The sequence below is a fragment of the Mammaliicoccus sciuri genome (genome assembly GCF_025561425.1).
In the GTDB taxonomy this organism is placed as follows: Bacteria; Bacillota; Bacilli; order Staphylococcales; family Staphylococcaceae; genus Mammaliicoccus; species Mammaliicoccus sciuri_A.
Map to the genome: position 1 here is coordinate 1,900,369 of NZ_CP094824.1, position 115,343 is coordinate 2,015,711.

The following is a 115,343-nucleotide window of genomic DNA, read 5'->3' on the forward strand; positions in this document are numbered from 1 at the left end:
TAGAACTTGGGACTTTTAAGAAGACATCTAAATATCTTCTGCGAACTGTTCGTTCATTTAATACTTTTACGTCTGTAAACATATTAACGAATTTATAATAATTCATCTTATGATTATGTTCGATAGCGATTAATGTTTCCCACTGATAAAAAGTACCTCTATTGATATTTTCTAATAAAATAATTAAAGCAATCAATACGACAATAGATAATAGACCTGACAAAGCCCCTACTTTTAAAGTTGTGTAATAACCACTCGCATACACAATAAAGAGTAATACATTAATCCCCCAAATTTCTAATCCGTATTTTAACCAGAACCATTTCATCATAAGTCCTAGAATTGGAAAGACGAAACTCAATACCATAACCGTGATATATAAATAAAATTTATCACCCATTAATTGATAAAATAATGGCAACCCGACCACTAATATTACGACTGGTAAGTATAGTCGATTAAAATAACTATATGTTAGAGCTTTTCTAATATAGAGCGTTAAGTGTTTCTCGAATGGTAACAAATATAACTTATCTGCTTCTCTAAAGAAAGTCCTCATTGGAAATATCGAACAAATAGATAATATAACCGAAAAGATTAATCGATAGTTAATATTTTGTGGAATATCTTTTAACCAATTACTATATCCCAATGCAAATGCACCGATCATAATAGTTATAAATATTAAGAAATGACCATTAAAGATGAATTTATTGTAATTCATTTTCTCTAATACTTCTTCTCTTTGTCTAACCTTATATAAAGTATTTACATCATTCATACGCTTCACCTTGTGTTAAATGTATATAAATATCATCTAGTGTTGCATTAGTAAGTCCAGTTTTTTCTCTCAGTTCTTCTAAATTGCCCATTGCTACTAAACGACCTTGATGTAATATAATAAATCTATCGCAATATCTTTCAGCAGTTGCAAGTATATGTGTAGACATTAATACTGAAGAGCCTTGATTGCGTCTTTCTACTATTAAATCTAACATTGTTTGTATACCTAATGGATCTAACCCTAAAAACGGTTCATCTATAATATATTGCGTCGGTTCAACTAAGAATGCGCAGACAATCATAACTTTTTGTTTCATACCTTTTGAAAAATGTATCGGAAAGACTTTTAATTCATTTTCAAGTCTTAGTCTTTTCAATAACGGCATTGCCTTTTCAAGTGCTGTATCTTTATCAATACCATATGCCATAGCAGTCATGTAAATATGTTCTTCTAAAGTTAATTCATCATATAATACTGGACTTTCTGGTATATATGTAAGATTTCTTCTATAAGATTCTATATCTGCTTTAATATCTATATTATTAATGGACATCTCACCTTGTTGTGGTGTTAATAAGCCAAGTATATGTTTAATTGTTGTACTTTTCCCTGCACCATTTAATCCAATAAGTCCCACGACTTCACTTGGTTTACATTCAAATGAGATATCATGGATAACAGCTTTTTTACCGTATCCACCTGTTAAATTATTCACTTTAATTGCCACGTGAACACACCTCCAAAATATATTGTAGCATGTTCTCAATGTTACATTCATTAAATATTATCTTTATCAGTGAGATGATATTACGAGCATGATATAATAAAAACTAATATTTACATAGGAGATGATAGTATGTCAGAAACAATATTCAGCAAAATTATCAACGGTGAAATCCCATCATTCAAAGTTTACGAAAATGATTATGTATATGCATTCTTAGATATTTCTCAAGTAAGTAAAGGACACACATTACTTATTCCAAAGAAAGCTTCACCAAATATTTATGAAACAGACCCAGAAACAATGAAACATATAGCTGAAGCTTTACCAATCGTTGCGAATGCCATCAAGAAAGCTTTCAATCCAGATGGTTTAAATATTATTCAAAATAATGGCGAGTATGCTTCACAATCTGTATTCCATATCCACTTCCACTTAATCCCACGATATAAAGAAGATATTGATGGTTTCGGTTATATTTGGAATACAAATGAAGATCAATTAGATGATGAGAAAAAAGCAGAAATCGCACAAACAATTCAACAGCATTTTTAATACACTGCATGTTTACAAAAATTCAGGGTATATATTTAAATAAGAGATATCAAGGAGGATAATTATGAAATTTTCAAGACTCGCAATTGGTGTTGGTGTAGGATTTGTTACAGGTTTTACAACAGCCATTTTAAATACAGACCGTTCTGGTGATGCTTTAAAGACAGATTTAAAATCAACTGCTGACGGATCTAAAATTCAATTAAGTGAAATTAAAGACAATGCTATTGAAATAAAAGATTATGTATTAAAGACGAAAGACGAAAGCCAAATTGCTATTCAATCATTAGGTGAAGAAATTAAAACGATGATTAATGAATTTAAAGCTGATATTAACCCTAATATTGAACAAATACAGAAAAATATTGAAAATATTAGCAATCTTGGCAATGAAATTCAAAAAGAAATTCAAAATACTAAGCTTCCATTTCTAAAAAATTAGAAAACGTGTTAAAATTATTATATTATTAAAGTGTTATAACTAAGCATGATACATTAGTATCATGCTTTTATTATACAAACAAAGGGGGATTTAACTATGTCGAATGAATTGGACATGATTGAAAAAATGTTATTTACTCATAAGGTTTCACAGTTATCTAAAGCTTTATGGAAGACAATCGAGAAAAATTGGCAGCAGTGGATTAAGCCTTTCGACTTAAATATTAATGAACATCATATTTTAATTATTATTAGAAGTTTAAATGAAGCTACAATTTCTGAAGTGAGTAAATATGGCGTTATGCATGTATCTACTGTTTTTAATTTCGCTAAAAATTTAGAAAAACGTGGTTATTTAACAATGCCTAAAAGTCAGCACGATAAGCGTACGACTTATTTAGAATTAACGGATAAAGGTCTTGCAGTGTTAAGAAAGACATATTTAAACTATTCAAATGATACAAACAGATTATATGAAATTGCTGCAGATTATGAAAAAGTTATGTACAATATGCCAGAATTTACGGATGTGAAATATATCGTTGGTCAAATATATGGTAGCGACTTTATTCATCACATTGAACAAAACCATGAGCAATTAAGAAAATATCTACTTGACGAACAGTCTGAGGATGATGCATAATATCAAGATAAATCATATCTTAGAAGGTGACATTAATCATGTTTTTGTGTTCTAAATCAATTAATATACAGTCTCGTTATGGATTGCAGAGAATTGTATTAATTAGTGCTTTAGTTTCATTCTTAACATTTATCGTCACTTACGAAATATTCAATTATTTACAAACAGAACCTTTAAAGGACGATAAGTTTATACTATTCTTATTCGTCCTTTGCTTAATTTATCCAATTCATAAATTGTTGCATTTGATTGTATTAATGTATTATCGTAAGTCATTTAAAATGAACAAAACGACTAAAGCTAAACGTGCTTTACCATTATATAATATTAGAGTAGATCAACCAATTAATAAGATTGTATTTTGTTTTGCACTTATTTGCCCGCTCGTTACGATAACTACCCTATCTATTGCACTCGTAAATATAATTCCACAATATGGACATTACATTTTATTTATAATGTCTATTAATGTTGGCATATCTATTATCGATTTACTTTATTTAAAGATTATTTTATTTACAAAAAAAAGCACTTATATTGAAGAAAGAAAAAATGGTATCGAATTGTTAATAAAACGTTCACTGGATGCCGAACATTTATAGGTTATTTTTTGTAATTAAAATAGCATATATGCTATATTTATCATTGTATTCTTACAAAAGGAGTTCTATTTATGAAATCAATTAAAAAAATAGTGTTACCTGTAACACTTTCAGCATCAGTATTAACTTTAGGCGCTTGTGGTAATGGTTCAGATAATTCTGGAGAAACTTTAGTAGAAACTAAAGCCGGAAACGTAACTTCACAAGACGTACTAGACAAAATGGGTAGTAACGAAGTCGCACAAAATGCATTTCAAATTGTACTTAACAAAGTCTTAAAAGATAAATACGAAGACAAAGTTGATACGAAGAAATTAGACGAACAAGTTGATAAACAAATCGAGCAATACGGTGGTAAGAAGAAATTTGAAGAAGCACTACAACAAGAAAAACCAGGTGCTACTATAAAAGACTTTAAAGAATCTCAAAAAACTTCTAAATATCAAGAAGAATTTATCAACGATGCCGTAAAAGTTTCTGACAAAGAAATCAATGAAAATACTAAAAAAGCTTCTCATATCTTAATCAAAGTTAAATCAGATGATTCTGATGAAGGTTTAAGTGATAAAGCAGCTAAGAAAAAAGCTGAAAAATTACTAGCTCAAATTAAGAAAAACCCAGACGACTTTGAAAAAATCGCTAAGAAAGAATCACAAGATGAAGGTACTAAATCTAAAGGCGGCGCTTTAGGATTTGTATTGAAAGGTCAAATGGATGAGTCATTTGAAAAAGCATTATTCAAACTTAAAAAAGATGACGAAATTTCAGATGTTGTTAAATCTCAATATGGTTATCATATTATAAAAGCAGATAAAGGCGAACCATCTAAGAAAGAAAAAGCAAGCCTTAAAGAACAATATCGTCAACTAAAAATCCAAAAAGAACCTAAGATCATCATCAATGCTTACAAAAAATTATTAGATGAATACAAAGTTGACTACAAAGATAAAGATATTAAAAAAGCAATCGAAGATAATATCTTAAACGAAAAAGCATTACAACAACAACAAATGCAAGCAGCACAGCAATCATCAGCAAGCTAAAATTAAAAAGCTATGAAGAAACGGTTAACGTTTCTTCATAGCTTTTTTTGATTAATCTAAAGTTTCAGGTTTATAAAATTGTCTATTTTCTAAAGCAAAGATGCGCTCTGTAAATTGACCTTTATCTACTTTTTTAAGATGTTTTTTAAACATCATCATTCTCGCATCAATATTATCAATAAAATGAAGAATTTCTGCTTCTTTAACCATAGGTAATTTTGGCGATCCATACTCTAATTTACCGTGGTGACTTAAAACTAAATGTCTCAATAAGAGGACTTCCTCCCCTTCTATATTGTGCTCTTTTGCAACTTGAGCAATTTCATCACTAACGATTGAAATATGGCCTAATAAGTTTCCTTCAACTGTGTATGATGTTGCGACAGGTCCTGACAACTCTTTTACTTTACCTAAGTCATGCAAGATAATACCACTATATAATAAACTTCTATTTAATATTGGATAAATATCACACAATGCCTTCGCTTGTCTTAACATTGTTACAACATGATAGCTTAAGCCAGAAACAAAATTATGATGATGTGAACTAGCTGCTGGGAATATAAAATACTCTTTTTGATATTTTTTAAGTAATATACGTGTAATTCTTTGTAATTTAGCATTTTCAATATCTAGTATATACGTCATAATTTCTTCTGACATATCGTCGATTGATAATGGCGCCGCTTCTAGGAAGTTTTCCAACTTCACATTATCTTCATCTACAGCCACTCTAAATTGATTAACTTTCATTTGTTTTCTTCCACGATAATCAATTACGTCACCTTTCACACGAATAATCGTTTCAGGTACGAGTAGTTGAATATCCTCATTTGTTACCGTCCATACTTTTGCTTCTATATCACCACTTTTATCTTTAAGATAAAGTGTCATATATGGTTTACCTTGAGCTGTAACACCTTGAGTTGCTCGATGAATCAAAAAGTAATGATCTACTGAGTCTCCTGGTTTCAATGTCTCTATAGTTCTCATTTGCTCTTAGCTCCTTCTATTTTTGTCAGCGTAATTGTTTGTTTCTGAGGTACATTTTGATCTTTATTACAAGTGAAATATAGTATTTGAATATCATCTTTCATACTCATTAAATATTTAATCATAATTTCTTTACGATGTTTATCAAAATGCACAAATGCATCATCAACGATAATTGGGAACGGATAATATTTTTGCAATGATTTAATTAAACTAAATCTTAACGCGATATATAATAATTCTTTCGTTGACTGACTTAATTCAGTAGGATGGAATATTTGTCCATTTTCATGTCTAACTTGTACATTTTGTTCCTCATAAATAACTTGATTATATCTGCCTTCTGTTAATGCTTTTAAGATATCTGTAGCATCTTTCACAACATAAGGTAGTCGTTTATCTTTAATTTGTTTAATATGTGCTTCGACTAAGTTTTGTAAATAACTTAATGCAGCCCAATCATTTGCAGTTTCATTCACTTTATCTTTAAGTAAATGGTATTCATGTCTTAAAGCTGAAAGTGTTTCATCTGTTTCCATATGATTGATTTGAGCATTCAAATCACTTAATTCTGCTTGAACATTTAAATAACGATCATTATATTCATCAACTTGACCTTCTAACTGAGTACGTTCATTTTCTAGGTCTGTTTTTGTCATATAACTTAGTTGTGTATTTTTATCGTAATCGTAATTTTGATTGTTCAGTAAATCTGTTAAATAATTAAAACGTTTTAAATCCTCATGATAAGACACATAAGCTTTATGATGACGATAATAAGCTTCCTCATTATCTACACTAATGAAGTCAAATAATGATTGAATCACATTATTATTTTCTTCTAATCGTTCATTCAATGCATTTATTTCATTGGTTAATAATGCTTGTTGGTCGTTATTGCGTGATTGAATATTAAATTCTTTTTGATGTTCGTCTAAAGCTTGTTTGACATCATGAAATAGTGAAATCTCTTGATAATGTAATCCAGCATGACTCACAATGCTATCAGCTTCTCTATAAAATGCTTCTAAAGCTGCTTGTCTCTCATCTCTTATTTTAGTAATGCGTGTAATTTCTAATCTATTTTGTTTAATTTTTCTAATTGTCGACAATGCATCATTTAATAATTGTGAAGATATTTGATTAGAAACATGTAAACTTACTTTAGTTTCTTTAAGTGCTCTTTCTTTAGTCTCAATAATTTCTTCTACTTGTTCAAGTTCTTTATTTAATTCAGATTGCTTAGTAGATAGTATCTCTTGAGACTGATAATAACTTTCTAATTCTTGTCTAATTTTCGTTTGTTCATCAAGATTAAAGTCTAAATCATAAAATTGCTTTAAGTGTTGAACTTTCTCTTCTAATTCATCTATTTCTTTAGAAAATGCTTGATCATGATTTAACTCTTTAGATTTAATCATAAAGGCTAATCCAACTAATACAACACCTACAACAGCGAATATAGCACTAAATATAATTTGTGATGCAATAAACGCATAAATGGCAATTGCGATTAATAATATGCCACCAATGCCAGAAGCAAGTCTATATTGTTTACTTCTCTTTTCACTTTCTTCTTTTTGCTTATTAAAGCTTTCTTCCATTTTTTTGTATAGTGATTTCTTTTCGCCAAGCTCTAGCGCTTTTTGATTATATACTTTCTTTTGTTCATAGTTTTCATCTGATACGAGATCATTATGCAATTTATCAACATTGTTAGTGTAACGCTCTTGTTCAATTGATAATTGATTGAGCGAACGTTTTATTTGCTCTCGTTCTGCAACGTTTTCTTCTCTAATGCGATTGACTTCAGCTATATGTGTCTTCATCGCATCAGACGTATCTACATCTAAAAATTCTTCATTCCAGCCGATATCTTGTCTAAGTAATTCATTATCACGTTCAGCATTATCGATTTGCTGATTTAATTGTTTTAATTCTTGATGTTTCTCTTTAATATCTGATTCTCTTTGTCTAATACTATTGAGCGCTTTTTCATCTCGTTCAGACATGACTTTTACATTTTCTAAAGTATGCACGACTTGTCCAAGTTTTTCATTTCTTAGCGTTAAATCACGTTTAATACTTTCATTTGAACGTACAGCTGATTCATAGCGCTCTATCCCTTGTTCAGGAAATTCATATGGTTCTATATTTAAATTACTTTCTAACTTCTTCCATTCAACCACTTCATTATGTAGTGAAATTTCTTTTTCTTTACTTGTTAACCTATCAGTAAGTTTGCCGAGATTCTCTTTTAATTGATTTAATCTTCGAGATGTTTTATCGCGTTCATCTTGAAGTCTTTCATATTCTGAAAGTTTCTTCTCTTCGTTTTTAATCTTAATTTCTAAATCATTCAACTGCTCTAATTGAACATTCAGAACTGGATTTTTACCATTCTTCTTATATAATGCATCTTTCTCAACTTGCATTAAATCGCTCATACCTGTGAACTCAGTTGAACCGAGTGCACCTGCTTGAAGTAAATACATTTGAAGTTGGTCTTCAGTTAAGTTCTTATGAATATCTTGTAATCCTAATACATTAAAAGAGAAAATACCTTGATAAGTTCGTTTATTAATGAAATTTAACTTTTGTTTCAGCCATTCTTCATCTTTAACTTTACCATTAGAAAGATATACTTTAACGTCACCTGTTACGCGACCTTTAACTCTTTCTACTTCTACAATTTGACCATCGAAGTCTAACACTAACTTACCGCCGTATTGGTTCCCTAGTCTTGGTTCCAATCTTGGTTCATTTTCTTTTTTAGTTGGAAAGCCAAATAATATAGAATGAATAAATGCTTGTATCGTTGATTTCCCTGCTTCATTCTCACCATATATTTGCATAAAACTTTGATCAAATTTTATTTTTCTAGACATGAGTTGGCCATAGCCATAAATTTCTAAAGATTTAATTTTCATCGCTTTAACCTCTCATTCTTCTTTTTAAAATTGCTTCCCCACGCTCAATAAGTGCTTGTTTATCAACATCACTAAATGGCTCTAAAAATCGATTTGCTTTTGGATTCATATACAAATCACTGAGTGCTTCTTCAAGAATGTTCTCATCTTGTAAAATATCATCATTGAACTCATTCGCTAAAGCTACTTCTGAATCTTGATCATAGAATACATTCAACTGTTCAACAAAGATAAAGTTTGTTTGATTCTCTTCATACTCTTGTATCAATTGAATAACTTGGTTTATTTCATCTTGTTTTAAAATTTCATCATGTTTAACATAAACATCTAATTGATAAAAAGCCTTACCTTCAGTTCTCACACTATCTTTGAATTTTTGTATCGCTTCGTATAATGCATGCTTACCTTTAGCCTGTGTTTCAATGACGGCTTTTTCAAACCTTATATATTGAGTTGGTTTGAATGATGCTTGTAATTTAGAATCATCGCCTTCAACGAGTAAATAACCCTTTTCACCTTTTTCTTTAAAATGACGGGCTTGTATATTACCAGGATAATGGACTTGAGATAACTCACTAATCATTGCTCTTTCGTGAATATGCCCCAGTGCCCAGTAATGATATAATTTGCTATTTAAATCTTCAATATTGAATTCAGTATATCTTTGCTTCACACCTGAAGCTTGTGAATATGTACCATGTAATACACCAATATGTATCCCTTTGTTATCTGTAGATTCAGGATATTCATCAATTTTATTCTCATAACTTTGATCTTTTTGATAACTAAAACCATGTAAATAAACAACTTGCCCATTTTTCGTAATGAGTTGATATGTAGAAACTTTATCAGAGAAGACTGTTACATTCTCTGGCCAAACTGTATGGACACCAACTGATAAAGGGTCGTGGTTACCATGTATAATATAAACAAAAATTTGTTCATCTTGTAGTCTAAGAAATTGCTCTCTTAAAAACACTTCCGCACGCAAAGTTCTATTATTTTGATCAAATAAATCCCCTGCAATGACGATGAAGTCAACTTGTTCTTTAATTGCGTCATCAACAATTTTTCTAAAACTATTATATGCACTTTGTTTTACATCGCTTAAAATAGAAGGGCTTAAATAATGTCTAGACTTAAATGGACTATCAAGGTGTAAATCCGCACAATGTATAAATTTAATCATATACCTAACCTCTTTCAATATTAGCTCATTTCTTAATTATTATATTCAAGCTCAACCAATAGAATAATCAGATTTATAAAGATTTTTAATGCTTTAATTTTACCATATTCCACGCGTATACGATACATCGCACATATAAGATTAAACAATAAAAAAGCGACATATGAATTGTTAATTCGGGAGATTGTAATGGATACGTTATGAACACTTTCTGCCAAACTTGTTTATAACGGGGTTGTTACGAACACTTCTCGCCAAACTTGTTCATAACGGGGGCGTTAATTACAAAACTCTGCCGAAGTGTTACTAACGCACTCACTATTTGCACTTCTCATCAAAACTGCTAATAACGACACCACTATTTGCAGTTCTCACCAAAACTGCTAATAACAGCCTCCACTCATCATCATTCCCCACTCTATATAATCCGTCATAAAAATTCCCACAAAAAAAGCCGACAAAATCGAATGACTTTGTCGACTTATAAAAGTTAATTAATTAACCTTGGTTTTCTTCAAGGCTACCGTAGATATCTTCTAATGGTTTCATGATAACACGGTTCAAATCTTGAATTAATTGACTCATTGCTTGTTCAGCTTGCATTAATTCAGCGATTGTTTCGTTTTGTTCAATTTCTTGAGCAGATTTTTGAGCTCTAGCGATATCTACTTCAGAAATTTCTTCGCTTTGCATTTGTTTAGTTTGTAATTCTAATTGAATTTCACGGAATTCATCAAATAATTTTTTTGTTTCTGGGTCTGCATTAACTTTTTCATATTGTTCTTTAATTTTGTTATATTCTTCACTTGCACGTAAAGTTTGTTCTAGTTCATTCGCTTTGTCGTAAATGTTTACTTCTGCCATAATTAATTCGCTCCTATAATAAATAAATGTATTAGAAAATCAATTCCAATAATACTGTATCATAATTCTAAGTCTTATACAAAAATAGCGATTATTCCTTGTAATAATCCAATAACTCCACCTAATACAAAGCCTAATAATGTAATTAATTTTAATTCTTTATTAGAGATTTCTATGACTAATTTTTCTAAATAAGATAATTCGAATCGATCTATTTGATCTTTAATCAATTCTGCTAATTTCATTCTTTCTAAAATTAAGCTAATATTATCGCCGACTTTACCAATCATATAGTCAATAAATCTTTCTGTTCCTCTTCCTTCCATATATACAAATAAGTTTGGAACGAGTTCATCTAAAGGTGTGTTTAAATATTTATTAACATTAATAGATTCTGTAATTTCAGTTGCGAATAATGTTTTGGCTTTTTCTTTTCTTTCGTCTGTTAAAACTTCTTGTAAAGGTTTAGCCATCCATTTGTCGTATTGATTATGCACTTGTAAATCAATCATATTTTTGATTTTTTCTTGTTTAATGACATTTCTAAGTTCTTTTTTAACTCTATATACAATATCTTCAGTAGTCATAAACATTTGAATCATGCCGACCATTCTACCTTTTTGTTCAAAAAATTCTTCAACCATTGAATGAATATCTTGTTCACCTTTTTCAGATACTAAATATTCATCAATCTTTGTTAAAATTTCTGGTGTTACACGATTAAGTTGAATGTTTAATTGTTCAAGTATTTCTTCTGGAATGAGTGATTTAATTTCATCATTCTTATGAGAAGCATAATATTGATCAATCTTTTCTTTAATAGTAGATTTGATCGTTTCATTTAATTTCTCTTCTAGTGGATAATCAATTCGATCCACAAAGTTTTGAATCGTATATTTTTTCTCTTTCAAAGTATTAAATTGAACTTTTATCGTGTCTTCAAGCACTTTCTTCGTACTTGGGTTCACAAGTTTTTCTTTAAATACTTCAGGAGTTAAGAGATGTTTAGTAACCATCTCACCTACTTTTTCTGATAATTCATTTCTTCTTTTTGGTATTAAGCCTGGTGTAAACGGTAATTTATATCCGAACCATCTAATTTCATGGTATGGATGAAATAACATTTTAATTGCAATAAAGTTTGTAAATCCACCTATTAACGCACCAATTACCATCATACAAAATACAGTTATAATTGTTATCATGGAAATTCTCCTTCTAAAAAAGCTACTTCTTTAGAATAATCTAAGAAGTAGCTTTTAACAAATATTATACAAATTTTAAACAAATAGTGATTGCGTTTTACGTAAGAAGTAAGTTTCTGCTTCACGTTTTTTCGCAGTACCGAAGATTGGTTGACGTTCTTCGTTTAATACTCTGTAAAGATCTGATTTTTTATTAGATTGTAAAATATAGCCAGATTTAGCATCAAGTGTTACCCAGTAAATATCGCTAGTATTGTCATGGTTTGGATATGCACAATGATGACGAGATATGATTTGAATAACTTCTAATGGATCACAACCAAAAGTAGTATTTAAAACATCTGAATCTCTGAATAATGCACAAATTGATACACATGTCGTCCAGTTAGGTAATACTCTCTCTTTTTCAATTTGCACTAAAGTTTTCTTAGATAATCCTACTGTATTCGCCATAGTATCTTGAGTGTAACCAGCCTCAATACGAACCATTTTGAATTTTGTTTGGATTATTGTTGTAAATGTTTGTTTATCCATCTATATCTACCTTTCTTGTTAATATTTATATTAATTGATTTAATATGTTGCAAAAATACACGATTTTTTCAAGCACAAGTAACATCATAATACATTTTTAACCAAATTAAAAGAGGTAAATTGAATTTAATATCAATTTACCCCTTTAATACACTAAATTGTTTATTCTTTTACAAATTTTGACTTTTCTCTTTCAGATAAAATTAATGCACATGCAGCATCTCCGGTAATATTTACAGATGTTCTTGTCATATCTAACAATCTATCTATACCTAAAATAATACCTATTGCTGCGGGGTCTAAACCGATTGAAGTTAGTACCATTGCTAACATAACAAGGCCAACACCTGGAACACCTGCAGTACCGATTGAAGCAATAACGGCAACAACGACAACCGTTACCATTTGCATAATTGTTAAATCGATACCTGATACTTGAGCTATAAATATTGTTGCGACACCTTGCATAATAGCTGTACCATCCATATTTATCGTAGCACCTAATGGTTGAACAAATGAACTAATTTCTTTTCTCACACCCATTTCTTTAGTACATTCTAAAGATATAGGTAACGTTGCATTTGAACTTGATGAACTAAAGCCAACTGTCATAGCCGGGAAGAACTTTTTGAAGAACCAGAAAGGATTCTTACCTGCTAATAATTTAACTGCCCCACCATAGACTACAAAGAAGTGCACTGCTAACGCTAATAATACAACAAAGAAGTACATACCAAGTTGTTTAATTGCGCCAAAACCTGCGTTTGTAAAAGCTGTTGCCACTAATCCAAATGTACCAATTGGTGCGAAGTAATTCATAATCATTGTAACGATATACATGAGTATATCATTGGTCTGCTCGAAGATTTTTTTCACCGCTTCAACCTTACTACCAAGTGCAATCATTCCTACACCAATAAAGATTGCAAATGTAATAATCGGTAACATATCTTGTTCCACCATAGATTTCATTGGATTTTGAGGGAACAAATGAATCAATGTTTGATCAAATGTTTGATTTTCTGGTGCAGCTTGATCAGATGATTTAGCTTTTTGTTCAGCACCATATTTTTTAACATCATTACTATTTAATAAATCTGATTGACCAGCACCTGGTTTAAATACTAAAGCTAATAACATTGCGATAGTAATCGCAATTGCCGTAGTACATAAGAAGAATATAACGGTTTTTAATCCTATGCCACCTAGTAATTTTGGATCACCTACGCCAATAACCCCTAATACAATTGAAACAAATACCACTGGTACTACAAGCATGAAAATGAGGTTAAGGAATATTTGACCAATTACATTAAATACGTATTGATTCGTACCTTGAACGAAACCCGTTCCGGCAAACATATTAAAAATCGAACCAACTGTTATACCTAATACTAAAGCGATAACAATTTTTAAAGTTAAGTTTTTCCTGACTTTCATTTTAAACTACCCCCTATAAAGTAAGTAAAATCATTTCTCCCATGTAAAATATTATACTTTAAGGGCTTTCAATTTGTAAATTTATTTTTGTAATTTTACACAAAAACGAGTAAGTATTGAATATGACAATACTTACTCGCAAAAATATTATATCTTTATTTAAATTAATAATTGGTGTTCCATTGCATAAACCGCAGCTTGTGTTCTATCTGATACTTTTAACTTATTCAGTATGTGACTGACATGTGTTTTGATTGTTTTTTCGGATACAAATAGTGTTTCTGCAATTTCTTTATTCGTCTTACCTTTCACCAATTCAGCTAATACTTCAAGTTCTCTTTTTGATAATTTATTTTCTCTATGTGGTTTCCGTTCACTTTCAGAAATAACAGACTGTACCTTTGGATGAATTTTCTTCTCACCATTTAATACAGATCTAATTGTTTGTATAAGTGACTCTGGTTCTACATCTTTAATTTCATAACCATCTGCACCTTTATCAATCGCTGATATGACATGTTCTTCATCATAAAAGCTTGTTAAGACTAATATCTTTATGTTTGGGTATTTCTTCTTCATGATACTTGTGATTTCAATGCCATTCATATCGGGCATAACTAAATCTAACAGAACAATATGTGGTGATTCATGTTGTTCCAAGTATTCTAGCAATAACACGCCACTTGAGAAATCAGCTTGTATATTGAAATCTGGAACAGTATCAAGTAAGAAACTTAATCCTTGTCGCACAATATGATGGTCATCTACTAAGATTATATTATAACTCATGTGTGATACTCCTAACATTTAAAGTGGAATAGAAATCACAATTTCTGTTCCTTCATTCAATTTTGATTTGATATCTACATTTCCCTTCATACCTTGAACACGTTGTTTAATATTTCTCAAACCGTGAGATAGCTTGTTGTCTAAATCTTGACTTTCAAATCCTTTACCGTTATCTACAATTTTAAATTTAAACGTATTTTTATTTTGTTCTAGAAATATTTTCGCACTATTTACACCTGAGTGTTTATGAATATTATTTAATGATTCTTGAATAATGCGATAAACATTCTCTTCAATTGTATTTGGCAAATCAATAAGTCCTTCAACTTCAAATTCAGGTTCAATATGGATTAACTGGCTATATTGTTTAATAGCTGATATTAAACCTTGTTCCAACCCTATCGGTTTCAATTGCCATATTAGTGCTCTCATTTCATTGACAGCACTTTGACTCGTCTCTTCAATTGTTTGAAAAGCTTTTTTAGCCGCTTCTTGGTCATCAAGACTTTTCGCTGCATGTGCAGTGATTTTTAAAGAAAATAACATTTGATTAACAGAATCATGTAAATCTCTAGCTAATCTATTCCTTTCATTTATACGAGCTGCCTCTTTTTCTTGATCCGTTAATAATATACGTTTAATCGCAGAGCCGATTTGAAATGCTACAGACTCTAGCAATTCTAAATCTTCTTCTGAATATCGCTTCGTATTAGGTGTCGCAATATTAAGCAATCCAAACTGTTCATTACCAGAACGAAGTGGCACAGTTGCATGATGCGTAATGCCATCCGTCTTGTCATGATGTTCTTTAGTTGCTTTTACAATTCTTGAACATGTAATAATATTTGAAGCTTTCGTTAATTTTTTATTTTGATATGCTGTTACACACCAACACGTACCTTCCGTCATGTATTGGCAGCTATTATGTGTTAAAGCTGGCGGTAACGCTTCTTCAGCAACAAGTTCATGTTTACCTTCTTCATCAATAAAAAATATCCAACCTGTATGAAAGTTACTGCCACTCACTAATTTTTTAAGTGCGCCATGCATCATACTATACATTTCAGTCTCTTCATTTAAAAATTCCGCAATTTCTTTTAAAAGGCTTGTACGCGTTGGTTTTTCCATATCAATCACCTTTATTATTATTGATTATACGTAATATTATATACGTCATGTCTTCTATCTCTAAGATGTCTAACAGTTCCGTTTTCTCTACCTCTTCGTAATACTTCTAAATCAATTTCACCGATAGCAACCATTTCTAAATTCTCACCTGTTTCACTGACGATTCCATCACGAGCAAAACCATAGTCTGAAGGAGAATATATCGCTGAAGCACTATATTGGATATCCATGTTCTCAGTTTGTGGTAAGTTACCACATGTTCCTGAAGTTACTGTGTAAACTTGGTTTTCTATAGCGCGTGCCATGCAACAATATTTCACACGTAGATAACTTTGTCTATCTTCTGTTGAGAATGGTGTGAATATAATTTTCGCTCCTTTTTCCATTGCGATTCTTGCCATTTCAGGGAATTCACTATCGTAACAAATTTGAATCGCTATTTTACCACAATCTGTATCGAATACTTCAACGCCATTACCAGGTGATACACCCCACCATTTTCTTTCATTTGGTGTTACATGGATTTTATATTGTTTTTCGATAGAACCATCTCGTCTAAATAAATATGAAATATTATAAATGTCTTCGCCTTCTTCAACGAAATGAGAACCACCGATAATATTGATATTATATTTCATCGCAAACTGATTGAACATCTCAATATATTGTGAAGTATAAGTAGTTAATTTTCTAATAGATTCTGCTGGATTACTTTGTTCATCAAAGCTCATTAATTGCGTCGTCAACAATTCTGGAAAGACGATAAAATCACTATCCGCATCGTATGCAACGTCAATAAAGTATTCAATTTGGTTTGCAAATTCTTCAAATGAATTAATTTTACGCATCATATAGTTAACTGTGCATATTCTCACAGGTTCACTCGTTTTAAAATGAACATTACTTCTTGCTATGTAATCAGGATTATTCCATTCCATCAAAGTAGCAAATTTCATACTTTTAACATCATCACTTAAATAATTTGGATTAATACGCATTAACGTAAAATCATTCATCAATTGAAATGTTAATACTGGATCTTTAATACGATGTTTAATAACACCTTGTACATATTCACGTGGTGATAATTCATCACTATATTTATGATAGTTAGGAATTCTACCACCTATAATAATACTCTTTAAATTTAATTCATAAGCGATTTCTCTACGAGCTTCATATAGTCTTGCGCCAACTTTCATCCCTCTATAATCAGGATGAACCATAACTTCAATACCATATAAATTGTGACCATGATCATTATGGTTTGTAATATACCCATTATTCGTAATACTATCCCAAGTATGTCTATCATCATATTCATCAAAATTGATGATAAGTGATGAACATGAACCTATAATTTCACCTTCAAATTCTACAACAATTTGTCCTCTCGGAAACATTCTTAAGTGACTTTCAAGATGACCTCTTTCCCACGGTTCCATCCCTGGAAAACATTTAGACTGTAATTCAATAACTTCATCAATATCATCAAAAGTCATCTGTCTAGTATTAATACTAACGTTAAATTCATTATTATCGATTGATTTTGACATGAAACATACTCCTTATCTCTTTTTCTTGTTATAATAATTATAACTTATTTTTTGTTATAATATAATTTTTCCCGATTTTGAGAGAAATATTCCTGGAGGACGCTATGCAAATTACAATACCATCAAAATTTGAAGGTCAAACAATCGAAGAGATGTTTAAATCTTTACATCTACCAAAGAAAGAACTTCACCTTTTAAGAATGTCAAAAGAACTTACGATAAATGACGAATCATGTACATTAAGAGATACAGTAAATGCCGGAGATAAACTTAATATCCCATTATTTGACGAAACGAGCCAATATGTTTCTAGTTACCGATTAGCTGAAATTAAATACGAGGATGAATACTTAGCAATTGTCGTTAAACCTAAAGGTGTTAAGACACATCCTAACGATTTAAAAGAAGCAAACACACTTATGAATCACGTAATCTATACGTTAGATTCTGATTATGCTGAGCCTGTTCATAGACTTGACCAAGAAACTGTTGGATTATTATTAGTCGCAAAACACCCTATCGCTAAAAAAATACTAGATCGTATGTTAGAAGATAGAGAAATTACAAGAACATATAAAGCACAAGTTGATAGTTTATTACCTCTTAAACCACAAACAATTGATATGACAATAGGTAAAGACAAATTCCATCCAAACAAAAGACGTGTATCACCAACAGGTCAACGTGCGATCACACATATACTTGAAAGTCATATGATTGATGAACATACGGCAGAAGTAGAATTAAAATTAGATACGGGTAGAACACACCAAATCCGTGTCCACCTTGCAGAAATTGGACATCCAGTTGTTGGTGACCCACTCTATAACAACAGTAAACTGAGAAAATTAAAATTACACAGCTATAAAATAGAATTCGAACATCCATTTAAAGATGAAATGATTTCAGTTACGTTAGATGATTAAATAACGCGAAAAGGGATCGGGACAGAAATCTAATTTGTATAAAAAGATTTCGTAGTCCCGCCCCGGCAAGGATGACTAGAGTTGAAAAAGCTTGGTACAAGCGCATTTCGGGTTCAGTCAGCTACTGCCAAGATACTAAAACATACTAAGATTAGTAGCGAAGTAATCTACGACGGTAGATGAACTTCGCTACTTTTTTCATATTCTTTTTCATACCGTTGGTACTTATTTTAAGAATATGAAATAGTAGAAGAGAGAAGTACTCCGATCGGTCTCTAGGGTCATAGAACCCGTAGCAAAAACTGGAGAACTTCACTCTCCTTATGAATTCGATTTTAGTATGTTGGGTCCCTTGAGATCGTGTACAGGAAAATGAACTAAGTAAGGCTAAGTGAAGTTAAAGCTTCTTAAATTTAATAACTTAGGAGTGATTTTTATCGAATATTTTGGTTTAGATGTTGGAAAAGGAAAGAGTTTTATTGCACATTATTCAAACAATGAATTTGTTAAAGAATTTGAAATTACCCACGATAATAATGGTTTTGAGTCACTAAACAAATATATAAAGGATTTCGCAAGAGTATATTTTTTATTTGAAGCTACTGGTATATATTCAAAAGTGTTAGAGAAATTCTGTACAGTTAACAACATTTCATTTTGTGTAATTAACCCTCTTGAGGCAAAATTACTAACTAATTCTTTAAGAAATTGGAAAACAGATAAATCTGATGCACATAAACCTGCCGTTTTAGCTAAAAATATAAATAAAAAACCTTCTAGAAATTTAATGGAAGAAAAATACGTAAAACTGAGAGAACTGACAAGATACTATGAAGAAATTAACAATCAACAAAATTACTTAAAAAACCAATTGATTCAGTTACTAGATATGACTTTTCCAGAATTACAAAACCTATTTAAGGATAGATATTCAAGATTGGCTTTACAAGTAGCTAGTAAGTTCCCACATCCTGACTTTGTTGATTCTAATGAAATTGAAGAACTAAAAAATACAATTAATAGTTGTACAGAAAAAAATCTATCAGAGAAAAAGAAAGCACAATATGCAAAAAACTCGTAGAGTTCTCTATGGTCAGTTATCCTTCTGTTTCTAAAGATTCATTTTTAACAGATAAATTAATTTATGTGATTGAAGATTTATTAAATCTAATGAAACGGCATGCTTCTATAAAACAAAGGTTATTAGTGTTAGCTGAGGAATTCGAGGAATTCGAAGAATTTAAAATAATTAAATCTATTCCTGGCATTGGTGATTTAACAGCCATAATGATTATTGGCGAATTAGGTGACATCAAATCCTTTGATTCTCATAAACAATTGAATGCATATGTAGACATTGATATAAAAAGATATCAGTCTGGTAAAACGCATTTTAAAGATAAAATTAACAAACGTGGAAACAAACATGCTAGATCATTATTTTACTTAATCATTAAAAATTTCCTGTTGGGTCAAAGGTTATTTAAAAATCATATTATCGACTATTATTACAAATTAAAAAAGCAGCCTAATGGCAAAGGCCACAAGACTGCTTCAATAGCTTGCGTTAACAAGCTACTTAAAACCATTCATTATCTAGTTATAAATAATAAAGAATATGATTATCACTTGTCTCCACACTGATAATCTATTCAAATAAATCATAACATATTGAAAAAATTATTAAATAATAAAGGCTTATTTAGTGATGCCAATTTTAAATACATTTTACTACGTAGTAGTTGACAAATCGTAGGAAAGAGACTGAGACATTAGATTATGTCCCAGCCTGAATAATATTATTATAATGAATCAATTCATGATTAAACTGATTCTACGTTACGGTTTACTAATGCATTAACATTTTCAATGATTGTACCACTTACGACACGACCTGGTAATTTATTTAAATTAACAGATAGGTCTTGGTCTTTTTTCATATCATATGAAATGTTTCTAGCGAAGTATTTCATTGATTCTTCCATGATGATAATTGTCATCCATTCACCCGCACAACGGTGGTTTGTATAATAATCGCCGCCACCTTGAGGGATTAAATCAAATGGGCTTCCGTCCCAATCGCTGAAGCGGTTAGGATAGAATCTTTCTGGATTCTCCCATAAGCCTTCTCTATGCAATGTTCCGTAAATATCTAATACTAAGAACGTATCTTTCTCAATAGTATAGCCATCAAATTCGATATCTACTGCTGCTTTACCAGGTAAAAATGGTACGAATGGATAGAATCTTCTAACTTCTTGTACAAATTTATAAGCATAGTCATTTTCATTATTGAAAACTTTTTCTGCTTCTCCTGGATAATCATGTAATGCTTTCACACCGAAACTAACAAAACGGTTAATTGCGACTAGAGGACGCACAACGTTCATTAAATCGATCGCACACAATCTAGAATCCATTAAATTACCTTCAAAATCTTCCCAATGACTAAATTCATGTAATGCTGTACCTTGTGGAGGTGTTAATTTACCTTCACGTACTGCAATAATTTGATTTTCTAGGAATGTTTCTACTCTATCTCTTGCTTTTTTAGCTTCTCTATAACCTTTGAATGCAGTACCGATATTTTTGAATGAATCGATCATAGTATCCATATCTTTTGCACAGCTTTCGATTTCTTCAGGAGAAGCGATAATGCCTGCCCATCTAAATCCAACTTTAGTTAATAGGATAATAGATTCTTTATAGACGTTAACTTCGTCCATTCTTTCCATACGTTCAGTGTTCATGAACCAAGTACTACGTGTAAGTTCTCTTAAATATTCTAAGTTTTCTTCAGTCATTAATGACATAAATAGAGCTTTACGGTCTATGTGTTTTTTACCACCAGTAGTATGTATAGCGCCTTTACCGAATAAAGTATTAACAACACGTTTAGGTAACGTACCTTGTCTTTCAATTAATTCATTGTTATAAAAAATCTCTGCAGCTTCTTTACCGCTAAATACAACTGTTCTTCTTCCACCTAACGCTCTTAATTCAAAAATATTCGTATCAAATTTCTCAAGTCTATTTGGTACATATTTATAGCCTTCTTTTAAGACTTTTAATGTACTGTCTAGACCTCTATCTTTTGGTATTTGCTTACCCATAAAGTTAATGCCCCCTAGAATTTTTGTAAATTTCATATACTTACATATTATTTCATTTTCTGTGAAAATAATCAATCAACTACTATTATCAATTGAAAATTTTATATCTTTGTCAACTAATGCATGCCTTTTTGACCACTCAATTAGCGTATCTGGATAAACGACATCATCTTGAATCGACTGACTTAGATTATCAACCGGAAAACTGAGTATAAATCGTTGATCAATAATTTCTTCAACAACATTAAAAAATGCTAAATTCCCACTCGTTGGTCTTCCGACAAGATTGACTATTCCCGATTTTGCTACTTTATAAACGAGCCATTCAGCAGCATAAGATGTATCTTTATCAATTAAAACCACAATTTCTTCAAATCGACTTAATCCGATAAAATCAATTTTATCATCATCAAAGAGTTTCCAATCACCAACAGGTTGATCCAAAATATTTTGATAAAAAGCTTGTTCATTCATTTCACTGCACGCTTTATACAAACGTTCTAATTTTTGTTTAAATAACGTCTTATGACGCTCTCGTTCAACCTTTATATGTGTGTCTCGCGTTAATATTGTTTCTTGATTACCAATCTCATAAAAATAAGGTATAAGAAACTCCGCTATACTTAAATTTTTAAATTGTGCATTCCTAAAATCAAAAATGACTTTTTTAGATGATTCTTGAATTTTGGATAATTTGTATAACGCTTCAACAGCTTGTTCAAAACGAATATCTCCGTTAAATTCTAATATTGGCACATCATCCTTAACAGTCACATCAATCGTATGTTCTGTACTCACTGGATAATGTCTCAATTCAAAACGATAAGTTTGATTCGCTCTTTTTACTTCTACTTCATTTTGGAAAGTTAAAATATGTCCCCATTCTTCCCTATGGTAAGGTTCATCTTTTAATAAACGATGATATCTCATTCTACAATATTCAATAGAATCCCCTGATAACTGTGTAATTTCATCACCAACAACAAAGCGTATATCATCTAGCACTTCTGTAACAACTAAAGCATCTTTAGTAGCCCTCACCTTAATCCCCACTTGCTTGTCAGGAACTTTCAATGCCTTAATAAACGTACTCAACAAACCTATATCATAGAAGAAATTATTCATAACTTCTATAAAGACTTGATCAGTCAGATGAGATGAGGTCACAATATTTTTATACTCTTCATAAATAGCGTGCTTTTGATCAGCATCTACAATAGCATGTTCTGTTTGACGATATACATATTCATATAAAGACACATAAGGAAGCATATTTTTCACCCCAGACTCATTTTCTAAATTTTACTAAGAACTAAGCATTAAATCAATAGTGTATAAAAATAGAGACTGAAACACTGTTTAATGTTTCAGTCTCTCAAATATCTATATACTATATATTTTTAGAAATCATCGTAATCAATTGTGTTACTTTCAATCTCTTTACCATCAACTTCAACACGATATTCAGCTGATTCGCCTTTTGGAATCGTGAAATTAATGCTTCTTGTTGTATCTTTTTTAATCGTAAAGGAATCTGCAACTTTTTTGATATCATTTGATTTATCTTTTACAAAGATTTCTACTTTCTGACCTTTTTTACTATCAGATCCTGTAAATGGTATATAAACGGATTGTGTATATGTTTTATCTCTTGCGTTATCATCGTTGTCATCTTTTTTACCTTTGTCATCTGATTTATCTGAGTCAGCGTCTTTATCTTCACCTTTAGATACATCAAAGTAAATCGTTGATTCGACTGGCAATTGTCCATCTTTAAATGATTGTTTGACGATTGTATCTGCTGGTTCATCACTTTCAACTTCAGATTGTTCTACTTTAAATCCAAGCGCTTCAAGCTCAGATGTTGCTTTACTGATTTCTTCACCCGTATAATCTTTAACGTATTCTTGTTTCACGCCGATTGATTTTGTCAAAATAATCATCGTATCTTTAGGTACGACTTTAGAACCTGGTTCGATATTTTGATTAATTACTGTACCATTCGCCGCTTTATCATACTGTTCTTTTATACGGACAGATTCAAAGCCTTGTTTTTCTAATTGCTTTTTCGTTTTGTCTGCTGATTTCCCAACATAATCTTCTACGGTAAACGTCTTAACACCTTGAGATATCACTAAATCAACTTTAGTCATCTCTTTAACTTTACTACCTACTTTAGGTGTTACTTTCATAACTTCGCCTTCTTTAAAGCTATTACTATAGGCTTCTGTTATTTTGCCTTTACTTAAACCTTTTTCATCTATTAAAGCTAAGGCTTCACCACGTGATTTTCCTAATAAGTTAGGCACATCTACATATTTAGGTGCTGTTAAGGCAAAACCGATTGCACCTACTAACATACATAATAGTAAAATAGGCACAAAAACGATTAACCATTTATTTCGTTTACGTTTAGGCTTATTTGTTTCCGTATTTTGTTGTTGAGCATTAGCATTTTGTTGCGTCGTTGCAATTGGAACAGTCTTAGTATCACTTTCTTCTTCATCTGCTTTTATAACGGGCATTGTTTTAGTATCTGAATCAGAATCATACCTAGGTAATTCATCTTTACGTTCATCATCCAATGCTGTTAAAAGGTCATAATACATTTCATTTGTATCACGGTACCTGAGTGATTTTTCTTTACGTGTTGCTTTCATAATGACATTTTCTATACTTTGAGGTATAGATGGTCGTTCTTTTCTAATAGATGGCAACTCTTCTTGAATATGTTTAATGGCTACACTTACAGGCGTTTCCCCATTAAATGGTGGGTGTCCTGTTAATAATTCATACAATACAATACCAATAGAATAAATATCTGATGATTCATCTGTTGATTGACCTTTAGCTTGTTCAGGCGATAAATATTGAACAGAACCCATAACATGATTCGTTTCTGTTAGAGCTGTTTCACTTAATGCCCTTGCGATACCAAAGTCTAATATTTTTAACGTCCCATTTTTAGTCATGAGAATGTTTTGCGGTTTAATATCTCGATGAATAATTCGATGATGGTGTGCATGTGCGATACCTTTTAAGATTTGAAGCGTCATTTCAACCGCTTCATCTGCAGATAACTTACCTTCTTTACATAGATATTCCTTTAATGTTGGTCCTTCTATATATTCCATAACAAGGTAGTAACAATTATCATCTTCTTCTACATCCAGTACATTCACAACGTTACTATGACTTAAAATCGTCGTATTTTGAACTTCTCGTTCGAAACGTTCAACGGCTTTTTCTTTTTCATAAGGCGGTATGTTGATTACTTTCACTGCTACATCACGGTTCAAGATCTTATCTTTCGCTAAATAGACGTTACTCATACCACCGCCACCAAGATACTTCACAAATTCATAGCGACCGGCGATTATGCGACCTATCATATTTTTCCACCTTCAAATGGATATAATATTAACGAGATATTATCTTTACCTTCGACTTCGATTGTTTCTTCGATAAGTGTTTCACCAATATCATCAACCATACCTTTATGAGACATCACAATTTGTTGAACGTCATCTTCATGTAAATAATCTGTTAAACCATCTGAATTTAAAAGTAAATAATCATAAAATTTTGTATTGTAGTAAAAAATATCTGGGTTAACGCGTTTATCTGTTCCCATAACTTTTGTAATAATGTTTCTTTGAGGATGCGTGAAAGCCTCTTCTTTCGTAATTTCTCCAATCGTAACAAGATGATTAACAAATGTATGATCATTTGTTAATTGCATCATTTCACGACTGTTCATCAAATAAGCACGTGAATCACCTATATTAGCTACAACGATGTCTTTTTCATAGACTAAAGCACAAACACAAGTTGTACCCATTCCTCTATACATATCATTGTTCATAGACTCGTTATATAATTGTCTGTTTATATCAGCTAAATTAGAGTGCAACCAATCTTCAGCATGATCATATTCAATATAATTTTCATCTTCGAATCTAGCTTTAAGTGAATCATTCACAAATTGACTTGCAACTTCACCAGCAGCATGTCCACCCATACCATCACAAATCACTAATAAAACTTGACCTGTTTGATTTGTATAGATACCACCTGCATCTTCATTTTGTTCTCGAAATTGACCGACATCTGTAAAAAACCGTGCTTCCATGATTTGTTACCTCATTTCTTCTTTTCGCTCTTTTGCTCTTAGTTGTCCACATGCAGCATCAATATCTGCACCTTGATTACGTCTTATTGTAGCATTTATCCCGTTTCTTTTTAATTCTTTTTCGAATTTAAAGATATCTTCTTTTGATGTTTTTACATAATCACGTTCTGGTACGTGGTTAACTGGAATTAAGTTCACGTGACAGTTTAAATGTTTAATTAATTTTGCCAATGCTTTTGCATGATGAACTTGGTCATTCACGCCTCCGAATAAACCATATTCAAATGTGATTCTTCTATTCGTTTTATTGACATAGTATTCAATAGCTTCCATTAATTTATCTAAATCATAAGCTCTATTAATAGGCATCAATCTAGAACGTGTTTCATTATCAGCTGCATGTAAACTTAATGCGAAGTTTATTTGTAGTGACTCATCAGCAAAATCATAAATTTTAGGGACAATACCTGATGTAGAAACTGTAATATGACGTGCACCGATGTTTAAACCTTTATCATGATTAATGATTTTTAAGAATCCCATCATTTCATCATAGTTCTCAAATGGTTCACCAATACCCATAATAACGACTTGGCTGACACGCTCATCCGTAGCATCTAAAGCTTTTTGAACTGTTAATACTTGCGCAACAATTTCACCCGCTTCAAGGTTACGTTTCAAACCACCGATTGATGAGGCACAGAACGTACAACCTATACGACAACCTACTTGAGTTGTCACACAAACTGAATTCCCATATTCATGTCTCATTAATACTGTTTCAATCGTGTATCCATCTTGTAATTCAAAAAGAAACTTGATTGTTCCATCTTTACTTTCTTGTTTAACAGCTACTTCTAATGTTGTAATTTCAAATGATTGAACAAGCTTTTCTCTCAATTCTTTTGAAAGATTTGTCATTTCGCTAAAAGCATCTACTCTTTTAACATATAACCAATCAAAAATTTGTTTAGCTCTAAACTTTGGTTCTGATTGATCGATCAACCAATCTTCTAATTCTACTAATTGTAATGAATATATTGAAGGTCTTTCGAAGTTTGGCATAAATTTATTGCGTTTTTTCTGTATAGCTGGCATATTAACTTTCCTTTCTCTTAATTTTAGTAATAAAGAAACCATCTGAATTATAATCTTGAGGTAGTAGCTGTAATGTTTTAGTTTCTTGATTTGTTCTCGGATCTATAAATGGTGCGAATTCAAACTCTGGATTTGCTTTTAAGAATGAATAAACAACATTTTCATTTTCCATTTGTTCAATTGTACAAGTTGAGTACACTAATTCTCCATTAGGTGCGAGAGATTTACTCGCATTTTCAAGGATTTCTAATTGTAAGTGCCATAATGATTCAACATCTTTTGATGTCTTGTCATATTTAATTTCAGGCTTTCTTCTCATGACACCAAATCCACTACATGGTGCATCTACAAGGATGTAATCATATGTTTGATCAAAAGGCTGAGTTGCATCGTGTACTGCTGCTGTTACATTTTTAAGTCTTAATTTTTTGATATTAAAATCAATTAAATCTATTTTATGTGGGTGAATGTCAAATGCATCAACATGACCTGTTTGATTCATGATTTCAGCGATATGACAAGTCTTACCACCTGGTGCACTACATGTATCTAATACTGTACTATTCGGTTTCGGATTCAAAATTTCTGCTACAAACATTGAACTCTTATCTTGTACTGATAATAAACCATCTTTAAATAGTCTATCATTTACAATAGCTTCACCTTTAACATGTAAACATCTATCTATGTCTTTATCTATTTCGACAGTATAACCATTACTTTCTAATCTTTCAACTGCATCTTCAACAGATATACGTGTTGTATTTACTCTTACTGTTGTATCTGGCGGTGTTAAACTTAGTAAACACATTTCTCTTGTCTTTTCATATCCAAAATGTGTAATCCAATGTTTCGTTAACCATAAAGGTACACTACTCTCTATTGAAAGTTTTTTATCATCATGTTTGATTTCGTCTAACGTTCTTAATGGAGTAGACATGAAATTTCTAAGAATTGCATTGATTGCTTTACTATTGTGTAAATCACCGCGTACTTTAGCAATATTGACAGCTTCATTGATAATCGCATGATTTGGAACTTTATCTAAATACACATATTGATATGCACTCATGATTAATAGACGTTTCATCCAACCTTTTAGCTTCGTCTTAATAAAAGGCTCAATTAAATATTCTAAAGTAATTTTTCTTTGTAAAGTACCATATACAAGTTCTGTTAATAATCCAACATCTTTTTTAGATACGGCTTCGTTTTTTATCGCTTCATTAAGTTGTAGATTACTATATGCTTCACCTGTTAGTACATCATCTAAAATCGTTAATGCAACGTTTCTTACATTGTTTTTCATCATATTAATTTAGTCCCATCAATTTTTGATTGTAATCCGCTTAAATAATCACGTGCTTGCACACGTTTTTTACCTGCTAATTGTATTTCAGTTAAAGCAACACCATCTTCACTACCTGTTGCTACTATAATAGCTGATTTAGTTGTTTCAACAATTTCTCCTGGATTACCTTTAACATTTCTTACAATTTCACTGCGCCACAATTTCATATTTTTATCATTCATCGTTGTATAAGCAACAGGCCAAGGTGATAACCCTCTAATATGGTTATGAATTGATTCAGCATCTTCTGTCCAGTCAATTCTTTCATCTTCTCTTGAAATATTAGAAGCAATACTTACAAGAGATTCATCTTGAGGAATGCTATCATTTGTTCCATTAAAAATAGTAGGTAAAGTTCGTTTCAATAATGCTGTACCGAGTACTGCTAATTGATCATGAACATCTCCTACTGTGTCGTTCTCTTTAATGTCGATTTCATCTTGGCTAATAATATTACCTGCATCTAATTTTTCTGCCATACACATAATTGTTACGCCTGTCTTCTTCTCACCATTCATAACTGCATAATGAATCGGAGCACCACCGCGATATTTAGGTAGTAATGAAGCATGCACATTGACAGCTTTATATTTTGGTGCATCTAATAATGATTTTGGTAATAGCTGTCCAAATGCAGCAGTTACGATTAAATCAGGTTGTAAATTAATAATCTCTTCTAATTCTGGTGAATGATTTAATTTTTCAGGTTGATATACTGGAATATTATGTTCGACTGCTACTTTTTTAACAGGAGGTGGTGTCAGTACTTTTTTTCTACCTACTGGACGATCAGGTTGAGTAACAACTGCAATCACTTCATGTTCTTCAATTAACATTTCAAGAATGCCTGTAGAAAAATCTGGTGTACCCATAAATACAATTTTACTCATCCTTATACATCTCCTCTAATTCTTCTTCGCTAATTTCTTTCGTCATCTTATCCGTGAATAATTCACCATATAAATGATCTACTTCATGTAAAATAATGCGTGCAATATCATCATACGCAGTTAGTTCAACTTCATTACCATTTAAATCATTACTTTTCACAACAATCATTTTACTTCTGTTCACTTCTCCAAAGACACCAGGTACGCTGAGACAACCTTCTACATCAGCTTCAGTTTCTTCAGATTGAGAAACAATCGTTGGATTGATTAGCTGCAAAATACCTTCTTGCTCCATATCAACAATCGCAACTTTAAGATCAACGCCAATTTGAGGTGCAGCTATACCCACCCCATCATTTTCAAACATTGTATCCTCTAAATCAGCAATTAATGTTTTTAAAGACTCATCAAAAGTCACAACATCTTTAACTTCTCTATTTAATATTGGATTTGGTACCGTAACAAGTGGTTTTACAGCCATATCTATCGCTCCTTTTTAAAAACTCATCGTATAATTATAACGTAAATCAATATAAAAAGCGACAGAGAAAATTCATCTACAGTCGCTTACATTGATTTGATAGAAATTTTTGAGTAAACGAAGTAAAATTGAATTACCAATAAATAACAGAAAGGAGTCCTATATGAACACATCCGATTACTATCAATATTTACTCTCACTTGAATCACGGAAGATTTTATCGAAAGATGAGAGGAACAATCTTCTCACTTATTACAACCGTAAAGAAGGCGAACGCTATTTCAAATCATTTTTAAACACGATATCAAACATCAGCTATATTTACGACTTCGAATTCGGTAATCAACATCATGTCCAAATTGATTATTTAGTCGCAACAGACAATACACTTTTCTTATTTGAAATTAAACATTATAGAGACGAGTGGCACTTCGAACAAGATTACTTAAAAAATAGTTACGGCATCACTACGAAATCCCCCATTAAGCAAATTCAATTTATAAAATCTGAATTAGAAAAATTACTGCATCAAAATGGTATACATATAGATATTCAGCCTTATATCATTTTTACGAATCCTCATTTTATACCCGTTGGAAACTGGCCACATAATCAGAATATCATATACTTCAATCAGTTAAATCAAATCAAAGAAATTTTACAATACCAATCATCAAAGTATAACCCCGCACGGTACTGCACCCCTAAAGTTAGAGTAAAAAAACTAACTTTAGGGGGTGTTTTAATATGACAAAATATAGTGATGAATTTAAGTTGAAAGTTGTAAGAGATTATCTAGATGGCCATTATGGTTATCGAAAATTAGCTAAAAAATATAATATACCTGATAAAATTATTATACGAACATGGGTAAAAGCCTTTCAATCATTCGGTGTAGATGGCATTAAAAAGAAACAGAAAAAGACAGTTTATTCTGTTACATTCAAAATAAATGTATTAAACTATATGAAAAGAACAGGCGATTCCTTCCAAGATACAGCGATTAAATTTGGCCTAAATACCCCATCTATTATTGTGCGATGGAAAAAGATATATGACAAAGAAGGTGTGGAAGGACTCGAAAAGCCGAAAGGACGACCTCCCATGAAAAAGAAGAAACAGAAGAAATCTAATCAAAACCTATCACGAGAAAAAGAGTTAGAGCTAGAAAATGAAAATCTTCGATTAGAGAATGCTTATTTAAAAAAGTTGAACGCTTTTCGAGAGAATCCGAGTGCCTTTCTAGAAAAGCACAAGCAGCAGTGGCATTCGAACTCAAAGAAGAAGGATTCAAATTAAAAGATATCTTAGTAAAGGTTGGTATACCAGAAGCAACCTATCATTACCATGCCAAACAATTACAAAAGGAAGATTTAGATAAAGGTTGGAAGAAAAAGATCATTGAACTTTTTCAAAAACACAACGGTAAATACGGCTATCGTCGTATATATTTAGCTTTGAGAAATCAAGGTTATCTCATTAACCATAAGAAAGTACAACGAATTATGCGAGAACTAGGATTAAAATGTCAAAAATTCACACGTAAATCACGCTATCAATCATACAAAGGTACAGTTGGTAAAGTGGCTGAAAATCGCTTGAATCGTAGATTCCATACATCTATTCGACTTCAAAAATTAGTGACAGATATCACTGAATTTAAATGTGCTGAAGAACAAAAATTATATCTCAGCCCTATTATGGATTTATACAATGGGGAAATCATTTCTTATGGTATATCCAGAAGACCAACATTAGACTTAGTACTTCAATCATTGGATAAAGCAGTTACAATCATTAAGCATGAAGCACCATATCGTACGACGATACATTCTGATCAAGGTTGGCATTATCAGCATAATGCATGGATTAGAAGATTATCGGAACAAAGGATTTATCAAAGTATGTCACGTAAAGCGACGTGTGCGGATAATGCTTCTATGGAGAATTTCTTTGGCATCATGAAGCAGGAAATGTATCATGGAGAAGAACTTGTTAACTATGAAACATTAAAAAGAAGAATTGAGGATTACATCTATTGGTATAACAATGAACGTTTGAAATTAAAATTGGCTGGACGAAGTTCAGTACAATACCGAACTCAATCCAGCCAATTAATAGCATAATGGAAACTCTAACTTTGGGGGGGTCACTACCCACTATTAAACTTTTTATTACAACACAAGAAAATTCACTCCACTTATTATCAAAAAGAAATCACACCATACTTCGATCTCAGTTTAGCAGGTATAAAATGCCCGAGCTGCAGAAAAATGCACACTATCAATATAGTAGAAAGTAAAATCTACTATAACTGCACGTACTGTCATAGTAAGATCAAATCCGAAGAAATCATTCTGTACAATTTGAAAGAACTCTATTATTTAAAAAGAGACGGCTTCACATTTGATGAAGCCATCCAGTGGTGTTATCCGGTGAAAGAATATACGATTGGTCGTGTTTGTAACAAGTATTTTAAATCAGCTAAGAAAAGAAATAGAAAATTCTTCCCTAAATAAACTAATGTGGTGTTCGTTATTTGCACTTTTAACAAGAACTGCTAATAACGGGGTCAGTATTTGCACCTTTAACCAGAACTGCTAATAACGGGGTCAGTATTTGCACCTTTGGCCAGATCTGCTAATAACGATGGTCTTATGAACACTTCTCGCCAAACTTGTTCATAACGGGCGCCTTATAAAATAAAACCTTCCCCCACATACATCAATTTCTTGAATTTAATCTATTTATTGATATTATCAACTTGAGGTGAGGATTATGCACACTAAAAATAAAAATGAATTGGAATTCACCATATTCAATATTGATGTTAAGGTTGTTACTTTTTATAAATTTCTATATCAAATTAACGATATCATTCTTGCGATGATATTTATAACGGGTAGTTTTCTATTTTTTAATGAATCAACTACTTTTGTAGGAACTGTTCTATTTGTAATTGGGAGTTTCCAAATGCTCATTCGTCCTTTGATTGCAATTTCAAGAGATATTCACATCAGCAAAATTAGAAAAGAGAACTAGATTTTGACCTCATCATATGAAAAACCCGTGAAATCTTCACATTTCACGGGTTTCTTTCTATTTACATCATCATCTGCGGATTAATATCTATTTCTAGTGATAGTTTATCTTTTAAGTATTGCTCGTGATAATAATCATCTAAATATTGTAAGGCTGTTAATAAATCTGGTTCGTTCTTAAATTTAATTAATATTTGGAATCGATGTCTATTATTAATTCGTGATAACGGGCTTGGTGATGGTCCTAATACAAAGGATTGTGTTGTAATGTGTTGCAACAATATGCCATGTATATGTTTGGATGCTTTTAATACTTTTTTAATATCTGTATGACTAATGGTCAAATTCACAAGATAATAATATGGTGGGTACTTACCAATCTGTCTAAATTTCATTTCTTTTTGATAAAAGGACATATAGTCATTGCTTGTGACATCTAAGATTGCGTAATGATCTGGATTATAAGTCTGAATCATGACTTCGCCTTGTTTCTCGTGTCGACCTGCTCTACCTGCAACTTGAGTCAGTAATTGGAATGTCTTTTCACTCGATCTGAAATCTGGCAAGTTTAGCATCGTATCTGCATTAAGAACGCCAACTAATGTAATATTTTCAAAGTCCAATCCTTTAGCAATCATTTGTGTCCCTAACAAAATATTAGCTTCTTGGTTCCCGAAAGCTGTTAATAATTTTTCGTGGGCACCTTTTTTCGAAGTGGTATCGACATCCATTCTAATAACTTTAGCGCGGTCGAATGTGTCGTATATAATTTCTTCGACTTTCTGGGTGCCAACACCCATTTGTCGTATATGTTCACTTTCACAACTTGGACATCTTTGAGGCATAGGCTCACTGTATCCACAGTAATGACATTTTAGATCATCATGTGTTTTGTGATATGTAAGCGAAATATCACAATTTGGACATTGCGGCACATGTCCACAATCTCTACATAATACAAATGATGAATGTCCTCTTCTATTTAAGAACAATACAATTTGTTCTCCTTTATCAATGCGATCTTGAATGGCTTTAGTCAGGTCATTAGAGAACATCGAACGATTACCTTCTTGAAGTTCTTCCCTCATATCAATAAGTTCAATTTCAGGCATTTTCTGTTGATTCACACGATCTGGTAATCCTAAATATTGATAAACATTTTTCTCTGCACGTGCAAAAGTTTCAAGACTTGGTGTAGCTGATCCTAATACGACTGGACATTTGTGATATTCACTTCTCCATATCGCAATTTCTCTTGCATGATACCGCGGATAATCTTCTTGCTTATAAGTCGCTTCATGCTCTTCGTCAATGATAATAAGACCTAATTTTTCAAATGGTGCAAACACACTTGACCTTGCACCTACTGAAACACTTGCTTTACCATCTCTTATTTTTTGCCATTCATCGTATTTTTCACCTTTAGATAAACCGGAATGTAACACAGCAACTTCATCACCAAAGCGTGCTTTAAATCGGTTAACCATTTGCGGTGTTAATGCAATTTCAGGCACAAGCATAATCGCCTGTTCCCCTTTTTTGAGTACATTCTCAATAGTTTGTAAATATACTTCTGTTTTTCCTGAACCGGTCACACCGTGTAAAAGAAACGTCTTCGATTCATTATTACGAACCGCTTCATCAATCTGTGTAAAAGCTTCATGTTGGGCTTCAGTCAACGCTTTATTATGTTCTTTTTCAAAAATACGATGTTCATACGGATCTCTATTCATAATGCCATCGTATTTTTCTAATATTTGATTTTTAACAAGCGTATTGATACTCGATTCTGAGAAACCTTCTTCTTTTAAAGTTCTGAGCATGACATCTTCTCGTCTATGTTCAATTAAATAGTTCATGACATCGAGTTGTTTTTCTTTTTTACTCAATGACATTAAAATCTCATCTAATCGATCAGTAGGGACGATTCTTACGCAAGTTATATATTTTCTTGTGAGTTGTTGACCTACAATTGTGTCTTTTATAATCGCGTCATTTTCTACAAAGTCTTCTAAAATAGAAACAATTTGAAGTTGTTGCGCTTGTTCAAATGTTAAAATACCTTCTTTATTAAAATAATTTAAATATTGTGCTGGAATCCCTTCTGGCTCAGCTATACAATATACTTTCTGATATTTTGCTTTGACAGCACTCGGTAACATAATTTCTAAAGCCGAGATACGTTTAACTAAGTGAAAGTTAGACATCCACTCACTCAGTTCAATGAGTTCCGCTGTTAACTCTGGTTTAAAATCTTTAACACGAATGATTGATTTTAATTTTGACTGATCAATGTCACTTGTTAATTCTTCACTTATGCCAATGACAAATCCTTGAATTTTACGTGGACCAAAAGGCACTTCAACTCTAACACCGACTTTGACGATATCTACAATATCTTGCGGAATTAAATAATCAAATATTTTGTCGACATTTTTAGCTGGAATATCTACGACTACATTTGCAATCAATCTTCCCACCTACTAGTAATTTCATTTAAAATTTTGATGGCAACTTGTTGTTTAGAAGCTTTAGCAATTGGTACTTTATCACCATTTGCAAAATACATATCTACTTCATTATCTGAAGACCTAAAGCCAATTGCCTCATTCGCAACGTGATTGGCAACAATGACGTCTGCATTTTTCTTTTTCAATTTACCCATTGCATATTCTTCGACATTATCTGTTTCAGCAGCAAATCCAACTAAATATTGCTTATCTTTATGTTCCCCTAAATATTTAAGGATGTCTGTCGTTCTTTTAAATGTAAGCTGTAAGTCGCCATCTTTCTTTTTCATTTTATGTTCAGAAGTTTCAACTGGTGTGTAATCAGCGACTGCTGCTGCTTTAATAATCATGTCCATTTCATTCATACGTGATTTAACAGCTTGGAACATATCTTCAGCACTTGTTACTTGAACAAATTCTACGCCAACAGGTTGCGTTAAATTTGTCTCTCCACTTACTAACGTAACGTTCGCCCCTAAATCTCTTGCAGCTTCAGCTAATGCATAGCCCATTTTTCCACTTGAACGATTTGTAAAATAGCGTACAGCATCTACTTTTTCAACTGTTGGTCCAGCAGTTACAAGTACGTTTTTACCTTTTAAAGCAAATGTTTGTGGTTGTGCTTGTTCTTTAAAATAATCATCAATAATTGTCAAAATAGTAATCGGTTCTTCCATTCTACCTCTTGCAACATAACCACAAGCTAAATAACCTTCCCCAGGCGCGATGAATTTATAACCATAATTTCTTAAACGAGACATATTTTCAACGGTAGAAGGATGTTCAAGCATATGAACATTCATTGCTGGTGCGATAAAAACAGGAGCAGTCGTAGCGAGTAATGTTGAAATCACCATGTTATCTGCTAAGCCATTCGCTAATTTACTAATTGTATTAGCTGTTGCAGGCGCAACAATGACTGCATCAGCCCAGTCAGCTAACGTAATATGTTGAATTTCACTGACATCTTTTTCGTCAAAAGTATCTGTATAAACGTGATTGCGACTGATAGCTTGAAATGCCAATGGTGTCACAAACTGTTTCGCATGTTCAGTTAACATGACGCGCACTTGATAGCCGCTTTGTGTTAATTGGCTCGTTAAATCTATAGCTTTATAGGCAGCTATTCCCCCAGTTACAGCTAGAAGTATATTCTTCATTTGTGTACTCCTCCGATTAATTCGATTGTTAAACTTTATACTTATTATACATTCTTTAAAAAAGACTGTCATGAATCTAAATTACAATATACATATTCAATAAAAAGACCTTTCATGTATGGATTGGTCGTCCAAACATAAAAGGTCTTTCGTTAATTCAAATGATTAGTCTTCTAATTTAGCATATACTTTATGAGCTGCTATTTCTTCTAGTGCTTGACCTACATTTTTTAGTGAACGATATTCATCTAATAATAAACTGTCAGGGTGTTCTTGTAATTCACGTGCTCTCTTAGCTGCAGTAGTTACAACTAAATATTTAGAATTGATGCTGTCTTTTAATTCGTTTTGTGGTGGGTATAACATTATTTTTTTGCCTCCAATATCATTTTTCTGTAACGTGCTTCAACACGTTCTCTTTTTAAGTGTTCAGCTTCTACGATGGCTTGAATACGCTCTTTCGCTAATTCAACTTCATCGTTTACAACAACATAATCGTAAAGGTTCATCATTTCAACTTCTTTACGCGCTTCAAGAATTCGGTTCTGGATGATTTCATCTGATTCAGTTCCGCGACCGACAAGTCTTTCTTTTAAATGTTCAAGACTTGGTGGTGCTAAGAAAATAAATAATGCTTCAGGGAATTTCTTTCTAACCTGTTTCGCACCTTCTACTTCTATTTCTAAAAATACATCATAACCGTTATCCATCGTATCTCTTACGTATTGTACTGGCGTACCATAGTAATTACCAACATACTCAGCATACTCTATAAATTGGTCATCAGCAATTAAAGCTTCAAATTCTTCTCTTGATTTAAAGAAATAATCTACGCCATCCGTTTCGCCTTCACGCATGTTTCGAGTAGTCATAGAGATAGAATATTTAAAATCCGTACTCGGATCATCAAATATTGATTTACGTACTGTTCCTTTACCAACTCCAGATGGGCCAGAGAGCACTATCAGTAACCCTTTTTCTATGTTCATGTCAAACGACCTTTCCTAATGAATACTAACGATTTATTATCATTTTGTTTTTTTATATCTTACCATATTTCAATTCTATATGGCTAGAGACGTTTAAAGATTAAACAGAATTATACTCATTTAATCCCTTACATGTTACAATAAATTGACTTTTGATAAAGGTGTGAATGCAAATGGCTTTTGATGGCTTATTTACTAGAAAGATCGTTGAAGATATACAATCGCTTGTAACTGGGCGAATTCATAAAATTACTGAACCTAGTAATGACACAATTATATTAACAATTCGAAGTGAACGAAAAAATAAACAATTACTATTATCAACACATGCAAATTTCAGCCGTTTTCACTTAACTGCTGAAAAATTTGATAATCCTTTCGATCCACCGATGTTTCTTAGAGTACTACGTAAACATTTAGATGGCGGCATTATTCAAAGTATTACTCAAATTGGTAATGACCGATTAGTAGAGATCGATGTTCATTCTAGAGATGAAATTGGTGATTTAAGAAAACGAACAATTGTATTAGAAATTATGGGTAGACATAGTAATATCATTTTAATAGATGGCGACCGTAAAATTATCGACGGCTTTAAACATCATACGCCTAATACTAATACTGCTCGTACAATTATGCCAGGTTTCAAATATGAATATCCACCTACTGTTAAGAAATTAAATCCTTTCGAAGTAGACGATATCAATAAATATATTGATTTTAATTCGGGTAAAATTGACCGACAGCTCCTTCAACAATTTGAAGGTTTTAGTCCACTTATAACGAAAGAGATTACATCTAGACGACCATTTATGAATCAAGAAACTTTAGTGGAAGCTTTTAATGAAGTAATGGATGAAGTTCAACAATCACCTAATCCTGTTATTTACAGTGATGATTCGACTGGCAAAGAAATTTTCTACTTTATGCCGTTACATTCTTATGGAAATGACTATATGTCTTTTGATAATTTACATGAATGTTTAGATAGATTTTATGAATCACGTGGTGAAAGAGAGCGCGTTAAGCAACGTGCATTAGATTTAGTTAAAATAGTCGACCAACATCTTCAAAAAAATCGTCATAAACTAGAGAAATTAATTAATGAGCGAGAAGCGGCTCGTAACAAAGATGAGCAACAATTATTTGGAGAATTAATAACGGCGAATATGTATCAAATTAAACAAGGTGACAAATCGTTAGAAACTATTAATTATTATAACAATGAGCCTATTACGATACCTTTAAATCCAACGAAATCACCGTCAATGAATGCACAATATTATTACAAACAATATAACAGACTTAAGACACGTGAAATAGAATTAGATAAACAAATCAAATTGACACAATCTAACATTTTATATTTTGAGTCATTAGAACAACAACTTGCCCATATTTCTGTTGATGATATTGATGACATTAGAGAAGAATTAGAAGAACAAGGTTTTGTGAAGAAACGTAAAAATAAGAAAAAGAAAAATTCTAACAAAATTACGTTAACGACATTTATTTCTACAGATGGTCAAACGATTTTATTAGGTAAAAATAATAAACAAAACGATTACTTAACACATCGTGTCGCTAGAAAAAATCAATTATGGTTCCATACGAAAGATATTCCAGGTTCACATGTTGTGATACAAGAAGATGAACCAACGCAAAAAACAATCGAAGAAGCGGCAATGATTGCTGGGTATTATTCTAAAGCAAGTCAATCAGGTCAAATCCCAGTTGACTACACTGCTATAAAGAACGTCCATAAACCGAGTGGTGCTAAACCAGGATTTGTCACTTACGACAGTCAAACAACACTCTATGTCACGACTGATTATGACGACATTAAAAAATTACTTAAAAAATAACAAAAACTTTCATAACTTGATTGGCCAGAAATCATTTTCAAAGCCTTTTCAGTTATGAAAGTTTTACTTTTATATATTGTATTTATGACTGTTGTTCAGGTAAAGCAAGTTGGAAATTCACGCCAAATTTATCTTGAACCCATGCAAACTCTCTAAATGTTGGTGGTAATTCTGTTTTCGGCATGAGAATCGCACCACCAGATTTAAGTTTAGAATATAAATGTTCCATTTCCATTGCTGATTCATACGTTACATATAATGACATTGCTGGATTCATCTCAATTTCAACGCCATTTGTTTGATCGATTCCCATAAATATTTGTCCATTTATTTTAAATATAGAATGTTGAACAGTCCCAGGTTCACCAGGTCCTTCTTCACCATACTTAACCATTGTTAAAATTTCACTATCTTTAAAAATAGACGTATAAAAATTAATCGCTTCTTCAGCTTCACCGTTAAACATTAAAAATGTCGTAATTTTTGGTATCATTGAATAAACACTCCATCAACAGATTTTAATCATTTTTTAATTGGTATATAATTTAGTATAATCTTATTAAGCGTTAAAGACAAAGGAGAGATATTATGTCACTTTCATTATTGTTACCGATCGTCATTATGTTAGCCATTATCATTGTCGGATATATATTTATCAAACTATTTATGGATTAAAATACAATATAAAGAAATGCTTGGATCGTCGTCCAAGCATTTCTTTTTGATTACAATTCAATTATTTACTTGCTACTAAATCTATTCCAAATAACCAAGGAACCATGAACCATACAAATCCGACGATAATTACACAGCTGATTAAGTTTAACCAAAATCCGGTTGTCGCCATTTCTCGTATAGTTACTTTGTCTGTACCAAATACAATCGCATTTGGTGGTGTACCGACTGGTAACATAAATGCACAGTTTGCAGCCATTGCTGCTGGAATCATTAACGCTAGTGGATGCACATGAATACCTACTGCAATTGTAGCTAAAATTGGTAAAATCATTGTAGCTGTTGCAGTATTAGATGTAATTTCTGTTAAGAATAATACTAACAGCGTAACAATTCCTATAATTAAGATGATATTCACGCCATCTAATCCTGAAATTTGTTTACCCATCCATTTATCTAATCCACTTTCTGTAATGGCAGAAGCTACTGCTAAACCACCACCAAATAGCAATAAAATGCCCCATGGTAAATCTTTAGCAATTGACCAATCAAGAATTCTAGCAAATTTGCGTCTTGCTGGAATTAAGAAAAGTATAACAGCAATAAACATTGAAATTGTGCCATCTTTAACTAATTCTGTAAAAGGTAATTGTGCTAATAAAAATTCTCTAGATACCCATAAAAATGCAGCTAAACAGAATAATGTGAATACAACTTTTTCTTCATAAGTCGTCTTACCTAAAGCTTCTAATTCTCTCGTAATGATTGCTTTCCCACCTGGAAGTTCTTTCATGTCATGTTTAAATACTACGAAATTTAAATATGCCCAAGTTATCGCGAGTATGATAATAACTGTAGGTACACCCATAACCATCCATTGACCAAATCCAATTTCTTCTCCGAAAATCTTTTCGTATTGACCTTTCAAAATAATAAGAGGTGGTGTCCCTATTAAAGTACCTAACCCTCCAATTGTACCTGCATAACCGATACCAAGTACGAGTGATTTTTCAAATTGTGATAAATTGTGACTGTCATTGCCTTCAGCTGTTAATTCATTTACTTCTTTAATAATTGCCATACCGATTGGAATCATAATCATAACGGCTGCTGTGTTTGAAACAAACATCGATAAAGCACCCGTGGCAATCATAAACCCTAATAAAATTCTACCTGTACTCGTACCAATACTTTTAATAATGACGAGTGCAATTCTTGTATGTAAATTCCATCTTTCCATCGCAACTGCAATAATGAAACCACCTAAGAATAGGAATACAATATCATCTCCATATGCACTTGAAACAGTCGCGCTATCCATAATTCCGCCTAACGGGAAAAGGAATAAAGGCATTAAACTTGTTGCTGGAATTGGTATAGCTTCAGTAATCCACCATACGGCAATCCATAAAGTGGCAGCCATAACGTAGACACCATTTTGACTCAGTCCATCTGCTTTGAAAAATAATAACACAACTAAAAATAGTAATGGACCTAATATTAAACCGATAAGTTGTGCGGTATTGTATGATTTCAATTCAGGATCTGGTTTATTTTGATTTTTTAACGCATCCGTTGAAAAGAACTTTAACATTTCTTTCGTACGTCCACTTTCTTTCCAAAGTTGATTCGTAAACTTATTATCATGTTTATTCATAAATTTCGCCCCCTTTAAAAGTGTATACGTTTACATTTTAACAAAGGACATGCACAATTCATACAACTTTCTGAATATTCATACTCACATTTTAAAAAACTGCTAAATAATTGAATATCAATTACTTAGCAGTTTTTAGTTTACTTTTCTTCATGTTAATCATCAAAGAATCCTTTTTCTTCTAATTCTTTTTTGATACTTTTAAATATGTTTTTGTCGCCTAAATCATATCTTCTCTGTCTATTCACGTTTGTGTTATTCGAATAACCAGTACGTTCGTACATATTTTCATCTCTTACTTCATAATGATTAAAGTCAGGTTTCGCATTAGAATCTTTTTTAAGAAAATCATTAATATGTCCCCATTTTTTTATCTGCTCTTGTTCTTCTGCAGCAGATAATTTATGTTGGCTTTCCATAAAGACCCCCCTTATCTTGACTTTATTATAAAGTATCTTTCCAAGCTTTTAAAGTTTTTATATCTTTATTTTCGATATAACCTTCTTTTTCAGCTACTGAAATCAACTCATCATAATTAGATAAAGTATAGAATGGAACATCGATTGCTTTGAAAGCTTCTTCTGCTTTGTTAATACCATATGTAAAGATTGCAAATACCCCTAATACTTCTGCACCATCTTCAATTAAAGCTTCAACAGCATTAATTGATGAACCACCTGTTGAAATTAAATCTTCAATTACAACTACTTTTTTCCCTTTGCTTAAAGCACCTTCGATTTGATTACCTTTACCATGACCTTTGCTTTTAGATCTCACATAGCTCATGGGTAATTTTAGTTGATCCGCAACAAATGCTGCATGCGGAATACCTGCTGTTGCCGTACCAGAAATAATTTCAGCATCTTGAGCATGTTCTTTAATCAATTCAATTAAACCTTGATAAATACTTTCTCTAATTTCAGGATATGCTAATGTTACTCTATTATCACAATAAATCGGTGATTTAATACCTGAACTCCATGTATATGGATCGTCAGGTGAAAGTGTTACAGCTTTAATTTCTAATAATGATTGTGCGATATTTTGAGTCATATGAATTATCCTTCCCATCTTTGTAATATTTCGTGATATCTTGCTACTGGATCTTCATGTTGCGTAATTGAACGACCCACTACTATATGTGTTGAGCCTAATTTTTTAGCATCTTCTGGTGTTGTCACACGTTGTTGATCATGTGTCTTATCAGATTCTAAACGTATACCTGGTGTTACTTTCAAGAAAGTTTCGCCGATATGTTCTTGAATTAAAGTAGATTCTAATGGTGAACAAACGACACCATCAAGTCCTGATTCATGTGCCATTTTTGCATAGTGCACGACTGATTCATTGATGGATGATTGAATATTTTGTTCATCTTTCATTTGTTGTTCTGTAGTAGAAGTTAACTGAGTTACAGCTATTAACTTAGCATTAAAATTTGTCTCACGTAAGCCTTCAAGTCCAGCAGCCATCATATTTTTACCACCTGCTGCATGTACATTGATTAAGTCGATATTGAGTTTGCCTAATCCTTTTAATGCCCCTTGAACCGTGTTTGGAATGTCATGTAACTTTAAATCTAAAAAGATATCATGACCTCTTTCTTTAATTCGGTTGATCGTATCTGGACCATTTTGCAAATAAAGTTCCATACCTACTTTTACAAATAGGGATTCATTAAATAAATCTAAAAATTGATCAACTTCCTCTAGAGTTGCAAAGTCTAATGCAATTATTGGTGTATTCTTCATGTTATTTGACAACTCCTTGTTGGTTATAAGTTCTACCTTTAAGTTCTGTAATATGTTCAACATCTAATTTATCGAGTAATGTAGGTAATTCATCAATAATATCTTTACATACTGTTGGATTTTCAAAGTTTGCTGTTCCAACTGCTACAGCATCAGCACCAACTGAAATGAAATCAATGACATCTTGAGCCGTTCTCACGCCACCCATTGCGATAATTGGAATATCAACATGTTGACTGACTTCATATACCATTCTTAATGCAACTGGCTTGATTGCTGGACCACTTACTCCGCCTATAACATTGCTTATGATTGGCTTTCCAGTCTTCGCATCAATTCTTAATCCTACTAAAGTGTTGATCATCGTAATACCATCTGCGTATTCTGCAATAGCTTTCGCCATTTCTACAATGTTTGTTACATTAGGAGATAACTTTACATACACTGGCACTTCTGAAACAGCTTTTACTTTTCTCGTTAGTTCTTTAGCCACTTCAGGTACAGTACCGAATTGAATCCCACCTTCTTTAACATTAGGACATGAAATATTCAATTCTAGTGCATGAACATTTGATTCTTGTGAGATATGTTTGGCTACGTAAACATATTCTTCTTCAGTAGATCCTGCTACATTAGCAATAATGGGTACATCATATTGTTCAAGGTATTTCAATTCATGTTCCATTATATGGTGAACACCTGGATTTTGAAGGCCAATCGCATTAATCATACCACTTGCCGTTTCAGCGACACGTGGCGCTTCATTACCATATCTTGCAAATTGAGTTGCTGCTTTAATCATGATTGCACCTAGTTCTGATAAATCATAAAACTGACTGAATTCTTTTCCGAAAGCGAAGCATCCACTTGCTGGCATGATTGGATTTTTCAAATTTAATCCTGGTAGCGAAATATTTAATCGACTCATATGATGACAGCTCCTTTTTCAAATACGGGACCGTCTGTACAAACTTTGACATAACCCGCTTCATTATCCGTATGACATACACATGCATAGCAAGCACCGATGCCACAACCCATACGTTCTTCAAGTGAAATATAACCTTTCACATCACTTAGTTGAAGTGTTAATGCTTTCAACATTGCTTTTGGTCCACAGCTGTAAAAAATATCGAAGGGTGTGTCTAAATTTTCAATAACAGTTGTAACAAATCCTTTAGTACCAAGCGTTCCATCTGCAGTTGCAACATACGTATCACCTAGTGCACTAAATTCGTCTATATAAAATGCATCTTTAGCACTTTGAAAACCTAATACGTGAATCGTCTTGATACCTCTAGCATTGAGTTGTTTTGACAATTCGTACATAGGTGGCACGCCAATACCACCTCCGACTAATAAGGCAGTATTTTGCGCTTCATCAACTGGGAATCCGTTCCCTAAAGGTGCAATTACATCTATTGGGTCACCTTGTTTTAATTGTGAAATCAATTCTGTACCGTGTCCTTCTCTTCTAAAAAGCATTGTAAATGTGTCTTCTTCACGGTTCACTTCACAAATCGAAATTGGTCTTCTCAACATATGTTCAGTTCCTGTACCAGCTTTAATATGAACAAACTGTCCAGGTTTTTTCATATTTTTCGTAAGATTTCCACGTACTTTTAATTCAAAAATTGCGTCTGCTATTTGATTATTTGATACAACTGTCATTATCTCGGACATTATAATCCCCCCACTACATTTGTTCAGTTCTAAATGTCATACTTTCCACTACATCTGCTAAAGCATTTGCCGTATCAAGTGATGTTAAACATGGTATACCATTTTCTACAGATTCACGTCTAATCTGAAATCCATCTCTTTCGTAGACTTTACCTTTTGTCATTGTATTGACCACAAGTTGTACTTCACCTTTTTGTATTACAGATAGAAGATCATGTTCGCCGCCTATTTTACCAACCGTATACACTGGGATGTCATGTTCGTTAAAGTATTGTGCCGTACCTTCTGTTGCAAAAATTCTATAACCAATCTCATGAAATCTCTTAGCGATTGTTAATGCTTCAGCTTTATCTTTATCACTTACAGTGAATAATGCCGTACCTTGATCTTGTACTTTTAAACCACTTGCTGTTAAACCTTTATACAATGCTTTTTCTAAAGTGCTGTCTTTACCCATTACTTCACCTGTCGATTTCATTTCAGGTCCTAATGTGATATCAACATTTTTAAGTTTATTAAAGCTGAATACTGGTGCTTTAACATATACACCTTCTTTATATGGCGCTAAACCACTTTCATATCCTTGTTCTTTCAACGTGATGCCTGCAATTGCTTTAGTAGCAATCTTCGCCATTGGAATTTCAGTAATTTTACTTAAGAATGGTACAGTACGACTTGCTCTTGGGTTAACTTCAAGTACAAATACTTCTCCTTTAGAAAGCACAAACTGAATATTGATAAGTCCTACTATGTTTAAGCCTTTTGCCAATTTCGTAGTGTAATCAACTAATAAATCAATTTCTTCATCCGTTAACGTTTGAGGTGGATATACAGCAATTGAATCACCTGAATGGACACCCGCTCTTTCAATGTGTTCCATAATACCTGGAATGACAACCGTTTCACCATCTGAAATTGCATCTACTTCAATTTCTTTACCTGTTAAATAACGGTCAATTAATACTGGGTGCTCTGGGCTTGCTTTAACTGCTTGTTCCATATAATTTCTCAATTCAGGTTCAGCATATACAATTTCCATCGCTCTTCCACCAAGTACATATGAAGGTCTCACAACTACAGGATAACCAATTTCATTTGCGTTATCTATCGCTTCTTGAACTGAAGTGGCTGTTTTACCTAATGGTTGTGGTACATCAATTTTTTGTAATAAAGCTTCAAATTCTTTTCTATCTTCAGCTCTATTAAGATCTTCAAGCGTCGTACCTAATATTTGAATACCTTTTTGTGAAATTTTATCTGCTAAATTAATTGCTGTTTGTCCACCAAATTGAACGACTACGCCTTTAGGTTGTTCGTGATTAATGATACTCATCACATCTTCTTCAGTAAGTGGCTCAAAGTATAACTTGTCAGATATTGAGAAGTCTGTTGAAACAGTTTCAGGGTTATTGTTAATAATGATTGCTTCATAACCCGCTTCTTGTATAGCCCATACAGCATGTACAGTAGCATAATCAAATTCCACACCTTGTCCAATTCTGATTGGACCTGATCCGAGTACGATGATTTTTTCTTTTTCAGTGACTATAGATTCATTTTCTTCTTCATAAGTACCATAGAAATATGGTGTTTCTGATTCGAATTCTGCAGCACATGTATCTACTGTTTTGTAAACTGGGTTAATACCATGTTCTTGTCTTAAATCATATATGTCTCGTTCTGATTGTTCCCATCTATGTGCAATGACTTTATCACTAAAGCCGTATTGTTTTGCCCATAATAATGCATCTAAATCGCCTTTTTTCTCTTTTAAATCGTGTTCAATATCGATGATGTGTTTGAATTTATTCAAGAAGAAGTAATCAATTTGTGTTAATTCATGTATTCTCTCAAGTGATGTACCGCGTCTAATGGCTTCACCAATAAAGAATAATCTTTCATCATCTTGTGCTTTAATTCTCTCTTCAATGAAATCTAGTTCAAATTCATCGCCATTTGGTAAACCTAAATGATGAACGCCATACTCTAATGAACGAATCGCTTTTAATAATGATTCTTCATACGTTCTACCTATTGCCATGACTTCCCCGGTTGCTTTCATTTGTGTACCGAGGTGACGTTCTCCTTTTTCGAATTTATCAAAAGGAAATCTTGGTATTTTAGAAACAACATAGTCTAATGCTGGTTCGAATGCTGCATAAGATGTACCAGTTACAGGGTTTAACATTTCATCTAAAGTCATACCAATTGCTATTTTGGCAGCTAACTTCGCAATTGGGTAACCCGTTGCTTTTGAAGCTAATGCTGACGATCTTGATACACGAGGATTAACTTCTATTATGTAGTAATCTAGTGATTTTGGATCAAGTGCTAATTGTACGTTACATCCGCCTTCAATTTTTAAAGCACGAATAATTTTAAGTGATACATCTCTTAACATTTGATATTCTACGTCTGATAATGTTTGACTTGGTGCAACTACAATCGAGTCACCTGTATGAATACCTACTGGATCGATGTTCTCCATGTTACAAACTACGATGGCATTATCATTCTTGTCTCTCATCACTTCGTATTCAATTTCTTTGTAACCTGCGATGGATTTTTCTAGTAAACATTGAGTTACTGGGCTGTATTTCAAGCCATTTTGAACAACTTCTCTTAGTTCTTTTTCATCGTGACAAATTCCGCCACCAGTACCACCCATTGTAAACGCAGGTCGCACGATTAGCGGGTAGCCAATTTCGTTCGCAAAATTTAAAGCACCTTCAATATCATTCACGATATCACTTTCAGGTACTGGTTCATTTAATTCATTCATAAGTGTACGGAATAAATCTCTATCTTCAGCTTGTTCGATTGAAGATAGTTGTGTACCTAATAAACGTACGTTATTTTCTTCTAATACACCATTTTCGTGTAATTCAATTGCCATGTTCAAACCAGTTTGTCCACCTAAAGTTGGTAACAATGCGTCTGGTTGTTCTTTACGAATAATGCGACTCACAAAGTCTAAAGTTAAAGGTTCAATATATACTGTATCTGCTATTTCAGTGTCCGTCATAATTGTTGCTGGATTAGAGTTTACGAGTATTACACGGTAACCTTCTTCTTTTAGTGCTAAGCATGCTTGAGTGCCTGCATAATCAAATTCTGCAGCTTGACCTATAATGATTGGGCCAGAACCAATTACTAAGATGGATTTTATATCAGTTTGTTTAGGCATTGATTGTACGCTCCTTCGCTTTATGTAATTTAATCATTTCAATAAATTCATCGAATAAATAGTTTGAGTCGTGCGGTCCAGGTGATGCTTCTGGATGATATTGTACTGAAAATGCCGGATATTTTTTATGTCTTAATCCTTCAATTGATTTATCATTTAATGCGATATGCGTCACTTCTAAATCAGTTTGTGCAATAGACGCTTCATCAATTGCATAACCGTGGTTTTGACTTGTTAAATCTACTTTTCCAGTTTGTAGATTTTGTACTGGATGATTGGCACCTCTATGACCAAATTTCATCTTATAAGACGTTGCACCTTGAGATAATGCGAACAATTGATGTCCTAAACAAATGCCGAAGAATGGTATTTTGCCGACTAATTGTTTAATTGTTTGAATCGTTTCTTGCACACTTTCAGGATTTCCTGGTCCATTTGAAACCATTATGCCATCTGGTAAGATATTCAGTATTTCTTCATATGATGTTTGATATGGTACGACTGTTACGTCACAGCCTCTTCTATTAAGCTCTCTCACGATATTTTCTTTTTTACCGTAATCAATTAATACAACTTTATATCCATCACCTGTTGAAATGTATGGTCTAACTGATGAAACTTGTTCAACTTCGTCCGTTCTTAACGATTCAGTATTTAAGCGCTGAACAAGACTTTCTATTTCATCAGCATTATCAGTAAATCCAGCTTTAAGGACACCGAATTTTCTAATTTTACGTGTTAAACTTCTTGTATCAACACCTGAAATACCTGGTATATGATAGAATTTTAACGTTTCATCTAAAAACTTACTTGATCTAAAGTTACTTGGGTAATCACACGCTTCTCTCACAACAACACCATTTAACGTTGGTGTTAATGATTCAAAGTCATCTCTGTTTATCCCGTAGTTACCAATAAGCGGGTAAGTAAATGTAATAATTTGTCCAGTATATGATGGGTCGGAAATTGTTTCTTGATAACCTGTCATTGCTGTATTAAAAACAATTTCACCAACAGTTAAATCATCTGAACCTAATGCATAACCTTTATATGTTGTAGCATCTTCTAATACTAAGTATCTTTTATTTTTCATCTTATACTTCCTCCTTGAAGACGATTTCTCCATCACAAATTGTTAAAATTGGATATCCTGAAACGACTTCTCCTATAAATGGTGTGTTCGTACTCTTAGAAGCAAATTCTTCTGCTCGTATCGGTCTTTCTGTTTCCAAGTCTATGATAGTTAAGTCAGCGTAGCTTCCTTCTTCTAATCGACCATAAGGTAAGTTAAATGTTTCACTTGGTTTCGTTGTTAAAAATGCAACAAGTTGTTCTAATGTGAATTTACCTGTTTTCACAAAGTGTGTGTATAATAATTGAAAGGCTGTTTCACTGCCTACAATTCCGAAAGGTGCATCAACCATCGACACTTCTTTTTCTTCTTTAGCATGTGGTGCATGATCTGTTGCGATACAGTCAATTGTTCCATCTAATAATCCTTCGATTAAAGTATCTCTATCCTCTTTCGCTCTTAAAGGTGGGTTCATTTTGTAAATCGCATCGTCACCTGGTACGTCATCTTCTGTAAGTAATAAGTGATGAGGTGTAACTTCTGCTGTTACTTTAATGCCTGCTTTTTTAGCATCTCTTATGACACGTACACTTTCTTTTGTAGACACGTGACACACATGGTAATGACAATTTGCTGCTTCAGCTAATAACACGTCTCTTGCAATTTGTACCGCTTCGCAAATTGAAGGAATACCTGGAATGCCAAGCTCTTCATTTCGTTTACCTTCATGCATTGCACCACCATAAATTAATGAATTATCTTCACAGTGTGCGACGATTGCTTTATCGATTTTAGCCGCTTCTTGCATCGCTTCGTACATCATTGAAGCTGTTTGTACACCTACACCATCATCAGTAAATTGGAACATGCCTCTATCTTTTAATGCTTTGAAATCAACATGTTCTTTACCAGCTTGTCTTACTGTAATGGATGCATAAGGTAATACTCTTACCACTGCATGCTCATCAATGATTTTGTGAAGACGATCTAAATGTTCAACTGAATCTGGGACAGGCTTTGTATTAGGCATTGGACATACTGTTGTAAATCCGCCTCTTGCTGCTGCTTTTGTACCTGTTTCAATTGTTTCTTTATGTTCGCCACCAGGTTCTCTTAAATGTACATGTACATCAACAAATCCTGCTGAAATAAAATGTCCTTTCGCATCAATAACTTCTTGATTCTCTACTTCTATATAATCATCTATTTTTTTAATTTTGCCATCTTCAATTTCAATTTCCTTGTTAACTAATTGACCTTCTAATAAGATTTTTCCATTTTTGATTATAAGTGACATTTTACTTTTTCCTCCTTGTGATTAAGTACATCATGTATACATGCCATTCTAATGAACACGCCGTTCTCCATTTGTTTAAAAATTCTTGATTTCGAACTTTCTACAAGTGAAGTATCTATTTCAACACCTCGGTTGACTGGTGCTGGATGCATGACGATAGCATTGTCATGAAGTTTGTTATATCTATCTATCGTCAGTCCGTATGCATTGTGATAGTCTTCTTTACTAAACGTCGTACCTGAATCATGTCTTTCATTTTGCACTCTTAACAACATACAAACGTCTACTTCTTCTATCACATCATCAATTTCTACATATGGTACATCTGAAAAGTTACATTTCCATTGTTCAGGTGCTGAGAACATCACTTCCGCACCAAGTTTCGTTAAAGCATCTGCATTACTTCTTGCTACTCTTGAATTTTTTATATCGCCTGATATTAAAATTTTTAATCCTTCGAAGTAACCGTATTCCTCATATATTGTCATAATATCTAGAAGACTTTGTGTCGGGTGGTGGCCACTTCCATCTCCACCATTTAATACTGGAATATTAAGCCCTTGTAATGTGTCATAATATGCATTTTCACTATGTCTAATGACTAATGCGTCTACACCAATAGATTCTAAAGTTTTACAAGTATCATATAAAGATTCACCTTTTTGAACAGATGAAGTACTTATTTCAAAAGGTATGACTTCCAAACCTAATTTTCTTTCAGCCATTTCAAAACTACATTTTGTTCGTGTTGAATTTTCAAAGAATAAGTTTGCGACCGTCATGCCTTTACCAAAAATTTCTGCACCATTTTCTTTAATGTCTTGTGCTTTCGTTATAATTTTCATGATGTCGTCTTTAGTTAAATCAGTCATTGTTAATAAATTTTTCATATGACACGCCTCCTGAGAATTATTTTATTTTCTTTGGCAATATAAGATTGAGCAAGATACCTACTGTTGCTGCTAAAGCCATACCTTCAATGTTTAAATGTATGCCAATACCTGTGAAGTCTAAATGTGCCTTACCGATTCCTAATACGAGAATGACAGATGCAATGATCAAGTTACGGTTGTCACCGAAGTCGATATTGTTCTCCACCAACATTCTCAAACCACTTGAAGCAATGATTCCGAATAATAGTATGGAAACACCACCCATAACTGGTGTTGGTATTGTTGAAATCATCGCTGTGAATTTACCAACAAATCCTAAGATTAGTGCAAGTACTGCTGCACCACCGATTACCCATATACTATAAATTCTTGTTATGGCAAGTACTCCAATGTTTTCACCGTATGTCGTACTTGGTGGACCACCAATAATTGAAGCCATCATCGTTGATACCCCGTCACCGATTAATGAGCGGTGTAAACCTGGATCTTTGAAGAAGTTCTTACCGACAATTTTATTGATGACGATTTGATGACCGATATGCTCACTAACCGTTACAAAAACGATTGGCAGCATGATTAAGATAAGTCCCCATTGTAGCGATGGTGTGTAATCATGAAACGGTAAGTAAATATCAGGCATTTGAATCCATTTTGCTTTTGAAATCGGCGCTAAGTCCACAATTCCAAATAATAATGAAGATATATATCCAACAATAATTCCGATAAGTACAGGAATGATTGATAAGAATCCTTTGAAAAATACTGAAACGATAATTGTTGTAATTAATGTGATGAGTGCGACTGTAATGTAAATGCCACTATAGCCTTTCATTGCATTTGAATCTGTGTACATCGCCATGTTTACTGCTACCGGCGCTAATCCAAGTCCGATAACCATGATGACCGGTCCAACTACAACTGGTGGTAACAGATTAAGCAACCAATTCGTGCCTGTAACCTTTATAATCAATCCGATAATGACGTAAAGAACACCACTCATAAATAATGCGACTAGCATTTCCCCAAGGTCATGTATCTTGAGTCCGACAATAATCGGTGTTATGAATGCAAAGCTCGAACCGAGATAAGCTGGTATCTTTCCTTTCGTTATCAGTATATAAAGTATCGTTCCTAAGCCTGATGCAATGAGTGCTGCTGAAACAGGTAAGCCTGTTAGAAATGGTACAAGTACCGTTGCTCCGAACATTGCAAATAAATGCTGTGAGCTTAAGAAGAACCATTGTGATGCTTTAGGTTTATCATTAACATCTAGTATGGGTTCTACTGTTCGTTTAAACATTTCTTCATTATGTGACATTTCCATTCTCCTATTCAAAAAAAGATCCCTTCACAAGATATGCAAAGGGATCTATGTATACAGTGATACCTATAAAGGTATAGTTATCTCCTGTAACCATATAAGCTCCTTTGCCAGTCTCTCGTACTGATTTAAAAGGATTTATTTAATTTAATTTTACTGCTGTTTGTTGGTCGAACTCTTCTAGTTCAACGACAACTGATTCATTAGATGATGTTGGAACGTTCTTACCTACATAATCTGCTCTAATCGGAAGCTCTCTATGACCTCTGTCGACTAAAGTTGCTAAACTTATTTTTCGTGGTCTTGCGTGATCTAATATAGCATCTAATGAAGCTCTAACCGTTCTACCTGTATAAAGGACATCATCTACAATAATGACATGCTTATCGTTAATATCTACATCGATACTAAATGATTTCACTTTAATCGTACCTTGCTGATTCTGAACGTCGTCACGATAATGTGTCACATCAATTTCTCCAGTTGGTACTTGAACTTGTTCGATGTCTTGGATTTTCTGCTCAATTCTGTTCGCAAGAAATACACCTCTTGTCTTTACGCCTAACAAGACAATATCTTTAGTACCTTTGTTCTTTTCAAGTATTTCATGTGACATTCTTGTTAATGCTCTGTTTACAGCAGCAGCATCCATGATTAACCTCTCAGCCATATTCAATCTCCTTCCACAAAAAAATACTCACGTCTTTAGAAGACATGAGTATACACTAGTACCATACATAGATGGTCTACACGCTCATATTATGTCTTCTCAGCCTCTCTGGACTGTCTGTTAAAGACGCTTTAATTGTTAAAACAATAATATCGTTTTTTTCATATGATGTCAAAGTTTAAATAAAATTAAATAAGTATTATTACACGATGTACTTATTTTTTATCTTCGTGATTTCTTAATTTCTCTAATAATGTTTCAAAATATTCTGGTAGTGGCGCTTCTTTTTCAATATATTCACCAGTAACTGGATGTTCAAATCCTAATAATCCAGCATGTAAAGCTTGTCCACCAATGTTCAATGTCTTCTTCGGTCCATATTTAGGATCCCCTACTAAAGGAAAACCAATATGTTTCATATGCACTCTGATTTGGTGCGTACGACCAGTTTCTAACTGACATTTAACCAATGTATATTTTTCGAACTTTTCAATTACATTAAAGTGTGTCACAGCTTCTTTACCATCATCCACAATCGCCATTTCTTGACGTTCTTTAGGATTTCTACCGATTGGTGCTTCAATTGTTCCAAATTCGTGAGGTATATTACCATGTACAAGTGCTGTATATTCTCTTGTCACAGTTTTATCAACTAACTGTTCAACTAATCCTCTATGTGCAATATCGTTCTTAGCAATCATTAATAAACCTGATGTATCTTTATCGATACGATGCACAATACCAGGTCTAATTTCACCGTTAATACCTGATAAATCTTTAATCACATACATTAATCCGTTTACTAACGTACCTGTATAATGGCCAGGTGCTGGATGCACAACCATGCCTTTAGGTTTATAAACGACCGCTACATCTTTGTCTTCATAATAAACCTCAATACCTAAATCTTCTGCGACAATATCAACTTCTTCGATTACTTTCTCAGTCACAACAATCACATCATTAAGCTTCGTCTTATAATTTGCTTTAATGACTTTACCATTTACTTCAACTAAACCTAATTTAATCCAATCTTGAATTTGATTTCTTGACCAATCCGGATTCAAATCAGGTAATAATTTATCAATTCTTACACCAATTTCATTTTCTGTCTCTATCTTAAATTCAAATGTATTCAAGCTTTTTCCTCCTTGCCCTCAAATAAAATCACAATTATCAATACAATGACACCTATCGTTAAAGCAGCATCTGCTACATTAAATATCGGGAAATTATAGCTGAAAATATATGTATCAACAAAATCAACAACTTCTCCTCTAAACAAACGATCTATAAAGTTACCAATTGACCCTGCAATTAATAAACTTAGTCCAAGTTGAACATCAGGTCGTCCGTATCCTTCATTCTTAAAGAACATAAATAAAATAACGAGCACGACAATTGTTACGATATAAAATAACCACATTTTCCCTTGTAAAATCCCCCAAGCAGCACCTTGGTTTCTATGAGATGTAATATATAAAAAATTACTGATAACCTTTATAGACTCACCCACTTCTAAAGATTTAACAATTAAAAATTTAGTAAGTTGATCAAGCGCGATTAATATAATAATAAAAGTACTCCAAATCGGTACATTGTAACCTTTACGCATCTACTTTCCACTCCAATCTTGATTATTTTACCACATAACACGACCTAATTGTTAATATGATCTTTTAAATTACACATCTAATTCAAACACCACATCACATATATTTTCTCGCATAAACAAGAAACTAATAAACAAAATCAAAACCACCCGTTTAGGTACTGCACCCCTAAAGTTAGAGTAAAAAAACTAACTTTAGGGGGTGTTTTAATATGACAAAATATAGTGATGAATTTAAGTTGAAAGTTGTAAGAGATTATCTAGATGGCCATTATGGTTATCGAAAATTAGCTAAAAAATATAATATACCTGATAAAATTATTATACGAACATGGGTAAAAGCCTTTCAATCATTCGGTGTAGATGGCATTAAAAAGAAACAGAAAAAGACAGTTTATTCTGTTACATTCAAAATAAATGTATTAAACTATATGAAAAGAACAGGCGATTCCTTCCAAGATACAGCGATTAAATTTGGCCTAAATACCCCATCTATTATTGTGCGATGGAAAAAGATATATGACAAAGAAGGTGTGGAAGGACTCGAAAAGCCGAAAGGACGACCTCCCATGAAAAAGAAGAAACAGAAGAAATCTAATCAAAACCTATCACGAGAAAAAGAGTTAGAGCTAGAAAATGAAAATCTTCGATTAGAGAATGCTTATTTAAAAAAGTTGAACGCTTTTCGAGAGAATCCGAGTGCCTTTCTAGAAAAGCACAAGCAGCAGTGGCATTCGAACTCAAAGAAGAAGGATTCAAATTAAAAGATATCTTAGTAAAGGTTGGTATACCAGAAGCAACCTATCATTACCATGCCAAACAATTACAAAAGGAAGATTTAGATAAAGGTTGGAAGAAAAAGATCATTGAACTTTTTCAAAAACACAACGGTAAATACGGCTATCGTCGTATATATTTAGCTTTGAGAAATCAAGGTTATCTCATTAACCATAAGAAAGTACAATGAATTATGCGAGAACTAGGATTAAAATGTCAAAAATTCACACGTAAATCACGCTATCAATCATAGAAAGGTACAGTTGGTAAAGTGGCTGAAAATCGCTTGAATCGTAGATTCCATACATCTATTCGACTTCAAAAATTAGTGACAGATATCACTGAATTTAAATGTGCTGAAGAACAAAAATTATATCTCAGCCCTATTATGGATTTATACAATGGGGAAATCATTTCTTATGGTATATCCAGAAGACCAACATTAGACTTAGTACTTCAATCATTGGATAAAGCAGTTACAATCATTAAGCATGAAGCACCATATCGTACGACGATACATTCTGATCAAGGTTGGCATTATCAGCATAATGCATGGATTAGAAGATTATCGGAACAAAGGATTTATCAAAGTATGTCACGTAAAGCGACGTGTGCGGATAATGCTTCTATGGAGAATTTCTTTGGCATCATGAAGCAGGAAATGTATCATGGAGAAGAACTTGTTAACTATGAAACATTAAAAAGAAGAATTGAGGATTACATCTATTGGTATAACAATGAACGTTTGAAATTAAAATTGGCTGGACGAAGTCCAGTACAATACCGAACTCAATCCAGCCAATTAATAGCATAATGGAAACTCTAACTTTGGGGGGCACTACCTTAACGGGTGGTTTGTTCTGCGGCTATAAGCCTCTATTACTGACCAGCCCTAAAAGGGCACTGAGAAGATCAGCCAAATGTACTACTTTCCCAGCAACCCTTAAAAGGGTTGTTTTATTTTTTCTTCTTTCGAGTTTCTTCCCCAGTAAAAGGATCTATGTACTCTATCATTGTTAACTATTCTGCTACTATATCCTCTTGTAATTGATTTCTTATATAATTTTCTATCACTTTTTTATTTCTACCAACTGTATCTACATAAAATCCTTTACACCAAAATTTTCTGTTACCATATCTATACTTTAAATGGGCATGTCTATCAAATATCATTAAGCTGCTCTTACCTTTTAAATAACCTACAAATTGAGAAACACTTAACTTTGGTGGAATGCTAACTAACATATGAATATGATCTTTACATGCTTCAGCTTCTATTATTTCTACACCTTTTCTTTCACACAATTGTCTTAAAATAATACCAATATCTCTTTTAATTTTCCCATAAATAATTTGTCTACGATATTTTGGTGCAAACACAATGTGGTACTTACAATTCCATTTTGTATGTGCTAAACTGTTTGTGTCTGATGACATTTAATGCATCTCCTCGTGTTGTTAATTTTGGTTGGCTGACCAAATATTATTCTAGCATGTAGAGATGCATTTTTTAATACAACGGTGAAACCATACTTCATACTTACGCGACAATCTATAAATACCAAGAACAATAAAAGCAGATAAAATGACTAAACCATTACGTAACCACGTACTATCACTCTCACCCGTTTTAGGTAATTCTTTTTGTTGTTTATCTGACTTATTATCTGCAGCCTTAGCTTTATTGTCAGTAGCCTTAGCGTTTACATCTTTATTGCTATCTTCTTTCTTCACATCAACTTTTTTAGAAACATCAGAAGTTTGAGGATCAGACTTTTGATTATCAGCTACAGCTTTATTATTTGAAACGACCTTATTTTGATCAGCAGTATCTTTCTTATCAACTACATTACTTTGACTATCTGATTTTTTATTAACTTTCCCATCATCTTTAGCCGGTTGTTCTACTTTAGAAGGAACATCTTGTTTTGGTTGATCTGACTTAGACTGATTGTCAGAAGTGTTTTTATTAGGTTCTGTTTGATCTTTTGGTTGATCATTTTTAGGTTCAACTTTTTGGTCATCTGCTTTTTTATCATCAGAAGTTTTATCAGACTTAGGATCATATGTTACGCCATCTAATGGTCTTGGGTGTTCACCTACGAAAAGGTCATTTACTCTCCCTTTAGATTTATAGAAATCATAATATCCCCATTGATCCCAAATGTATTTATATTTAGGGTTAATTTCATTCATAGATACACCATCTTTATAAATATAAAAGTCTACTGGTTTTGCATCGATTTCTAGTATTTCTCCATCCTGTTCAGGTACCGTCATTGAACCATTATAATTTACACCTATTGGCGATCTCATTCCACCAGATTTGAACACATATTTCAATGGTTTGTCTTGCTTCACTTCTTCTGCATTAACTTTACCAATTAAAGGTGACGTTATTGTTGTACATAACAATGTTGATAAAAATATTTTCTTTAGCATAAACTTCTCCCCTTACAGCGATATATTTAGAGTATTTTAATAATTATTTTTCAATATAAATTATCTGATTTTATGCATTTAAATAACCATTTTTTTTATTATTTAACCTTTGTTTTAAATACTTGTATGGGATTATTATTTTATTATGATGCCTTTTTGGTTTAGGAGTTGGGTTTTTTAATATATTATTATTGGAGTTGGATCCTACGTTATTGTTTGTAGGTTTTATTTCTATTATTTTAGTGGCATCTTTGTTTATAATCCTATAAATTTATTTTTGTCGTAGATTTTTAGGAATATATTATTATCATTGTCAGTGTACATGGTCTTGGCAGTATATTTATGATGGTACATACTATTGGGATTTATATACTTTTTAATATAAATATCTTGCATCAGTGTAAAATCAGTTGTTACGATTTCTATTGTTTTATTATAGGGTTTAAATTCTATTTCATGGACATTATAGTTATTGACGTATCCAAGCATATTATTATTCTGATCATACAATTTATACATTATTTCTCGATTTGGTAAATTATATATTCCTTTCACTTTATAATATCCATTAAACGGTAATAAAAAGTTACTTTTATTATCATTGAAAATATTCCTAGATATTTCCTACGATTTGTCAACTACTACGTAGTAAAAAATATTTAAAATTGGCATCACTAAATAAGCCTTTATTATTTAATAATTTTTTCAATATGTTATGATTTAGATGAATATATTATCCGTGTGGAGACAAGTGATAATCATATTCTTTATTATTTATTACGAGATAATGAATGGTTTTAAGTAGTTTGTTAATGCAAGCTACTGATGCAGTCTTGTGGCCTTTGCCATTAGGCTGCTTTTTTAATTTGTAATAATAGTCGATAATATGATTTTTAAATAACCTTTGACCCAACAGAAAATTTTTAATGATTAAGTAAAATAATGATCTAGCATGTTTGTTTCCACGTTTGTTAATTTTATCTTTAAAATGCGTTTTACCAGACTGATATCTTTTTATATCAATGCCTACATATGCATTCAATTGTTTATGAGAATCAAGGGATTTGATATCACCTAATTCGCCAATAATCATTATGGCAGTTAAATCACCAATGCCAGGAATAGATTTAATTATTTTAAATTCTTCAAATTCTTCAGCTAACATTAATAATCTTTGTTTTATAGAAGCATGCCGTTTCATTAGGCTTAATAAATCTTCAATCACATAAACTAATTTATCTGTTAAAAATGAATCTTTAGAAACAGAAGGATAACTGACCATAGAGAACTCTACGAGTTTATTTGCATATTGTGCTTTCTTTTTCTCTGATAGATTTTTTTCTGTACAACTATTAATTATCTTTTTTAGTTCTTCTATATCATTAGAATCAACAAAGTCCGGATGTGGGAACTTACTAGCTACTTGTAAAGCCAATTTTGAATATCTGTCCTTAAATAGGTTTTGTAATTCTGGAAAAGTCATATCTAGTAACTGAATCAATTGGTTTTTTAAGTAATTTTGTTGATTGTTAATTTCTTCATAGTATCTTGTCAGCTCTCTAATTTTTACATACTTTTCTTCCAATAAATTTCTAGAAGGTTTTTTGTTTATATTTTTAGCTAAAACAGCAAGTTTATGTGCATCAGATTTATCTGTTTTCCAGTTTCTTAAAGAATTAGTTAGTAATTTTGCCTCTAGAGGGTTAATTACACAAAACGAAATCTTATTAACGGTACAAAATTTCTCCAATACTTTTGAATATATACCAGTAGCTTCAAACAAGAAATATACTCCTGAGAAATTCTTTATATATTTCTTTAGTGAATCAAAACCATTATTATCATGGGTAATTTCAAATTCTTTAACAAATTCATTGTTTGAATAATGTGCAATAAAACTCTTTCCTTTTCCAACATCTATTCCAAAATATTCGATAAAAACCACTCCTAATCTTCTAATTTAAGAAGTTTTAACTTCACTGAACCTTACTTAGTTCATTTTCCTGTACACGATCTCAGTGGACCCAACATACTAAAATCGAATTCATAAGGAGAGTGAAGTTCTCCAGTTTTTATTACGGATTCTTTGACCCTAAAATCTATTCGGAGTACTTCTCTCTTCTACTATTTCATATTCTTAAAATAACTATCAACGGTAAGATAAAGAATATAAAAAAGTAGCGAAGCTCATCTACCGTCGTAGATTACTTCGCTACTAATCTTAGTATGTTTTTATATCTCTTCTATTTAATTGAACGTCTTTATATCTGATTGTAGGCGTTATTTCAATATAATCATCACTAGATATAAAGCCTAAAAATTCACTATTTTTATCCATAATTAAAGCATATTTTCCACCTAATGAATCTGTATATAAATTTTCTGTTCTAAAATATCTTCCGTTTTCTTTTGTATTATTAACAGTAAATCGTACTAAGTTTAAGTCACTCCATATTTTTGCGTTTTCATTTCTAATATAAATAAGTTTATGATATTCTTTAAATTTCAATTCATCTTTCCATTGATTGATGATTTTAATTTTATCAGCAGCTAGTCTTAATCCTGAATTGTATTTATAAGTAGATTTGTCATCAAAACTCATAGTATGAATTGCAACAACTTCGTTTTTATAATTGTATACTGGAGAACCGCTTTGTCCTTTTTCGGTGTCAAAATCATAATACAAAAGATCATCTGTTATTCTGACAATCCTACCTGAATTATAATATTGATTTCCAGTCTCAATCTTATTCACATTTGTTTCAGTTCTACCAGGATAACCAGATGTTGTAACCCATTGATTCAATGCCGTTTTATCAGTAATTTTTAATTTTCCTATTTCTTTACCTAAAGGTCTATCCATAATAACTAAACCTATATCATAGTATTTAGAACCGTATTTTATCCATTCTGGTAAAACATATTTTTTGATTACTTTGGCAGTACCTAAAGTTGCATTTTTATTTTGATAACCTGCATTAATCGTAATCCTCTTAATATCAAATTCATGGTTTTCTATAACATGAGCAGCAGTTAACACTGCGTAATCGTCAATTATAAACCCTGTACCTGCTACAGATGAATATTCATCAAGGTAGGATCTTACATAAACAATTGAATTATATGGTGCTTTATTTATATTTTCGACCTTTTTCCGATCATCCGTATCAATAACTGTATCGTAGTGCGAGGTATCACTTACTTTATTTACAACTTCATTCTTAACAACAGGTTGCTTATTTTGATTCGCCTTATCGTTTTCTTCTTTTACAATGTTTTTAACTGTTGTTAATTCAATATTATTGGGTACTATATAAGCTTTATCATTCTTATTTTTTTCTTTTTTTAGAGATTTATACTTTTCTGTATTATTACTTGTAATTTTTCCATGCTTTGTTACTAATACTTTTTTATTCGTGCGATTATCTGTAGGATTTTTTGCTTCTTCATTCTTAATATGTTCAACATCTTTATTTAAACTTTTATCTATATTTAAATTAGTAATTAAGTCTTCTTTTTCAAGATTATTTTGATCATTATTTGGTATATAATTTTCTTTTACATTAGCATTTGGAACTGTTCTATCTGATTGGTTATTTTCTTCTGCAAAGGCTTGATTACTAAGTATAGAGATGTTGATTATAAACATAAGTATGATTATAAATACAAACTTCTTCATCATACACCTCTTTCCATAACACTTAGAAAATATACTCAATAAATTTTAGTATAAAAATGAAAGCTTATTAGACCGTATTAAAAATAAGATGAAGCCATAAATTATATTGATGCATTTACTACCTACTACACATTCAATTATCACTCCTCTTCAATTTTTAACCTTCATATAACTTTCTTATATTTCGGTTTATTTTTTTATCGCCTATATTTTATCTGTATTGAAGAAATTTATACCTCAGATTAATTAAGGATATTATACAATGTAAATTTTTACCATTCAATATATTTTTTACATTTATTGTATTAAATTATGCCTGATATAAAATGCGTTATACATACTTTTTTTCACAAAAAAACTCACGAGAAATTTATCTCGTGAGTTCGTTTTATGATTTTTAAATTTATACTAATGTTTTAACAACAGCTTGACAGCGTGGGCATAGGTTATCTAATTCACCTACTGAGCCTAGTTCGTCTGAATAGTTCCAACAGCGTTGACATTTTTCTCCGTCAGCGTGTTTTACTTTAACTTTCACATATTCATATTCTTCGCCGTCTGTTAATTCATCAACGACATCTACTTTAGATACAATGAAGAGTTGTTGTAAGTCTTGGAATTGACTTAAGAATTCAACTGTATCAAAGTCTTCTGAATTAGATAATGTGATGTGTGCTTCTAATGATTTACCGATTACTTTTTCATTACGTGCAACTTCTAATGCTCTGTTAACATCGTCTCTTAATTTCATCAGTTTAGACCATTTTTCCACTAATTCTGTATCAACTTCAAGAGGGTCTGGCATATTTGTTAAATGAACACTTTCTTCTTCAACATGTGGAATATGTCCCCAAATTTCATCAGCTGTATGTGGAATGATTGGTGCTAAGATTTTAGTTAATTTAACTAATGTTTCATAAAGCACTGTTTGCATACTACGACGTTTTAATGAATCTACTTGTTCGATATAAAGGATATCTTTACCATAGTCTAAGTAGAAGTTACTTAATTCTACGTTAATGAAGTTTTGAATATCTTGATAAATATCTAGATAGTCGAATGCTTCATAGTGAGATAATGTACGGCCAATAAATTGATTTAATCTATTGTGCATATATTGATCGATTTCAAGCATATCTTCGTATTTCACACTATCTGTTGCTGGATTGAAATCATTCACATTACCTAATAAGAAACGGAATGTATTTCTAATTTTACGATATACATCAGAAGTTTGTTTTAAGATATCGTTTGAGATACGTACGTCTGCTAAGTAGTCTACACTACTTACCCATAATCTTGCGATATCTGCACCCATTTGTTTCACAATTTTATCAGGAACGATAACGTTACCTAATGATTTACTCATTTTCTTACCTTCTCCGTCCATTACGAAACCGTGAGAAAGTAACATTTTGTATGGTGAGATACCTTTAGTTGCTACTGATGTTGTGATTGATGAGTTAAACCAACCTCTGTATTGGTCACTACCTTCTAAATAAATATCAGCTGGGTATGATAATTCTGGACGTGTTTCTAACACACCTCTATGAGTTGAACCTGAATCGAACCATACGTCCATAATATCTGTTTCTTTAGTGAATTCACCATTTGGGCTACCTTCATGCGTAAAGCCTTCTGGTAATAAGTCTTTCGCTTCTCTTTCAAACCAAATATTCGAACCGTGTTGTTCGAATAGATTTGCAACATGATTAATTGTTTCTTCAGTCATGATAATATCGCCATTTTCAGCGTAGAAGACTGGTAGAGGTACACCCCATACTCTTTGACGAGAGATAACCCATTCTCCTCTATCTCTGATCATATTGTAAAGACGTGTTTTACCCCAATCGATTTTAAACTTCGTATCATCAATTGCATCTAAAATATCTTGTCTTACTTTACTGATTGAAGCGAACCATTGTTCAGTAGCTCTGAAAATAACTGGTTTTTTAGTTCTCCAGTCATGTGGATATGAATGTTTGAAGAATGTAAGTTTTAATAATGCGCGAACTTCGTCTAATTTTTCAGTGATATTTTTATTAGCTTTATCATAGAATAGACCTTCAAATTCTCCTGCTTCTTCAGTGAATACACCTTTATCATTAATTGGACTAAGTACACCTAGACCATATTTTTGACCAACGATATAGTCATCTTCACCGTGACCTGGTGCTGTATGAACGCAACCTGTACCTGCATCAGTTGTAACGTGGTCACCTAAAATTAATAATGAAGTACGATCGATAAATGGATGTTGTGCTGTTGCATATTCTAATTCAGCTCCACTGAATTCTTTATCAATAGTAATTGTTTCTTTATTCCAGTCTAATGCTTCACAAACTGAATCAAGAAGTGCTTGGGCAACAACGTATTTTTTGCCTTCTACATTTACTTGTACGTAGTTCAATTTAGGATTAACAGCAATTGCTAAGTTTGATGGAATTGTCCATGGAGTTGTTGTCCAAATAATAAATGCTGTATCTTCATCTACAACACCTTTACCATCTACTACATTAAATGCTACATAGATTGAAGGTGATTTTTTATCTTGGTATTCAATTTCAGCTTCAGCTAATGAAGATTCACTTGAAGGAGACCAGTAAACTGGTTTTTTACCTTTATAGATTAAACCTTTAGCAGCCATTTCACCGAATACTCTTATTTGTGCCGCTTCAAACTCAGGTTTTAACGTAATATATGGATTATCCCAATCACCGTTTACACCTAAACGTCTGAAATCAGCTTTTTGTAATTCAATTTGTTCTAATGCAAATTCTTTACATTTTTCTCTGAATTCAGCAACTGACATTTCTTTTCTTTTAACACCTTTGTTTGTTAAAGCTTGCTCGATTGGTAAACCATGTGTATCCCAACCTGGTACGTAAGGTGCGTAATATCCAGACATTGCTTTTTGTCTAACGATGATATCTTTCAAAATTTTATTTAATGCGTGACCCATGTGTAAATTACCATTAGCATATGGAGGACCATCATGAAGAATAAATGGTGTATTACCTTTATTTTTTTCTAAAATTTTATTGTATAAATCTTTTTCTTTCCACTCTTCTTGAATTTGTGGTTCTTTATTTGGTAAACCACCTCTCATTGGAAAACTTGTTTTAGGCATAAGTAACGTATCTTTGTAATCCATAAGTCTTAATCTCCTTCTTAATAAAAATAATATAAAAAAACTCTAAGCTGAAATAATAGGGACGACATACATCGCGGTACCACCCTTATTAACTCAACTTAGAGTTCACTCATTAAACATATATCATATTCGTAAACAGGTGATACCTAAAGAAATGAATTTATTAGGCTCTCACTATCCCTAACTCGCTTCTCAATTCGTTTATTCTTCAGACTTGTCCTCTTCACTTTTAACTGCTTGATTATTTATCTGTTCTTGATTATTTTCTTCTTCTTTGTTCAAAATGTCAATATTTTCTTCAGTAACTTTTTGTTGATCGACATCATAATTCAATAAATAATCCCAATCTTCATTTTTCAATAAATCTAATTGCGCTTCAACTAACATGCGGAAACGTGAACGAAAGACTTTAGATTGACGTTTCATATCTTCAGTTTGGAAACTGATATGACGCGCTTTTTGAAGTGCATCATTTACGATTTGATCAGAACGTCCTTCTGCTTCTTTAATAATAGCATCTGCTTTTAAAACAGCAGTATGTTTCGTTTCTTCACTTGTTTTTTGCGCTTGTAATAACACGTCAGAAATTGTATTTTCGACTGCTTTGAATCGACTAATATTCTCTTCTTTATCATCTATAATACTTTGTAAATGCGCTTTATCTGATTTTAATTTTTCAATTTCATCACTTAAAGTTTGTAGATATCCACGTACTTCAGTTTCATCTAATCCTTTATGAACTCTACTAAATTCTTTTTGTTTGATTTCCTCTGGGGTAAATGCCATAAGTTTTCCTCCTCAGCACTATTTAAACAATGTTCGATAAGCTATTCTTATCTTGCCTTTTTTTGAAGTTCCATTATTTTGAATGATCTTCGCACGTCCATATCCTTTAATAGAGATCAAATCATTTTCTTCGACTATAAAGTCTACTTGTTCGATTTCTCTATGATTGACTTTAACGCGTTTACTTTCAATCAATTTCTTACTAATTGTTCTACTCGTATTTGTAAGGTGTTTAATGATTACATCCAATCTTAATGCACTTACAGTTGCGTCATGTGTCTGCCAATTCTCACTTGATTGTATCATATTTTGGAATGGAATAGAACTCAATTTGATTCCAGCACCTTTAATCTTTGTTAATTCCATCATAATATACGATTCAACTCTCTTTGTCAAAACAAACTGTATACGGTCATTAACAATAATATCCCCTAGTTGATTTCTATCAATACCAAGCGACATGATCGTACCTAATACATTACGATGCGTCAATTTAACAAATTTTGAAGGATAAGTAAGCTCAATAAGCACCATCTCATAATCCGCTTCAGTCGGTTCAAAATAATCAGGTGCGACGATTGCACGTTTTCTTTCTGATTCTTCATTCCCACCAAAGTAATGTACATTTAAATCGTCGAAGCCACCTACGATTGTTTGTAAAATAAATTGTTCTCTAGGGTCCAGAAACTCTGTTAATACAGGTTGATAATTTCGTTCAGCAACTTCACACCTATTTAAAAATAAATCAATAATCTCTTTTTCTTCTTTTCTAAAGTGTTGATATATATCCATTTTGACACCTCTAATTCAATAAAAAATAGGATGTGACATTGCGTCTCACCCTACTGTCATTTATCGTTTAATTATAATATTGGCATTACAGGTACAATCATATTAAATATATTAACTAAACCAACATAGAATAAACTTAACGTTATAAATGCCACTAATGACGATATGTCTAACATACCTAATGGTGGGATAATTTTTCTAAATGGTTCTAAAAATGGTTCATATATTTTCCCTAAAAATTGTCCAAATGCGCCTTCCCTAAGGCCTGGTAACCATGATGTAAGGAAATAAACGATCATACCATATTGATAAATTTTAACGACGAATAATACAAAGCCTAATATCGTACTTAATAGTCCACTATCCATATCTTAATTTCCTCTATTCTTGATAAGGTTCAACTTGTTCTAATTGTTCAGTAATTGATCCTGCTACTTCAACATTATCAGGTGTACATAAGAAGATGTCTGTTCCCACACGTCTTATATCTCCACCAATCGCATAAACAGTACCACTCAAGAAGTCTATAATTCTTTTAGCTGATACTTTGTCAATGCGTTGTAAGTTTACTAATGTTGTACGTCTATTTTTAAGTTCATCGGCGATATCCTGCGTATCTGAAAATACTCTTGGTTCAAATAAGCACATTTTTGAACTTTGCGCAAAATCCATATTCCCGCTCATACTAACGACATTCGTTTGAGATGAATTTGTACGTTTCTCAGTCATGGCCTCTTTCCTTTCAGGTTTTTTAAAATCACGAGAACGTTGTGATTGGTATCTAGTTGTATTCGATTTTTGTGTTGGTACACTTTTTAAAGACTGTTGTTTTGGTTTTTGTTCTTGTATAGATGTTTCTTTTTGTGGTGCTTTTGTTTGTTCTCTTTGTGGCTCTTCGTATACTTCTTCTTCTTCATCGACTACGAAAAAGCCTTTAAATACATCTTTAATTGCCATAAATTACACTCCTATTCGCCAACTAATTTTGTACCAATTCTTACATAAGAAGCACCTTCTAATATTGCTTCATTGAAATCATTGCTCATGCCCATAGATAATTCAGTGCAAGGTGCATATGATAAGTTTAAGGATTGTACTTTCTCTTTCGATAATCTTAGTTGGTTAAAATATTGTCTTAATTTTATTTTGTCTTCAGTTAATGGTGCCATAGTCATTAAACCAACTATTTCAATATGTTTAAAATCCTTAAGCTCATGAATAAATGGGATAACATCATCAGGCGAAAAGCCATGTTTAGATTCTTCTCCCGAAACATTCACTTGAACAAAGCATTTTACAACATGTTCAGCACGTTTTTCAATTTCTTTAGCTAATTTTAATCTATCTAATGCATGTAAATAATCAATTTCATTAATGATGTCTTTTACTTTTCTTGTTTGTAATGATCCAATAAAATGCATGATAGCATCATCAGGAAGATGATTTTTCTTTTCCAAAAATCCTTCAATACGATTTTCTCCAAAGTTTTTCAAGCCTGCTTCATAAGCTTCTTTAGCTCGGTCTATTGTAACATATTTTGTCACAACAATCACTTGAGGCGCCGTATTAAATTCTGATTCTTCGCTACTGTTACAAATTTGTGAATTGATTTCTACTAAATTTTCTTTTACTGATTTCAAATCTATACCTACTTTCTACCTATAAATGCAAGCATTCTACCAGTTTGCCTTTTTTCTACTCTATATGAGAAGAATAAATCTGTTTCACTAGCCGTACAATGATTTGTCTTAACGATATGTTCAGGATTAACGCCATAATGTATGGCAAGTAGTGCATTTGCTTGTTTTAAATCTATGCCGTATCTATCTTGTCCTCTTTGTACAATGTACCCTTCAGAGTCTATTGGTAATGTTTTGAACTTTTGATAAATGTCTTCGTTAATTTCGTAACTGTCAGATGTGGATGGTCCTATAACAACTCTCAAATTAGAAACGTCGTCGTTATATTGTTCAATCATCTCTTTAATAATTTGGGAATGCGTACCTCTCCATCCGGAATGACAAAGACCAATATAACCATTTTGCTTATCATATAAATAGATTGGTACACAATCTGCAAAGCACATCGTTAATAATAGGGCAGACTCATAAGTGTAAAGTCCATCTATTCCATGAAGTTCCTCAGTTAATGCATTGATATTTGTACCTTTATCCTCTGAAGATACTTCTCGAACTTTATTCTCATGTGTTTGAATTGGAAATACCCAATTGTCACAACTAAAATTAATTTCATTGGCTAATATTTGCTGATGCTTTGAAATATTATCTGGATCGTCATTGATATATCGCGCCATATTAAAAGCATTCTCCGGATATGGACTATATCCACCTTGACGAGTTGTAATACCTATCGTTAAATCATTTCTGTCATCGGCTTCATATGATAAATAATGATTGTGTTGATTAAAAATCTCTTTCATTTCATCTCTCCTAACAAAAAAAGTCATCAGGACTTAGCCTGATGACTTTTTAAGTTCATTTATCGTCTAGAGCGTCTAGAACGTCTATCTTCTCTATTTCGAATGAAACTTGGAATATCACTATCATCAGTTGATTCATTTGCTGATTTATTTTCAAATGAAGCTTTTCTTCCTAGTGATTCTCCTTCTTCTCTTTTAGAAGCAGGTTCTTCTGTAGTTCCACCAAATGCTCCGCCACCTTGTGGTTTACGAGCATTAGAAGGTTTGTCATTAAATCCAGTAGCAATTACTGTAACGACTAATTCGTCTTGTAATTCTGGGTTAATAACTGTACCAAAAATCATATTAACATCTTCGTCTGCTGCATCTTGAACAATATCTGCTGCTTCTTGAGCTTCAAATAGTGAAAGTGACTCTCCACCTGTAATGTTCATTAAGACACCTTGTGCACCAACGATTGAAGTTTCTAATAATGGTGAAGAAATGGCTTTTTTAGCAGCTTCGATTGCTCTATTTTCACCAGAAGATACACCGATACCCATTAATGCTGAACCTTGGTTAGACATAATAGTCTTAACGTCAGCAAAGTCTAAGTTAACTTCACCAGATACAGCGATTAAGTCAGAGATACCTTGTACACCTTGACGTAATACATTATCTGCTTCTTTGAATGCTTCCATCATAGGTGTTGATTTATCAACGATATCTAAAAGACGATCATTAGGAATAACGATTAATGTATCTACTGCAGCTTTCATAGATTCTACACCAGCAGCAGCTTGAGTTTGACGTTTACGTCCCTCAAAGCTAAATGGACGTGTAACAACACCAACAGTTAATGCACCCATTTCTTTTGCAATTTTAGCAACAACTGGTGCAGCACCTGTACCAGTTCCGCCACCCATACCAGCAGTAACGAATACCATGTCAGCGCCTTGAATAGCATCTTCTATTTGTTCACGTGATTCTTCAGCAGCTTTTTTACCGATTTCTGGGTTTGCACCTGCACCTAATCCACGTGTTAATTTTTCACCAATTTGAATTTTAGATGAAGCTTTAGATAAGTTTAAAGCTTGACCATCTGTATTAATAGAAATAAATTCTACATTGTTCATTCCATGATCTATCATACGGTTAACAGCGTTATTACCGCCACCACCAACACCAATTACTTTTAAAGTAGCTAAATGATTAAACCCTTGCTCAAATTCTAACATTTATTATCCTCCTAATCTTTATGACCCATCAATCAAATAACGATTTCATTAATTTTTTTAATACACTTGGCTTCTCTTCTTGACTTTCCGAATCATATTCTGATTCGGAGACTCTATCATGATCAGAATTTGAAGCTTTTGCATCATTGTTTTTGTTTGATTTCTTTTTAAACCATTGTTCATACGGTTTAGCTTTAGTTTCTTGAGTTTCTACTTCGTATGTTTCTTCTTCGACATTATCAACGTCATAATTATTCATTGTAACATAATCTAGTAGCTCATCAAAGTTAATTCCACTAGATATAGTAGATATACTAGAAGTAAACTCAGGTTTACGTATACCCATTTGAGATGGTGTATGTACACGTACTTTTTCATTAACCATATCTTGTAATAATTCTTTAATACCAAGTAGGTTTGAAGTACCACCTGTTACGATAAATCCACCGTTAACATTTGTAATACCCATATCTTGTAATAAATCAAATATTTCAAAGAAAATTTCTTCTACTCTTGATTCAATAATTTCACTTAATTCTTTTTGAGTGAATTGTGCGTGACCATCTTCGTTAATTTGTTCAACACTAAAGACATCTTGATCTGATGCAGAGTCGTAGAATGCATGTCCATATTGTTGTTTAATCTTCTCGGCATTGTCATATGTAGTATTTAATGATTTCGCAATATCTGTTGTTATGCTTCTACCTGCCATTTCAATCGTATCAGCATCAACTAAATTGCCTCTTTCATAAAAACCTACTTGCGTTAAATCTTCACCAATATCAATGACGCAAGCACCAAGTTCAACTTCTGTTGGAGATAAAATAGATTGATAGTTATAAGCATCAGAAAATACTTCTAATACATCTACTCCACAAGATTCAACACATTTAATGATGTTGATTAATAATGATTTTGATGTTGCGATAACACCTGCTTCTACTTTTAATGATTGCGTTGCAACCATCTCTTTAGGATCAGAAACTTCATGTAAGTCATCTACAATAAATTTCATTGGGAATACACCAATGACTTCAGTTTCGGGTACATCATTCAATTCTCTAATGCCCTCTAATACTGATTCTATATGACTGCCATTTATTTCAGTTTCTGTACCATCAAAAGGTATTTCAAATTTTTCGTCGTAAATCTCTGTATTCACGATAGGCATTTTTAAAAATACTTCTTTAATATCTATTCCAGAAGCAATTGCTGCTTTTTTGATTGTATCTTTAATTGCTTGTTTAGCGATATCAAAATCATCTATACAACCATTTCTTATACCATTCGTATAAGTTTGCCCTGTACCTATCACGTTAATGCCATTATGAAATTTTTCTCCTACTATTACTTTTACACTCGATGAACCTATATCTAAACTAATATAATAATGTTCCTCCATCGATAGGCACCTCCTCTAACACATGATAATCAAATTTAACTATTATTAGTTTACATGATACTTGATTTAATGTGAACTAATTATAGGTTTATTTATTGATTTTTTTACTTATTCTTCTGATTTCTCAGTTGATTTTGGTTCTTCTCCAGATTTATCCAATTCTTTAGATAAATCTTGTAATGCTTGGTCTAATTTTTTCTGTTCTTTTTTATTACTTTCATCTTGTTTTGATTCTTTTTCTGAACGCTCTTTTTGTTGTTCTTCTGTTTCATACGGTAAGAATGTCACACCAACTTGTAAATCTAAAAATCCAGGCGTTTTGAGCGCTCCAGAATTGTCTCTCTCTAATTTATCAGAAATACTCGGATAATAGTTGATTTTATTCGCAAAAGTTTGAATATCTCCAACAACTTCTACATTATCTGTCATAAATAGTTGGATTCTATTCTGATTGTTCTCACCTGGCTTATAATTAATTTCCGATATCATCGCTTTAACTTTAGGTTTAACCTTTTTCAATTCAGGAATCATCTTATCTAACTTTTTAGAACTAAAGTCATTCAAAATCGGAACATCAATTGGTAAATCTGTTGATAAATGTTTAATTGTTTTTCCGTTTTCTAATAATGGTAAGTAACGTTTTTTCTCTTTAACTAAGCCAATCGTTTCATATTCATTTACATTAACCGTTAAATCATTTGGGAAATGACGTTTAATTTCAGCACTTTTAACGCCTCCAATTTTTTCGATTTTCGATTTCATATCACTTACTGGAATATTGTATATTCGAGAATCTTTTTTGATATCTAAAGCTTTTTCAATATCGTTTTTAGATACGATTTCTTCACCTTTAATGTCCACTTGATCAACTTTACTGATGTCTGTAAACATGTACAGTAAAATCAAGATAACAAGGAGTATAACACCTATGAATACACCTAATTGAATTTGACGTCTACGTTCTCTTTTTTTCTTCAAAATTTCTAATCGTTCATCTTCCGTAGTCGTTTCAAATTGCAATATATCATCATTGTTATCAGAACTTTTATTCACGGTTGTCACTCCTTTTTTTCACAATTTCTAAAATGTTGGTAAATGTTTTTGGAAACTTTCAATAAACTCATCGCCACGCGCTTCAAATGTATCATATTGATCCCAGCTCGCACACGCTGGTGATAGTAAGACAACATCATTAGATTGTATATAATCTTGAATCAAATTAACCGCATCTTTAACGTCATTTGCTTGCAAGACTTCTTTACCTTGACTCGCACCTAACATTTTTAATTTGTCTTTTGTTTCACCAAATGTAACCATCAAACGGACATTATCCATATATGGTATTAAATCATCAAAGTCATTCCCTCTATCTAATCCACCACATAACCAAATGATTGGCGAATTAAATGAACTTAAAGCAAATCGTGTCGCTAAAGTATTCGTAGCTTTAGAATCATTGTAATACTTATTACCTCTATTATTCCCAACATATTGAAGTCTATGTTTAATACCTGAGAATGTTGTTAAAGTATGTACAACTGACTTCACGTCAACACCTGATAATAGTGCAGCTAATACAGCTACAAGTACATTTTCTAAATTATGTTTACCAGGTAATACAATATCGTGCGTATTGATAATTCTTATGCCGTTATATACGACATAATCATCTTCAATATAAATGCCATTCACTTTTTGATTAGTTGAGAAATATAATATTTTAGATTTAATATCATCTGTATCAATTAAATGTCTTTGCTCATAGTTAAAAATTAAATAATCGTCTTCGGTTTGATTCTTAAAAATATTTTTCTTAGCATTCTGGTATTCTTCTAAACTACCGTGATAATCCAAATGTGCCGAATAAATATTTGTAACAATCGCGATATGCGGACGATAATGGATTGTTCCTAAAAGTTGGAATGAAGATAGTTCAGTAATAAGATAATCGTCTTTCGTAACCTCTTGTGCAACTTTTGATGCAACTACACCAATATTTCCGGAAACTTGACCATTTACTTTACTATTACCAAACATATCGCCTATTAAAGAAGTCACCGTTGTTTTACCATTTGTACCTGTAATACCAATAATAGGTGCTTCTGAAATGTAATAACTTAATTCAACTTCTGTTATGATATCCAATCCTTGATTCATCGCTTCTTGCAATAGTGGAATATTGTAAGGTATACCAGGGTTTTTTACAATTAACGGCTTATTATCAAGTAATGAAAGTGGATGTTCACCACTGATCACACGTATCCCTTGTTGCTCTAATTCAAGTGCATGCGGATCAGATGATAAATCTTTACCATCATTGACCGTTACTTCAGCACCTAATTTATGGCATAACTTTGCACTTTCATATCCACTTTTTGCTAAACCTAAAATAAGAACAGGCTTCTCTTTTAATGCATCATATGCTTTCATATTACATTACCCCTATCCATAAACCAATTGCACCAGTAACGATACCTGTAGCCCAGAATACTAATACTATTTTCCATTCACTCCAACCAACTAATTCGAAATGGTGATGCAATGGGCTCATTTTAAATATTCTTTTTCCTGTAAGCTTGAATGACGTTACTTGTAACATAACTGATAATGTTTCAATTACAAATACTAAACCGATCAATAATAATGTTATTTCTTGGTTAAGCATGATTGAAATCGTTGCGAAAATACCACCAAGCGCTAAGCTTCCAGTATCTCCCATGAACACTTTTGCTGGGTACTTGTTGTAAATTAAAAATCCAAATAAACTTGCAAGCATCACTAAACAGAATAACCCTATTTCTGGTTTATCAAGAATAAATGATAGTGCCGCGTAAAAACCAAATGCAATGATGGATAAACCAGTTGAAAGACCATCTAATCCATCTGTTAAGTTCACAGCATTACTGAATCCAACTTGCCAAAATACTATGAATATAATGTAGAAAACAGACAATGGTAATGACCAATCTGTAAACGGAATGTTGATAGCTGTTTCAAATTCATAATTTGGTAATATAACACTCACGATATAGAATACAACGGCTATCGCAATTTGAGCTAAGAATTTTTGTTTACTTGTTAAACCTTGGTTATTTTTTTTAACGACAATAATATAATCGTCTATAAAACCAATAAGTCCAAAACCTAGTGTTACAAATAATAACAGAATGAGTGGACCTACTTGCTCAACATAGAATAACGCAATGATTGTTACAACAATTGTTGATAATAAGAACGTTAATCCACCCATAGTTGGTGTTCCTGTTTTCTTCATATGACTCTTAGGTCCTTCTTCTCGAATACTTTGCCCAAATTTTAATTTTTTAAGTGTTGGAATTAAAACGGGTACAAGTATCAAAGTCAATAAAAACGCAATGACAGGTAGCGTAAAATTCATAATTGTTCACCTTTTCTTTTGTATATTATCTATCATCCTGTGATTTATGATTCACTAGCTGTTTTTTCTTCTTTACTATCTTTTTTATCATCTTTACTTTTGCTTTCATCTTTAGATGTTTCTTCATCATCTGGAACTTGTCCTATTGAATCATCACCATTCGGATGATTGCTAGAAAGTGTAAACTTAACTTTAGTACCAGATTTAATTGTTTGGTTCTGACTGACAGATTGCTCAGAAACATAACCAGAACCTTCTGATTCTACTTCAATACCTGTCGCTTCTTGTAATTTCAATAAGTCTCGTTTAGTCCAATTTTCAGTATCTGGCATTGTCATTTCACCGTCTGTAACGAGTAAAATTCTTTCTTTATCTTGGACATTTTTACCTTTAAGCGGTATTTGTTTCTTAATTTTATCACCTTTACCAATTACAATTGGCTCAAGTTTTTTACCTTTTATTGCATCAGTTGCTTTTTGTGTACTCATATTAACAACATCTGGTACATCTGATTCATTTGTCTTAGCTTTACCTTCAGTTTCTTCTACATCTAAATATTTCAATGTATTTTCCATAATCGGATTGAAACCTCTTGATACACCATATTCATATGCCTCTAGATCACGTTTTTGTGCAAGTGACATACCAGCATAAACAACCACTTCAGGATCTTTAGCAGGCGCATAGCCCATAAAGCTTACGAAATAAGGATTTGCACCATCTACATAGCCACCATTTTTAGTATCTGGCACTTGAGCTGTACCGGTCTTACCTGCAACTCGGTAGCCATCTATTTTATAGTTTGTAGCATGACTTTCTTTACTATTTACTACTTTATCTAATTCAGTCATTGTCTTCTTGGCTGTATCTTTAGATATTGGATTACCAACTACTTTTTTCTCGCCTTTTTTAATCGTTTCGTTACTTTCTTTGTTTTGAATCGATTTTACATAATAAGGTTCAAGCATATTACCTTGATTTAAAATAGCTGTTTCAGCTTGCAACATTTGGATTGGTGTTACAGTAGTTGACTGACCAAATGAAGATGTCTTTCTTTGAAGTTCGTTATCAAATGCAATATTCCCTGGCGCTTCACTATCAAATAAGCCACCTGTCTTTTTACCGAAACCAAATTTCTCATAATACGCCTTTGCTTTATCAGCACCAACTAAGTCTTGAAGTTTCATCATTAATGTATTCGCTGAATATGTAAATCCAGTTGTCATAGGAATATTTCCCCAACCATCATCGTTCCAATCATAAATTTTAAATCCATCTATTTCTCTATGACCTGATTTAAATTTCTTGTTTGGTTCGAATTTACCTTCTTCAATTGCTGCAGCTAGACCATATGTTTTGAATGTTGAACCTGGTTCGTAAGTATTTTGATATAAATCAGTCGCCCATTTTTTTCCGAAGTCTTTTTTCGTATCAGGATTAAACGTAGGTCTCTGACTGTAACCTAGAATTTCACCAGTTTTTGCATCCATGACAACCGCAAATAAATCTTTAGGTTCATAGCGGTCTACCATTTCGTCGAGAGCATTTTCAACAAAGACTTGAATATTAGAGTCTATTGTAAGATGTACATCATCACCGTTTTGCGCTTTAATATTATCTTCACTATTCGGTACGAGCATACCCCATATATCCTGCTTATAAGAGTTTTTACCCGTTTTTCCTTTTAAATAGCTATCAAATACTTTTTCAGCGCCCGATACACCTTTTAATTTATTTGTATCTGGATCTTTATCTGCTAAACCGATAAGATGAGATGCGAAGTTACCATTAGGATAAAATCTTTTTTTCTCCGTTTCAAACGTCAGTCCAGGTAATTTAAGCTTTTCAATTTGTGTTTTTTGTTTATAAGTTAAATCTTTACCTTTTTGACCAAACTCAACTTGAAAGGCATTTTTAGTTTTAAGTTTATCTAAAATATCATCTTCATCCATATCAAGAATTTTAGCTAATGCTTTAGCAGTTTTCTTCTTGTCTTTTACATGTCGAGGTTTATCGCTACCTTCGCTCATTTTTTTATCTAATATTGCCACTAATTTATAGCTATCTGTATCTTCGGCAAGCACTTTACCATTACGATCATAAATTTTCCCACGTTCAGGTTCTGCGACTGTTTGTCTTAAATATTTCTCACTTGCCCTGTACGCTAAATCTTCACCAGCTGAGTGACCACTGATCATTAAATACGAATATCTTACGGCCAATATAAAAAAGAGCAGTCCGAAAAAACTTACTAAGAGGACTGCTCCTATTTTATTTTTCTTTATTTTAATTTTGGGCATCACTACGCACTACCTTTACATTGTCATTATTCAACCTTAGACCGTAGTCTTCAGCTTTTTCGTAGATGCGTTCGTATGACGATTGTTTCATTGATTCCGTCTTCAAATCACTGTTTGTTGTTTGTTGTTGTTCAATTTTACTGTCTAATTCTGCGATTTGTGTCTTGTTATTATACGCATCCATTTTTAAAGATAGCATATAAATACTTATCAAAGCAATCATAGTTATTAATGATATGTATACGACTTTTTCGATCCTCGATATTCCTACTACCTTGGCCTTTTTTACTTTTTTCTTCTGTGGTTCGAGTTGTGGCTCTTGCCACTCATCAGGTCTATAATTCGGATATACTCTTTCTACTGCCATTCAATTGCCACTCCTCTGTTTACTTCAAAATTTCCGCAACTCTTAACTTTGCACTTCTCGCTCTATTGTTATGCTCAAGTTCTTGTTCATCAGAAATAATTGGTTTTTTGTTTACTCTCTTTAGTTTCGGCTTGTACGCTTCCGGAATAACCGGCAATCCCCTTGGTACATCTGGGCCTTTTTCATATTCTTGAAAGACTTGTTTACACAAACGATCTTCTAAAGAATGGAATGTAATAACTGAAATTCTTCCGCCAACTTTAACGTGTTGTATTGCCGCTTCTATAGATGTTTCAAACGCACCTAATTCATCATTAACTGCTATTCTAATTGCTTGGAATACACGTTTAGCAGGGTGTCCACCCTTTCTACGCTTAGCTGCTGGAATACCTTCTTTAATTAAATCCACTAGTTCGAAAGTCGTTTCTATAGGTGCTTGTTCTCTTCTTGCTTCAATCTTTCTAGCTATTTGTTTTGAAAATTTCTCTTCACCATATCTAAAAAAGATTTTGACAAGTTGTTCATATGACCATTCATTTACCACTTCATAAGCTGATAAAGATTGTGATTGATCCATTCTCATGTCTAACTTAGCATCATAATGGTAACTAAATCCTCTTTCTGGCGTGTCGAGTTGTGGACTAGATACACCAAGGTCATAAAGTACACCATCTACTTTACTAATATGTAGTTCTTCTAATATATGTTCTAAATTTCTAAAGTTGTTTTGTACAAAAATTACTTTATGCATATGGTCCTTTAAGATACCTTTAGCATGTTCGATTGCTGTTTCATCTTGATCGATTGCTATAAGTCGGCCTTGGTCATTCAATTGTTCAACTAGGTACAAACTATGACCAGCTCCACCTAATGTACAATCAACGTAAGTACCATCTGGTTTTATGTCTAATTTATCTACTGTTTCTTTCAATAGTACGGATACGTGATGAAACATTTAATTCACTCCTAAAAATCAAAGTCAATGAGATCTTCCGCAATGTCCTCAAAATTGTCTTCAGATTCATCATAAAAATCATTCCACGTAGAACGATCCCATATTTCAATTCGGTTAGAAACACCAATAACAGTACATTCTTTACTCAAATTAGCGTAACTTCTTAAATTTTGAGGGATGTTAATACGTCCTTGTTTGTCTAGTTCTACTTCAATCGCACCTGAGAAGAACATTCTCATGAATTTACGGGCATCTTTTTTTGTAATAGGTAAGGTTTTGAGTTTTTCTTCGATGCGCACCCACTCTTCAAGTGTGTAGCCAAACAAACATTTATCTAGGCCTCTAGTGATAATAAAACGTTCGTTCAAATCATATCTGAATTTAGAAGGCACTATCATACGCCCTTTAGTATCCAATTGATGTTGGTATTCACCCATAAACATTTTATCTCACCTCACCTTATTTATAATTTACCACATTCCCCCACAATCCTCCACTATTTATACAAGATTTCTTAAAATTTGTGTAAATAGTAAAAAAAACACCCAATTTACGTTTCCGTAAATTGGGTGTTAATCCTAGTTATGACTATAGTTCGAGCGTTATATGTTTAAAAGTGTAACGAAGTGGTGGATAGGTGGAGGGACTGAACATAGTAATCCCAAATTGATTCATTACTTGAATAGGATTCCACACTCTTTCTTGTAATCCGTGGTGAGGATGTAATGTATGCTCCACTATTTCGAAATGTCTCATACTAATTTCATTTTCTCTTTCAACATTTAATAAATATCTATCTATTAAATATTGATATTGGTGCTGATGGATTTGATTATTTTTTTCGACTAATTTTCTGTTTTGATAATCATCGCCAATTTCTTTAATCAGTTTTTGATGAAATTGAGATTGGCTTTCTTTCATTTCTTCAATTTCTCTTAAGACTTCATCAGAAGCTTTTGCTCTAATAAATTTCTCTTTATCGTTTTGAATACCATCTATTAGTACAGTATCTAGATCTAAGTTATAGTTATCAATACATTTTTTCGCTTCTTGCGTTAAATAACTAATACGCATACGTGGTGTAACAATAGGCATTTCAATATTAAATAAATCGAATACACCTTTCAGTTCACCCCAATAAATAATTTCACTTGGCCCACCTATGAAACTTAATGTATTAAATAAATATTCTTCCATTAAAGGTCTAGTTACAACATTATTAGAAAATCGTTCAGGGCGCTCTTCTACTAGACTGAGCAATTCATCTTTAGTAAAGGTTACTTCTGTATCTTTATTTAAATAGAATTTTTCATCTTCGTACATAATGAGCTGTCTTTTGTCGTCATGCTCATAGAATAAGTGAACATTACCATCCGTTAAAATCATACGTTTCTTAATAACTTCAGCAAATTGGTCTTGTGTATTTCTAAATGCTGAATCTACTTCTTCATGTTTTTCAATAATTTCCTTGAAGAATGGTACTTCTAAAGATCTTAGTTCTGGATCATTTGCATCAATTATTAACAAACCATATTCTTTAAACACTTCATGTGTGATGACTTTAAAAATTTCACTCCATGATTCAGAAGACTCGATCGCTTTATGAATCAATGATTGAATATCTTTAGAGTGGACAGTTTCTCCAATAGAACTGAACATGTCATTTAAAGCATCTTTAATCAACGCTTTATCAAAATGATAATGAGAAACACTCTTTTCTGGTGGTTCTAACGTACTATATTTCACTTTATTTAACTGTCTTGAGATACGATCATACGCATATGTATGATTCACTTCATCAAAATCATGATCTTCCCCAGCTATCCAAAAAACAGGAATAACTGGCGTATCTAATTTTTCACTTTGTTCGTTAGCTAAAACGATAATAGAAATGATTTTATGGAATGTATATAAAGGACCAGTAAAGAGTCCAGCTTGTTGACCACCAATAATGACTTTGTGACCACGCTTTAAATTTTCAATGTTTTCAAGTTGTTTATCCGTTAAATCCAATTGAGACATATAATTGTATATGACTTTTGAAAGTGCTTCTTCTCTACCATTAGCTGATAAATTCGAGCGTCTTTCGAATTCAGATTGGTCCCTTGGTTTATATCCATAAAAGTTTATAATTTCAGTATTATGATTTGTATATCTCTCTATAAAACTATTTTGTTGATCAATTACAGTCTTCTTACAGTCCATACGAGTCTTTCTCCTTCGAAATTAATTACTATCAATAGTATAAAGATTGTAGTTAAATAAAACAATCTAACGGCTTATAATTTAAAATTTTATTCAAATGAAGTATAATTAAGGAAAGAACAAGGGGGATTATCATGGCTAAAGTAGAACATTTACAAATTAATTACAAAACTGAAGAAGCATTCGAACAATTTCGTAACTTCGGAAACGAAGGTTTATATATGGTTGAAGAATTAAAAGGAAAAATGATCGATGCTAGTTCAGATTCACCATTTTACGGTATTTATGTTGGCGACAAGTTAGTAGCAAGAATGTGTTTATATAAACAAGATGAAGTAGAAAAAACATACTTCCCAGCATTTAATGATTACCTCATTTTATGGAAACTAGAAGTATTAAGAGATTATCAAGATAGAGGATATGGTAAACAATTATTAGAATATGCTAAGAATTTTGATTTACCAATCAAATGTATCGCACGAAATCAATCTAAAGATTTCTTCGTTAATCACGGTTTCCAAGATATCGAACAACAAAACCAATCTGGTGAAGATATTGTAATATGGACACCAGATAAATAAGATGCTAAAAGTCCCGTAGAGTAAGTGCTCTACGGGACTTTGTTGTTGTTTATATTCCCCAAAATGTATAGGAAACAACTGCTGCTAATAAGATAATGATTACAAGTGCATGCGTCTTTTTAAACATATAAATGATTGCTAAATATTCTCTTATATATGCATTTGGATAGAAATAAGATTTCGATGAGCCACCTGTAACAGTTGCGTTCATTTTAACTTTCTTAGATAAAAATGCTGCTCTTAAAATATGAAAATGATTAGAAACAATCGTAGCAAGTGCATGTTGTTTATAAGTGTCCATTATCTTCATAGAGAACACTAAATTCTCTTCTGTATTAGTTGATTTGTCTTCCATTATAATTTCTTCATTACGTATGCCTTGTTCCACTAAATATCGTCTCATCGCTTCAGCTTCACTGATTGCTTCATCCGAACCTTGACCACCACTTACAATCATTTTAGTATCTAAACTTTTTCGTTTTAATTTAATCGCTTTATCCAATCTCGCTTTCAAAAGTGGTGTTACCTTTTCGCCTATAATGCCTGCACCCAGTACAATAATAAAATCTTGTTTCTTTCTTTTAGAAATGCCACTCACAATCCAAGCGTATAAATTATGCAATATAAATATTAAATTTAAATAGTAAAACAAGCTAGAAATAGCAATTAATATCAACCCGTTCCATAATTCTACTAACAGATACGGTTTAAAAACAATGATTAAAAAGTTAATTAAGATGAAAGATCCGTAACCAATGACAATCATGTTTGTTACAATTTTCCCTTCATTTGCTATTCGCTTTTTAGTATTTAATAAAGCTAAGAGCATAACCACAATTACAATTAAACAGTAAATGATATTTGCTATGATAATGTAATTAATATTTAAATTTAAAGCCAATGCTGGCACAATGATTTCAACCAATACCGTACTCATTAAACTGATGATGAACAGCCCTAATAAGAAGACATTTTTATATTGTCTAAAATCCACTATATAACTGATTATAAATAAAATTAAAAATGCTAACGCAACAAACATCATCGTCACCTCCTAGCCTATTATTTTCACAATCAAAGTATATCATCATAACCCACAAGTTACACATAAAATTATTTTCAGAATTTTCAAAATAAATATTGAATTAGGTCAATATAGCTGATATACTATTTCACATTACTTACTTAAATATAGGAGGCAATTTATATGGAATATCAATCATCAAGTAGTCAAACAAAGGACGAATGTGTATCCACCTTTGGTAACAAAATGTTAACTATGTCTTATCAAGCATCAAAAGGATGGTCTTCTCCTATCATTAAAGATTATGCACCTATCACTATTTCTCCAAGTGCACAATGTCTTCATTATGGTCAAACTGTTTTTGAAGATATGGTCGCCTATCATATCAATGACGATATTCATATCTTCAAACCTTTCAAACACATTGAAAAGTTCAATCAATCACTGAACCGAATCTAAATGCCAGCTATAAATAAAAGCGAACTACTTATAGGCATCCAACACCTTATTAATCAAGAACGTCAACTATTTGATTCACATGCACATCAACCTGTTAACATTAGAACAGTTATGTTTGCATCAGAGAATAAATTAGGTGTTAGTAAATCTGATACATATGAACTCATTACATTCTTATCTCCACTACCTACAACAATGAATTGCCAAACACCAGAACTTATAAAAGCATACGTAGAAGATGAATATGTTAAATCCGTTGCAGGTGGTGCTGGTTTTACACAATTTGGTGGTAACTATGCCGCTTCATACGCTGCAAAATCTAAAGCAGCTCAATTTGGATATGATCATGTACTATGGCTCGATGGAACAGAGAGAACTTATATAGAAGAATTAAATAATATGAATATTTTCTTCGTTATCAATCATACACTGATTACACCAGCATTAGATGGTATTACAGTACCAGGTGTAACACGACAATCAGTTATTGATTTAGCAAAAGAGTTAGGCTATCAAGTAGAAGAAAGACAAATTAGTATTGACGAAGTCCTTCAATCATATAAAGATGAATTATTAACAGAAGTCTTTAGTACGAGTACTTTGAATGCCATCACGCCTGTAAGTGAAATCAAATATAACGACAATATCTTAACCATTCATAACAATAAAATCGGACCAATTACACAACATTTATATACAACATATACATTTATTCAGCAACGTAAGCTTCCAGACATGCATCAATGGAACTATACAATTGAACGAGAATCAATCGAAATTTAATAGCGATAATGGTAATGAGACTGGTACATAAAATTTGCCAGTCTTTTTCATTTGGAAAAATAGTTGTATACGAGAGGACCTATGTTGCTAGATTGGGGAGTCTTGCAATATACGGAGCTTCTATGTTGCTTGTTTGTGGTGTCTTGCAATATACAAGGCACTTATTTATCTTGTTTGGCTTGTCTTGATAAATACGAAGCTCCTATTTATCTTGTTTCACCAGTCTTGATAAATACGAAGCTCCTATTTATCTTGTTTCACCAGTCTTGATAAATAGGAGGTCCTCAACATTGCTTGTCACCCTCCACTTGCAATATTCAGACCTCCAACATTGCTAGTCACACCCCACTTGCAATCTTCTCCCATCTTATTTCTAAAAATATGAAAAAAGGTCTAGAACCTTTCTGTCCTAGACCCATTTTTAACTTATTTCTCTTTCACTTCTTTAATGACTAAATTATCTAATACGAAATCTTTAGTTCCTTCAAAGTTGACTTGCCCTTCATTTTTAACACCTTTATTGTCTGCCTTCTTATCTGTTGACGCTATGCCAATCCAAGTTTGACCATTTTTATGACCTTTAATTTTCGTTTTGAATTGACGATGTTTTTTATTATCTACAGTACCTTTCAAAGGTGTTTCTTTGTATTTTTGATTATCAATACTGTCGTTACCTGTAGCAAAAGCATATGTGTCATCGGATCCTGATTCATAATCGAATGAAACTTCATATGTCTTATTTGGTTCAAATCTAAAGTTTTGCGGTATCGTTTGATAAGCAAGTTTATTCTTTTCTACTTGACCATTAATTTTTAATGACCATGTACCATCGATAACATCACTTATACGTTTATTATTCCATCCGCGTTGTGTATATGGTGCATGTTTTTCAGATAAGTGTGTTCTATTATCCTCTACACCTTCAATATCAGAAACGACAAATGGGAATATGCCTTGAGGTACTTTTTCAAAATTTTGTTTAAACACATTATCTTGTGAATATAATTGTTGATCATTTTCGAAAATTCGAATGTCATCAAAATATGTGACACCTTCACCTTTATCTCTAGAAAGTGTTAAAGTTGCTTTACCATTTTTAGGTGCTTTAAAGTACACATACATATTTTGAAAATAACTGTCGTTACCTTTCGTTGCAGATTCTTTAGTTGTATTATGAGCGTTAGCTTTAACATAATTTTTAGCGATAGATTTAGTTGTATAATTTTGATGTGTCGTACCATCTGCATCTACACTAATACGTGCTTTTTGATCACTTCGATTATCCACACCAACATAAACTGCATATTGTTTACCTGGTTTCAAATCTGTTAATTTTTGTTTCAATTCAACATTTTTCTTCGGATTGTTAATCGTTAACATATTGTCACTACTGTTAGATTTCGTAATAGAAACGTCTTTTTTAGACCCTTTAATTTTCCAATCTTTAAGATTTTCTGCATTAAATCCTGGATCTTTAATATGCATATCTTCTCCGTATTTTACTTTCTCATTACGTTGTTTTGATTTATACAATACATATGGAGTATTTGCTTTAACATTGCTTAAAGTAACTTTTCCATCTTTAACGCGCACATTATCTACATACTGACGACCATGCTCTGTTAGTTGGTATAATTTTAAATGCTTACTTTTCCAACCTTTTGGTAATTCCCAAGTTGATTCTCCACCATCTTCATTATAATGATAGAGCTTTTGTTTCTTACTGTTTAATTGCTTACCATTTTCATCCCAGTTCCATGGAATTAAATATTTATTGCCATCTAATATCTTCTGACCATTTAACGTTATCGTTCTAGATCTGTAGTTTTCTTTGTCATTTTCATAATCATTAGATTTACGTTTAATGACTACTTTATCCTTACCATTTTTTAATTGGATTTCCATTTCAGGTGTCCATTCAACAGTTTGGTCATTTGCTGTCATTTTGACTGGTTTACCATCTACCCACTTCGTAACTTCAAAGTGCTGTAAGTATTTCGTAGATAAATTTGTTTTAAAAATATTATTAATATATTCATCAAAGTTGTTTCTACCTTGCCAACCTTCAAAATCTTTCATATCATATCCACCTAGTAATGGATAATCAGCTGCACCTGAATAAGTTTGATAATTACCTACCCAAGAGTCTTTCTCGTGGTTTCGAATAAATCTTGCAACTTTTGAATTTATCCCTTTGTTTTTATAACCACCATACGTTAAATCTGCAGCCCAATGTTGAAATGTTGAATCATATTCCATACCGTGACCCCATTCAACAGCCACTCTCCAACCTAAATCTTGAATTTCTTTTGCTAATTGATGAGACATCCAAGCTTGGTTATCACCTGACTGACCATTACCCCATACATCTACATAAATAAAGTCTAAATCTTTACCTACTTTATCTTTAAAAGCTTTTAATCGGTCTTTTCTACCGTGCAACATATCATATTTTGCATCAATATTAATACCTTGATCTAACCAATTCCAACCATAATTATACGTACCTTCGTCATTTTTTCTTAAACGGTCAGGATTAAATGCTTTAGACTCTGGATATGTTTCACTTGCGTTAATATGTACGCCAAACTTTGCACCATATTTCTTACCTTTCTTAAGTAATTTCTTCATATCTTCTGCGCCACCGATACGTTGACCAATATTATCATAATCAAGATGACCAGAATCGTGACCTTCACTACCATATCCTTTTAATATAATGGACTCACCTAATCCATCTGTATTTAAATTAACTTTTTTAACACCATCAAGTGATTTTAAAAATGGATTTTGTGCTTGTGAACCGAAATTCATTGCGATACGGTGTGCAACTAAATCTGGTACAGACTCAGACCCTTTTGCATGATTCATGATAGCTCTATATGCAATAGCACCATCTTGCCAGTCTGTTTTTCCATCACCATTTTCATCATCCGTTATAACAACTTTTGTTTTCGGCATTAATTGTTGTTCTTTAGCATTTTCATAACTTTGACCAGGCTGCAATATCCATTTAGAACTGGATAAACCGACATATTTATCTTCATCTTCTTGTTCCGAGGTTGCATTTATTCTCGTATAATCTAACTCACCTGTTCCTTCAGAATGTTGTGAATTACTCCAAACACCTGCACTCGTCTTATCATTTGAAACAAAACCATACATCATTGGATAATTAAAATCATCTTCAATATCTTTATTAACTTTAAAGTTTTTGTCGCCACTTTTCATCGTATTTGTAGACATACGTGTTGTTTGTAAGTTAGCATTTTTCTGTTTAGAATTCACAGAAACTAATGAATGATTAGGTATTTCAAAATCTTTTATAACAGTATCATCACTTTTACCATCTAACTTGCTTTTATAATCCTTCATATCAAAATGCAATTGGTTATCTTTAACCTTCATCTCAATTGTAAATTCAGCATCTATTTTTTTATCTTTATTAGAAGCAATTAATTGATATCGTGCTGTATGTGCATTCATTCTTTTATACTTAACTTTCGGTTGAACCGATTTACCATTCACTTTAATCGTCTTAATTTCTTTAACTTGGCCATCCATCTTTTTACCATTTTTCAAAGTATACTCAATAGCCCTTGGAAACGACTTATCAACCTTTACCTTCATTTTGTTGCTCTTTAATACATCCCCTTTGTCTTTTGCTTCTACATGATGATTCGTCAGCGTTAATAAGCTGAACAACATAACAGAAACAATTGAAACGACAAACAGTTTTTTCCTCCATACAAATGTTTTATTACTAAAATTCAAATTAAACACCCCTTTTTAAATTTGAAAACTTACATTTATTGTATACTTTTATATCATTATAGTCTAGCGTTTTTGTTCTATATTGTTTGATTTTACTTTCTATTTTGTTCATATAAACAATCAAAACCACCCGTTTAACGGGTGGTTTGTTCTGCGGCTATAAGCCTCTATTACTGACCAGCCCTAAAAGGGCACTGAGAAGATCAGCCAAATGTACTACTTTCCCAGCAACCCTTAAAAGGTAGTGACCCCCCAAAGTTAGAGTTTCCATTATGCTATTAATTGGCTGGATTGAGTTCGGTATTGTACTGGACTTCGTCCAGCCAATTTTAATTTCAAACGTTCATTGTTATACCAATAGATGTAATCCTCAATTCTTCTTTTTAATGTTTCATAGTTAACAAGTTCTTCTCCATGATACATTTCCTGCTTCATGATGCCAAAGAAATTCTCCATAGAAGCATTATCCGCACACGTCGCTTTACGTGACATACTTTGATAAATCCTTTGTTCCGATAATCTTCTAATCCATGCATTATGCTGATAATGCCAACCTTGATCAGAATGTATCGTCGTACGATATGGTGCTTCATGCTTAATGATTGTAACTGCTTTATCCAATGATTGAAGTACTAAGTCTAATGTTGGTCTTCTGGATATACCATAAGAAATGATTTCCCCATTGTATAAATCCATAATAGGGCTGAGATATAATTTTTGTTCTTCAGCACATTTAAATTCAGTGATATCTGTCACTAATTTTTGAAGTCGAATAGATGTATGGAATCTACGATTCAAGCGATTTTCAGCCACTTTACCAACTGTACCTTTGTATGATTGATAGCGTGATTTACGTGTGTATTTTTGACATTTTAATCCTAGTTCTCGCATAATTCGTTGTACTTTCTTATGGTTAATGAGATAACCTTGATTTCTCAAAGCTAAATATATACGACGATAGCCGTATTTACCGTTGTGTTTTTGAAAAAGTTCAATGATCTTTTTCTTCCAACCTTTATCTAAATCTTCCTTTTGTAATTGTTTGGCATGGTAATGATAGGTTGCTTCTGGTATACCAACCTTTACTAAGATATCTTTTAATTTGAATCCTTCTTCTTTGAGTTCGAATGCCACTGCTGCTTGTGCTTTTCTAGAAAGGCACTCGGATTCTCTCGAAAAGCGTTCAACTTTTTTAAATAAGCATTCTCTAATCGAAGATTTTCATTTTCTAGCTCTAACTCTTTTTCTCGTGATAGGTTTTGATTAGATTTCTTCTGTTTCTTCTTTTTCATGGGAGGTCGTCCTTTCGGCTTTTCGAGTCCTTCCACACCTTCTTTGTCATATATCTTTTTCCATCGCACAATAATAGATGGGGTATTTAGGCCAAATTTAATCGCTGTATCTTGGAAGGAATCGCCTGTTCTTTTCATATAGTTTAATACATTTATTTTGAATGTAACAGAATAAACTGTCTTTTTCTGTTTCTTTTTAATGCCATCTACACCGAATGATTGAAAGGCTTTTACCCATGTTCGTATAATAATTTTATCAGGTATATTATATTTTTTAGCTAATTTTCGATAACCATAATGGCCATCTAGATAATCTCTTACAACTTTCAACTTAAATTCATCACTATATTTTGTCATATTAAAACACCCCCTAAAGTTAGTTTTTTTACTCTAACTTTAGGGGTGCAGTACCAAAGGGTTGTTTTATTTTTTCTTCTTTCGAGTTTCTTCCCCAGTAAAAGGATCTATGTACTCTATCATTGTTAACTGTTCTGCTACTATATCCTCTTGTAATTGATTTCTTATATAATTTTCTATCACTTTTTTATTTCTACCAACTGTATCTAAATAAAATCCTTTACACCAAAATTTTCTGTTACCATATCTATACTTTAAATGGGCATGTCTATCAAATATCATTAAGCTCCTCTTACCTTTTAAATAACCTACAAATTGAGAAACACTTAACTTTGGTGGAATGCTAACTAACATATGAATATGATCTTTACATGCTTCAGCTTCTATTATTTCTACACCTTTTCTTTCACACAATTGTCTTAAAATAATACCAATATCTCTTTTAATTTTCCCATAAATAATTTGTCTACGATATTTTGGTGCAAACACAATGTGGTACTTACAATTCCATTTTGTATGTGCTAAACTGTTTGTGTCTGATGACATTTAATGCATCTCCTCGTGTTGTTAATTTTGGTTGGCTGACTAAATATTATTCTAGCATGTAGAGATGCATTTTTTAATACAACGGTGAAACCATACTGTACCATACGCATAGCGTATGGTTTTAATTTCACAAAAAAAACGAAATGATGAGATTCATCATTTCGTTCACAATTCATACTATTTATTTATAATTTTTAATTACTCTAACTATCAGTACAATCATAGGAAAAATCATTAAGACAAGAACAATATAATATAGATTAACAATACTATTTTCCCATGTAATTGGCACAATCACACCAAGTGCCATAATAAGTACTAAAATGATAATGTTTACAAACATGCATACTAACAGATCACGAAAACTTGATTTATTCTTGTAATCGAATGTTTGCTTCCAAAAATTTATATATATCATAAGCAACCCTCCATTCCATTTACAGAATACACCAAATATATCAATTAATATCAATTTTTTTCAATTGATTATTAAAAATATTAAGAACATAATTTGTTTTAAATTGCTCAAATAAGTTAAACTTAATCTACTATCTAGAATGATGAGGCATATTATGAATTTATGACATATTCAAAAGGACTGATAAAGATAATGAAGGTTAATATCGAAAAATATAATCCTAATTGGGTAAATCTTTTTGCAAAAGAATCAAACAACATAAAAAGAATACTTGGTGATGAATTACATTCAATCCATCATATTGGTAGTACATCGATTCCACATATATCTGCAAAGCCAATTATAGATATTATGCCGATCGTTAATAATATAGACAATGTGGATAAATATAATCTTGCTTTTGAAGAGTTTGATTATGATGTGCATGGCGAATATGGAATAGTTAATAGAAGATACTTTACTAAACTTGATAAAGAAACAAATAAAAAACTTTACCATGTTCATGTTTACGATTGTAAAGATGATAAAAACATTATTCGCCATCTCGCTTTTAGAGACTTCTTAATTGAGTTTCCAGAAGTAGCAAAAGAATATGAGGATTTAAAAATGATGCTCATTAATAAGTATTGTGGAGACAAAGAAAAATATGTAAATGGAAAAAATGAATTTGTAAAAATGACTGAAAAACTTGCTATAAATTGGTATTTAGAAAACAAAAAAGAATAAAGACTATAATTCATTTCAAAAATATAGGTGATAACAATCATATATATAAAAGAGTTTTATAATTCATTACCAGAGTTAGAAAATAAAGAATTATCCAAAATACACAATGAAATTTTTGATACAAATGTAAATTTAAACGACAAATTCTTAAGTAAAAATAAAATTATAATTTTAGTCGCCTATAAAGAAAAAAACAATTGTTGGATATAAAATTGGATATGAAGTGGATAGATCAACATTCTACAGTTGGTTAGGTGGCGTTGAAAAAAATAATCGTAATCATGGAATTGCGCAAATGCTTATGGATAAACAAATAAGCATATTAAAAAGTAAAGGGTACGAAAAAATTCAAACTAAGACTTTTAATAAATGGAAAAGCATGCTTATTTTAAATATCAAAAATGACTTTCAAATAAAAAATTGTTATCCAGATAAAAATGACTTAGCAATCATTTTAGAGAAAGATATCAAATAGTAAATTACGGAGATAATCTATAACATAAATACTTGTTGATCCATGTTGTACATAGTTATACTTTTGACACATATTTGACACCTGCATCCTTATTTACTTTTATTAAGCTACTTAAGAGTATCACAAATAATTTATACATCTTGGTGCAGTATTGGCGCAGTTACGCTAATTAACAAGCCTTTTATATATACAAAAAAAATCCCGTCATATCAACGTTACAAGTAACGAGATACAACGGGATATTGGTAATTTACGTCCTGGGAGGGATTCGAACCCCCGACCGACGGCTTAGAAGGCCGTTGCTCTATCCAGCTGAGCTACCAGGACATTTTCAACACAAGAATAATTATATCGAATAGATACTGATTTATCAATACTTTTTAAAAAGAAAAAGGTTTATTAAATCGCTTTCGAAGTATTATTACACGTTTAGTTATTTTGTTTTACTTTTATTCGGTGATAACTATGTCATTAACTTTAACTGTATTGGCTTTTTCGGCTTTACACAAAGATTTATCTTCAAATATTTCTATAACACTCGCATGTACAAGTCCGTTTGCTGTTAATACATATATGTTTTCGTTCTTATGTAAGTCGTTATATTCGTTTTTATTTATACAAAACTCATCATCATTAATAACTGATGTAACGTGTGTTCTGCCCATCTCTACCCCTCCTACGTATAATAACTTATTAGTTTTTACATAAAATTAACGACATTCATAATTATAAAACAATTTTTGTTTAATTGAAAGTTTATTCTAAATTTTTAATAAAATTGAGATATTCGTAAGAATATCTCAATAAATAAAATCTATTTGCCATTTTTGTTTTACAAAATATATATTTAAAGTGCTAATGATAAATTTTCTATTTCTTCATTATTTCTATTTAAATATGTTAATGTCGCATTATTTAGTGCTTCGTCGAATTCGATGATGGCATATGTTTCTTCCCACTGGCCTCTTGTTTGAGAGATACTTCCTGGATTGATACAGTAAACGCCATCTATTGTCTCACACAATGCTATATGACTATGTCCATAAAATGCAAATTTAGCATGGTTATTTTTAGCATGGGCACTTAATACTTCTCTAGATCCTTTAATATCATATCTATGTCCATGTGTATAGAAATAGCCAATACCTTCTAGTTCACCTTGTTCTTCTATTGGAAATTGTGGATCGAAATCACAATTTCCTTTAACTCTTTGATACAAACTTAATTCTGTATCGTTATAGTCGAATTCAGAATCCCCTAAATGTAAAAATAAATCTGCGTCTTTATTTTTTTCGTATATTTCATGAAGTATGCCCTGTTCGCCATGATTATCGCTAACAATTACCCATTTCATTGGAATCGCTCCCCTATATCTTCATTCATTAATTTAATTGCATTTCCACGGTGACTGATTGCACTTTTTTCTGCAGCAGTTAATTCTGCCATCGTTCTGTCTTGTGAAGGTACGAAGAAAATCGGGTCATAGCCAAATCCATTTTCCCCTCGTGGTTTGTCTATAATTTCACCAGGTGCTTTACCTACATATGTAACAGTTTCTTTACCAGGCTCACTTACAGCAATGGCACAAACAAATTCTGCTGCTCTATCTTCTATACCCTTTAAGTTTGTTAGTAATTTTTCTATATTATCTTGATCATTTTTTTGAGCCCCTGCATATCTTGCTGAATAAATACCTGGTTCACCGTTTAAAGCTTTTACAGATAATCCGCTATCATCAGCAATAACGATTTTATTTAATTGTTTGGAAGCCGCTTCTGCTTTCAAAATTGCATTCTCTTCAAATGTTGTACCCGTTTCTTCTACATCAAAATCAGGTGCAATTTCAGAAATACCTATCACATTTGCTTTTGGAAAAATTGTTTTAAAGTCATTTATCTTTCCTTGGTTATTTGATGCAATAATAATATCTTTCATATTTATCTCTCCTTACAATGTTATTCGTTCAACATGAGCATCTTCTATATGTAGCCACTCTTTAATCGTTCTCGTAATATGTTCAACATCACCATTTGCAAAAAATTGATGTTTCGGATTTGGTGTATAATAAGAATGCTCATTACTAAAAGTCAATAATGCACTTACTTCTCTTGCTGTTTCTAAACCTGAAGATATAATTGTCTTGCCATCATCAAAATACTGATGAATCGCATCATATAGTAGTGGATAGTGTGTACATCCTAAAATTACTGTATCTGAATCATCATATCGCCACTGTTTAAGCGTTTGATGGATAACAATACTCGTAATCGTCGGATCTTTATATCTCATTTGTTCAACTAAAGGAACGAATCCTGGACAAGCGACGCCTTTAACTTCTACTTGAGGATTAATAGATTTAATACTTCGTCTATATGCTTCAGATTTAATTGTCCCTTCAGTACCAAGAACAAGCACGCGATTATTTTTAGTCGTCATAATTGCTGTTCTTGAACCTGGATCAATAACTCCAATCACGGGTATTGATAACATTTCTTGTAAAGGTTTCAGAGCAACCGCAGTAGCTGTGTTACATGCGATGACTAGCATTTTAATATCTTTTTCAACTAAAAAGTTAGCTAATTGAATGGTAAATGATTTAACTTCTTCTCTTGTTCTCGGGCCATACGGACATCTTCCGATATCACCTAAATAAAATATCGTCTCATTTGGCAATTGTCGCATGATTTCTTTAGCAACTGTTAAACCACCAATCCCTGAGTCGATTACGCCAATTGGTTTATTCATTCATCTTCACTTCGCATTCTTTTTAACATAATTTCTAACGCTTCATTAAACTTTATTTTATCTTCATCTTCCATAATAGATAGAAGATCTTCAGTATAAATTTGTCTCGCTTGAACAACTTCGTCAATAAGTGCCGTGCCTTTTTCTAATAACTTGACGTGGAATACTCTTTTATCTTTCTCAGATTGAATTCTTTGAACGAGTTCTTTTTTCTCAAGTTTATCTACTATATCTGTCGTTGTAGAATATGCTAAAAATAAACGTTTAGATAACTCACCAATTGTAATTTGATCATGCTCATTGAGCCATTGTAAAGCAATAAATTGAGGCGGTGTTATATCATAAACCTTTAACTGCCCTCTTGATTTTAATTTCGTTCTTTCTACTATATGTCTTAACGAATATTCAATCTGTTTTGTAATTTCTTCCATAGTTGTTTATACCTCTTTTCTCATCAAACTTATATAAATAATAATAACACATACCCTTATATGCAGTTAATGAATTGGTCTTTATGTTATATAAATAAACAAATAAGAGGCCAAGACATAAAATTATGTCCCAGCCTCTCATATCTTTATTAGTTTACTTCGTGATCTGAACCGAAGAATGATTTAAACATTTGGAAAGTAGCTTCTCTGTTCATTGCTGCGATTGATGTTGTTAAAGGAATACCTTTTGGACAAGCATTTACACAGTTTTGAGAACTACCACATTCTTGTATACCACCATCAGACATAAGTGCTCTAATACGTTCATCTTTAGTCATGCTTCCAGTTGGATGCAAGTTGAATAAACGAACTTGAGAAATTGCTTGAGCACCCATGAAATTATTATTCACGTTTACGTTCGGACAAACTTCTAAACATACACCACATGTCATACATTTAGAAAGTTCATATGCTGTTTGACGTTTCTTCTCAGGCATACGAGGTCCTGGTCCTAAGTCATAAGTACCATCAATTGGTACCCAAGCTTTAACTTTTTTTAAGTTATCGAACATGCGAGAACGGTCAACTTGTAAATCACGAATAACTGGGAATGTCTTCATTGGTTCAAGTTTAATTGGTTGTTCCAATTGATCAATAATAGCTGAACATGATTGACGCGCTTTACCGTTAATAACCATAGAACATGCACCACAAACTTCTTCAAGACAGTTCATATCCCAAGTTACTGGTGTCGTCTTTTCACCATTTGACTTAATCGGATTTCTTTGAATTTCCATTAAAGCTGCTATAACGTTCATATTTGGTCTATAAGGAATCTCAAATTTTTCTTCATAAGGTTCAGATTTATCATTTTCTTGACGTTTGATAATGATTGAAATCGTTTTGTTTTCTTGGTTTTGACCTTGTGCATTGTTTTCAACTGTTTGAGTGTCTGCCATAATTATTTACCTCCTTTAGATTTCTTAGAGTAATCACGTTTACGAGGTTTAATGTGACTAATATCCACTTCTTCATATGAAAATTCTGGTGCTTCTTTAGGTCCTCTAAATTGAGCAATCGTTGTTTTTAACCACTCTTCATCATTACGGTCTGGGAATTCTGGTTTGTAATGTGCACCACGTGATTCGTTACGATTATATGCACCAATCGTAATAACTCTTGCTAACACTAACATATTCCATAATTGACGCGTAAAGAATACAGCTTGGTTACTCCAAGTAGATGTATCTTCCATATCAATATTTTGATATCTTTCCATCAACTCAACAATTTTCTTATCTGTTTCAAGAAGTTTATCATTATGACGAACAACTGTAACATTGGCTGTCATAATTTCTCCTAATTCTTTGTGTAACTTATAAGCATTTTCTGTACCTTTAAGTTGTAATAAATGATCGAATTTTTCTTGTTCTTCATTTATGCGTTTTTGGAAAATTTCTTCATCTAATTCTGTATATGATTTTTCAATATTATTAGCATATTTAACTGCATTTGGTCCTGCAACCATACCACCATAGATAGCAGATAATAAAGAGTTTGCACCTAATCTATTACCACCATGTTGTGAGTAGTCACATTCACCAGCAGCGAATAAACCTTTAATATTTGTCATTTGATCAAAGTCTACCCAGATACCGCCCATTGAATAATGAACTGCTGGGAAAATTTTCATTGGGACTTTACGAGGGTCGTCACCAGTGAATTTTTCATATATTTCTATTATACCACCAAGCTTAACATCTAACTCATGTGCATCTTTGTGTGATAAATCAAGGTATACCATGTTTTCACCGTTAATACCAAGTTTTTGGTTCACACAAACATCGAATATTTCACGAGTCGCAATATCACGAGGTACTAAGTTACCGTAATCAGGATATTTTTCTTCTAAGAAATACCAAGGTTTACCGTCTTTATACGTCCAAATACGTCCACCTTCACCACGAGCTGATTCACTCATTAATCTTAATTTATCATCACCAGGAATTGCAGTTGGATGAATTTGAATAAATTCACCATTTGCATATTTAGCACCTTGTTGATAAACAACAGAAGCTGCTGAACCTGTATTAATCATTGAGTTAGTAGATTTACCAAATATGATACCTGGTCCACCAGTTGCCATAATTACAGCATCTGATCTAAATGATTCGATTTTAGAGTCTGTTAAGTTTTGAGCTATGATACCACGTGCAGCATCTTCCTCATCTTTAACAATACCCAAAAATTCCCAACCTTCATATTTTGTAACTAAACCTTTAACTTCATAACTTCTAACTTGTTCGTCTAATGCATATAGTAATTGTTGTCCAGTTGTTGCACCTGCATATGCAGTTCTATGATGCAAAGTACCACCAAATCGACGGAAATCTAAAAGTCCTTCTGGTGTACGGTTAAACATTACACCCATTCTGTCTAATAAATGTATGATACTTGGTGCTGCTGCAGTCATATTTTTTACAGGTGTTTGGTTAGCGAGGAAATCTCCACCATACACTGTATCATCAAAGTGAATGTCAACAGAGTCACCTTCACCTTTAGTATTGACAGCTCCGTTAATACCACCTTGAGCACAAACAGAGTGTGAACGTTTAACAGGTACTAATGAGAATAAATCAACATGCGCACCTTGTTCAGCAGCTTTAATAGTTGCCATTAGTCCTGCTAAACCACCACCGACAACAATGATTTTGTTGTTTGCCATAAAAATTGTCACTCCCCTAAAAAGTATAAATCCTATACGAATGCAAAAATAGCTCTTAAGCCAATAATACTAATTACGATAAATACAAATAAAGTTACATAAGTCATAAAACGTTGTGATTTTGGTGATTGTGTAATTCCCCAAGTAATGAAGAATGACCATAAACCATTTGAGAAATGGAATATAACACTTAATACACCAATAACATATAGCGTTACAGAAATTGGATTAGATAAAATATCTGAAACCATATCAAAGTCAACGTGATGTCCTAATGCAGCTTGAATACGCGTTTGGTAAACATGAACAGCTATGAAAATAAATGAAATGATACCAGTTAAACGTTGTAATAAGAACATCCAGTTTCTAAATAGTGAATGCCTTCCTACGTTTTCTTTAGCTGTAAACGCTATGTATAATCCATAAATAGCGTGGAATAGTATAGGAATATAAATAACTACAACTTCTAAAACAATTTTAAATGGTAAGTTCCACATAAAATCTGATGCTTTATCAAAAGCTTCTGGACTTATCGTTGCAAAATGGTTAATAACCAAATGCTGAATTAAGAATATTCCTATAGGAATTACACCTAATAATGAATGAATACGACGTAAAATAAACTGTTTTTCGCTTGACGCCAAAAGAAGTCCCCCCTAACTTTAATCTATGGCCCTATCGTTATATTAAGAACATAATAATCTGAAAACGATTACATACATCCCAAAAAAAATTCGATGAGCATTTACATGTATATTGTAACATCATTAAGTATGAATTTGGGCATGAGAATTATTCTCATACCCAAATATATAGATTTTTTGTTGTAATTTTACCATTTATTGACTAAGCTTATCTACTAAGTTTTGAGCAACCTTTTTAGGAACACCAATTTTCACAAAATCCTCTAAATTCGCTTCTCTCATTTTTTTAATAGAGCCAAAATGTTTTAATAATGATTGTTTACGCTTTGGTCCAATACCTTCTATTTCATCTAAAGCTGACTTAAGTGATGTTTTTTGTCTTGTTGATCTATGGAAACTAATTGCAAATCGGTGCACCTCATCTTGAATACGCTGAAGTAAATAAAATTCTTGAGAATTTTTCTTTAGTGGTATAATTTCTGCTTGTGATCCGTACAATAATTCTGAAGTTTGGTGTTTGTCATTTTTACTTAGACCTGCAATTGGTATATCAAGTCCTAATTCATTTTCTAATACATCTCTCACTGAAGACATATGTCCTTTACCACCATCAACAATAATTAAATCAGGAATTGGCAGTCCTTCTTTTAATACTCTTGTGTATCTTCTTCTAACCGCTTCTTGCATCGACTTGTAATCATCTGGACCTTTTACGGATTTAATTTTATATTTGCGATAGTCCTTTTTACTTGGCTTACCATCCACAAAGGCAATCATAACGGATACTGGATCTACACCTTGAATATTAGAATTATCAAATGCTTCAATTTTAATCGGTGTTTGAATACCCATAGCCTCTCCTAAGTTCTCAATAGCTTTGATTGTTCTAGATTCATCTTTCGCAATTAATTCAAATTTATTTTTTAGTGAGATGCTCGCATTTTTTATAGCAAGATCCACCATTTCTTTTTTCTGACCTCTTTTAGGCTGAACCACTTTTGAATCAACAACTGACTCAACTGTTTTAATGTCTAAATTCTTCGGGATATGAATTTCTTTAGGCGTTAAATGTTGATTTAAAGAATAGAATTGTCCAATAAATGTATAGAATTCTTCTTCAGCAGTTTGAATGATAGGTATCATAGATGCTTGTCTTTCAATTAATTTACCTTGCCTAATAAAGAATACTTGAATACACATCCATCCTTTATCAACCGAATAACCAAATATATCTCTCATCGTCATGTCAGCTGACATCATATTCTGTTTATAATTTAACATTTCAATATGTTGTATTAAGTCACGGTATTCTTTCGCTTCTTCAAACTTCAAAGCTTCACTCGCTTGATTCATCTTCTCGTTTAAGTCATTGACGATTGTTTTGTCATCACCATTTAAAAAATCAGTAATTTCTTTGATCATCGTTTGATACTCGCTTTGTTCGACTGGATAAACGCAAGGTCCTAGACATTGGCCAATATGATAATAAAGGCATACTTTATTTGGCATTGTGACACATTTTCTTAATGGATAAATTCTATCTAGTAATTTCTTCGTTTCATGTGCGGCATAAGCATTAGGATATGGTCCGAAGTATTTACCCGAATCTTTTTTTACGATTCTCGTTACAATAAGTCTAGGGTGTTTTTCTTTTGTAATTTTTATAAATGGATAACTTTTGTCATCTTTTAATAATATATTATAACGTGGTTGATGTTTTTTAATTAAGTTAAGTTCAAGTAATAATGATTCTATTTCACTTGAAGTCACGATAAATTCAAAATCTCTAATCTCCCCTACGAGACGAGTTGTCTTTTCATCATGTGCACCTGTGAAATAGCTACGAACTCTGTTTCTTAATCGTTTAGCTTTACCAACATATATAACCGTTTGTTGTCTATCTTTCATGATGTAACATCCAGGCTCTGTTGGTAAAACTTCAAGTTTTTGCTTAATTTTCTTTTGGTAGTCCTCCACCTTTATCACCTACCTTTTTAAATTCATTATATCAATAAAATTTACATTGACCAAAACATATGTTCTATATAAATATCTATCATCACACAAAAACTGCCTACAAAGTCATATGCTTTGTAGACAGTTTGGATTAATCATAGGTTGTAACGATTAATAATGTTTAGATAATACTTGTTCTAGTTGCTCTTTAGGTTGGAAACCTACTACTTTATCTACAGCTTCGCCATCTTTAAATACGATTAAAGTTGGGATACTCATAACTTCGTATTTAGCTGCTGTTGCTTGGTTTTCATCTACGTCTAATTTAACGATGTTAGCCTTACCTTCAACGTCTTTAGCTAAATCTTCTAATACTGGCGCGATCATTTTACAAGGTCCACACCATGGTGCCCAGAAGTCCACTAAACTAACGCCTTCTTTGATTTGTTCATCGAAATTTGCATCTGTTGCTTTTAATAATGCCATTGGAAAAATCCTCCTTGTTAACTTATGATAATGAGAGTATAGCACGCTTTATTTTGCAATGCATGTTGTTTGCTCAAAGTGTATTGTACTTGATATGAACTATATTAGCAATCACTTAAATTCAGGTTTTCTTTTGTTTATAAATGCATCAATACCTTCTTTTGCATTGTCGCTTTCAATAATATCAACAAAATGTCTTTCTTCAATTTGATCACTTTCTAATGATAAATCTAAATTAGACATTTGCTTGATGACTTTAATAGAGTCTAAAGATTTAGAAGCAATTGTAGTAGCTAATTTTTCAGTAGTCTGTTCTAATGCTTCTTTATCTTCAACTATTTCATTGAATAAATGTTTCACTTCTTCTAAATTGATATTCTCACCTGTTAATGCAGCTTGTAATGCTTTATGTTGACCTACCATAGTAGATAATCGTCTGACACCACCAAAGCCTGGGAATATACCTAAATTAATTTCAGGTAATCCTACTTTTGTATCTTTCGTGATTAGTCTCATATCACATGCTAAAGCAAGTTCAAATCCACCACCTAAACAAACACCATGAATTGAACTAATAACTGGCTTATGACAAGTCTTAATCAATCTAAATAATTTAGCACTTGTAGAAGCTAAATCTAATCTTTCATGTTTAGTTAGTTCTGGGAATGATTTTATATCTGCACCTGCAGAGAAACATTTTTCATTACCTTTTATAACGATGACTTTCACTTCATCATCGAAACCTTGTGTTTCAATTGCTTCAATAATATTATTTAATACTGCCTCATTTAAAGCATTTACTGGACCATGATTTAATTGTATATAAAGAACGTGGTTTTCAACATTTGTATTTATCAAGAAAATTCCTCCTTATAAAAATATTAAGTATGCAATACCTGCTATAAATGTTAAAGCAGAAATAACGAGTAATACTTTAGCTAGTTTATACATATCAAAATTATCCAATATGTTTCCTCCTTATTTCAATGTTACAACAGTAACACCAAATCCACCTTCTGAAGGCATACCAGTACGATATGAATCTACAGAACGATGTTTTTTAAGATGATCAGCTACACCTTTTTGTAATGCACCTGTACCTTTACCATGAATAATATTCACTGTACCGTAATTAGAAAGTACTGCTTGATCGATATATTGGTCTAATTCTAACATAGCATCTTCATATCGGTAACCTCGTAAATCTAAATCCATTTTTATAGTAGAGCGATTCGTTCTAGGAACAACTTTACTTGGCTGTTGTTTCTTTTTATCTAGTTTTTCTAAATCTTTTACTTCTATTTTCATTTTTAGTATACCCATCTGAACAACTACTTCTTCATCGCTGATCACATCGATAACTTCACCTTTTTGACCATATGATAATACTTTAACGTCATCACCTTTTTCAATTTTATCGTGACGTTCTTTCTTAACATTTTGTTTCAGGGATTGAGATGTATATTGATTATCAAGTCGTTTCTTTCGCTCAATCAATTCATGCTCTTTTACCTTTGCAGCTGAATTATCTCGCATATCTCTTAGTTCTTGAAGGATTGTTTCCGCTTCTTCAGTCTTCTGTTTAACTTCTTGATTGGCTTTATTTCTCGCTTCATCCATCAATTGTGTTTTGAAGTTTTCAAAGCGTTGCAATTCTTGTGTTAATGATTGATGCAAGTCTATAGATTCTTGTTTTAATTTTTCAACTTCAATTCGATCATTTTCGACAGATTTAGCATTTTTCTCAAGTGATTCTATCATGACATTGATTTCTTTTTCATCTTGACCAATCAGTGATTTCGCATGATTGATGAGTTCATTTTTAAGCCCTAATTTTTTAGAGATTTCAAATGCGTTTGAACGTCCTGGTATGCCCATTAATAATTTATAAGTTGGTCTTAATGTTTCAACGTCAAATTCAACACTTGCATTCATCACTTTTTCTCGATTATAACTATATGCTTTAAGTTCAGGATAATGTGTTGTTGCCATGATTAAAGCATCTCTTTCAATCGTATAATCTAAAATACTCATTGCTAATGCTGCACCTTCACTAGGATCAGTTCCTGCGCCTAATTCATCAAATAATATTAATGAATCTTTATCCGCTTGATCAATAATATTGACGATATTTTTCATATGTGATGAAAAAGTCGATAACGATTGTTCAATAGATTGTTCATCACCAATATCACAAAATACTTTCTTAAATATTGTTATAATTGCGCCATCTAATGTCGGAATTAACAAACCAGATTGTGCCATTAACGTGATTAAACCAACTGTTTTTAAGGTAACAGTCTTACCACCTGTATTAGGACCTGTAATAATAACAGCATTTATATCTTCTTTAAATTCAATCGTATTGCTGACAACTTCTGATTGATTAATTAATGGATGTCTTGCTTTAGGCAAATATATTGCTCTATCTTCAGATATGATTGGTTTAGTAGCTTTAATAGTTGCACCAAATTTCGCTTTTGCCGTCACAAAATCTAAATGCCCTATAACATCTGTACTTGAAAGTAATTCATATCCTACTTCGCTAACTTGTTCAGTCAGAATATATAACAGTCTGTCTTTTTCTTCTTTTTCTTTAGCTTTAACTTGAGCGATTTGATTATGCATTTCAACAATTGCACTTGGTTCAATATATAATGTTTGGCCTGAAGCAGATTGATCATGCACGATTCCATTAAAATCTTGACGATATTCTGCCTTAACTGGAAGTACATGTCTATCATTTCTAACCGTTACAATTGAATCCGATAATTTCTTCTGATTAGCTGAAGATCTAACCATTTGCTCTAATCTTGATTTAATGCGATCATTCGTTTTTTTAATTTGATGTCTCAATTCAGCTAATTTCGGACTTGCCGTATCAAACAAATCATGTTCATCACACTGTTCACTTATTTGATTTAGTAAGTCACTTAAAATTGGCAATTGTGCAACATAACCATGGATATTTGGATAAAGAATTGCTTCATCTTCATCAACGATACTTGCGTAAAATGTTTTAAATCTATTTTGAACTTGAATATTAAGTTTAATTTGGTTTAATTCTTCAACGTTTAACAAACTGCCAATTTCTGCACGTCTTACATAGGATTTAATATCTTTTAGCCCTGAATACCCAGGTACTCTATGTTTATTATAAATTTGAGTCATTTCGTCTGTTTCATTTATACTTTGCTGAACTGTTTCAAGTTCATCACTTGGTTTAAGTTCGTTAATAAGGCGTTCAGCAATATCACTTGTCGCATGAGTAGACAATTGTTGAATAATTAAGGGATATTCAAGAACTTTTAATGTTTTCTCATTCATATTATCTTCCCTCTTCTTTTAATACTTTATTTTGTTGATTGGATCCATTTTTTAAATGCTTCACGTGATTTAGCATTAATAACTTGTGATTTTTTAACCCAACCTTTTTGAGCCGTTCCAACACCATATTTCATGAAATCAAAATGATCAATATGATGGGCATCCGTATTGATTGTAATCATTAAGTCAGGATTATTTTTTAATACGTCAGCGCTTAAATCTAATCGTTGTGGATTAGCATTCAGTTCTAATACTGTATTAGTATCTCTAGCCATTTTAATAAGTTCATCAATATTAGGACGGTATCCTTCTCTTCTACCAATGATTCTACCTGTCGGATGTGCTATATGTCTGACATATTGATTTTCACATGCAGTTCTAAGTCTATTCATAATCTCTTCTTCAGATTGATTGAAACTTTGGTGGATTGCTGCAATCACATAATCTAATTCTTTCAATACGTCATCTGGATAATCTAAACTACCATCTGGTTTAATATCCATCTCTGTACCACTATAAACATCAATTTCTTTATATGATTCATTCAATTTTTTAATTTTTTCATTTTGTTCCAATAAGCGTTCAATAGATAGACCATTTGCTACTGCTAAACTTCTAGAATGGTCTGTAATACAAATAAATTGATATTGACGCTCAATTGCCGCTTCAATCATTTCTTCAAGTTTAAATGCACCATCACTATAAGTTGTATGCATATGAATATCACCATTAATATCTTCTAACTGTATGATATCTTGAATATCTTTATCAAATTCTGTACCATCCTCACGCATTGTTGGTGGTATATATGGCACGTTAAAATGATCATAAATTTCCTTTTCACTTTGATAAGTAATGATGTTACCATTTGCTTCTTCTATACCATACTCACTTACTTTTTCATTTTTTTGTTTAGCAAGTTGTCTAATTTTAATATTGTGGTCTTTAGAACCTGTAAAATGTTGCAATGTATGATAGAAAGCTTCTGGTTGAATCAGTCTAAAATCAACACCAATAACATCATCTTCAATTTGTAAATCTAGAGAAACTTTCGTTTGGCCAACAGCAATTTGTTCTTTTATATCTGGAAACTCGAGTAGTGCTTGTTGTACTTTTGTAGGTTCTTCAGTTGAAATAATATAATCTAAGTCTTTGCTCATTTCTTTCATTCTTCTGAAACTACCTGCAACTCGATATTGAATAATGTCTTCAACATTATCTAAAAATTGATTAATAACTTCATGTGCTTTAATCATTGTATTGATTGGATATTTTTCAGGTCGTTGCCCTAACACTTTCGCTTCTTCAAGAAGTTTTTGTTCAGTCTTTTTCGCAAAGCCTGGTAATTCAGACACTTGATTCTTTTCACACGCTTTGATTAAATCTTCTTTATTTTTTATATTTAATTCTTTATATAATTTCGCAATTTTTTTACTACCTAATCCAGGTATTTTTAGTAATGGAATAAGTCCTTCTGGAATTTCTTCTTTTAACTCATCTAAATAACTTTGTGTCCCATTATCTATATATTCATTTATGACATCGCCTACACCTTTACCAATGCCTTTTAATGATGTCACATCTTCTATTTCATTTAACGTTCTTTCATCTGTTTCTAATGATTGACTCGCTTTTCTGTATGCTGATACTTTAAATGGATTCTCACCTTTAATTTCCATGTATACTGCAATTGTTTCTAACATTTTTACGATATCTTTTTTTGTTAACATGTCTATTCCTCCGTAAAAAAAGTCATAGGTTCTCCCATGACTTTTTTCAATATGAATTCATTTAATTTGAAAGCCATTTTACTAATTGTTCAGATAAGAATGGTGTCTTTGTTAATACTATATTACCAATAGAAGACTGTTGTAACGAATCTATAAAAGGTGCTACCGGAATAACGGCAACTGTTGCTAGTATGATAATTACAACTAAATACGCTTCTATAAATCCAAGTACGATACCATAATATCTTGCATATTTACCGCCAAATTCCATTTGATGATAAAAATCAAATACTGTTGCTACAATTTGTAAAATTATTTTAGTAAAAACAAATAAAATGAGAATCGCCATAATATTATAAAATGCATTCTCATTATTAATATTATTAAATATTGCATTCTTACCTTCTGTAGACGCACTCGGATAAGGTAATATTAAATGCAATTGCTTGCTAAATGGTGCGTAACAAATGCTGGCAATCACCAATGAACTAATCGTGCCGATAGAATGTAATGATTGTAATACTAAACTACGTCTATATCCAATGATGACACCTATAATTAAACATAAAAATATAAGTAAAGTTATCATTCTAAATGTCCTTTATTTTTAAATTGTTTGATTTCTTCTCTTAACTTTTCATTTTCTTCTTCTAATTTAACATATTCATGCATAACATTAACAGCTGTAAGAACAGATTTACGCGTTGTATCCAAGCCTGCATTTAATTGCCCGAGCGCTTGCAACTTTTCATCCACTCTACCAGCTACATATCGAATATGTGATGGATCGTCTTCACCAATAATTGTATAATGTTGATCATTTATAACCACTGTCACTCTATTTTTATTTTCACTCATTATACTACCCCTGTTCAAATTATAAATGGATTTCTATATATGTAATCATACTATATTATACATGACATAAGTTCATTTGTGTATGAATATCCACCAACTTGATTTGAGAAAATTCGTTTATATCATAAATTTATGCTACTCTATTTATAGAAAAAATTAAAAAGGCAGGACTTAAAAGTGGCAAACATCGTAAAAACAATTGACTCCAATACAATCAATCAACTTATAAAACAATATAATATGGAAACAAAGAACTTACCAACTGGCACTTTAGCCCGCAAAAAAATAAAAAGTACACAAGTCCAAATATACCGTTCAAAAAAAATAATGTTTCAAGGTAAAGATGCAGAACAAGTAGCAAGTGAAGTACTTAAAGAAAACATAACGTCATCACCTTCTAAATCAACACCTGTTACAAAAAAATATGAATTTGATATACATAATACAATTGGTAGTGATGAAGCAGGCAGTGGCGATTATTTTGGCCCACTGACAGTATGTGCAGCATACGTATCTAAACAAAACGCTAAAATTTTAAAAGAAATTGGTGTAATGGACTCCAAGTCTTTAACTGATCCTAAAATTGTAGAACTAGCTGAACAAATTATACAAATATGCCCTCATTCTCTAATTGTACTTGATAATCCCAACTACAATACAAAGCAAGCAGAAGGTTGGAGTCAAGTTAAAATGAAAGCAGTCCTTCACAATCAAGCTATTAAAAATGTCATCTCAAGAATCGACGAAGAAGAATTAGAACAAATTGTAATTGATCAGTTCGTACAAGCAAGCACATATGAACGATATATTATTGGCCAAATGCCACGTAAAGACATTACACACTTTGAAACAAAAGGTGAATCAAAATCAATCGCAATTGCTGCTGCTAGTATTATTGCGAGATATGCACTTGTTAAACACATGGATCAATTAGCGAAATCTTTAAATATCATTATCCCTAAAGGCGCAAGTAATAAAGTAGATTTAGAAGCAGCAAAAATCGTCCAAAAATATGACATGCAACAGTTAGATAAAATTACGAAAACACATTTTAAAAATAGAGATAAAGTATTAGACCTTATTAATCGAAAAAGGAGAAATTAATATGTTACTTATCACATTTAGTTGGCAAGTCATACTTGCCCTAATCATTATTTGCTATTTAATTTGGTTTATCGGTAAACAACTGACAAATTCAACAAACAAGCGAAAAAAATAATATAAAAACACAGCAATCTGATATGATCCTTCAGATTGCTGTGTTTTTTTTATATCTTATGCTCTTAATGTTGCACCATTTTGTTCTAATGCTGTTAAGATTTGCTCGTGTACTGCTGAAACGTTATCTTCTGTCAATGTTTCATTTACGTCTAAATAATCTAAGCGAATTGCGACCGATTTCTTGCCTGGTTCCATATGTTCGCCTTCGTAAACGTCAAATACTTCTGCGTTATTTAATATATCTGCACCATTTTCATAGATTGTATGAATAAGTGTAGCTGCCGTAACTTCTGTGTTAACCACAAGTGCAATATCTCTTGAAACTCCTGGGAATTTTGGAATAGCTTCGTATTCAATTTTGCCAACAGGTTGTCCTAAGATTTTTGTGAAGTTTAACTCAAACACATAAGTGCGGTCTAAGTCATTTTCTTTTTCAACTTTCGGATGTAATTCTGCTATTAAACCAACAACTTCATCATTTAATTTAACGTATGCTGTTCTACCTGGATGTAATAAGTCTAATGTCGTCGCTTCATAAGTGAACGTTAAGTTTAATTGTTCTGCAAGACGTTCTACAATACCTTTTACTAAGAAGAAATCAACAGGTTCATCTTTTTGTTGCCATTTATTACCTGTATATTGTCCTGTTAAAATACCACTTAAAAATTCAACTTCTGTTGGTAATTGATCTTTTCCGTTACTATAGAACACTTTACCAAGTTCATATAAAGCAACGTTTTTATTCTTACGCGCAACGTTATAACGTGTAGCGTCAACTAATCTAGGTAATAAACTTTGACGTAATACAGCTTGATCTTCACTCATAGGCATCATAAGTTCTACAACTTCTTGTTGTTCTAAAGTATAGTTTTGAGCAACATCTTTACGAACTAATGAATACGTAATAGCTTGATCTAAACCAGCACCTTCAAGAATTTCTTTAACTTTTCGTGTCTTCAATTGGTTATCTGTTAAATAGCCAGCAGTTGCATTATCAAAGTTTGGTAATGTTGAAGGTAATTGGTCGTATCCGTAAATACGCGCAACCTCTTCGATTAAGTCGGCTTTAATTGAAATATCATTTCTTCTTGATGGCACTTCTACTTTAAAGGCATCTCCAGATACAATCGTTTCAAATCCTAAACGATTAAATATTGTATTAATTTCATCTGTAGAAAGATCAAAACCGATTAATTGGTTAACATCTTGTATTGTAATGTCTATCGTACGAGACAATTCTGGTAAAGTACCATCTGATACAACTTCACTTAACACAGTTCCACCAGCAATATCTTGTAATAATTTTGCTGCTCTATCTAAAGCATCGAGTACTCTTTCACTCGCAATACCTTTTTCGAATCTGCTTGAAGCTTCACTTCTTAAGCCTAATCGTCTTGATGTTTGTCTAACATTTGTAGCATTAAATAATGCACTTTCGATTACGACATTTTGAGTGTTCTCTGTAACTTCTGAGAAATCGCCACCCATGACACCAGCGATTGCAATTGGTTCTTCACCATTTGTTATAACAAGGTCTGAAGTTAGTAGTTCTCTTTCAACATTATCTAATGTTGTGATTTTTTCATTTTCATGTGCATAACGTGCAACAATTTGATCTGATCCAATTTGATCTTGATCAAACATGTGTAACGGTTGACCATACTCTAAAAGCACGTAATTCGAAACATCTACCACGTTGTTAATTGGACGGATGCCAGCTTTCATTAATCTAGACTGCATCCATGATGGAGATGGTGCAATTGTTACATTTTTAATAACTCTAGCTGCATAAAATGGAACACCTTCTTGATCTTGAACTGTCGCTGATAATGATTGACTAGCTTGTTCTTCAGTTTCATCTAAAGAAGTATTTGGGTATTGTATGTCATTGCCATATAATGCGCTCACTTCATGCGCAGCACCAAGCATACTTAAACAGTCTGCTCTATTTGGCGTCAAATCAAAGTCTAATACATCGTCATTCAACAATAATGCTTCTAGTGCATCACTACCAGGCGTTGGTTCATTTGAGAAGACGTAAATACCATCTGCATATTTTTTAGGCATAACATTTGGATCAATACCTATTTCTTGTAATGAACAAATCATACCTTCTGATACTTCACCACGTAATTTAGCTCTTTTAATTTTAACGCCACCAGGTAAACGACCACCTACTCTTACAACGATGACATATTGATCTTTATCCACATTTGGTGCACCACAAACGATTTGTACGGGTTCTTCTTCACCAACATCCACTTTACAAATATTCAGTTTATCTGCCTCTGGATGTTTCTCTTTAGAAAGCACATGTCCAACGACTAATTTTTTAATATCGTCTCCATAATGTGTAACACTATCAACTTCAATACCGCTTCTTGTAATTTTCTCAGCTAAATCTTCAGTATTAGCATCTATATTTATATATTCACTTAACCACTCTTTACTTACTAACATTATGCTTCACCACCATCTTCTACAGGCTTAAATTGTTCTAAAAATCTCACGTCATTTGTATAGAAATGTCTAATATCTTCAATTCCATATTTCAACATTGCCATTCTATCCGGTCCTAAACCAAAAGCAAATCCAGAATATTTATTTGAATCAAAGCCTGCCATTTCTAATACATTTGGATGTACCATTCCTGAACCAAGAACTTCTATCCAACCTGTTTGTTTACAAACGTTACATCCTTTACCTTTACATTTGAAACATGACACATCTACTTCAACTGATGGTTCAGTGAATGGGAAGAAACTTGGTCTTAATCTAATTTCACGATCTTTACCAAATAATTTACGTGCTAATAATTCTAATGTTCCTTTTAAGTCACTCATCTTGATATTTTCAGCTACGACTAAACCTTCAATTTGTGTGAATTGATGACTGTGCGTCGCATCATCAGAGTCTCTACGGTAAACTTTACCTGGACAGATAATTTTAACTGGTCCAACACCATTACGTTTTTCTAAAGTTCTCGCTTGTACAGGAGATGTATGTGTACGCATTAAGATTTCTTCTGAAATATAAAAAGTATCTTGCATATCACGTGCTGGATGAGACTTCGGTAAATTAAGTGCTTCAAAGTTATAATAGTCAGATTCTACTTCATAACCTTCAACGATTTCATAACCTAAACCAATAAATAAATCTTCTAAATCTTCATTGATTTTAGTTAGTGGATGTTTCGCACCTAAACTTACTTTTCTACCAGGTAACGTTACATCGATTGTTTCATTCTCTAATTGTTGGTTTAATGCTTCCTCTTCTAAAAGTACTTGTTTAGCTTCGATTTCTTTTTCAACAGCTTTACGTACTTCGTTCACAAGTTGACCGAATTCTGGTCTTTCTTCTTTAGGTAATTCTTTCATTTCTTTCATAAGGCCCGTAATCACGCCTTTTTTACCTAAATAATTTACTTTCACGTCTTGTAATGATCTTTCTGCTTTTGCTTCATTAATTCTTACAAGCGCATCTTGTCTTAATTCAGATAACTTTTCTCGTAATGACATATATATCCTCCTATTTTGGTCGAAAAAAAGACTCCGCCGCCTCAAATATAGAGGGACGAAGTCTTCCGTGGTACCACCCAAATTTATACATAGTTATGCATACACTTATATGTTGATAACGGATCTACATTCCGACTTAAATTTCTTTAAGTAGCTAAAAAGATGAAAAAAATTAAGTTACAACATAGGATTTTTCAGTCTCGAATCCATTCCCTTGTCATGTGTAAACATTAATTTACGTCCTTTTGTAAGCTCATATTGATTATGAAAACATTATATTAAATATTATATAATTGGTCAACCTTTCAAATGATAAAGCAAGATACCACAAGATACAGCTACATTTAAACTTTCAGCTTTGCCATATAGTGGTATATGAAGATTCTTAGTCGTTTGTTCAAGTATCGCTGGATCAACGCCTGCACCTTCATTCCCCACAATTAACGCAAAGTTTGAAAGACTTTTGACTTCTCGATATTCAACTGCATTTTGAAGACTTGTTCCGTAAGTTTCGCCATCAAATTGTTCCATAAATTCAAATATATCTTGCTCAACAACTGGTAAATGAAAGACACTACCTTGTGAAGCGCGTAATACTTTATCTTGATATGGATCTGCACTTCCTTTTGAATAAATAACAGCGTCCATACCTGCAGCGTCAGCGTTACGAATCAATGCACCCATATTACCTGGATCTTGTACTCTATCTAATACAAGGACTTGTTTAAAATTACTCGTTTCGTATGTAGGCATTTCGACAACCGCAAATATACCTTGAGGTGTCGTTGTGTCAGATAATGATTCTGCTACTTTAAAATTAATGACATATGCTTCCTTAGCATAGTCAACAATTTTCTCATCAACTCTTGCATAATCTACTGCTAATAATGTAATGATATTCAGTTGACTATGATAAGCTTCTTCGATTAAATGAAAACCTTCAATAAGAAATTGCCCTTGTTTAACACGTTCTTTTTTCTTTTTTAATTTATTCATTTGTTTAATTTTATTATTTTGAACTGAAGTAATTTCTTCCATAGTAACGCCTCATCTTCTCATTATGATATAAAAATATTATATACGAAAAAAGACCGCCAACAAAGTCAAAGACATTGATGACAGTCTTAAGCACCTTAGTTTAGGTGTTTAAATATTAATTATTATTTAGAAACGACTTCTTTACCTTTGTATGATCCACATGCTTTACATACACGGTGAGATAATTTCATTTCTCCACAGTTTGAACATTCTACCATACCTGGTACTGAGATTTTGAAATGCGTACGACGTTTTCTTTTAGCTGTTTTTGAAGTTCTTCTAGCTGGAACTGCCATGTCTTATTCCTCCTTAAATTTTATAAACACTTTTCCGATTATTTTTCGTCATCGAAGAATTGTTGTAATTTTTGAAGTCTTGGATCAACTTTCTTTTCAGTTTCTTGTTCTGAATCTTCGGTTGACTCAAATTGATCTTCGCCAATAACTTCCCAACCATCGCCTGCCATTGAAATATCTTCGCTACCTTCAGAGAATACTTGTAACGGTTTCTCTAAAATAACAAGTTCTTCAATGATTGGTAATAAATTAATCATGCCGCCTTCGAGTTTATGTCTCAATTCGTCATCATCATTATTACTTTCACTAAATTCATCTAGCTCAAATATTTCTACTGATGTAGTATCAAATGGTAGCTCTACTGGCTTTAAAGTACGGGCACATGGTAACGTCAATACACCATTAATGTCAAGATTGACAATTATCTCATGCATTCGCACTTGAACGTCTCCTGTTACTTTTATTGGAGATATATCGATAAGTTCATCTACCCTTTCAATTAGGTATTTCATATCGATTTCTTTATCAAAAGTAAATGGTTCGTTTTGGTATTTTTTAAGTTGTGTTATTGACCACTTCATCTGGGTTCACCTCTTACAAACACAAAAATTATTGTAACCTTAACGACAATGTTTGTCAAGATTTTTTCTTAACATTCATTATCTGATACAATACTTATGATGAAGTGAAATGGGAGGAAATGCAAATGAAAAGTGTTGCTTTAATAACAGAATATAATCCATTTCATAATGGGCATGTATATCACGCAGAATCTTCTAGAAAATTAACCGAAAGTGATGTTGCAATTTCTATTATGAGTGGTTCTTTTACAATGCGGGGAGAACCAGCAATTTTAAGTAAGTTTAAGCGCGCCGAAATGGCCATTCAATATGTAGATTTAGTCATTGAATTACCTCTTGTATATGCCATATCATCTGGTGATTTATTTGCTAAAGGAGGCCTTCAAATAGCAGAACAACTTGGATGTGACACATTATCTTTCGGAAGCGAATCTGGAAATATTGACGATATTAAACAGGTCATTAAAGAAATAGAACAAGTATCTAAAAGTGGAAAATACAAACAAATGCTAAAAGAAGGGAAATCACACCCGAGAATTATTTCAGAATTAATACCTCATAATCAAATGCTTAAAGGTTCAAATAATTTACTCGCAATTGAATATGTGAAACATATTATGCAGCATAACTTAGCAATAGAACCGACAACGATTCAAAGAAAAGATAATATGTATTTAGATGCTCATTTAAACGAAACAACACACATTTCAAGTGCAACTTCTATACGTAACGCCTATTTCAGACAGGACGATACATATCAATTAAGTTTACCGACAACTAGTTCAAATATATTAAAGCACGCTCATGCAGTTAACTGGGATCACTTTTTCCCATTATTAAAATGGACAATATTAAGAGATACCCATGAAGAATTACGAGACATATATATGATGACTGAAGGATTAGAATATAAAGTTAAAAAAGAAATTAAAGATAGTACGAACTTTGAAATGTTTGTCCAAAAGCTCAAATCTAAGAGATATACGTGGACAAGATTACAACGCTTGTTAACCGCAATTTTGTTAAACGTTACGAATGAACAAGTTTCTGAATATAATCCAACTGCCATACGTGTACTTGCAATGTCTAAAAAAGGACAAGCTTATTTAAAATCTCTTAAAGATACATGTCCATTACCTATCGTTACAAATGTTAATAAACAAACAGTTGCTCACTTCACAAATGAAATTAAAGCAACAGATTTATATCAATATATTTCAGGTGATTCTGATACTGATTTTAATAAACCAGTCATAATAAAAAACGCATGACATATGCATGCGTTTTTTATTATGACTCTTTATTTTTAATTTTTTCTTTCAATGCTTTATTCACATTTTCAGGAACAAATTCCGAAATATCGCCGTCAAATTGTGCAACTTCTTTCACAACACTTGAACTTATAAATGAATAATGATTATTTGTCATCATATATAATGTTTCAATATCGTCATCTAATTTTTTATTCATAGATGTCAATTGCATTTCATACTCAAAGTCGCTAACAGCTCTTAATCCTCTTACAATCGTGTTAGCATTTATTTCTTTACAAAAGTCTACAAGTAACCCATGAAATGAATGAACCACTATGTTTGGTACATCTTGTACCGCTTCTTTAATTAATTCAACACGCTCTTCTGTACTAAATAAGCCTTTTTTAGAACTATTTTTCAATACAGAAACATGAATCTCATCAAATATTTTAGCACTACGCTTAATAATATCAATATGTCCTAATGTTATTGGATCAAAGCTACCTGGAACAACTGCTATTCTCTTAGTCATTGTCTTCTCCTTTTGTTAGCAACATAACATGCGTCAGTCCATATTCATACTTTTTAAGAACTTTGAACGCACCCCTATCTATGTCTTCGCTTTTATCAAATTCGCAAATTATTGTACCATTTACATTTAATAAGTCAAACGCTTGAATTTTTTCTAATGATTGATCTATGAGCGATTTTCTATAAGGTGGATCTAGAAATATATAATCAAACTTAATATCGCGTTTATTTAAAGCTTTTAACGCTCTAATTGCATCATTTTTATAAACTTCGTATTGAGTTTCAGGTATATGTAATGTGTTTAAATTTTCTTTTATCATTTTAGTTGCTTTGAAATTACCGTCCACAAAAATCACTTTATCTAAACCTCTAGACAATCCTTCAATACCAAGTCCACCGCTACCAGCAAACAAATCTAACCCTATACCTTCTAAATCTTGAAGGCCATTAAAGATATTCTCTTTCACTTTATCTGTTGTCGGTCTCGTTGATTGACCATCTATTGTTTTTATATGAAGTCTCTTGTATTTTCCACCTATTACTCTCAATGTTAATCATCACTTTCTTTATTATTAATTATTATTTATACTTATCCATATAGTATTTAAACGAAAACGAGGTTTATAAAAATGAAACAATCATTTATCGTCATCGGTCATGGTCTAACTGATTTATTTGAATTTCAAACGTTAATCGAATATAACCATGAACGTATTTCTGACATTATTATGTTACATACACCATTATCTAAGGAGAAACTATCTTCAGCTTGTATCATAATGAAGCCTACTAAAGGTCAACAATTTCAAGCGATTTACATGATAATGGAAGGTATTAAATATCCGTACCCTGATTCAAATA

General features: G+C 32.3%; 111 protein-coding genes, 1 tRNA gene and 1 pseudogene (2 of these 113 only partly in view). 25 read left to right on the top strand and 88 right to left on the bottom strand.

Annotation, left to right across the window (positions count from 1 at the left end; genetic code table 11):
* Both ecsB and MUA60_RS09950 read right to left on the bottom strand, forming a co-directional pair.
* A protein-coding gene (gene ecsB, locus MUA60_RS09945) for an ABC transporter permease EcsB (protein WP_262648112.1) crosses the window boundary here: on the bottom strand, window positions 1–781 show its 5' portion. 440 nt of this gene lie to the left of the window's left edge; the window shows 781 of its 1,221 coding nt (coding positions 1–781); the start codon lies at window positions 779–781; its stop codon lies off the left edge, out of view.
* Window positions 774–1,511, bottom strand: coding sequence for an ABC transporter ATP-binding protein (locus MUA60_RS09950; protein WP_262648113.1), 738 nt, complete (start codon window positions 1,509–1,511; stop codon window positions 774–776). Before MUA60_RS09950 ends, ecsB begins: the two co-directional genes overlap by 8 nt.
* A gap of 129 nt (window positions 1,512–1,640) precedes the next feature.
* Here MUA60_RS09950 and MUA60_RS09955 point away from each other — a divergent pair, with 129 nt between their 5' ends.
* The 5 genes from MUA60_RS09955 to MUA60_RS09975 all read left to right on the top strand — a co-directional run bounded on the left by MUA60_RS09955 (window position 1,641) and on the right by MUA60_RS09975 (window position 4,792).
* Complete coding sequence (locus MUA60_RS09955) at window positions 1,641–2,063, top strand: HIT family protein (protein WP_262648114.1); 423 nt, start codon at window positions 1,641–1,643, stop codon at window positions 2,061–2,063.
* Window positions 2,064–2,127: 64 nt separating this feature from the next.
* Window positions 2,128–2,505 carry a YtxH domain-containing protein gene (locus tag MUA60_RS09960; RefSeq protein WP_262648115.1) on the top strand — a complete coding sequence of 126 codons (378 nt, stop codon included), beginning with the start codon at window positions 2,128–2,130 and terminating at the stop codon, window positions 2,503–2,505.
* Between the two features lie 96 nt (window positions 2,506–2,601).
* Window positions 2,602–3,147 (top strand): HTH-type transcriptional regulator Hpr, encoded by a 546-nt coding sequence (locus MUA60_RS09965; RefSeq protein ID WP_262648116.1) that lies wholly within the window; start codon window positions 2,602–2,604, stop codon window positions 3,145–3,147.
* A 38-nt stretch (window positions 3,148–3,185) separates the two neighbouring features.
* The gene (locus MUA60_RS09970; protein WP_262648117.1) at window positions 3,186–3,749 is read left to right on the top strand and encodes a DUF3267 domain-containing protein; all 564 of its coding nucleotides are present in this window, start codon (window positions 3,186–3,188) and stop codon (window positions 3,747–3,749) included.
* 71 nt (window positions 3,750–3,820) lie between these two features.
* On the top strand, window positions 3,821–4,792 hold the full coding sequence (locus MUA60_RS09975; RefSeq protein WP_262648118.1) for a peptidylprolyl isomerase: 972 nt from the start codon (window positions 3,821–3,823) through the stop codon (window positions 4,790–4,792).
* Between the two features lie 51 nt (window positions 4,793–4,843).
* On the opposite strand, the gene yhaM is transcribed toward MUA60_RS09975, so the two are convergent.
* The 10 genes from yhaM to MUA60_RS10025 all read right to left on the bottom strand — a co-directional run bounded on the left by yhaM (window position 4,844) and on the right by MUA60_RS10025 (window position 17,420).
* The gene (yhaM, locus tag MUA60_RS09980) at window positions 4,844–5,785 is read right to left on the bottom strand and encodes a 3'-5' exoribonuclease YhaM (RefSeq protein WP_262648119.1); all 942 of its coding nucleotides are present in this window, start codon (window positions 5,783–5,785) and stop codon (window positions 4,844–4,846) included.
* Window positions 5,782–8,715 carry an ATP-binding protein gene (locus tag MUA60_RS09985; protein ID WP_262648120.1) on the bottom strand — a complete coding sequence of 978 codons (2,934 nt, stop codon included), beginning with the start codon at window positions 8,713–8,715 and terminating at the stop codon, window positions 5,782–5,784. The genes yhaM and MUA60_RS09985 overlap by 4 nt, the downstream gene beginning before the upstream one ends.
* 4 nt (window positions 8,716–8,719) lie before the next feature.
* On the bottom strand, window positions 8,720–9,904 hold the full coding sequence (locus MUA60_RS09990) for a metallophosphoesterase family protein (RefSeq protein WP_262648121.1): 1,185 nt from the start codon (window positions 9,902–9,904) through the stop codon (window positions 8,720–8,722).
* A 498-nt stretch (window positions 9,905–10,402) separates the two neighbouring features.
* Complete coding sequence (locus MUA60_RS09995) at window positions 10,403–10,768, bottom strand: YlbF/YmcA family competence regulator (RefSeq protein ID WP_262648122.1); 366 nt, start codon at window positions 10,766–10,768, stop codon at window positions 10,403–10,405.
* Between the two features lie 74 nt (window positions 10,769–10,842).
* On the bottom strand, window positions 10,843–11,973 hold the full coding sequence (locus MUA60_RS10000) for a DUF445 domain-containing protein (RefSeq protein WP_262648123.1): 1,131 nt from the start codon (window positions 11,971–11,973) through the stop codon (window positions 10,843–10,845).
* A gap of 75 nt (window positions 11,974–12,048) precedes the next feature.
* Window positions 12,049–12,507 (bottom strand): XRE family transcriptional regulator XdrA, encoded by a 459-nt coding sequence (gene xdrA, locus MUA60_RS10005; protein WP_025904809.1) that lies wholly within the window; start codon window positions 12,505–12,507, stop codon window positions 12,049–12,051.
* Between the two features lie 162 nt (window positions 12,508–12,669).
* Window positions 12,670–13,947 (bottom strand): dicarboxylate/amino acid:cation symporter, encoded by a 1,278-nt coding sequence (locus MUA60_RS10010; RefSeq protein ID WP_262648124.1) that lies wholly within the window; start codon window positions 13,945–13,947, stop codon window positions 12,670–12,672.
* Window positions 13,948–14,106: 159 nt separating this feature from the next.
* Window positions 14,107–14,736, bottom strand: a complete 630-nt coding sequence (locus tag MUA60_RS10015) for a response regulator (RefSeq protein ID WP_262648125.1) — start codon at window positions 14,734–14,736, stop codon at window positions 14,107–14,109.
* 18 nt (window positions 14,737–14,754) lie between these two features.
* Window positions 14,755–15,864, bottom strand: a complete 1,110-nt coding sequence (locus MUA60_RS10020) for a GAF domain-containing sensor histidine kinase (protein ID WP_262648126.1) — start codon at window positions 15,862–15,864, stop codon at window positions 14,755–14,757.
* 17 nt (window positions 15,865–15,881) lie between these two features.
* Window positions 15,882–17,420 carry a bifunctional GNAT family N-acetyltransferase/carbon-nitrogen hydrolase family protein gene (locus MUA60_RS10025; protein ID WP_262648127.1) on the bottom strand — a complete coding sequence of 513 codons (1,539 nt, stop codon included), beginning with the start codon at window positions 17,418–17,420 and terminating at the stop codon, window positions 15,882–15,884.
* 104 nt (window positions 17,421–17,524) lie between these two features.
* Here MUA60_RS10025 and MUA60_RS10030 point away from each other — a divergent pair, with 104 nt between their 5' ends.
* The 3 genes from MUA60_RS10030 (at window position 17,525) to MUA60_RS15610 (ending at window position 19,990) form a co-directional block, all read left to right on the top strand.
* The gene (locus MUA60_RS10030; protein ID WP_262648128.1) at window positions 17,525–18,346 is read left to right on the top strand and encodes an RluA family pseudouridine synthase; all 822 of its coding nucleotides are present in this window, start codon (window positions 17,525–17,527) and stop codon (window positions 18,344–18,346) included.
* Window positions 18,347–18,737: 391 nt separating this feature from the next.
* The gene (locus MUA60_RS15605; protein ID WP_458256604.1) at window positions 18,738–19,427 is read left to right on the top strand and encodes an IS110 family transposase; all 690 of its coding nucleotides are present in this window, start codon (window positions 18,738–18,740) and stop codon (window positions 19,425–19,427) included.
* An 8-nt stretch (window positions 19,428–19,435) separates the two neighbouring features.
* A complete protein-coding gene (locus tag MUA60_RS15610) occupies window positions 19,436–19,990 on the top strand; it encodes a transposase (protein WP_458256605.1) in 555 nt (184 codons plus the stop codon).
* A 179-nt stretch (window positions 19,991–20,169) separates the two neighbouring features.
* On the opposite strand, the gene MUA60_RS10040 is transcribed toward MUA60_RS15610, so the two are convergent.
* The 8 genes from MUA60_RS10040 to def form a co-directional block, all read right to left on the bottom strand.
* Complete coding sequence (locus MUA60_RS10040; RefSeq protein WP_025904560.1) at window positions 20,170–21,459, bottom strand: cytochrome P450; 1,290 nt, start codon at window positions 21,457–21,459, stop codon at window positions 20,170–20,172.
* A 75-nt stretch (window positions 21,460–21,534) separates the two neighbouring features.
* Entirely contained in the window at window positions 21,535–22,731 is a 1,197-nt protein-coding gene (locus MUA60_RS10045) for a hypothetical protein (RefSeq protein ID WP_262648129.1), read from the bottom strand.
* Between the two features lie 128 nt (window positions 22,732–22,859).
* The gene (pknB, locus tag MUA60_RS10050) at window positions 22,860–24,851 is read right to left on the bottom strand and encodes a Stk1 family PASTA domain-containing Ser/Thr kinase (protein WP_262648130.1); all 1,992 of its coding nucleotides are present in this window, start codon (window positions 24,849–24,851) and stop codon (window positions 22,860–22,862) included.
* Window positions 24,848–25,594 carry a Stp1/IreP family PP2C-type Ser/Thr phosphatase gene (locus tag MUA60_RS10055; protein ID WP_262650611.1) on the bottom strand — a complete coding sequence of 249 codons (747 nt, stop codon included), beginning with the start codon at window positions 25,592–25,594 and terminating at the stop codon, window positions 24,848–24,850. Before MUA60_RS10055 ends, pknB begins: the two co-directional genes overlap by 4 nt.
* 3 nt (window positions 25,595–25,597) lie before the next feature.
* Window positions 25,598–26,689, bottom strand: a complete 1,092-nt coding sequence (rlmN, locus tag MUA60_RS10060) for a dual-specificity RNA methyltransferase RlmN (RefSeq protein ID WP_262648131.1) — start codon at window positions 26,687–26,689, stop codon at window positions 25,598–25,600.
* A 1-nt stretch (window position 26,690) separates the two neighbouring features.
* The gene (rsmB, locus tag MUA60_RS10065; protein ID WP_262648132.1) at window positions 26,691–28,001 is read right to left on the bottom strand and encodes a 16S rRNA (cytosine(967)-C(5))-methyltransferase RsmB; all 1,311 of its coding nucleotides are present in this window, start codon (window positions 27,999–28,001) and stop codon (window positions 26,691–26,693) included.
* Complete coding sequence (gene fmt, locus MUA60_RS10070; RefSeq protein ID WP_262648133.1) at window positions 27,998–28,930, bottom strand: methionyl-tRNA formyltransferase; 933 nt, start codon at window positions 28,928–28,930, stop codon at window positions 27,998–28,000. The genes rsmB and fmt overlap by 4 nt, the downstream gene beginning before the upstream one ends.
* Window positions 28,923–29,411 carry a peptide deformylase gene (gene def / locus MUA60_RS10075; protein ID WP_262648134.1) on the bottom strand — a complete coding sequence of 163 codons (489 nt, stop codon included), beginning with the start codon at window positions 29,409–29,411 and terminating at the stop codon, window positions 28,923–28,925. The genes fmt and def overlap by 8 nt, the downstream gene beginning before the upstream one ends.
* Window positions 29,412–29,574: 163 nt before the next feature.
* Here def and MUA60_RS10080 point away from each other — a divergent pair, with 163 nt between their 5' ends.
* The 5 genes from MUA60_RS10080 (at window position 29,575) to MUA60_RS10100 (ending at window position 32,453) form a co-directional block, all read left to right on the top strand.
* Window positions 29,575–30,162, top strand: coding sequence for a nuclease-related domain-containing protein (locus MUA60_RS10080; protein WP_262648135.1), 588 nt, complete (start codon window positions 29,575–29,577; stop codon window positions 30,160–30,162).
* On the top strand, window positions 30,159–30,710 hold the full coding sequence (locus MUA60_RS10085) for a helix-turn-helix domain-containing protein (RefSeq protein ID WP_025907016.1): 552 nt from the start codon (window positions 30,159–30,161) through the stop codon (window positions 30,708–30,710). The genes MUA60_RS10080 and MUA60_RS10085 overlap by 4 nt, the downstream gene beginning before the upstream one ends.
* Window positions 30,674–31,537, top strand: coding sequence for an IS3 family transposase (locus MUA60_RS10090; protein WP_262648075.1), 864 nt, complete (start codon window positions 30,674–30,676; stop codon window positions 31,535–31,537). The genes MUA60_RS10085 and MUA60_RS10090 overlap by 37 nt, the downstream gene beginning before the upstream one ends.
* 240 nt (window positions 31,538–31,777) lie before the next feature.
* Window positions 31,778–31,930: a hypothetical protein gene (locus tag MUA60_RS10095; protein ID WP_204196193.1), complete on the top strand. Its 153-nt coding sequence runs from the start codon at window positions 31,778–31,780 to the stop codon at window positions 31,928–31,930.
* 367 nt (window positions 31,931–32,297) lie between these two features.
* Window positions 32,298–32,453, top strand: coding sequence for a YrhK family protein (locus MUA60_RS10100; RefSeq protein WP_262650612.1), 156 nt, complete (start codon window positions 32,298–32,300; stop codon window positions 32,451–32,453).
* 61 nt (window positions 32,454–32,514) lie between these two features.
* Here MUA60_RS10100 and priA read toward each other — a convergent pair whose 3' ends face one another.
* The 4 genes from priA to gmk form a co-directional block, all read right to left on the bottom strand.
* Window positions 32,515–34,923: a primosomal protein N' gene (gene priA, locus MUA60_RS10105; RefSeq protein WP_262648136.1), complete on the bottom strand. Its 2,409-nt coding sequence runs from the start codon at window positions 34,921–34,923 to the stop codon at window positions 32,515–32,517.
* Window positions 34,920–36,122, bottom strand: a complete 1,203-nt coding sequence (coaBC, locus tag MUA60_RS10110) for a bifunctional phosphopantothenoylcysteine decarboxylase/phosphopantothenate--cysteine ligase CoaBC (protein ID WP_262648137.1) — start codon at window positions 36,120–36,122, stop codon at window positions 34,920–34,922. Before coaBC ends, priA begins: the two co-directional genes overlap by 4 nt.
* Window positions 36,123–36,287: 165 nt before the next feature.
* Window positions 36,288–36,488, bottom strand: a complete 201-nt coding sequence (rpoZ, locus tag MUA60_RS10115) for a DNA-directed RNA polymerase subunit omega (protein ID WP_016911048.1) — start codon at window positions 36,486–36,488, stop codon at window positions 36,288–36,290.
* Window positions 36,488–37,111, bottom strand: a complete 624-nt coding sequence (gene gmk, locus MUA60_RS10120) for a guanylate kinase (RefSeq protein ID WP_025904573.1) — start codon at window positions 37,109–37,111, stop codon at window positions 36,488–36,490. The genes rpoZ and gmk overlap by 1 nt, the downstream gene beginning before the upstream one ends.
* A 173-nt stretch (window positions 37,112–37,284) precedes the next feature.
* On the opposite strand from gmk, the gene MUA60_RS10125 reads away from it, so the two are divergent.
* Window positions 37,285–38,976: an Rqc2 family fibronectin-binding protein gene (locus MUA60_RS10125; protein WP_262648138.1), complete on the top strand. Its 1,692-nt coding sequence runs from the start codon at window positions 37,285–37,287 to the stop codon at window positions 38,974–38,976.
* Window positions 38,977–39,058: 82 nt separating this feature from the next.
* On the opposite strand, the gene MUA60_RS10130 is transcribed toward MUA60_RS10125, so the two are convergent.
* From MUA60_RS10130 to lspA, 15 genes are all read right to left on the bottom strand, one after another.
* Complete coding sequence (locus MUA60_RS10130; protein ID WP_262648139.1) at window positions 39,059–39,469, bottom strand: VOC family protein; 411 nt, start codon at window positions 39,467–39,469, stop codon at window positions 39,059–39,061.
* Window positions 39,470–39,712: 243 nt separating this feature from the next.
* Window positions 39,713–41,308 carry an SLC13 family permease gene (locus tag MUA60_RS10135; protein ID WP_394812722.1) on the bottom strand — a complete coding sequence of 532 codons (1,596 nt, stop codon included), beginning with the start codon at window positions 41,306–41,308 and terminating at the stop codon, window positions 39,713–39,715.
* 155 nt (window positions 41,309–41,463) lie between these two features.
* On the bottom strand, window positions 41,464–41,727 hold the full coding sequence (locus MUA60_RS10140; RefSeq protein WP_262648140.1) for a hypothetical protein: 264 nt from the start codon (window positions 41,725–41,727) through the stop codon (window positions 41,464–41,466).
* 25 nt (window positions 41,728–41,752) lie between these two features.
* On the bottom strand, window positions 41,753–42,361 hold the full coding sequence (gene pyrE / locus MUA60_RS10145) for an orotate phosphoribosyltransferase (RefSeq protein ID WP_262648141.1): 609 nt from the start codon (window positions 42,359–42,361) through the stop codon (window positions 41,753–41,755).
* Window positions 42,362–42,366: 5 nt separating this feature from the next.
* The gene (pyrF, locus tag MUA60_RS10150) at window positions 42,367–43,059 is read right to left on the bottom strand and encodes an orotidine-5'-phosphate decarboxylase (protein WP_262648142.1); all 693 of its coding nucleotides are present in this window, start codon (window positions 43,057–43,059) and stop codon (window positions 42,367–42,369) included.
* Window position 43,060: 1 nt separating this feature from the next.
* Window positions 43,061–43,987, bottom strand: a complete 927-nt coding sequence (locus MUA60_RS10155; RefSeq protein ID WP_262648143.1) for a dihydroorotate dehydrogenase — start codon at window positions 43,985–43,987, stop codon at window positions 43,061–43,063.
* Window positions 43,984–44,742, bottom strand: coding sequence for a dihydroorotate dehydrogenase electron transfer subunit (locus MUA60_RS10160; protein ID WP_107565511.1), 759 nt, complete (start codon window positions 44,740–44,742; stop codon window positions 43,984–43,986). The genes MUA60_RS10155 and MUA60_RS10160 overlap by 4 nt, the downstream gene beginning before the upstream one ends.
* Window positions 44,743–44,755: 13 nt before the next feature.
* Window positions 44,756–47,929: a carbamoyl-phosphate synthase large subunit gene (gene carB / locus MUA60_RS10165; protein WP_262648144.1), complete on the bottom strand. Its 3,174-nt coding sequence runs from the start codon at window positions 47,927–47,929 to the stop codon at window positions 44,756–44,758.
* Entirely contained in the window at window positions 47,922–49,022 is a 1,101-nt protein-coding gene (locus MUA60_RS10170; protein WP_262648145.1) for a carbamoyl phosphate synthase small subunit, read from the bottom strand. Before MUA60_RS10170 ends, carB begins: the two co-directional genes overlap by 8 nt.
* Window position 49,023: 1 nt before the next feature.
* Window positions 49,024–50,298 carry a dihydroorotase gene (locus MUA60_RS10175; RefSeq protein ID WP_262648146.1) on the bottom strand — a complete coding sequence of 425 codons (1,275 nt, stop codon included), beginning with the start codon at window positions 50,296–50,298 and terminating at the stop codon, window positions 49,024–49,026.
* Window positions 50,286–51,188: an aspartate carbamoyltransferase catalytic subunit gene (locus MUA60_RS10180; protein WP_262648147.1), complete on the bottom strand. Its 903-nt coding sequence runs from the start codon at window positions 51,186–51,188 to the stop codon at window positions 50,286–50,288. The genes MUA60_RS10175 and MUA60_RS10180 overlap by 13 nt, the downstream gene beginning before the upstream one ends.
* A gap of 19 nt (window positions 51,189–51,207) precedes the next feature.
* Window positions 51,208–52,509 carry a solute carrier family 23 protein gene (locus MUA60_RS10185; RefSeq protein WP_262648148.1) on the bottom strand — a complete coding sequence of 434 codons (1,302 nt, stop codon included), beginning with the start codon at window positions 52,507–52,509 and terminating at the stop codon, window positions 51,208–51,210.
* A gap of 145 nt (window positions 52,510–52,654) precedes the next feature.
* On the bottom strand, window positions 52,655–53,182 hold the full coding sequence (pyrR, locus tag MUA60_RS10190) for a bifunctional pyr operon transcriptional regulator/uracil phosphoribosyltransferase PyrR (protein ID WP_262648149.1): 528 nt from the start codon (window positions 53,180–53,182) through the stop codon (window positions 52,655–52,657).
* A gap of 215 nt (window positions 53,183–53,397) precedes the next feature.
* Complete coding sequence (locus MUA60_RS10195; RefSeq protein WP_103361372.1) at window positions 53,398–54,321, bottom strand: RluA family pseudouridine synthase; 924 nt, start codon at window positions 54,319–54,321, stop codon at window positions 53,398–53,400.
* Entirely contained in the window at window positions 54,318–54,797 is a 480-nt protein-coding gene (gene lspA, locus MUA60_RS10200; RefSeq protein WP_037587555.1) for a signal peptidase II, read from the bottom strand. Before lspA ends, MUA60_RS10195 begins: the two co-directional genes overlap by 4 nt.
* Before the next feature lie 209 nt (window positions 54,798–55,006).
* On the opposite strand from lspA, the gene MUA60_RS10205 reads away from it, so the two are divergent.
* From MUA60_RS10205 to MUA60_RS10215, 3 genes are all read left to right on the top strand, one after another.
* Window positions 55,007–55,558, top strand: coding sequence for a helix-turn-helix domain-containing protein (locus MUA60_RS10205; RefSeq protein ID WP_025907016.1), 552 nt, complete (start codon window positions 55,007–55,009; stop codon window positions 55,556–55,558).
* Window positions 55,522–55,761: an IS3 family transposase gene (locus MUA60_RS10210; protein WP_262648150.1), complete on the top strand. Its 240-nt coding sequence runs from the start codon at window positions 55,522–55,524 to the stop codon at window positions 55,759–55,761. Before MUA60_RS10205 ends, MUA60_RS10210 begins: the two co-directional genes overlap by 37 nt.
* An 81-nt stretch (window positions 55,762–55,842) precedes the next feature.
* Window positions 55,843–56,385, top strand: coding sequence for an IS3 family transposase (locus tag MUA60_RS10215; RefSeq protein WP_262648151.1), 543 nt, complete (start codon window positions 55,843–55,845; stop codon window positions 56,383–56,385).
* A gap of 209 nt (window positions 56,386–56,594) precedes the next feature.
* Here the strand turns inward: MUA60_RS10215 and tnpA (MUA60_RS10220) are convergent.
* From tnpA (MUA60_RS10220) to bshC, 21 genes and pseudogenes are all read right to left on the bottom strand, one after another.
* Window positions 56,595–57,008: pseudogene (tnpA, locus tag MUA60_RS10220) on the bottom strand (IS200/IS605 family transposase); the annotation flags it as partial.
* Between the two features lie 51 nt (window positions 57,009–57,059).
* On the bottom strand, window positions 57,060–58,013 hold the full coding sequence (locus MUA60_RS10225; protein ID WP_262648152.1) for an MSCRAMM family adhesin SdrC: 954 nt from the start codon (window positions 58,011–58,013) through the stop codon (window positions 57,060–57,062).
* 733 nt (window positions 58,014–58,746) lie between these two features.
* Window positions 58,747–59,958, bottom strand: a complete 1,212-nt coding sequence (locus tag MUA60_RS10230; RefSeq protein ID WP_262648153.1) for an IS110 family RNA-guided transposase — start codon at window positions 59,956–59,958, stop codon at window positions 58,747–58,749.
* Between the two features lie 276 nt (window positions 59,959–60,234).
* Entirely contained in the window at window positions 60,235–61,692 is a 1,458-nt protein-coding gene (locus tag MUA60_RS10235; RefSeq protein ID WP_262648154.1) for a trypsin-like serine peptidase, read from the bottom strand.
* 403 nt (window positions 61,693–62,095) lie between these two features.
* Window positions 62,096–64,846 carry an isoleucine--tRNA ligase gene (ileS, locus tag MUA60_RS10240; protein WP_262648155.1) on the bottom strand — a complete coding sequence of 917 codons (2,751 nt, stop codon included), beginning with the start codon at window positions 64,844–64,846 and terminating at the stop codon, window positions 62,096–62,098.
* Window positions 64,847–65,047: 201 nt separating this feature from the next.
* Window positions 65,048–65,632 (bottom strand): DivIVA domain-containing protein, encoded by a 585-nt coding sequence (locus MUA60_RS10245; RefSeq protein ID WP_025904594.1) that lies wholly within the window; start codon window positions 65,630–65,632, stop codon window positions 65,048–65,050.
* An 18-nt stretch (window positions 65,633–65,650) separates the two neighbouring features.
* Window positions 65,651–66,424, bottom strand: coding sequence for a YlmH family RNA-binding protein (locus tag MUA60_RS10250; protein ID WP_262648156.1), 774 nt, complete (start codon window positions 66,422–66,424; stop codon window positions 65,651–65,653).
* Window positions 66,425–66,495: 71 nt separating this feature from the next.
* Window positions 66,496–66,792, bottom strand: a complete 297-nt coding sequence (locus MUA60_RS10255; RefSeq protein WP_262648157.1) for a YggT family protein — start codon at window positions 66,790–66,792, stop codon at window positions 66,496–66,498.
* 13 nt (window positions 66,793–66,805) lie between these two features.
* Entirely contained in the window at window positions 66,806–67,381 is a 576-nt protein-coding gene (locus MUA60_RS10260; protein WP_262648158.1) for a cell division protein SepF, read from the bottom strand.
* Between the two features lie 11 nt (window positions 67,382–67,392).
* Window positions 67,393–68,064 carry a YggS family pyridoxal phosphate-dependent enzyme gene (locus tag MUA60_RS10265; RefSeq protein WP_262648159.1) on the bottom strand — a complete coding sequence of 224 codons (672 nt, stop codon included), beginning with the start codon at window positions 68,062–68,064 and terminating at the stop codon, window positions 67,393–67,395.
* A gap of 8 nt (window positions 68,065–68,072) precedes the next feature.
* Entirely contained in the window at window positions 68,073–68,864 is a 792-nt protein-coding gene (gene pgeF, locus MUA60_RS10270) for a peptidoglycan editing factor PgeF (protein WP_262648160.1), read from the bottom strand.
* Window positions 68,865–68,923: 59 nt separating this feature from the next.
* Window positions 68,924–70,081 (bottom strand): cell division protein FtsZ, encoded by a 1,158-nt coding sequence (gene ftsZ, locus MUA60_RS10275; RefSeq protein WP_037587538.1) that lies wholly within the window; start codon window positions 70,079–70,081, stop codon window positions 68,924–68,926.
* A gap of 28 nt (window positions 70,082–70,109) precedes the next feature.
* On the bottom strand, window positions 70,110–71,483 hold the full coding sequence (gene ftsA, locus MUA60_RS10280; protein WP_262648161.1) for a cell division protein FtsA: 1,374 nt from the start codon (window positions 71,481–71,483) through the stop codon (window positions 70,110–70,112).
* A 108-nt stretch (window positions 71,484–71,591) separates the two neighbouring features.
* On the bottom strand, window positions 71,592–72,536 hold the full coding sequence (locus MUA60_RS10285; protein WP_262648162.1) for a cell division protein FtsQ/DivIB: 945 nt from the start codon (window positions 72,534–72,536) through the stop codon (window positions 71,592–71,594).
* Window positions 72,537–72,563: 27 nt separating this feature from the next.
* Window positions 72,564–73,913: a UDP-N-acetylmuramoyl-L-alanine--D-glutamate ligase gene (murD, locus tag MUA60_RS10290; RefSeq protein WP_262648163.1), complete on the bottom strand. Its 1,350-nt coding sequence runs from the start codon at window positions 73,911–73,913 to the stop codon at window positions 72,564–72,566.
* Window position 73,914: 1 nt separating this feature from the next.
* Window positions 73,915–74,880: a phospho-N-acetylmuramoyl-pentapeptide-transferase gene (mraY, locus tag MUA60_RS10295; RefSeq protein WP_025904604.1), complete on the bottom strand. Its 966-nt coding sequence runs from the start codon at window positions 74,878–74,880 to the stop codon at window positions 73,915–73,917.
* A gap of 44 nt (window positions 74,881–74,924) precedes the next feature.
* Complete coding sequence (locus MUA60_RS10300; RefSeq protein WP_262648164.1) at window positions 74,925–77,180, bottom strand: penicillin-binding protein; 2,256 nt, start codon at window positions 77,178–77,180, stop codon at window positions 74,925–74,927.
* Window positions 77,167–77,547 (bottom strand): cell division protein FtsL, encoded by a 381-nt coding sequence (gene ftsL, locus MUA60_RS10305; RefSeq protein ID WP_262648165.1) that lies wholly within the window; start codon window positions 77,545–77,547, stop codon window positions 77,167–77,169. Before ftsL ends, MUA60_RS10300 begins: the two co-directional genes overlap by 14 nt.
* Before the next feature lie 19 nt (window positions 77,548–77,566).
* Window positions 77,567–78,502 carry a 16S rRNA (cytosine(1402)-N(4))-methyltransferase RsmH gene (gene rsmH / locus MUA60_RS10310; protein WP_037587526.1) on the bottom strand — a complete coding sequence of 312 codons (936 nt, stop codon included), beginning with the start codon at window positions 78,500–78,502 and terminating at the stop codon, window positions 77,567–77,569.
* 11 nt (window positions 78,503–78,513) lie between these two features.
* Complete coding sequence (gene mraZ, locus MUA60_RS10315; RefSeq protein ID WP_262648166.1) at window positions 78,514–78,945, bottom strand: division/cell wall cluster transcriptional repressor MraZ; 432 nt, start codon at window positions 78,943–78,945, stop codon at window positions 78,514–78,516.
* 145 nt (window positions 78,946–79,090) lie between these two features.
* Window positions 79,091–80,707, bottom strand: a complete 1,617-nt coding sequence (gene bshC, locus MUA60_RS10320) for a bacillithiol biosynthesis cysteine-adding enzyme BshC (protein ID WP_262648167.1) — start codon at window positions 80,705–80,707, stop codon at window positions 79,091–79,093.
* 134 nt (window positions 80,708–80,841) lie between these two features.
* On the opposite strand from bshC, the gene MUA60_RS10325 reads away from it, so the two are divergent.
* Window positions 80,842–81,288 (top strand): N-acetyltransferase, encoded by a 447-nt coding sequence (locus MUA60_RS10325; RefSeq protein ID WP_262648168.1) that lies wholly within the window; start codon window positions 80,842–80,844, stop codon window positions 81,286–81,288.
* A gap of 49 nt (window positions 81,289–81,337) precedes the next feature.
* On the opposite strand, the gene MUA60_RS10330 is transcribed toward MUA60_RS10325, so the two are convergent.
* The gene (locus MUA60_RS10330; RefSeq protein ID WP_262648169.1) at window positions 81,338–82,333 is read right to left on the bottom strand and encodes a YdcF family protein; all 996 of its coding nucleotides are present in this window, start codon (window positions 82,331–82,333) and stop codon (window positions 81,338–81,340) included.
* A gap of 162 nt (window positions 82,334–82,495) precedes the next feature.
* On the opposite strand from MUA60_RS10330, the gene MUA60_RS10335 reads away from it, so the two are divergent.
* Both MUA60_RS10335 and MUA60_RS10340 read left to right on the top strand, forming a co-directional pair.
* Window positions 82,496–82,771 (top strand): branched-chain amino acid aminotransferase family protein, encoded by a 276-nt coding sequence (locus tag MUA60_RS10335; RefSeq protein ID WP_262648170.1) that lies wholly within the window; start codon window positions 82,496–82,498, stop codon window positions 82,769–82,771.
* Window positions 82,772–83,554, top strand: coding sequence for an aminotransferase class IV (locus MUA60_RS10340; RefSeq protein ID WP_262648171.1), 783 nt, complete (start codon window positions 82,772–82,774; stop codon window positions 83,552–83,554).
* A 426-nt stretch (window positions 83,555–83,980) separates the two neighbouring features.
* Here MUA60_RS10340 and MUA60_RS10345 read toward each other — a convergent pair whose 3' ends face one another.
* The 4 genes from MUA60_RS10345 to tnpA (MUA60_RS10360) form a co-directional block, all read right to left on the bottom strand.
* Window positions 83,981–87,328 (bottom strand): endo-alpha-N-acetylgalactosaminidase family protein, encoded by a 3,348-nt coding sequence (locus MUA60_RS10345; RefSeq protein WP_316964757.1) that lies wholly within the window; start codon window positions 87,326–87,328, stop codon window positions 83,981–83,983.
* 270 nt (window positions 87,329–87,598) lie between these two features.
* Window positions 87,599–88,462 (bottom strand): IS3 family transposase, encoded by an 864-nt coding sequence (locus tag MUA60_RS10350; protein WP_262648172.1) that lies wholly within the window; start codon window positions 88,460–88,462, stop codon window positions 87,599–87,601.
* A complete protein-coding gene (locus tag MUA60_RS10355) occupies window positions 88,426–88,977 on the bottom strand; it encodes a helix-turn-helix domain-containing protein (protein WP_025907016.1) in 552 nt (183 codons plus the stop codon). The genes MUA60_RS10350 and MUA60_RS10355 overlap by 37 nt, the downstream gene beginning before the upstream one ends.
* A 66-nt stretch (window positions 88,978–89,043) precedes the next feature.
* Window positions 89,044–89,523 carry an IS200/IS605 family transposase gene (gene tnpA / locus MUA60_RS10360; RefSeq protein WP_262648173.1) on the bottom strand — a complete coding sequence of 160 codons (480 nt, stop codon included), beginning with the start codon at window positions 89,521–89,523 and terminating at the stop codon, window positions 89,044–89,046.
* A 580-nt stretch (window positions 89,524–90,103) separates the two neighbouring features.
* On the opposite strand from tnpA (MUA60_RS10360), the gene MUA60_RS10365 reads away from it, so the two are divergent.
* Window positions 90,104–90,667, top strand: coding sequence for a GrpB family protein (locus MUA60_RS10365; protein WP_262648174.1), 564 nt, complete (start codon window positions 90,104–90,106; stop codon window positions 90,665–90,667).
* Window positions 90,668–90,890: 223 nt separating this feature from the next.
* A complete protein-coding gene (locus tag MUA60_RS10370; protein ID WP_262648175.1) occupies window positions 90,891–91,142 on the top strand; it encodes a GNAT family N-acetyltransferase in 252 nt (83 codons plus the stop codon).
* A 253-nt stretch (window positions 91,143–91,395) separates the two neighbouring features.
* Here MUA60_RS10370 and MUA60_RS10375 read toward each other — a convergent pair.
* The 16 genes from MUA60_RS10375 to zapA all read right to left on the bottom strand — a co-directional run bounded on the left by MUA60_RS10375 (window position 91,396) and on the right by zapA (window position 106,044).
* Window positions 91,396–91,469 (bottom strand) — tRNA-Arg (locus MUA60_RS10375).
* Between the two features lie 122 nt (window positions 91,470–91,591).
* Window positions 91,592–91,807, bottom strand: coding sequence for a hypothetical protein (locus MUA60_RS10380; RefSeq protein ID WP_037587508.1), 216 nt, complete (start codon window positions 91,805–91,807; stop codon window positions 91,592–91,594).
* A 182-nt stretch (window positions 91,808–91,989) separates the two neighbouring features.
* On the bottom strand, window positions 91,990–92,496 hold the full coding sequence (locus MUA60_RS10385; protein WP_262648176.1) for a YfcE family phosphodiesterase: 507 nt from the start codon (window positions 92,494–92,496) through the stop codon (window positions 91,990–91,992).
* Window positions 92,493–93,077, bottom strand: coding sequence for an XTP/dITP diphosphatase (locus MUA60_RS10390; RefSeq protein WP_262648177.1), 585 nt, complete (start codon window positions 93,075–93,077; stop codon window positions 92,493–92,495). Before MUA60_RS10390 ends, MUA60_RS10385 begins: the two co-directional genes overlap by 4 nt.
* A gap of 12 nt (window positions 93,078–93,089) precedes the next feature.
* Window positions 93,090–93,887: a glutamate racemase gene (gene racE, locus MUA60_RS10395; RefSeq protein WP_025904622.1), complete on the bottom strand. Its 798-nt coding sequence runs from the start codon at window positions 93,885–93,887 to the stop codon at window positions 93,090–93,092.
* Complete coding sequence (locus MUA60_RS10400; RefSeq protein WP_025904623.1) at window positions 93,884–94,318, bottom strand: MarR family winged helix-turn-helix transcriptional regulator; 435 nt, start codon at window positions 94,316–94,318, stop codon at window positions 93,884–93,886. The genes racE and MUA60_RS10400 overlap by 4 nt, the downstream gene beginning before the upstream one ends.
* Window positions 94,319–94,467: 149 nt before the next feature.
* The gene (gene sdhB, locus MUA60_RS10405; protein WP_262648178.1) at window positions 94,468–95,277 is read right to left on the bottom strand and encodes a succinate dehydrogenase iron-sulfur subunit; all 810 of its coding nucleotides are present in this window, start codon (window positions 95,275–95,277) and stop codon (window positions 94,468–94,470) included.
* 2 nt (window positions 95,278–95,279) lie between these two features.
* Window positions 95,280–97,043, bottom strand: coding sequence for a succinate dehydrogenase flavoprotein subunit (gene sdhA, locus MUA60_RS10410; RefSeq protein WP_262648179.1), 1,764 nt, complete (start codon window positions 97,041–97,043; stop codon window positions 95,280–95,282).
* Window positions 97,044–97,075: 32 nt separating this feature from the next.
* Complete coding sequence (locus tag MUA60_RS10415; RefSeq protein ID WP_262641293.1) at window positions 97,076–97,687, bottom strand: succinate dehydrogenase cytochrome b558 subunit; 612 nt, start codon at window positions 97,685–97,687, stop codon at window positions 97,076–97,078.
* Window positions 97,688–97,882: 195 nt separating this feature from the next.
* Complete coding sequence (gene uvrC / locus MUA60_RS10420; RefSeq protein ID WP_262648180.1) at window positions 97,883–99,664, bottom strand: excinuclease ABC subunit UvrC; 1,782 nt, start codon at window positions 99,662–99,664, stop codon at window positions 97,883–97,885.
* Between the two features lie 150 nt (window positions 99,665–99,814).
* Window positions 99,815–100,129 carry a thioredoxin gene (gene trxA, locus MUA60_RS10425; protein ID WP_025904628.1) on the bottom strand — a complete coding sequence of 105 codons (315 nt, stop codon included), beginning with the start codon at window positions 100,127–100,129 and terminating at the stop codon, window positions 99,815–99,817.
* Window positions 100,130–100,240: 111 nt separating this feature from the next.
* A complete protein-coding gene (locus tag MUA60_RS10430) occupies window positions 100,241–100,987 on the bottom strand; it encodes an enoyl-CoA hydratase/isomerase family protein (RefSeq protein WP_262648181.1) in 747 nt (248 codons plus the stop codon).
* Between the two features lie 120 nt (window positions 100,988–101,107).
* The gene (locus MUA60_RS10435; protein ID WP_262648182.1) at window positions 101,108–103,456 is read right to left on the bottom strand and encodes an endonuclease MutS2; all 2,349 of its coding nucleotides are present in this window, start codon (window positions 103,454–103,456) and stop codon (window positions 101,108–101,110) included.
* A gap of 26 nt (window positions 103,457–103,482) precedes the next feature.
* Complete coding sequence (polX, locus tag MUA60_RS10440; protein WP_262648183.1) at window positions 103,483–105,186, bottom strand: DNA polymerase/3'-5' exonuclease PolX; 1,704 nt, start codon at window positions 105,184–105,186, stop codon at window positions 103,483–103,485.
* Window positions 105,187–105,247: 61 nt separating this feature from the next.
* Window positions 105,248–105,775 carry a CvpA family protein gene (locus MUA60_RS10445; RefSeq protein ID WP_262648184.1) on the bottom strand — a complete coding sequence of 176 codons (528 nt, stop codon included), beginning with the start codon at window positions 105,773–105,775 and terminating at the stop codon, window positions 105,248–105,250.
* Window positions 105,772–106,044, bottom strand: coding sequence for a cell division protein ZapA (gene zapA, locus MUA60_RS10450; RefSeq protein WP_262648185.1), 273 nt, complete (start codon window positions 106,042–106,044; stop codon window positions 105,772–105,774). The genes MUA60_RS10445 and zapA overlap by 4 nt, the downstream gene beginning before the upstream one ends.
* A 177-nt stretch (window positions 106,045–106,221) precedes the next feature.
* On the opposite strand from zapA, the gene rnhC reads away from it, so the two are divergent.
* Window positions 106,222–107,148: a ribonuclease HIII gene (gene rnhC, locus MUA60_RS10455; RefSeq protein WP_262648186.1), complete on the top strand. Its 927-nt coding sequence runs from the start codon at window positions 106,222–106,224 to the stop codon at window positions 107,146–107,148.
* A gap of 171 nt (window positions 107,149–107,319) precedes the next feature.
* Here the strand turns inward: rnhC and pheT are convergent, their stop codons facing one another.
* The 5 genes from pheT to MUA60_RS10480 form a co-directional block, all read right to left on the bottom strand.
* Window positions 107,320–109,725 carry a phenylalanine--tRNA ligase subunit beta gene (gene pheT, locus MUA60_RS10460; RefSeq protein WP_262648187.1) on the bottom strand — a complete coding sequence of 802 codons (2,406 nt, stop codon included), beginning with the start codon at window positions 109,723–109,725 and terminating at the stop codon, window positions 107,320–107,322.
* On the bottom strand, window positions 109,725–110,783 hold the full coding sequence (pheS, locus tag MUA60_RS10465) for a phenylalanine--tRNA ligase subunit alpha (RefSeq protein WP_025904636.1): 1,059 nt from the start codon (window positions 110,781–110,783) through the stop codon (window positions 109,725–109,727). The genes pheT and pheS overlap by 1 nt, the downstream gene beginning before the upstream one ends.
* Window positions 110,784–111,080: 297 nt before the next feature.
* Entirely contained in the window at window positions 111,081–111,821 is a 741-nt protein-coding gene (locus MUA60_RS10470) for a TrmH family RNA methyltransferase (RefSeq protein WP_262648188.1), read from the bottom strand.
* Between the two features lie 122 nt (window positions 111,822–111,943).
* On the bottom strand, window positions 111,944–112,117 hold the full coding sequence (rpmF, locus tag MUA60_RS10475; protein WP_025904638.1) for a 50S ribosomal protein L32: 174 nt from the start codon (window positions 112,115–112,117) through the stop codon (window positions 111,944–111,946).
* Window positions 112,118–112,155: 38 nt separating this feature from the next.
* On the bottom strand, window positions 112,156–112,698 hold the full coding sequence (locus MUA60_RS10480) for a YceD family protein (RefSeq protein WP_262648189.1): 543 nt from the start codon (window positions 112,696–112,698) through the stop codon (window positions 112,156–112,158).
* 125 nt (window positions 112,699–112,823) lie between these two features.
* Here MUA60_RS10480 and MUA60_RS10485 point away from each other — a divergent pair, with 125 nt between their 5' ends.
* The gene (locus MUA60_RS10485; RefSeq protein ID WP_262648190.1) at window positions 112,824–113,969 is read left to right on the top strand and encodes a nucleotidyltransferase; all 1,146 of its coding nucleotides are present in this window, start codon (window positions 112,824–112,826) and stop codon (window positions 113,967–113,969) included.
* 19 nt (window positions 113,970–113,988) lie between these two features.
* Here the strand turns inward: MUA60_RS10485 and coaD are convergent, their stop codons facing one another.
* Both coaD and rsmD read right to left on the bottom strand, forming a co-directional pair.
* Window positions 113,989–114,483: a pantetheine-phosphate adenylyltransferase gene (coaD, locus tag MUA60_RS10490; RefSeq protein ID WP_025904641.1), complete on the bottom strand. Its 495-nt coding sequence runs from the start codon at window positions 114,481–114,483 to the stop codon at window positions 113,989–113,991.
* Window positions 114,476–115,030 carry a 16S rRNA (guanine(966)-N(2))-methyltransferase RsmD gene (rsmD, locus tag MUA60_RS10495; RefSeq protein WP_262648191.1) on the bottom strand — a complete coding sequence of 185 codons (555 nt, stop codon included), beginning with the start codon at window positions 115,028–115,030 and terminating at the stop codon, window positions 114,476–114,478. Before rsmD ends, coaD begins: the two co-directional genes overlap by 8 nt.
* An 81-nt stretch (window positions 115,031–115,111) precedes the next feature.
* Here rsmD and MUA60_RS10500 point away from each other — a divergent pair, with 81 nt between their 5' ends.
* Window positions 115,112–115,343, top strand: the 5' portion of a protein-coding gene (locus MUA60_RS10500) for a DUF7147 family protein (RefSeq protein WP_262648192.1). It continues 158 nt past the right edge of the window; the window shows 232 of its 390 coding nt (coding positions 1–232); it begins with the start codon at window positions 115,112–115,114; its stop codon lies beyond the right edge, outside the window.

Bases quoted from the DNA above. Each gene is read 5' to 3' on its own strand.
- racE (WP_025904622.1), bottom strand. From the start codon at position 93,887: ATGAATAAACCAATTGGCGTAATCGACTCAGGGATTGGTGGTTTAACA.
- MUA60_RS09970 (WP_262648117.1), top strand. From the start codon at position 3,186: ATGTTTTTGTGTTCTAAATCAATTAATATACAGTCTCGTTATGGATTG.
- MUA60_RS10245 (WP_025904594.1), bottom strand. From the start codon at position 65,632: ATGGCATTTACCCCAGAGGAAATCAAACAAAAAGAATTTAGTAGAGTT.
- MUA60_RS10135 (WP_394812722.1), bottom strand. From the start codon at position 41,308: ATGAATAAACATGATAATAAGTTTACGAATCAACTTTGGAAAGAAAGT.
- MUA60_RS10100 (WP_262650612.1), top strand. From the start codon at position 32,298: ATGATATTTATAACGGGTAGTTTTCTATTTTTTAATGAATCAACTACT.
- MUA60_RS10160 (WP_107565511.1), bottom strand. From the start codon at position 44,742: ATGTCCGAGATAATGACAGTTGTATCAAATAATCAAATAGCAGACGCA.
- MUA60_RS09975 (WP_262648118.1), top strand. From the start codon at position 3,821: ATGAAATCAATTAAAAAAATAGTGTTACCTGTAACACTTTCAGCATCA.
- MUA60_RS10175 (WP_262648146.1), bottom strand. From the start codon at position 50,298: ATGTCACTTATAATCAAAAATGGAAAAATCTTATTAGAAGGTCAATTA.
- MUA60_RS10435 (WP_262648182.1), bottom strand. From the start codon at position 103,456: ATGAATGAGAAAACATTAAAAGTTCTTGAATATCCCTTAATTATTCAA.
- gmk (WP_025904573.1), bottom strand. From the start codon at position 37,111: ATGAACATAGAAAAAGGGTTACTGATAGTGCTCTCTGGCCCATCTGGA.
- mraZ (WP_262648166.1), bottom strand. From the start codon at position 78,945: ATGTTTATGGGTGAATACCAACATCAATTGGATACTAAAGGGCGTATG.
- MUA60_RS10025 (WP_262648127.1), bottom strand. From the start codon at position 17,420: ATGTCAAAATCAATCGATAATAATGAATTTAACGTTAGTATTAATACT.
- rsmB (WP_262648132.1), bottom strand. From the start codon at position 28,001: ATGATGAAAAACAATGTAAGAAACGTTGCATTAACGATTTTAGATGAT.
- MUA60_RS10390 (WP_262648177.1), bottom strand. From the start codon at position 93,077: ATGAAAGATATTATTATTGCATCAAATAACCAAGGAAAGATAAATGAC.
- carB (WP_262648144.1), bottom strand. From the start codon at position 47,929: ATGCCTAAACAAACTGATATAAAATCCATCTTAGTAATTGGTTCTGGC.
- rpoZ (WP_016911048.1), bottom strand. From the start codon at position 36,488: ATGTTATACCCACCACAAAACGAATTAAAAGACAGCATCAATTCTAAA.
- MUA60_RS10185 (WP_262648148.1), bottom strand. From the start codon at position 52,509: ATGTCACATAATGAAGAAATGTTTAAACGAACAGTAGAACCCATACTA.
- pheT (WP_262648187.1), bottom strand. From the start codon at position 109,725: ATGTTAGTAAGTAAAGAGTGGTTAAGTGAATATATAAATATAGATGCT.
- MUA60_RS10140 (WP_262648140.1), bottom strand. From the start codon at position 41,727: ATGGAAAGCCAACATAAATTATCTGCTGCAGAAGAACAAGAGCAGATA.
- MUA60_RS10205 (WP_025907016.1), top strand. From the start codon at position 55,007: ATGACAAAATATAGTGATGAATTTAAGTTGAAAGTTGTAAGAGATTAT.
- MUA60_RS10225 (WP_262648152.1), bottom strand. From the start codon at position 58,013: ATGCTAAAGAAAATATTTTTATCAACATTGTTATGTACAACAATAACG.
- MUA60_RS10470 (WP_262648188.1), bottom strand. From the start codon at position 111,821: ATGGAAGAAATTACTTCAGTTCAAAATAATAAAATTAAACAAATGAAT.
- pyrE (WP_262648141.1), bottom strand. From the start codon at position 42,361: ATGACTCAAAATATCGCACAATCATTATTAGAAATTAAAGCTGTAACA.
- coaBC (WP_262648137.1), bottom strand. From the start codon at position 36,122: ATGAAGAATATACTTCTAGCTGTAACTGGGGGAATAGCTGCCTATAAA.
- MUA60_RS10300 (WP_262648164.1), bottom strand. From the start codon at position 77,180: ATGCCCAAAATTAAAATAAAGAAAAATAAAATAGGAGCAGTCCTCTTA.
- MUA60_RS09955 (WP_262648114.1), top strand. From the start codon at position 1,641: ATGTCAGAAACAATATTCAGCAAAATTATCAACGGTGAAATCCCATCA.
- xdrA (WP_025904809.1), bottom strand. From the start codon at position 12,507: ATGGATAAACAAACATTTACAACAATAATCCAAACAAAATTCAAAATG.
- pknB (WP_262648130.1), bottom strand. From the start codon at position 24,851: ATGATAGGTCGCATAATCGCCGGTCGCTATGAATTTGTGAAGTATCTT.
- MUA60_RS10255 (WP_262648157.1), bottom strand. From the start codon at position 66,792: ATGGATAGTGGACTATTAAGTACGATATTAGGCTTTGTATTATTCGTC.
- ileS (WP_262648155.1), bottom strand. From the start codon at position 64,846: ATGGATTACAAAGATACGTTACTTATGCCTAAAACAAGTTTTCCAATG.
- MUA60_RS09985 (WP_262648120.1), bottom strand. From the start codon at position 8,715: ATGAAAATTAAATCTTTAGAAATTTATGGCTATGGCCAACTCATGTCT.
- rsmH (WP_037587526.1), bottom strand. From the start codon at position 78,502: ATGTTTCATCACGTATCCGTACTATTGAAAGAAACAGTAGATAAATTA.
- pheS (WP_025904636.1), bottom strand. From the start codon at position 110,783: ATGTCATTACGAGAAAAGTTATCTGAATTAAGACAAGATGCGCTTGTA.
- MUA60_RS10400 (WP_025904623.1), bottom strand. From the start codon at position 94,318: ATGGAAGAAATTACAAAACAGATTGAATATTCGTTAAGACATATAGTA.
- sdhA (WP_262648179.1), bottom strand. From the start codon at position 97,043: ATGGCAAACAACAAAATCATTGTTGTCGGTGGTGGTTTAGCAGGACTA.
- MUA60_RS10355 (WP_025907016.1), bottom strand. From the start codon at position 88,977: ATGACAAAATATAGTGATGAATTTAAGTTGAAAGTTGTAAGAGATTAT.
- MUA60_RS10130 (WP_262648139.1), bottom strand. From the start codon at position 39,469: ATGATACCAAAAATTACGACATTTTTAATGTTTAACGGTGAAGCTGAA.
- MUA60_RS10330 (WP_262648169.1), bottom strand. From the start codon at position 82,333: ATGATGTTTGTTGCGTTAGCATTTTTAATTTTATTTATAATCAGTTAT.
- polX (WP_262648183.1), bottom strand. From the start codon at position 105,186: ATGTTAACAAAAAAAGATATCGTAAAAATGTTAGAAACAATTGCAGTA.
- fmt (WP_262648133.1), bottom strand. From the start codon at position 28,930: ATGAGTAAAATTGTATTTATGGGTACACCAGATTTTTCTACAGGCATT.
- MUA60_RS10325 (WP_262648168.1), top strand. From the start codon at position 80,842: ATGGCTAAAGTAGAACATTTACAAATTAATTACAAAACTGAAGAAGCA.
- MUA60_RS10085 (WP_025907016.1), top strand. From the start codon at position 30,159: ATGACAAAATATAGTGATGAATTTAAGTTGAAAGTTGTAAGAGATTAT.
- MUA60_RS10040 (WP_025904560.1), bottom strand. From the start codon at position 21,459: ATGGGTAAGCAAATACCAAAAGATAGAGGTCTAGACAGTACATTAAAA.
- MUA60_RS10385 (WP_262648176.1), bottom strand. From the start codon at position 92,496: ATGAAATGGGTAATTGTTAGCGATAATCATGGCGAACAGGGCATACTT.
- MUA60_RS10480 (WP_262648189.1), bottom strand. From the start codon at position 112,698: ATGAAGTGGTCAATAACACAACTTAAAAAATACCAAAACGAACCATTT.
- tnpA (WP_262648173.1), bottom strand. From the start codon at position 89,523: ATGTCATCAGACACAAACAGTTTAGCACATACAAAATGGAATTGTAAG.
- MUA60_RS09995 (WP_262648122.1), bottom strand. From the start codon at position 10,768: ATGGCAGAAGTAAACATTTACGACAAAGCGAATGAACTAGAACAAACT.
- MUA60_RS10250 (WP_262648156.1), bottom strand. From the start codon at position 66,424: ATGGATATATATCAACACTTTAGAAAAGAAGAAAAAGAGATTATTGAT.
- MUA60_RS10260 (WP_262648158.1), bottom strand. From the start codon at position 67,381: ATGGCAATTAAAGATGTATTTAAAGGCTTTTTCGTAGTCGATGAAGAA.
- MUA60_RS10340 (WP_262648171.1), top strand. From the start codon at position 82,772: ATGCCAGCTATAAATAAAAGCGAACTACTTATAGGCATCCAACACCTT.
- MUA60_RS10170 (WP_262648145.1), bottom strand. From the start codon at position 49,022: ATGAAAAATAAAAGATACTTAGTATTAGAAGATGCTACAACATATAAA.
- rpmF (WP_025904638.1), bottom strand. From the start codon at position 112,117: ATGGCAGTTCCAGCTAGAAGAACTTCAAAAACAGCTAAAAGAAAACGT.
- MUA60_RS10445 (WP_262648184.1), bottom strand. From the start codon at position 105,775: ATGATAACTTTACTTATATTTTTATGTTTAATTATAGGTGTCATCATT.
- rlmN (WP_262648131.1), bottom strand. From the start codon at position 26,689: ATGCCAGCTATACAGAAAAAACGCAATAAATTTATGCCAAACTTCGAA.
- MUA60_RS10000 (WP_262648123.1), bottom strand. From the start codon at position 11,973: ATGATAACAATTATAACTGTATTTTGTATGATGGTAATTGGTGCGTTA.
- pyrF (WP_262648142.1), bottom strand. From the start codon at position 43,059: ATGAAGAATACACCAATAATTGCATTAGACTTTGCAACTCTAGAGGAA.
- MUA60_RS10045 (WP_262648129.1), bottom strand. From the start codon at position 22,731: ATGCTTCCTTATGTGTCTTTATATGAATATGTATATCGTCAAACAGAA.
- MUA60_RS10155 (WP_262648143.1), bottom strand. From the start codon at position 43,987: ATGAGTCGATTAAATATTTCGCTACCAGGATTAAATTTGAAAAATCCA.
- pgeF (WP_262648160.1), bottom strand. From the start codon at position 68,864: ATGAAAGAGATTTTTAATCAACACAATCATTATTTATCATATGAAGCC.
- MUA60_RS10485 (WP_262648190.1), top strand. From the start codon at position 112,824: ATGAAAAGTGTTGCTTTAATAACAGAATATAATCCATTTCATAATGGG.
- murD (WP_262648163.1), bottom strand. From the start codon at position 73,913: ATGAAAGCATATGATGCATTAAAAGAGAAGCCTGTTCTTATTTTAGGT.
- ftsL (WP_262648165.1), bottom strand. From the start codon at position 77,547: ATGGCAGTAGAAAGAGTATATCCGAATTATAGACCTGATGAGTGGCAA.
- ftsA (WP_262648161.1), bottom strand. From the start codon at position 71,483: ATGGAGGAACATTATTATATTAGTTTAGATATAGGTTCATCGAGTGTA.
- MUA60_RS09960 (WP_262648115.1), top strand. From the start codon at position 2,128: ATGAAATTTTCAAGACTCGCAATTGGTGTTGGTGTAGGATTTGTTACA.
- zapA (WP_262648185.1), bottom strand. From the start codon at position 106,044: ATGAGTGAAAATAAAAATAGAGTGACAGTGGTTATAAATGATCAACAT.
- MUA60_RS09965 (WP_262648116.1), top strand. From the start codon at position 2,602: ATGTCGAATGAATTGGACATGATTGAAAAAATGTTATTTACTCATAAG.
- MUA60_RS09990 (WP_262648121.1), bottom strand. From the start codon at position 9,904: ATGATTAAATTTATACATTGTGCGGATTTACACCTTGATAGTCCATTT.
- sdhB (WP_262648178.1), bottom strand. From the start codon at position 95,277: ATGGCAGACACTCAAACAGTTGAAAACAATGCACAAGGTCAAAACCAA.
- yhaM (WP_262648119.1), bottom strand. From the start codon at position 5,785: ATGAGAACTATAGAGACATTGAAACCAGGAGACTCAGTAGATCATTAC.
- mraY (WP_025904604.1), bottom strand. From the start codon at position 74,880: ATGAATTTTACGCTACCTGTCATTGCGTTTTTATTGACTTTGATACTT.
- MUA60_RS10125 (WP_262648138.1), top strand. From the start codon at position 37,285: ATGGCTTTTGATGGCTTATTTACTAGAAAGATCGTTGAAGATATACAA.
- MUA60_RS10010 (WP_262648124.1), bottom strand. From the start codon at position 13,947: ATGAAAGTCAGGAAAAACTTAACTTTAAAAATTGTTATCGCTTTAGTA.
- MUA60_RS10080 (WP_262648135.1), top strand. From the start codon at position 29,575: ATGAACACATCCGATTACTATCAATATTTACTCTCACTTGAATCACGG.
- MUA60_RS10015 (WP_262648125.1), bottom strand. From the start codon at position 14,736: ATGAGTTATAATATAATCTTAGTAGATGACCATCATATTGTGCGACAA.
- MUA60_RS10180 (WP_262648147.1), bottom strand. From the start codon at position 51,188: ATGAAAAATTTATTAACAATGACTGATTTAACTAAAGACGACATCATG.
- MUA60_RS10335 (WP_262648170.1), top strand. From the start codon at position 82,496: ATGGAATATCAATCATCAAGTAGTCAAACAAAGGACGAATGTGTATCC.
- trxA (WP_025904628.1), bottom strand. From the start codon at position 100,129: ATGGCATTATTAAAAGCAACAGATGCAAATTTCGATGAACAAATCAAA.
- MUA60_RS15610 (WP_458256605.1), top strand. From the start codon at position 19,436: ATGGTCAGTTATCCTTCTGTTTCTAAAGATTCATTTTTAACAGATAAA.
- MUA60_RS10020 (WP_262648126.1), bottom strand. From the start codon at position 15,864: ATGGAAAAACCAACGCGTACAAGCCTTTTAAAAGAAATTGCGGAATTT.
- MUA60_RS10380 (WP_037587508.1), bottom strand. From the start codon at position 91,807: ATGGGCAGAACACACGTTACATCAGTTATTAATGATGATGAGTTTTGT.
- lspA (WP_037587555.1), bottom strand. From the start codon at position 54,797: ATGCGTAAAGGTTACAATGTACCGATTTGGAGTACTTTTATTATTATA.
- coaD (WP_025904641.1), bottom strand. From the start codon at position 114,483: ATGACTAAGAGAATAGCAGTTGTTCCAGGTAGCTTTGATCCAATAACA.
- MUA60_RS10235 (WP_262648154.1), bottom strand. From the start codon at position 61,692: ATGAAGAAGTTTGTATTTATAATCATACTTATGTTTATAATCAACATC.
- MUA60_RS10365 (WP_262648174.1), top strand. From the start codon at position 90,104: ATGACATATTCAAAAGGACTGATAAAGATAATGAAGGTTAATATCGAA.
- ftsZ (WP_037587538.1), bottom strand. From the start codon at position 70,081: ATGTTAGAATTTGAGCAAGGGTTTAATCATTTAGCTACTTTAAAAGTA.
- MUA60_RS10030 (WP_262648128.1), top strand. From the start codon at position 17,525: ATGCAAATTACAATACCATCAAAATTTGAAGGTCAAACAATCGAAGAG.
- def (WP_262648134.1), bottom strand. From the start codon at position 29,411: ATGGCTGTAAAACCACTTGTTACGGTACCAAATCCAATATTAAATAGA.
- pyrR (WP_262648149.1), bottom strand. From the start codon at position 53,182: ATGGCTGAGAGGTTAATCATGGATGCTGCTGCTGTAAACAGAGCATTA.
- bshC (WP_262648167.1), bottom strand. From the start codon at position 80,707: ATGGACTGTAAGAAGACTGTAATTGATCAACAAAATAGTTTTATAGAG.